At 65.6% G+C, this 115,343-nt stretch carries 99 protein-coding genes, 2 tRNA genes, 1 pseudogene and 1 riboswitch (1 of these 103 only partly in view); of the genes and pseudogenes, 60 read left to right on the forward strand and 42 right to left on the reverse strand.

Features of this window, described 5'->3' with window-relative positions; all coding sequences use genetic code 11:
- From IFT71_RS12860 to IFT71_RS12885, 6 genes are all read right to left on the reverse strand, one after another.
- A protein-coding gene (locus IFT71_RS12860) for a fimbria/pilus outer membrane usher protein (protein ID WP_192141363.1) crosses the window boundary here: on the reverse strand, positions 1-208 show its 5' end (the start). 2,135 nt of this gene lie to the left of the window's left edge; 208 of the gene's 2,343 nt are visible here — the first part of the coding sequence; the start codon lies at positions 206-208; the stop codon falls past the left edge of the window.
- An 18-nt stretch (positions 209-226) separates the two neighbouring features.
- Positions 227-967 carry a fimbrial biogenesis chaperone gene (locus IFT71_RS12865; protein WP_192141364.1) on the reverse strand — a complete coding sequence of 247 codons (741 nt, stop codon included), beginning with the start codon at positions 965-967 and terminating at the stop codon, positions 227-229.
- Positions 967-1,530 (reverse strand): Csu type fimbrial protein, encoded by a 564-nt coding sequence (locus IFT71_RS12870; RefSeq protein ID WP_244654922.1) that lies wholly within the window; start codon positions 1,528-1,530, stop codon positions 967-969. Before IFT71_RS12870 ends, IFT71_RS12865 begins: the two co-directional genes overlap by 1 nt.
- Before the next feature lie 539 nt (positions 1,531-2,069).
- Positions 2,070-3,191 carry a GGDEF domain-containing protein gene (locus IFT71_RS12875; RefSeq protein ID WP_192141365.1) on the reverse strand — a complete coding sequence of 374 codons (1,122 nt, stop codon included), beginning with the start codon at positions 3,189-3,191 and terminating at the stop codon, positions 2,070-2,072.
- Between the two features lie 378 nt (positions 3,192-3,569).
- The gene (locus IFT71_RS12880; RefSeq protein WP_197975340.1) at positions 3,570-3,959 is read right to left on the reverse strand and encodes a hypothetical protein; all 390 of its coding nucleotides are present in this window, start codon (positions 3,957-3,959) and stop codon (positions 3,570-3,572) included.
- On the reverse strand, positions 3,956-6,547 hold the full coding sequence (locus IFT71_RS12885; RefSeq protein WP_206757451.1) for an ATP-binding protein: 2,592 nt from the start codon (positions 6,545-6,547) through the stop codon (positions 3,956-3,958). Before IFT71_RS12885 ends, IFT71_RS12880 begins: the two co-directional genes overlap by 4 nt.
- Positions 6,548-7,232: 685 nt before the next feature.
- Here IFT71_RS12885 and IFT71_RS12890 point away from each other — a divergent pair.
- Both IFT71_RS12890 and IFT71_RS12895 read left to right on the forward strand, forming a co-directional pair.
- Positions 7,233-7,604: a response regulator gene (locus IFT71_RS12890; RefSeq protein WP_192098485.1), complete on the forward strand. Its 372-nt coding sequence runs from the start codon at positions 7,233-7,235 to the stop codon at positions 7,602-7,604.
- Complete coding sequence (locus IFT71_RS12895; protein WP_192141368.1) at positions 7,604-9,901, forward strand: ATP-binding protein; 2,298 nt, start codon at positions 7,604-7,606, stop codon at positions 9,899-9,901. The genes IFT71_RS12890 and IFT71_RS12895 overlap by 1 nt, the downstream gene beginning before the upstream one ends.
- A gap of 222 nt (positions 9,902-10,123) precedes the next feature.
- Here IFT71_RS12895 and IFT71_RS21865 read toward each other — a convergent pair whose 3' ends face one another.
- Positions 10,124-10,774: a VOC family protein gene (locus tag IFT71_RS21865; RefSeq protein ID WP_342212653.1), complete on the reverse strand. Its 651-nt coding sequence runs from the start codon at positions 10,772-10,774 to the stop codon at positions 10,124-10,126.
- 333 nt (positions 10,775-11,107) lie between these two features.
- Between IFT71_RS21865 and IFT71_RS12905 the strand changes: the two genes are divergently transcribed.
- From IFT71_RS12905 to cobA, 8 genes are all read left to right on the forward strand, one after another.
- Entirely contained in the window at positions 11,108-11,686 is a 579-nt protein-coding gene (locus IFT71_RS12905) for an ANTAR domain-containing response regulator (protein WP_031441254.1), read from the forward strand.
- A complete protein-coding gene (locus tag IFT71_RS12910) occupies positions 11,683-12,891 on the forward strand; it encodes an ABC transporter substrate-binding protein (RefSeq protein ID WP_192141370.1) in 1,209 nt (402 codons plus the stop codon). Before IFT71_RS12905 ends, IFT71_RS12910 begins: the two co-directional genes overlap by 4 nt.
- A gap of 192 nt (positions 12,892-13,083) precedes the next feature.
- The gene (locus IFT71_RS12915) at positions 13,084-14,367 is read left to right on the forward strand and encodes a nitrate/nitrite transporter (RefSeq protein WP_192141372.1); all 1,284 of its coding nucleotides are present in this window, start codon (positions 13,084-13,086) and stop codon (positions 14,365-14,367) included.
- Entirely contained in the window at positions 14,367-14,786 is a 420-nt protein-coding gene (locus tag IFT71_RS12920) for a hypothetical protein (RefSeq protein ID WP_192141374.1), read from the forward strand. The genes IFT71_RS12915 and IFT71_RS12920 overlap by 1 nt, the downstream gene beginning before the upstream one ends.
- Positions 14,783-17,251: a nitrite reductase large subunit NirB gene (gene nirB, locus IFT71_RS12925; protein WP_192141376.1), complete on the forward strand. Its 2,469-nt coding sequence runs from the start codon at positions 14,783-14,785 to the stop codon at positions 17,249-17,251. Before IFT71_RS12920 ends, nirB begins: the two co-directional genes overlap by 4 nt.
- On the forward strand, positions 17,248-17,595 hold the full coding sequence (nirD, locus tag IFT71_RS12930; RefSeq protein WP_192141378.1) for a nitrite reductase small subunit NirD: 348 nt from the start codon (positions 17,248-17,250) through the stop codon (positions 17,593-17,595). The genes nirB and nirD overlap by 4 nt, the downstream gene beginning before the upstream one ends.
- The gene (locus IFT71_RS12935) at positions 17,592-20,201 is read left to right on the forward strand and encodes a nitrate reductase (protein ID WP_192141380.1); all 2,610 of its coding nucleotides are present in this window, start codon (positions 17,592-17,594) and stop codon (positions 20,199-20,201) included. Before nirD ends, IFT71_RS12935 begins: the two co-directional genes overlap by 4 nt.
- Positions 20,188-21,018, forward strand: a complete 831-nt coding sequence (cobA, locus tag IFT71_RS12940) for a uroporphyrinogen-III C-methyltransferase (RefSeq protein WP_192141382.1) — start codon at positions 20,188-20,190, stop codon at positions 21,016-21,018. Before IFT71_RS12935 ends, cobA begins: the two co-directional genes overlap by 14 nt.
- A gap of 243 nt (positions 21,019-21,261) precedes the next feature.
- Here cobA and IFT71_RS12945 read toward each other — a convergent pair whose 3' ends face one another.
- Positions 21,262-21,930, reverse strand: coding sequence for a TetR/AcrR family transcriptional regulator (locus tag IFT71_RS12945; RefSeq protein WP_192141384.1), 669 nt, complete (start codon positions 21,928-21,930; stop codon positions 21,262-21,264).
- Positions 21,931-22,074: 144 nt separating this feature from the next.
- On the opposite strand from IFT71_RS12945, the gene IFT71_RS12950 reads away from it, so the two are divergent.
- The 14 genes from IFT71_RS12950 to IFT71_RS13015 all read left to right on the forward strand — a co-directional run bounded on the left by IFT71_RS12950 (position 22,075) and on the right by IFT71_RS13015 (position 40,800).
- Positions 22,075-24,423 (forward strand): TonB-dependent receptor, encoded by a 2,349-nt coding sequence (locus IFT71_RS12950; protein ID WP_192141385.1) that lies wholly within the window; start codon positions 22,075-22,077, stop codon positions 24,421-24,423.
- A 51-nt stretch (positions 24,424-24,474) separates the two neighbouring features.
- On the forward strand, positions 24,475-25,746 hold the full coding sequence (locus IFT71_RS12955) for a spinster family MFS transporter (RefSeq protein WP_192141387.1): 1,272 nt from the start codon (positions 24,475-24,477) through the stop codon (positions 25,744-25,746).
- Between the two features lie 630 nt (positions 25,747-26,376).
- On the forward strand, positions 26,377-27,723 hold the full coding sequence (locus tag IFT71_RS12960) for a putative bifunctional diguanylate cyclase/phosphodiesterase (protein WP_244654923.1): 1,347 nt from the start codon (positions 26,377-26,379) through the stop codon (positions 27,721-27,723).
- Entirely contained in the window at positions 27,720-28,460 is a 741-nt protein-coding gene (locus tag IFT71_RS12965) for a LysM peptidoglycan-binding domain-containing protein (protein WP_192141391.1), read from the forward strand. The genes IFT71_RS12960 and IFT71_RS12965 overlap by 4 nt, the downstream gene beginning before the upstream one ends.
- Positions 28,460-30,136, forward strand: coding sequence for a serine/threonine-protein kinase (locus IFT71_RS12970; protein ID WP_244654924.1), 1,677 nt, complete (start codon positions 28,460-28,462; stop codon positions 30,134-30,136). Before IFT71_RS12965 ends, IFT71_RS12970 begins: the two co-directional genes overlap by 1 nt.
- Before the next feature lie 11 nt (positions 30,137-30,147).
- Positions 30,148-31,158 (forward strand): type VI secretion system-associated FHA domain protein, encoded by a 1,011-nt coding sequence (locus IFT71_RS12975; protein ID WP_159511486.1) that lies wholly within the window; start codon positions 30,148-30,150, stop codon positions 31,156-31,158.
- Entirely contained in the window at positions 31,155-31,922 is a 768-nt protein-coding gene (locus IFT71_RS12980) for a PP2C family protein-serine/threonine phosphatase (protein ID WP_192141393.1), read from the forward strand. The genes IFT71_RS12975 and IFT71_RS12980 overlap by 4 nt, the downstream gene beginning before the upstream one ends.
- Before the next feature lie 911 nt (positions 31,923-32,833).
- A complete protein-coding gene (locus IFT71_RS12985; protein ID WP_031438910.1) occupies positions 32,834-34,168 on the forward strand; it encodes a chloride channel protein in 1,335 nt (444 codons plus the stop codon).
- Between the two features lie 35 nt (positions 34,169-34,203).
- Positions 34,204-35,667, forward strand: coding sequence for a DUF389 domain-containing protein (locus tag IFT71_RS12990; protein ID WP_192141395.1), 1,464 nt, complete (start codon positions 34,204-34,206; stop codon positions 35,665-35,667).
- A 107-nt stretch (positions 35,668-35,774) separates the two neighbouring features.
- On the forward strand, positions 35,775-36,992 hold the full coding sequence (locus IFT71_RS12995) for a trypsin-like peptidase domain-containing protein (RefSeq protein ID WP_192141397.1): 1,218 nt from the start codon (positions 35,775-35,777) through the stop codon (positions 36,990-36,992).
- Between the two features lie 66 nt (positions 36,993-37,058).
- Positions 37,059-37,736 carry a winged helix-turn-helix domain-containing protein gene (locus tag IFT71_RS13000; RefSeq protein ID WP_031438913.1) on the forward strand — a complete coding sequence of 226 codons (678 nt, stop codon included), beginning with the start codon at positions 37,059-37,061 and terminating at the stop codon, positions 37,734-37,736.
- A gap of 2 nt (positions 37,737-37,738) precedes the next feature.
- Entirely contained in the window at positions 37,739-39,100 is a 1,362-nt protein-coding gene (locus tag IFT71_RS13005) for a sensor histidine kinase (RefSeq protein WP_192141399.1), read from the forward strand.
- Positions 39,101-39,163: 63 nt separating this feature from the next.
- Positions 39,164-39,931, forward strand: a complete 768-nt coding sequence (locus IFT71_RS13010; RefSeq protein WP_244654925.1) for a bacteriorhodopsin — start codon at positions 39,164-39,166, stop codon at positions 39,929-39,931.
- Entirely contained in the window at positions 39,928-40,800 is an 873-nt protein-coding gene (locus IFT71_RS13015) for a Brp/Blh family beta-carotene 15,15'-dioxygenase (protein WP_192141401.1), read from the forward strand. The genes IFT71_RS13010 and IFT71_RS13015 overlap by 4 nt, the downstream gene beginning before the upstream one ends.
- A 66-nt stretch (positions 40,801-40,866) precedes the next feature.
- Here IFT71_RS13015 and IFT71_RS13020 read toward each other — a convergent pair whose 3' ends face one another.
- The 3 genes from IFT71_RS13020 to IFT71_RS13030 form a co-directional block, all read right to left on the reverse strand.
- Positions 40,867-42,111: a DUF2254 domain-containing protein gene (locus IFT71_RS13020; protein ID WP_192141403.1), complete on the reverse strand. Its 1,245-nt coding sequence runs from the start codon at positions 42,109-42,111 to the stop codon at positions 40,867-40,869.
- 187 nt (positions 42,112-42,298) lie between these two features.
- A complete protein-coding gene (locus IFT71_RS13025) occupies positions 42,299-43,414 on the reverse strand; it encodes a sialidase family protein (protein ID WP_244654926.1) in 1,116 nt (371 codons plus the stop codon).
- 161 nt (positions 43,415-43,575) lie between these two features.
- Positions 43,576-44,412 carry a hypothetical protein gene (locus tag IFT71_RS13030; RefSeq protein WP_192141405.1) on the reverse strand — a complete coding sequence of 279 codons (837 nt, stop codon included), beginning with the start codon at positions 44,410-44,412 and terminating at the stop codon, positions 43,576-43,578.
- Positions 44,413-44,723: 311 nt separating this feature from the next.
- On the opposite strand from IFT71_RS13030, the gene IFT71_RS13035 reads away from it, so the two are divergent.
- The gene (locus IFT71_RS13035; RefSeq protein ID WP_192141407.1) at positions 44,724-45,395 is read left to right on the forward strand and encodes a hypothetical protein; all 672 of its coding nucleotides are present in this window, start codon (positions 44,724-44,726) and stop codon (positions 45,393-45,395) included.
- A gap of 91 nt (positions 45,396-45,486) precedes the next feature.
- On the opposite strand, the gene IFT71_RS13040 is transcribed toward IFT71_RS13035, so the two are convergent.
- The 3 genes from IFT71_RS13040 to katG all read right to left on the reverse strand — a co-directional run bounded on the left by IFT71_RS13040 (position 45,487) and on the right by katG (position 49,200).
- The gene (locus IFT71_RS13040; RefSeq protein ID WP_031393620.1) at positions 45,487-45,942 is read right to left on the reverse strand and encodes an SRPBCC domain-containing protein; all 456 of its coding nucleotides are present in this window, start codon (positions 45,940-45,942) and stop codon (positions 45,487-45,489) included.
- Positions 45,939-46,592: a TetR/AcrR family transcriptional regulator gene (locus tag IFT71_RS13045; protein WP_446740763.1), complete on the reverse strand. Its 654-nt coding sequence runs from the start codon at positions 46,590-46,592 to the stop codon at positions 45,939-45,941. The genes IFT71_RS13040 and IFT71_RS13045 overlap by 4 nt, the downstream gene beginning before the upstream one ends.
- A gap of 382 nt (positions 46,593-46,974) precedes the next feature.
- The gene (katG, locus tag IFT71_RS13050; protein ID WP_192141409.1) at positions 46,975-49,200 is read right to left on the reverse strand and encodes a catalase/peroxidase HPI; all 2,226 of its coding nucleotides are present in this window, start codon (positions 49,198-49,200) and stop codon (positions 46,975-46,977) included.
- A 550-nt stretch (positions 49,201-49,750) separates the two neighbouring features.
- On the opposite strand from katG, the gene IFT71_RS13055 reads away from it, so the two are divergent.
- Complete coding sequence (locus IFT71_RS13055; protein ID WP_192141411.1) at positions 49,751-50,848, forward strand: alkaline phosphatase; 1,098 nt, start codon at positions 49,751-49,753, stop codon at positions 50,846-50,848.
- Positions 50,849-51,013: 165 nt separating this feature from the next.
- Here the strand turns inward: IFT71_RS13055 and IFT71_RS13060 are convergent, their stop codons facing one another.
- Together IFT71_RS13060 and IFT71_RS13065 are read right to left on the reverse strand one after the other, a co-directional pair.
- Positions 51,014-51,565 carry a hypothetical protein gene (locus IFT71_RS13060; RefSeq protein ID WP_037533177.1) on the reverse strand — a complete coding sequence of 184 codons (552 nt, stop codon included), beginning with the start codon at positions 51,563-51,565 and terminating at the stop codon, positions 51,014-51,016.
- 72 nt (positions 51,566-51,637) lie between these two features.
- Positions 51,638-51,895: a hypothetical protein gene (locus IFT71_RS13065; protein ID WP_192141413.1), complete on the reverse strand. Its 258-nt coding sequence runs from the start codon at positions 51,893-51,895 to the stop codon at positions 51,638-51,640.
- 208 nt (positions 51,896-52,103) lie between these two features.
- Between IFT71_RS13065 and IFT71_RS13070 the strand changes: the two genes are divergently transcribed.
- The 5 genes from IFT71_RS13070 to IFT71_RS21870 all read left to right on the forward strand — a co-directional run bounded on the left by IFT71_RS13070 (position 52,104) and on the right by IFT71_RS21870 (position 57,598).
- Complete coding sequence (locus IFT71_RS13070; protein ID WP_031393614.1) at positions 52,104-52,934, forward strand: 23S rRNA (adenine(2030)-N(6))-methyltransferase RlmJ; 831 nt, start codon at positions 52,104-52,106, stop codon at positions 52,932-52,934.
- Positions 52,935-53,223: 289 nt separating this feature from the next.
- A complete protein-coding gene (locus IFT71_RS13075) occupies positions 53,224-53,958 on the forward strand; it encodes a metallophosphoesterase family protein (RefSeq protein ID WP_192141415.1) in 735 nt (244 codons plus the stop codon).
- Positions 53,959-54,653: 695 nt separating this feature from the next.
- Positions 54,654-54,992, forward strand: a complete 339-nt coding sequence (locus IFT71_RS13080; RefSeq protein ID WP_192141417.1) for a hypothetical protein — start codon at positions 54,654-54,656, stop codon at positions 54,990-54,992.
- The gene (locus tag IFT71_RS13085) at positions 54,989-56,764 is read left to right on the forward strand and encodes a GAF domain-containing protein (protein WP_244654927.1); all 1,776 of its coding nucleotides are present in this window, start codon (positions 54,989-54,991) and stop codon (positions 56,762-56,764) included. The genes IFT71_RS13080 and IFT71_RS13085 overlap by 4 nt, the downstream gene beginning before the upstream one ends.
- Positions 56,765-56,773: 9 nt before the next feature.
- On the forward strand, positions 56,774-57,598 hold the full coding sequence (locus IFT71_RS21870) for a response regulator (protein WP_342212654.1): 825 nt from the start codon (positions 56,774-56,776) through the stop codon (positions 57,596-57,598).
- Between the two features lie 198 nt (positions 57,599-57,796).
- On the opposite strand, the gene IFT71_RS13090 is transcribed toward IFT71_RS21870, so the two are convergent.
- Positions 57,797-60,685 (reverse strand): PAS domain S-box protein, encoded by a 2,889-nt coding sequence (locus IFT71_RS13090; RefSeq protein ID WP_192141419.1) that lies wholly within the window; start codon positions 60,683-60,685, stop codon positions 57,797-57,799.
- 22 nt (positions 60,686-60,707) lie between these two features.
- Entirely contained in the window at positions 60,708-60,866 is a 159-nt protein-coding gene (locus IFT71_RS13095; RefSeq protein WP_192141421.1) for a hypothetical protein, read from the reverse strand.
- A gap of 519 nt (positions 60,867-61,385) precedes the next feature.
- On the opposite strand from IFT71_RS13095, the pseudogene IFT71_RS21730 reads away from it, so the two are divergent.
- Positions 61,386-61,490 (forward strand): annotated as a pseudogene (locus tag IFT71_RS21730) (formate/nitrite transporter family protein); the annotation flags it as partial.
- Between the two features lie 12 nt (positions 61,491-61,502).
- Here IFT71_RS21730 and IFT71_RS13105 read toward each other — a convergent pair.
- A complete protein-coding gene (locus tag IFT71_RS13105; protein ID WP_192141423.1) occupies positions 61,503-62,477 on the reverse strand; it encodes a glutathione S-transferase family protein in 975 nt (324 codons plus the stop codon).
- Positions 62,478-62,754: 277 nt separating this feature from the next.
- Here IFT71_RS13105 and IFT71_RS13110 point away from each other — a divergent pair, with 277 nt between their 5' ends.
- Positions 62,755-63,831 (forward strand): SGNH/GDSL hydrolase family protein, encoded by a 1,077-nt coding sequence (locus IFT71_RS13110; RefSeq protein ID WP_244654928.1) that lies wholly within the window; start codon positions 62,755-62,757, stop codon positions 63,829-63,831.
- A gap of 72 nt (positions 63,832-63,903) precedes the next feature.
- A complete protein-coding gene (locus IFT71_RS13115; protein WP_192141427.1) occupies positions 63,904-64,944 on the forward strand; it encodes a cupin-like domain-containing protein in 1,041 nt (346 codons plus the stop codon).
- Positions 64,945-64,947: 3 nt separating this feature from the next.
- Here the strand turns inward: IFT71_RS13115 and IFT71_RS13120 are convergent, their stop codons facing one another.
- From IFT71_RS13120 to IFT71_RS13140, 5 genes are read right to left on the reverse strand one after another with little or no spacing between them, the layout of a single operon-like run.
- Complete coding sequence (locus IFT71_RS13120) at positions 64,948-66,690, reverse strand: glycoside hydrolase family 9 protein (protein WP_192141429.1); 1,743 nt, start codon at positions 66,688-66,690, stop codon at positions 64,948-64,950.
- Positions 66,690-68,192: a tryptophan halogenase family protein gene (locus tag IFT71_RS13125; protein ID WP_192141431.1), complete on the reverse strand. Its 1,503-nt coding sequence runs from the start codon at positions 68,190-68,192 to the stop codon at positions 66,690-66,692. Before IFT71_RS13125 ends, IFT71_RS13120 begins: the two co-directional genes overlap by 1 nt.
- Positions 68,189-69,706 (reverse strand): tryptophan halogenase family protein, encoded by a 1,518-nt coding sequence (locus IFT71_RS13130; RefSeq protein ID WP_192141433.1) that lies wholly within the window; start codon positions 69,704-69,706, stop codon positions 68,189-68,191. Before IFT71_RS13130 ends, IFT71_RS13125 begins: the two co-directional genes overlap by 4 nt.
- Positions 69,703-71,106, reverse strand: a complete 1,404-nt coding sequence (locus IFT71_RS13135; protein WP_192141435.1) for a tryptophan 7-halogenase — start codon at positions 71,104-71,106, stop codon at positions 69,703-69,705. The genes IFT71_RS13130 and IFT71_RS13135 overlap by 4 nt, the downstream gene beginning before the upstream one ends.
- Positions 71,103-72,623 (reverse strand): tryptophan halogenase family protein, encoded by a 1,521-nt coding sequence (locus IFT71_RS13140; protein ID WP_192141437.1) that lies wholly within the window; start codon positions 72,621-72,623, stop codon positions 71,103-71,105. The genes IFT71_RS13135 and IFT71_RS13140 overlap by 4 nt, the downstream gene beginning before the upstream one ends.
- 163 nt (positions 72,624-72,786) lie before the next feature.
- Between IFT71_RS13140 and IFT71_RS13145 the strand changes: the two genes are divergently transcribed.
- Positions 72,787-76,176 (forward strand): TonB-dependent receptor, encoded by a 3,390-nt coding sequence (locus tag IFT71_RS13145; RefSeq protein WP_192141439.1) that lies wholly within the window; start codon positions 72,787-72,789, stop codon positions 76,174-76,176.
- A 102-nt stretch (positions 76,177-76,278) separates the two neighbouring features.
- Here IFT71_RS13145 and IFT71_RS13150 read toward each other — a convergent pair whose 3' ends face one another.
- The 5 genes from IFT71_RS13150 to IFT71_RS13170 all read right to left on the reverse strand — a co-directional run bounded on the left by IFT71_RS13150 (position 76,279) and on the right by IFT71_RS13170 (position 81,565).
- Positions 76,279-77,421 carry an endo-1,4-beta-xylanase gene (locus IFT71_RS13150; protein ID WP_342212655.1) on the reverse strand — a complete coding sequence of 381 codons (1,143 nt, stop codon included), beginning with the start codon at positions 77,419-77,421 and terminating at the stop codon, positions 76,279-76,281.
- A gap of 137 nt (positions 77,422-77,558) precedes the next feature.
- Entirely contained in the window at positions 77,559-79,040 is a 1,482-nt protein-coding gene (locus IFT71_RS13155; protein ID WP_342212656.1) for a DUF2779 domain-containing protein, read from the reverse strand.
- Positions 79,024-79,395 (reverse strand): hypothetical protein, encoded by a 372-nt coding sequence (locus IFT71_RS13160; RefSeq protein WP_192141441.1) that lies wholly within the window; start codon positions 79,393-79,395, stop codon positions 79,024-79,026. Before IFT71_RS13160 ends, IFT71_RS13155 begins: the two co-directional genes overlap by 17 nt.
- Before the next feature lie 23 nt (positions 79,396-79,418).
- Positions 79,419-80,015, reverse strand: coding sequence for a response regulator transcription factor (locus tag IFT71_RS13165; protein WP_031393582.1), 597 nt, complete (start codon positions 80,013-80,015; stop codon positions 79,419-79,421).
- Positions 80,012-81,565, reverse strand: coding sequence for an ATP-binding protein (locus tag IFT71_RS13170; protein ID WP_107930164.1), 1,554 nt, complete (start codon positions 81,563-81,565; stop codon positions 80,012-80,014). The genes IFT71_RS13165 and IFT71_RS13170 overlap by 4 nt, the downstream gene beginning before the upstream one ends.
- Positions 81,566-81,795: 230 nt before the next feature.
- On the opposite strand from IFT71_RS13170, the gene IFT71_RS13175 reads away from it, so the two are divergent.
- On the forward strand, positions 81,796-82,080 hold the full coding sequence (locus tag IFT71_RS13175; RefSeq protein ID WP_192141443.1) for a hypothetical protein: 285 nt from the start codon (positions 81,796-81,798) through the stop codon (positions 82,078-82,080).
- Between the two features lie 118 nt (positions 82,081-82,198).
- On the opposite strand, the gene IFT71_RS13180 is transcribed toward IFT71_RS13175, so the two are convergent.
- On the reverse strand, positions 82,199-83,332 hold the full coding sequence (locus IFT71_RS13180; RefSeq protein WP_192141445.1) for a hypothetical protein: 1,134 nt from the start codon (positions 83,330-83,332) through the stop codon (positions 82,199-82,201).
- A gap of 127 nt (positions 83,333-83,459) precedes the next feature.
- Complete coding sequence (locus IFT71_RS13185; protein WP_342212657.1) at positions 83,460-85,550, reverse strand: TonB-dependent receptor; 2,091 nt, start codon at positions 85,548-85,550, stop codon at positions 83,460-83,462.
- A gap of 249 nt (positions 85,551-85,799) precedes the next feature.
- Positions 85,800-86,038, reverse strand: a riboswitch (cobalamin riboswitch).
- Positions 86,039-86,260: 222 nt separating this feature from the next.
- Here IFT71_RS13185 and IFT71_RS13190 point away from each other — a divergent pair.
- The 9 genes from IFT71_RS13190 (at position 86,261) to IFT71_RS13225 (ending at position 95,680) form a co-directional block, all read left to right on the forward strand.
- Complete coding sequence (locus tag IFT71_RS13190) at positions 86,261-87,961, forward strand: catalase (protein ID WP_274602336.1); 1,701 nt, start codon at positions 86,261-86,263, stop codon at positions 87,959-87,961.
- A gap of 73 nt (positions 87,962-88,034) precedes the next feature.
- Entirely contained in the window at positions 88,035-88,604 is a 570-nt protein-coding gene (locus IFT71_RS13195; protein WP_244654969.1) for an ankyrin repeat domain-containing protein, read from the forward strand.
- Positions 88,605-88,699: 95 nt separating this feature from the next.
- A complete protein-coding gene (locus IFT71_RS13200) occupies positions 88,700-88,909 on the forward strand; it encodes a hypothetical protein (protein WP_037527415.1) in 210 nt (69 codons plus the stop codon).
- Positions 88,910-89,050: 141 nt separating this feature from the next.
- A complete protein-coding gene (locus IFT71_RS13205; protein ID WP_192097546.1) occupies positions 89,051-91,363 on the forward strand; it encodes a glycoside hydrolase family 127 protein in 2,313 nt (770 codons plus the stop codon).
- A gap of 109 nt (positions 91,364-91,472) precedes the next feature.
- The gene (locus IFT71_RS13210; RefSeq protein WP_192141451.1) at positions 91,473-92,405 is read left to right on the forward strand and encodes an NAD(P)/FAD-dependent oxidoreductase; all 933 of its coding nucleotides are present in this window, start codon (positions 91,473-91,475) and stop codon (positions 92,403-92,405) included.
- Positions 92,406-92,531: 126 nt separating this feature from the next.
- The gene (gene leuC, locus IFT71_RS13215; protein WP_031441613.1) at positions 92,532-93,971 is read left to right on the forward strand and encodes a 3-isopropylmalate dehydratase large subunit; all 1,440 of its coding nucleotides are present in this window, start codon (positions 92,532-92,534) and stop codon (positions 93,969-93,971) included.
- Complete coding sequence (locus tag IFT71_RS21735) at positions 93,968-94,093, forward strand: hypothetical protein (protein ID WP_261362615.1); 126 nt, start codon at positions 93,968-93,970, stop codon at positions 94,091-94,093. Before leuC ends, IFT71_RS21735 begins: the two co-directional genes overlap by 4 nt.
- Complete coding sequence (gene leuD, locus IFT71_RS13220) at positions 94,090-94,719, forward strand: 3-isopropylmalate dehydratase small subunit (protein ID WP_031441614.1); 630 nt, start codon at positions 94,090-94,092, stop codon at positions 94,717-94,719. The genes IFT71_RS21735 and leuD overlap by 4 nt, the downstream gene beginning before the upstream one ends.
- Positions 94,682-95,680 carry an NADPH:quinone oxidoreductase family protein gene (locus tag IFT71_RS13225; protein ID WP_192141453.1) on the forward strand — a complete coding sequence of 333 codons (999 nt, stop codon included), beginning with the start codon at positions 94,682-94,684 and terminating at the stop codon, positions 95,678-95,680. The genes leuD and IFT71_RS13225 overlap by 38 nt, the downstream gene beginning before the upstream one ends.
- Positions 95,681-95,704: 24 nt before the next feature.
- On the opposite strand, the gene IFT71_RS13230 is transcribed toward IFT71_RS13225, so the two are convergent.
- Positions 95,705-95,902, reverse strand: a complete 198-nt coding sequence (locus IFT71_RS13230; protein ID WP_037527422.1) for a hypothetical protein — start codon at positions 95,900-95,902, stop codon at positions 95,705-95,707.
- A gap of 150 nt (positions 95,903-96,052) precedes the next feature.
- Here IFT71_RS13230 and IFT71_RS13235 point away from each other — a divergent pair, with 150 nt between their 5' ends.
- The 11 genes from IFT71_RS13235 (at position 96,053) to IFT71_RS13285 (ending at position 104,099) form a co-directional block, all read left to right on the forward strand.
- On the forward strand, positions 96,053-96,376 hold the full coding sequence (locus tag IFT71_RS13235; RefSeq protein WP_031395262.1) for a DUF1476 domain-containing protein: 324 nt from the start codon (positions 96,053-96,055) through the stop codon (positions 96,374-96,376).
- A 4-nt stretch (positions 96,377-96,380) separates the two neighbouring features.
- Positions 96,381-96,611 (forward strand): BolA family protein, encoded by a 231-nt coding sequence (locus IFT71_RS13240; RefSeq protein WP_031395261.1) that lies wholly within the window; start codon positions 96,381-96,383, stop codon positions 96,609-96,611.
- 10 nt (positions 96,612-96,621) lie between these two features.
- Positions 96,622-96,948, forward strand: a complete 327-nt coding sequence (gene grxD / locus IFT71_RS13245) for a Grx4 family monothiol glutaredoxin (protein ID WP_031395260.1) — start codon at positions 96,622-96,624, stop codon at positions 96,946-96,948.
- Positions 96,949-97,299: 351 nt separating this feature from the next.
- Complete coding sequence (locus tag IFT71_RS13250) at positions 97,300-97,668, forward strand: BlaI/MecI/CopY family transcriptional regulator (RefSeq protein ID WP_031441616.1); 369 nt, start codon at positions 97,300-97,302, stop codon at positions 97,666-97,668.
- A complete protein-coding gene (locus IFT71_RS13255) occupies positions 97,665-99,287 on the forward strand; it encodes a M56 family metallopeptidase (protein WP_192141454.1) in 1,623 nt (540 codons plus the stop codon). Before IFT71_RS13250 ends, IFT71_RS13255 begins: the two co-directional genes overlap by 4 nt.
- A 146-nt stretch (positions 99,288-99,433) precedes the next feature.
- Positions 99,434-100,285 (forward strand): MBL fold metallo-hydrolase, encoded by an 852-nt coding sequence (locus IFT71_RS13260; RefSeq protein ID WP_107931418.1) that lies wholly within the window; start codon positions 99,434-99,436, stop codon positions 100,283-100,285.
- Positions 100,270-101,010 (forward strand): DUF4230 domain-containing protein, encoded by a 741-nt coding sequence (locus IFT71_RS13265; RefSeq protein ID WP_192141455.1) that lies wholly within the window; start codon positions 100,270-100,272, stop codon positions 101,008-101,010. Before IFT71_RS13260 ends, IFT71_RS13265 begins: the two co-directional genes overlap by 16 nt.
- Before the next feature lie 14 nt (positions 101,011-101,024).
- On the forward strand, positions 101,025-102,029 hold the full coding sequence (gene nadA, locus IFT71_RS13270; protein WP_037527429.1) for a quinolinate synthase NadA: 1,005 nt from the start codon (positions 101,025-101,027) through the stop codon (positions 102,027-102,029).
- Positions 102,026-102,871 carry a carboxylating nicotinate-nucleotide diphosphorylase gene (gene nadC, locus IFT71_RS13275; protein WP_192141456.1) on the forward strand — a complete coding sequence of 282 codons (846 nt, stop codon included), beginning with the start codon at positions 102,026-102,028 and terminating at the stop codon, positions 102,869-102,871. Before nadA ends, nadC begins: the two co-directional genes overlap by 4 nt.
- An 80-nt stretch (positions 102,872-102,951) precedes the next feature.
- Positions 102,952-103,374, forward strand: coding sequence for a hypothetical protein (locus IFT71_RS13280; protein ID WP_192141457.1), 423 nt, complete (start codon positions 102,952-102,954; stop codon positions 103,372-103,374).
- A gap of 5 nt (positions 103,375-103,379) precedes the next feature.
- A complete protein-coding gene (locus IFT71_RS13285) occupies positions 103,380-104,099 on the forward strand; it encodes a ribonuclease T2 family protein (protein WP_192142023.1) in 720 nt (239 codons plus the stop codon).
- A 7-nt stretch (positions 104,100-104,106) separates the two neighbouring features.
- Here the strand turns inward: IFT71_RS13285 and IFT71_RS13290 are convergent, their stop codons facing one another.
- The 5 genes from IFT71_RS13290 to rpsA form a co-directional block, all read right to left on the reverse strand.
- Positions 104,107-104,532: a DUF4112 domain-containing protein gene (locus IFT71_RS13290; RefSeq protein ID WP_031395950.1), complete on the reverse strand. Its 426-nt coding sequence runs from the start codon at positions 104,530-104,532 to the stop codon at positions 104,107-104,109.
- Between the two features lie 5 nt (positions 104,533-104,537).
- Positions 104,538-105,896, reverse strand: a complete 1,359-nt coding sequence (locus tag IFT71_RS13295; protein ID WP_342212658.1) for an ABC transporter substrate-binding protein — start codon at positions 105,894-105,896, stop codon at positions 104,538-104,540.
- 95 nt (positions 105,897-105,991) lie between these two features.
- Positions 105,992-106,075: transfer RNA gene (locus IFT71_RS13300), tRNA-Leu, on the reverse strand.
- A gap of 64 nt (positions 106,076-106,139) precedes the next feature.
- Positions 106,140-106,421 (reverse strand): integration host factor subunit beta, encoded by a 282-nt coding sequence (locus IFT71_RS13305; protein ID WP_031393082.1) that lies wholly within the window; start codon positions 106,419-106,421, stop codon positions 106,140-106,142.
- Positions 106,422-106,549: 128 nt separating this feature from the next.
- Positions 106,550-108,268, reverse strand: a complete 1,719-nt coding sequence (gene rpsA, locus IFT71_RS13310) for a 30S ribosomal protein S1 (protein WP_031393081.1) — start codon at positions 108,266-108,268, stop codon at positions 106,550-106,552.
- A gap of 275 nt (positions 108,269-108,543) precedes the next feature.
- Between rpsA and IFT71_RS13315 the strand changes: the two genes are divergently transcribed.
- Positions 108,544-108,801, forward strand: coding sequence for a SemiSWEET family transporter (locus IFT71_RS13315; RefSeq protein WP_031441625.1), 258 nt, complete (start codon positions 108,544-108,546; stop codon positions 108,799-108,801).
- Between the two features lie 241 nt (positions 108,802-109,042).
- Here IFT71_RS13315 and cmk read toward each other — a convergent pair whose 3' ends face one another.
- Both cmk and aroA read right to left on the reverse strand, forming a co-directional pair.
- Complete coding sequence (gene cmk / locus IFT71_RS13320; protein WP_192141458.1) at positions 109,043-109,675, reverse strand: (d)CMP kinase; 633 nt, start codon at positions 109,673-109,675, stop codon at positions 109,043-109,045.
- A 1-nt stretch (position 109,676) separates the two neighbouring features.
- The gene (aroA, locus tag IFT71_RS13325) at positions 109,677-111,011 is read right to left on the reverse strand and encodes a 3-phosphoshikimate 1-carboxyvinyltransferase (protein WP_192141460.1); all 1,335 of its coding nucleotides are present in this window, start codon (positions 111,009-111,011) and stop codon (positions 109,677-109,679) included.
- A gap of 98 nt (positions 111,012-111,109) precedes the next feature.
- Between aroA and IFT71_RS13330 the strand changes: the two genes are divergently transcribed.
- Both IFT71_RS13330 and IFT71_RS13335 read left to right on the forward strand, forming a co-directional pair.
- Positions 111,110-111,436, forward strand: coding sequence for a TIGR02300 family protein (locus IFT71_RS13330; RefSeq protein WP_031395784.1), 327 nt, complete (start codon positions 111,110-111,112; stop codon positions 111,434-111,436).
- A gap of 82 nt (positions 111,437-111,518) precedes the next feature.
- Positions 111,519-111,594, forward strand: a tRNA-Ala gene (locus tag IFT71_RS13335).
- A gap of 88 nt (positions 111,595-111,682) precedes the next feature.
- On the opposite strand, the gene IFT71_RS21740 is transcribed toward IFT71_RS13335, so the two are convergent.
- Both IFT71_RS21740 and IFT71_RS13345 read right to left on the reverse strand, forming a co-directional pair.
- A complete protein-coding gene (locus tag IFT71_RS21740; RefSeq protein WP_192141474.1) occupies positions 111,683-112,897 on the reverse strand; it encodes a methyl-accepting chemotaxis protein in 1,215 nt (404 codons plus the stop codon).
- Between the two features lie 140 nt (positions 112,898-113,037).
- Complete coding sequence (locus tag IFT71_RS13345; RefSeq protein WP_192070700.1) at positions 113,038-113,721, reverse strand: peptidylprolyl isomerase; 684 nt, start codon at positions 113,719-113,721, stop codon at positions 113,038-113,040.
- 96 nt (positions 113,722-113,817) lie between these two features.
- Here IFT71_RS13345 and IFT71_RS13350 point away from each other — a divergent pair, with 96 nt between their 5' ends.
- Positions 113,818-113,985 carry a hypothetical protein gene (locus IFT71_RS13350; protein WP_168427553.1) on the forward strand — a complete coding sequence of 56 codons (168 nt, stop codon included), beginning with the start codon at positions 113,818-113,820 and terminating at the stop codon, positions 113,983-113,985.
- Here the strand turns inward: IFT71_RS13350 and IFT71_RS13355 are convergent.
- The gene (locus IFT71_RS13355) at positions 113,975-115,306 is read right to left on the reverse strand and encodes an MFS transporter (protein ID WP_052148897.1); all 1,332 of its coding nucleotides are present in this window, start codon (positions 115,304-115,306) and stop codon (positions 113,975-113,977) included. The genes IFT71_RS13350 and IFT71_RS13355 overlap by 11 nt on opposite strands.
- Positions 115,307-115,343: the final 37 nt, after the last annotated feature.

The raw sequence follows: 115,343 nt of genomic DNA on the forward strand, positions 1-115,343 counted from the left end.
TGGTGCGCGGGGAAAGGCCGAGTTCCGCGAGTTCCTTGGGGGTTGCCGCCAGTCCGTCGCCGCGCAGAACAAACTCGCCGATTTTCCCGGTCGGGCGCCCATTGATCCAGACCTCCAGCAGCGTCGGTGCGGGAGCGGCCCCGGCATGGTCAGCGAGGCAGATCATCAGGAGAAATCGACAGGTCGATCGGAGGGCTTTGGCGCGCATCGCACGGTCCCGTCCCCGCTACCGCGCGAGGGCAACGGTGATGGGGCCCTTTCCGCCCTCCATCGTCAGTCGATAGCGGCCATCCGCGGCGGCTTGGATGGGCATGTCCTGGACCGGAAGTTCCCGCGTCGCGCCAGCCAGCAGATAGGGTGAGCCACCGTTCTTGATGGCGATCGGCGGGCCGTTCGTGTCGCGCAGGACAACGTTGCGCAGCGTCTCATGGCGCGCTCCCGGATTTTCGAGCACGAGCACCGTGTCACCGTCCCGGCGCGCCAGCCGAAATCGAACGCCGGGGTTCGCCGGAGCGACGGGCTCGACGAAGATCGGCATGGAAATGCGCAGGACCATACGCACGGAACCGGCATCGGACGCGCGCGGGATCTGATCGAGGATCAATCGGTACGTCAGTTCCTTGGACGTCGCCTTATGCCGCACGAGGACACGGAAGACCTGGTTCGAACGGGGTGGGATCGTCACGATGCGGGGACTGACGACCACATCGTCGGCCGGTGTGAGGACATCGTCGGGCTGTTGCGTCCAGGCGAAGGGCCGGATCTGGACCACCGTTTCCTCAGCGCCATCGTTGCGAACCGTCAGGCTCGTCGCCTGTTGCGAGGCGGCAAGATTGAACGTGACCGGGCTCACCGACAGGGATTGTGCCTGAAGCGGGGCGACGCACGTTGCCAGGACGATCCCGTATCCGCCCGCCATCGACCAGCGACGAAGCCTCTCGACGCGAATAACACTTCCCCGGGCCATCAGTAGGTGATCGTTGCGGTCAGAGTATCCGAATAGGCTCCGGGGACGGGCAATTGACCCGCTGCAAGGCGCCCATAAACGGTAATGGCCTGAGCGCCGCCGTTGCCGGTGCCCGAGACCGTGTCCGTGCCGATCGTCGTGCCCCAGCTATTGGTACGCGCACTGTCGCGATAGACGGCATAGGCGAGCACATCGACGCTGGGGCCGTTCATGTACCGGTTCGTTACGGTCGCCCCCGTGCCCAAGCCTGCGCTGACGCCGATGGTGTAGGCGGTGGTATCCGTGCAGGTCGCGGTGATCGTCGAGGTCGCGTCGGTTTGGGCCCCGGTATAGGTTCCGAACGTCAGCGCGGTCGCCGAAATCTGGCAACTCGACACGACATTGGCCGTCACATTGAACGTCGTGTTCGCCGTCGATGCGCTTGCCGAGCCATTCGCCACAACCATGCAGAGGGGAATGCTCAGAACGCGAGCCTGCGTTTTGAAAAAGGCTGTAACGGTGTGAAGCGACGGCCGACCTATGCGCAGTAACGCAATATGCCGGGCCAATTTCTGCGTAATCATAAGACGGCGACCTTTCTCAAGCAATTATAGAATGCCCGCCAAAGGAAGGGCGTCAGCCTCAGGAAAAACGTCACCATTTATATGCGGCGATCCACCACCGGTGTCCCTAACCAACTGCAGATTTTTACGAATTACGAAGTATTTCAGAGTCCACATGGACTGAGGAGTCTGGATGGTAATTCTTAAACTCATCGTGCTGAAGCGCTTGTCCGATTAAAAAGAGTGGCTGAGATTTATTGAGGATTTGTCCGAATACGTGCGCGCCGCAATCAACCCGAAAGGCGCCGATTAACATTCTCGCAGCCGGTTGAACCAACGGCTGCCTTCCACCGACTGCCCTAAATCGGACGCGCCGCTTTCTTCTCGATCACGGCGGCCATGAGGAACTATCAGCCGCCAAAAGCCGTCAGCGCGAACAGGGAAATGCTTGAAGTCGGGGAGCGGGGAAGGTGGCAGAGATGGCCGGATTTGGGTCGAGTGTGTCAGTGTAGTGCAAGCGATGAATCAGACGCGCACCGTCCGCAGGTCTCAAACTTGACTTACGCGACCTTGCCGAACCCGCCACTGAACCGCCACGTGCCTCGCCCCCTCCGCTTCGCGTCGTAAAGCGCAACGTCAGCGGATTTCAGGATTGTTTGTATGCTGTCGCCGTCGCCGGGATAAAGCGCGATGCCGATGCTGAAACTTAGGCTCATCTGTCCTCTGTTAAAGTCGACAGCAGGCTGAACGCCATCGACGATGCGACCGCATGCCGCATCGATATCGGCGGTGCTGCCGACGTCGGGTAAGAGTATGGCAAACTCGTCACCGCCGAGCCGCGCGACATGGCTCAAATCGCCGACGGCAGCACGCAGACGCTCTCCTGCCGCGACGAGGAGCGCATCGCCAGCATCGTGGCCAAACGTGTCGTTGACGACCTTGAAATGGTCGAGATCGATCAGGAGCAAGGCAAACCGGGACTTTTGACGATCGGACCGTTCGATGAGATTGCGCATGTGTCGTGTGAACTGTCGACGATTGGCGAGGGAGGTAAGTCCGTCGAAATAGGCCAGATATTCGAGTTCGTCATGAGCTTTGCGTAGCGCCGCATCGCTCCGCCAGTTTGCCCGTACGCTTGCGAAGATATAACTGATGCAAAGACCCGACGCGATTGTCGACGTCAGAGTGGTAAAATAGCTTGCTGGTTCGACCAGCCAAGGCAGCGCGAGCATCGCGCTGGCGGGAACACCAACCTTGAACGCCACGATCGACGGAGCGCGGAAGGCAAAGGCTTGGGCGTGGATCAGCTGCGAGATCAGCATGACGATAACCGCCGAACCTATATCAGGTACCCTGCTCCACCACAGCAAAACCGGCAAGCTCGTCCACGCGATCGTCGTCATGAGTGCGGAGGCAATATAGTTGAGCCGTAGCGGCAGGCGCCCGCCATCCGGTCGCGCCAGCATGATACTGCATTGCCTGCACCACAGCTCCGCAAATCCGACAAAGCTGATCCAGAGTATCGCAGCGCGAGAACCCAGATGGGTGAGCAACAGCAAACTCGCCAGAGCGGCGATTACCAATCGCGGCAACAGCGTTTTCAGCCCGTCCAGCGCCGCCCCATCGAGCCGATGGTCTCCCAGCCGTTCCAGCCAACCACGCGATATCAGGCCGCGGAGCATGATAACGTGTTCCCTGATGCCAGCACAGCCAGGACTAGGCGAATCCGGTCGCAGGGGCAGTGCGTAGTCCTGTGCCGCCGATCGTGATGGTAGGGAAAAGCGCCGACATGCATGCGCGCATTATAGGACAGCGTGAATCAATCGAGATAACGACACCGAAAAGTTCAGCGATCGGACCTTGCTATCCAGGATGCAGAAATCACCGGTTTTTGCATTGATCCAAGAACGGCATGAAACCTAGGGTTCCTCCGATGCAAAAGGCTGATGCAGCTGTGGCGCCCATGCAGTGGCTGGTTTTCCGGGGTGCAGCCCTAAAAGTGGAAAGTTCGCTTCCCTCTCCATTTCCGACATTCACAAAAAATCTGACACCAAAAGCGGTCAATCGCGGCGCATGAATATCCAGTAGCCGCCCGTACTGGCAGACTGGATGCGCACCGTCAGTTCCCGGTCGCGGTCCTCGAAGTCGCCGACGTGGCTGAACTCCAAATCGAGCACGCCCGATACCCGGGCACGCTCGACGCGACCGCGAAAGTCAGGATTGTCCATACAGGGGGCGATCCTGCTGAAGAAGTCCAGGCCGAGGCGGTCGTGATTGCCGGAGCCCGACAGGCGCCGCTCTGCCGCACTATAATATTCGACCTTGCCATCGTCGCCGATCCGGATTGCGCCATAGGGCAAGGCGTCGACCGTTTCGCTTGGTAGCGCCTCTATCGCCATCGCCAGCTGGGGCTCGTTGAAATCGGGTAGCTCACGGGCGTCAACCATCATCGTTCTTCCACCGCTTCACGTTCGATGACAACCGCACCGACGATATGATCGACGACGATCCCGTCCGACGAGAAGGGCAGCAACAGCCGCTCGAATGTTTCCCAATACCCGTCACCAAGATTGATACGGGCATATTCATGCGATGGCTTGCCGGTCAGCGCGCAGCGGCGATAGGCCGCCTCGCGCGCCGCGAGGCTATCGTTGCCACTGACCGGCATCTCGGTGGCGGCGATGCTGTGCGGTACAGCGTTGCGCAAGGTGTCGCCGACCAGCGTGAAGGTGAAATCGATCGGCACCTTCCCCAAGTCGATCTGCGCAACCACGATCCGGTGCGGCTCGCTGCATGCATTGATCGTGAAGGTCTCGAACAACGGGATGACCGGGCCTGCGCGGACGGCGCGCCAGTGGTCGAGCAATGACCGGGTGCAATCGGACTTCAGGCGCAGCGTCAGCCGATCGAGCCGCTCGGCATCGGACGCACGCTGGTCCCGTGCAATCAGGATGCGGCGTAGCGCATCGTGCAATACGGCGGGGTTGAAGGGCTTCTGCACGACCGTCTCGCCATCGAGAGCGGCTTCGTTGGCGATCCCCGTCATGAACAGGCAGGGAATGTCCGATCCCGACGCGCGCACCTGCGCGACCAGGTCGTTACCGTTCATGTCCGGCATGTGGACGTCGGTCACGAGCGCGTCGATCGCCCGCGTCCGTAACACGAGCAGCGCCGCCTGTGCGTCCGGCGCGACGATGACGTCGAAGCCGTGGTCAGACAATCCTTCGGCGATCATGGCGCACAATTCGGCGTCATCATCGACCAGCAGGACTGTTTCGAAAGCGCGCCCGGTCGCGACGAAACCGGTCTCGTCGCTGCGGGGTACAGGGTCGGAGGCGCCAGGATCAACGGCACGCGGCAGGAAGATCGAGAATGTGGTTCCGTGGCCGGGGCGACTTTCGATACGCAGGGCACCGCCCGACTGCTCCACGAAGCGCTGCACCATCGCGAGGCCCAGCCCGGTTCCCTTGCCGCGCGCCTTGGTGGTGAAGAACGGCTCGGTAATCCGCTGCAACGTATCGCGGTCCATGCCGGGGCCGTTGTCGGCCACGACGATCCTGATCGCGTCCTGGCCGTCCAGTTCCAGCGGATGATCCGGTGAAGTCCGGGCGCAATTGCTGACGGCGATATGCAGGTGGCCGCCGCCATTCATCGCATCGCTGGCATTGTTGGCAAGGTTGAGCAGCGCCGACTGCAATTGTGTCGGGTCTGCCAGCACAGGCCAGAGATCGTCGTCGCAGTCGATCGCGAGCGCGACGTTGCCGCGCATGCCGTGCCGGACGAGGTCGGAAATCTCGCCAATCGCGCCGGCTAGGTCGACACGCTGCGCAACCACATCCTCCTGGCGCGCAAAGGCGAGCAGCTGTCGTACAAGCGCAGCACCCCGCTCGGCCGCGCGCTGACCCATCGTCGCAATCTGCTCGATGCGGGGGTCGTCATTGCGGTTCTGGATAATTGTGAGCCCGCCGATCACCGCGCCGAGAATGTTATTGAAGTCGTGCGCTATGCCCGACACGAGCTGACCAACCGCTTCGAGCTTTTGGCTTTGCAGTTGCGCAGCCTGTACCGCTTCGCGCCGCTCGATCTCGGCCGTGAGGCGTGCATTGGCCTGGTTCAGTGCCGCAGTGCGAGCACGGACACGACGCTCCAGGTCAATATTCAGGTCCCGCAATTCGGCCTCGCGGCGACCCAAGGCCCGCGTCCCGTGCTCCCTGTCGATAAGTTCATGGAAATAGAAGACGATGCCGTAGCATTCGTCCGGCAGTGTCACACGCTCGATCCGCCAGCCATATGCCTCGCGTGCCTCGATATCCGCGCGCTGTTCCGGCGTCGTTGCCGCGTCATACGCCATGCCGGTGTCGAGCGTCTGCCGGAAGCGGGCGATCGCTTCGCTGGCAAAGGGCTCGGGCCAGAGCGCGCGAAGAATGTCAGCGAAATCGCGGCCGAGCAGCGGATGGATATTTTCGAATACCGTCTGGGCGCCACGGCTGACTACGCGCAGCCTGAAATCCGCATCGACCAGGCAGATTTCGAGAGGGTTGTTCGCGATCAGCGCCTCGAATGTCTCGATCTGGCGGCGAAGCCGGCCTTTCTGGACCTTGTCATGCGTGATGTCGCGCATGACCGATACGAAGCCGGTGATTTCGCCCCGCTCATCGCGCGTCGCGAATGTCGAGCGCTGGACGTCGATGATGTCGTCGGTCTTCAGATTGACGAGCTGCATCTCGCCCTCCCACACGCCGTCCCGCCTCGCTGTCGGCACGACGACCTCTTCGACGAGGTGGCGTTGTTCTGGGACAACGTAATCGGTCAGCCGCATCGGGAAAATGTCGGCCGCCTCGACTCCGATCAGGCGTCGGCCGGCCGGATTGAGATAGGCGAGTCGACCGCCGGCGTCACAAAGGCCGATCAGGTCGCCGGTGTATTCCGCCATCTGGATCAGCGCGGCGCGTCCATGTGGAACCGCCTTGAGAAAGTCGGCGCGGCGCCCCTTGGCGAGAGGCTCTACGCTGTGACCGTCCGCGTTTGCGTCTTCCATAAAGGGCTCCCTGCCAGCGGGATCGATCCGGATGCGAAACATTAACCGTATTTCGAGGACGGCACCATATCGGTTGTGGTTCTTGCTAAAATCTGTTGTATTTCGGGAGTCGCACTCGGCCAGCTAAATCCAGCCCGACGGGCCGCGCGCGTCTAAGCGCACAAAGCGTCGCATCAGATTGCCAGCCTGTCGAAATGGCACTGGGCGCTATCGCTGCTGGGATAGGGCGGGCCTCAGCTTACACCTGAATGCACGGCTGAGACTGTCGATCCTGCTCCCAGTCCCGGACGCTCAGCCGCGGTTTCGCGCGCGCCGGTACCGGACATCTGTTTATGTCGGCTTCGTGCCGGCCCCTGAGAGAAGCACGAATCCCGGGTGGCGATCTGAAGTCCAGCAGAAAAACGGCTTTTTGTATTGGTTTAGCTACCGTTTCGTCAGGCCTTCGCACTCGCTGTGGCGGAGAGAGGCCTGCCTCTGTTGACGTAGACCGCGAGAGAGACGCGGCCATTCGTAGTCGGCAGCGCATCTGCTTGCGAGAGAAGTGTTGCGGCAGCGCCGTACGAGCGGGAACGTCGCGATTAAGGCGCAGGCTCATCAACGTCGACGTTTATCCACGTCGCCATTTACACGTTGAAAACTTCGCGTTCTTATCTTGAGCTTGCGTCACCATTGAAAGTGCCCAACAATGATCTTGGTCGTCGAGGACGAGACCGACGTCCGGGAGGAGTTGGTTGAAATGTTGGAATTGCGCTCGTTCGCGGTTAGCGGCGCAGCGTGTGTGGCCCTTGCCCTGGAGAGCTTAAAGCAAGGTTCCAGCCACGTAACCCTGTTGACGGACCTCCGCTTGCGAGACGGCAGTGGCCTCGACCTGGTCCGTGCAATTCGAGCCGACCCGGATCTGCAGGCAAAGGTGAACACCATAATCCTGATGACAGGCCACACCGATCTGACTGAACAGATAGAGCATGAAACCAAGAAGCAGGATCTTCATGTCCTTTTCAAGCCGGTCGACATCGAATTTCTTTTGTCACTGCTTACACAAGACGGGCGGGGTTGATGAATGACATCGTCAACCGCTTACGCCACGGCGGCGAGTCTCAACTAGCCGCAGAGCCGCTACGGCACATGACCGTCCAGGGATGGGCTCTGACGATCGTCCTTTTGGCCGTGGCCATCGGCGCGAGTTCCTTCCGCATTATTCTTGCGCCCGGGTTCGAAATGTATCTCGGCCCCCTTTTCTACCTTTTCGCATACAGGTTGGGCGGGCTGCGGCTAGCCATTCCCATGGTATTGCTAACGATGGCGTCATCCTGGTTCTGGTGGGGCCATATCTTTACCATTGCGCTGGCGCTGGGACATGTAGTCTTCATCAATTGGACTCGCTTCGCTGGCTCTTCGCTCGCCATCGCCACCGCCGTCTTTTTGCTTACCATCGGGACGGCGGCGGGGTTTCTATTCCTGCGCATCAACTACGATGCGTCGCTAACGATTTTCGCGCTGACGATGATCCGCAAGCTTCTCAACGATGTGTTGATGGCAGCGTTGGTCGATCTAGCGCTGTCACTCTTCGTCGTGAACCTTCCAGCCGGTCGAGTCTCGCTGCGCGGAACGGTCAGCCTCGCCCAACTCCTGCCAGCATCCATTACGCTCATCGTGCTCGCGTGCGCGCTCGTCATGTTTGTCAGCAGTGTCCGGCGCTTTCCGGAAGAATTCAAATCCTTCATGGACGAAACCGCGCTTCTGGCTGAGGTGCGGATCGGTCGCGGGCTTGTGACCGGAAATGGGTTCTTGGGCGTCGCAGAAGCGAGCAATAGTGGAAGGCACGCCCAAAGACTACTTATCTCGGACAACGAAGGTAGCCTGCGAACCGCACAAGCGATGCAGCTTTTCGGCTGCACACGGATCGATGATGGATTGAACGTGACGGGGCCGAACGACCGCAATACGTTCGCCTACTGGGTTACCGCGTGTCAGCTCGGCCGTTACACTCTTCCTGACCGCAAATATTTCTATCTCTACTCAACCCGACCAGCCGCCGAGAGTGCCTATCGCGTTGTGCTTCTAGAGATGCTCGGGCTGGGCGTCATTCTCGTCGTGTCGATCTTGCTGCAGCTGCTCATCACGCGCGCCCTGCGTCGTTCGCTGCAGGCCTGGAAGGAAGTCGCGGAAGGGTTCGGCCAGCCTGGCCTTTCGCTGCCTCAAAAGCTCACGTTCAACGAGTTCGACCGCCCGATCGCAGCTATCGTCACCGCGAACAACAGCTTTGCCGAGTTGGTGCAAGAGCGCTTGCGAATTGCCCGGGCATTCATCGAACTCAAAAAGGAAATGGACCTGAGCCTTGCGGCGGATATCCGCTTCGACGCTGCCAAGGGCACCCTCGCTTTTCTGGACATGAACATCGAACGGGTTGCGCAGGAGCGGTCCGAAGCGATCCATACCAATGATTGTCTAGCTTTTGCAGGCATCTGCGATGATGCCGAGGCGTTTGTCGAGTTTCGGCTTGCAGACCAGGAATCGAGTGATTGGTATCTCTTCGTCGGTCGCGACCTCCTGGCTCCCGGCCATTGGCGTTCGGGGTGGTTGGTGCGCCTCCGGCAGTCGAAGCTGGCGCAGAATCGGATGCTTCAGCAGGCGCGTCTCGTCGAGCTCGGGGGCATGGCCTCAGCCCTGAGTCATGAACTCAAACAACCTCTCTTCACCATCTCGCTTTCTGCCGAGAATGGCCGACTGTTGCTCGATCAGGCGAGTCCCGATGGTGCGGCGCGTGCTCGCGACAAGTTTGACCGGATCAGCGAACAGGTAAACCGCGCACGCGATATCATTGCGCGTATTTCGCGCTACGCTCGGATCGAGAATGACAGCCCCGAACCGCTTGATCTGGGCGACGTCGTCAGCACAACATTGTCCTTCATGCGGCCGTTGCTGATCCAGCACGATGTCGGCGTGAAAATGACGTTGCCAGACGGGCCGCCGGTTTTGCTCCTTGCTCCGCGCGTCGGCCTCGAGCAGGTGCTCGTCAACGCCATTCAGAACGCGGTCGACTCCATCGCAACGCGACGCGAAGCCGAGGACGCCAGTCTGACCGGTGCCGTCGAACTGGAGGTAACTGTCTCAGAGAGCGGCGTTCGCATCAGTATTGTGGACAACGGCGCCGGGCTGTCTTTGAGTCATCCGGACCGCGCATTCGATGCCTTCATGACCACCAAGGAGACGGATCGCGGGACAGGTCTTGGCCTCTATATCTCCCGGCAGATCGTCATGGAAATCGGCGGAAAGATCAGCATTAGATCGCGCGAAGCTCCGGAGCGAGGTGCGATCCTGACCATCGATTTTCCCGATTTTGTGGCTATTTAGCCTATCAGGCTTCCATTGGAGACGGTGGATCGAACCTGACCACCGCGCTGCTGACGTTGAGCCTGAACAAATGGCCGTTCTTCTCTCATAGCGTGCGTTCCGCGGCTGTTAGTTGCAATAGAATCGCACGGCTGGACGCGATTTGGCGTTCGCGGAGCCGGGTTGCGCGCCACCGCAATTCTCGGCGAGCGTCCGAAACTTCCCATTTCTGGCGAGAAGGGCTTACTTTGATGCAGTCTCGGCCTTCGGCTCCCACAACTCTATCTTGGTCCCGTCCGGATCAACGATCCACGCAAATTTCCCGATTGCGTCGGTGTCATCCCTTTTAAGTATCGCGACGCCCTTGGCTTTCAGACGATCAACGAACGCGTCCAGGTCATCTACCGCGAAATTCAGCATGAACTCGCGCTTTGAGGGTTCCATGTAGTTGGATCCCTCCTGAAATACATTCAGAGTGAGTACTGGCGGGTGCTCCGGCGCGTCATAGGGCAGCACGACTCCGCCCCACGCCTCAACTTTGAGGCCGAGAACATCGCGATACCATGCCATGAGGGCTTTCGGCGCCTTGCTCTTAAAGAAGATGCCACCTATACCGGTAATTCTGCCGATCGGTTCTGCGGAGATAGTCATAGGCATCAATGCGGACAAGGCGGCAACAACTGATAGTAGCCTGCGAATAGTCGGCACAGCATTGGCTCCCCCCATCGTTGCTGGTACGATGTTATCGGCGAGCGGATCGCCTGGCAACTTTATTTCCGATCGACCGTCCTCTTTGCAGAAAGCGGCAGTCTCGCGATATCGGTTATTGCCACGGGCCTTCCCGTAAGCGGACGGCCAGCAATTCTCCCCATCATGACGTTCATGGTCGAACACCTGACATCGAAAGCGGTCAGCGCGGAGATGAACGAATGACTGAAGCTGGGGAGCGGGGAAGTCCGCGCGAATGATCGAATTTGGGTCTGGCTAATCGGGCGCTCGGCGAGGCCGGTATCGGCCCGAGCCGGTCATTCCAATCAGCTTCGGTAAATGTCCGATAGTGACAGAAGCTGCCGGTCAGGCAGCGCGCCCGCTATCGCCGCTTCCATGATGTATTTGCCGTCCCAGAATCTGTCGTCGTAAGCGCGCTCACGGCTTCAGGAGATAGTCCGCTCAATCAGCTTTGGTCTACAAGGTCATCGGTCTAAAGGCGCCACGGGGGACACGCATTTGCGGATCGCGATTGTCGATGAAAGTGCCGCGCGCGCGGCGGTGATCGAGGAAGGGCTGCGCGATGCGGGCCTGAGCGATGTCACGATCTTCGTCGATCGGCGCGGGATCGCCGCGCGGCTCGAGGCGCTGTCGCCCGATGTCGTGCTGATCAACCTCGCCAATCCGCACCGCGACGAGTTGGAAGAACTGTTCGCCTTGTCCAAGGCGATGGCGCGGCCGGTCGCGATGTTCGTCGACCAGAGCGACGTGGCGGGGATCGAGGCGGCGATCGACGCGGGCGTTTCCGCCTATGTCGTTGACGGGCTGAAGAAGGAGCGGATCCGGCCGATCCTCGAACTCGCGATCCGCCGGTTTCGCGCCTATTCGCGGCTGCGCACCGAACTGGACGAAGCGCGCAGCGCGCTCGCCGAGCGCAAGGCGATCGACGAGGCCAAGGCGCTGCTGATGAAGAAGCGCGGGATCGACGAGCCAGCAGCGTACGCCGCGCTGCGCAAGGCGGCGATGGATAGCGGGCGGCGGATCGGCGATGTCGCCGACGCGATCGTCACCGCCAACCGGCTGATGGGGGATTTATGACGACCACGCCGTTCCGCATCGGTTTTTTGCCGCTGGTCGACGCCGCCTTGCCGATCCTTGCACGCGAACTCGGGTTTGCCGAGGCCGAGGGCATCTCGCTCGAGCTGATCCGCGACATCAGCTGGGCCACGGTCAATGACCGGCTGCTCTATGGCCATAGCGATGCCGCGCATCTGCTCGCGCCGCTCGCGATCGCGACGACGCTGGGGCTGGGGCGGCCGGCGACGCCGCTGTCGGTTCCGTTCGTGCTTGGGCTCAACGGCAACGCGATCACGCTGCGGCCCGATCTTGCCGCGCAGGTCACAGCCGTGGGCGCGCCGGGCGATGTCGCGGCGATCGGGGCGCGGCTTGCGATCGTCGCGCAGGCGGCGCGCGAGCGCGGCACGCCGTTGCGCTTTGGTGTGGTGCATCGCTATTCGAGCCACAATTACATGCTGCGCTACTGGCTGATCGGCTGCGGGATTGATCCCGATGCCGACGTCGCGATCGTCACGGTCGCACCGCCCTTCGCCGCCGACGCGCTTGCCGCGGGCGAGATTGACGGGATCTGCGTCGGCGAGCCGTGGAACAGCGTCGCGGTCGATCGCGGCGTTGGCGTGATTGTCGCGGTGACGTCGCAGATCTGGCTGCGCGGCGTCGAGAAGGTGCTGGCGATGCGGACCGCGCGGATGGAGGCGAATCCCGACCTTACCCACCGCCTGCTACGCGCGCTGTACCGCGCGGGCGTCGCTTTCGTCGATCCGGCCCGGCGCGAGGACATTGCCGCAATCCTTGCGGGTCCGGCCTATCTCGATGGATCGGCGACGCTGATCGGCCACGCGATCTCGGACCGCATCGTGTTTGCGCAAGGAGCGGCGCCGATCGACATGCCCGACTTCATGTTCCAGCACCGCGAGGCGGCCAATTTTCCGTGGGTCAGCCAGGCGGCATGGCTCTATGCACAGATGACGATCGCGGGCCATGTCCCGGCAAATGCCACCAGCTATGACGCCGCGCAGCGTGTCTTCCGCCCCGACGTCTATCGCGCCGCGCTGCGGCCGTTGGGCGTCCCGCTGCCGGGGGCGAGCTCGAAGCTCGAGGGCGGGATCGTCGAAGCGCTGGGCGTGGGCACCACACAGGGGCGGCTGATCCTCGGCGCGGACCGGTTCTTCGACGCGCGCAGCTTCGATCCTGCCGATCTGGCCGGCTATCTGGGGGGATTCTGAGCTTTAATCGCCACGCTGCAGAAAATTGTTGCGTTGCGGCGCGAATCGATGCAGCTTTCGGTCATCGTCGAGACGCTGCAACGGGGTAGCGTCTTCGGCATCACCAACAATCTGGCAAAGTCGCCGTCGCGTCTCGCATGATCGAGCGCCGCGGCGGCTTTTTTGCGTTTGCTCGAGGGGGGAATCGGGACGATGACGCAGCTGCAGACAGGGTTTGACGCGGGGCTGGCGGGGACCGGCACGCGTGCCAGGACGAAGCCGACCGCGCCGGGTGCCACCGGCTTCTGGCAGAGCGGGCATCGCCCGACGCTGATCGCCGCGTTTCTCTATTTCGATCTCGCCTTCATGGTGTGGGTGCTGCTCGGGCCGCTCGCGCCGATCATCGCCAAGGAGCTGGCGCTGTCGCCCGCCGAGAAGGGGCTGATGGTGGCCGTGCCGACGCTCGCCGGCGCGGTGTTGCGGCTCGTCAACGGGCTGCTGGTCGACAAGATCGGGCCGAAAAAGACCGGGGCGATCGGGCAGATCATCGTCATCGCCGGCCTGTCGATCGGCTGGCTGTTCGGGGTGCACAGCTTCGAGGGCACGCTCGCGCTCGGCGTCGTGCTGGGCTTTGCCGGGGCGAGCTTCGCGGTCGCACTACCCCTGGCCTCGCGCTGGTATCCGGCCGAGCATCAGGGCAAGGCGATGGGGATCGCGGGCATGGGCAATTCGGGCACTGTGCTCGCCTCGCTGTTCGCGCCGCTGCTCGCCAAGGCGTTCGGGTGGAACGCGGTGCTGGGGCTGGCGGTGATCCCGCTGGTGATCGTGTTCGTGTTCTACATGGTGATGGCGAAGGACTCGCCGAGCCAGCCCGCGCCCAAGCCGTTCGCTGCCTATCTGTTGGTGCTCAAGGAAGCCGACACTTGGTGGTTCATGCTGTTCTACGGCGTCACCTTTGGCGGCTTCGTCGGGCTCGCCGCCAGCCTGCCGGTCTATTTCACCGACCGTTTCGGACTGACCCCGGTAATGGCAGGCTATTGCACCGCGGCGTGCGTCTTCACCGGATCGCTGGTGCGGCCGATCGGCGGCGCGGTGGCGGACAGGATCGGCGGGATCAGCGCATTGACCGCGGTCTATCTGCTGGCGGCGATCACGCTGGTCGCGATCAGCACCGCACCTGCCTCGTTGCTCGTCTCGCTCGGCCTGTTCCTGCTGGTGATGGCGACGCTCGGCTTTGGCAACGGCGCGGTGTTCCAGCTCGTGCCGCAGCGCTTCCGCAGCGAGATCGGCGTGATGACCGGGCTGGTCGGCTTCGGCGGCGGGATCGGCGGCTTCTACCTCGCGTCCTCGCTCGGCTTCGCCAAGCAGTGGACGGGCAGCACGTCGCCGGGCTTCCTGATCTTCGCCGGGCTCGCGGTCATCGCTCTGCTCGGGATCCTCAAGGTGAAGCGCCACTGGCGCGGCAGCTGGACCGCGGCGAACGGAGCGCGGATCTGATGCGCGCGCTGTCGCTCCTCGCATTGGGAGGGCTGGTGGCGACACCGGCCCTTGCCGACCCGCTCAAACTTACCCCGCTGATCGATGCCCGCCTGCGCTACGAGCATGTCGAGCAAGTGCCGCTTGCCAAGGATGCCGACGCGGTCACAGTCAGGGTCCGCAGCGGGTTTGAGGCGAAGTTCAGCGATTTCAGCTTCCTCGCTGAATCCGAGGCGACGCTCGCGATCAACCCGGCGTACAAGACCAGCCCCGGCACGCTGACGGGATTTGCCTATCATTACGGTGACGAGGTCGATGCGCAGATCAGCGTCCGCAAGGGCAGATACACCGCGCTGCTAAAATATGCCGACTATCGCGCCGACCGCTTCGCGACCGACACCAGAAAACTGTGGCTTTCCTTAGACTGGGCTCTGTCATGACCAAACCGCATCTCATCGTCATCGGCAACGGCATGGCGGGCTGCCGCGCGGTCGAGGAAATCCTCGCGCGTGACGCAAACCGCTATCGCATCACGATCTTCGGCGCGGAGCCGCACGTGAACTACAACCGCATCATGCTGTCGCCGCTGCTCGCCGGGGACAAGGCGTTCGACGACATCGTGATCAACGACCTCGCCTGGTATGCCGACAATGCGATCGAGCTGGTGGCGAGCGATCCCGTCGTCGCGATCGACCGCAAGATCCAGACCGTCACCGCGCGCTCGGGCAGGGTCGAAAGCTACGACAAGCTGATCCTCGCGACGGGCTCGGACCCGTTCATCATCCCGGTGCCGGGGCATGATTTGCAAGGTGTCGTCACCTTCCGCGACATGGACGATGTCGGCGCGATGCTGCGCGCGGCGGACGCGGGCGGAGACGCGGTGGTGATCGGCGGCGGGCTGCTCGGGCTCGAGGCGGCGCACGGCCTGTCGCTGCGCGGCATGAAGGTGACGGTGCTTCACATCATGCCGACGCTGATGGAGCGTCAGCTCGACGAAGCGGCCGGGTGGCTGCTCAAGGCCGCGCTCGAGGCGCGGGGGCAGACGATCCTGACCGGCGCGGATACCGCCGAAATCTACGGCCAGGGCAAGGTCGAGGGCGTCCGTCTCAAGACGGGGCAGGAGATCCCGGCGACTCTGGTGGTGATGGCGGTCGGCATCCGCCCCAACGTCAAGCTCGCGCGCGCCTCGGGGTTGGCGATCGGGCGCGGAATTCATGTCGACGATCATCTCGTGACCTCGGACGCCAACGTGCTCGCGGTCGGCGAATGCGTCGAGCATAACGGCCTCGTCTATGGCCTCGTCGCGCCGCTGTGGGAGATGTGCCGCAGCCTTGCCGACGGCCTCGTCGCGACACCCTCGGGCTATACCGGCTCGGTCACCTCGACCAAGTTGAAGGTCTCGGGGATCGACGTCTTCTCGGCGGGCGATTTCTCGGGTGGCGAGGGCTGCGAGGACATCGTCATGCGCGATGCGGCGCGCGGCATCTACAAGCGCGTCGTGGTCAAGGACAACCGCGTCATCGGTGCGGTGCTCTACGGCGATACGCAGGACGGCAACTGGTATTTCGATCTGCTAAAGAAGCAGCAGGACGTCGCCGAAATCCGCGACGCTTTGATCTTCGGCCAGGCGTTCGCCAGCGAAGGAGCGGCATCGGCAAACCCTAATGCGGCAGTCGCGGCTTTGGCGGAGGATGCCGAGATCTGCGGCTGCAACGGCGTCAGCAAGGGCAGGGTGGTCGGCGCGATCGCGGGCGGCGCGTGCACGCTCGACGCGGTCCGCGCGTGCACCAAGGCCTCGGCCTCGTGCGGGTCGTGCACGCCACTGGTCGAGGGGCTGCTCGCGATCACGCTGGGCGACGCATTTGACGGCGAGCGCAGCGCGCCGACGGTGTGCAAATGCACCAGCTTCACGCATGAGGACGTCCGCCGCCTGATCCTCGAAAAGGATCTGAAGGCGATCCCGCAGGTGATGCAGGCGCTGCACTGGACGACGCCCGACGGCTGTTCGTCGTGCCGCCCCGCGCTCAATTACTATCTGCTCTGCGCCTGGCCGGGCGAGTTCGTCGACGACAACCAGTCGCGCTTCGTCAACGAGCGGATGCACGCGAACATCCAGAAGGACGGCACCTATTCGGTCGTCCCGCGGATGTGGGGCGGCGTCACCAATCCCAAGGAACTCCGCGCGATCGCCGATGTCGCCGAGAAATATGAGGCGCGGATGGTCAAGGTGACCGGCGGCCAGCGACTCGACATCTTCGGCATCAAGAAGGAGGATCTGCCCGCGGTGTGGGCCGATCTCAATGCGGCGGGGATGGTCAGCGGCCATGCCTATGCCAAGGCGCTGCGCACCGTGAAGACGTGCGTCGGTTCGGAATGGTGCCGCTTCGGGACGCAGGATTCGACCGGGCTCGGGATCAAGACCGAGCAGATGACCTGGGGCAGCTTCATGCCGCACAAGTTCAAGATCGCGGTGTCGGGCTGTCCGCGCAACTGCGCCGAGGCGACGATCAAGGATTTTGGCGTGATCTGCGTCGACAGCGGCTACGAGCTCTCGATCGGCGGCAATGGCGGGATCAAGCTGCGCGGCACCGATTTCCTGTGCAAGGTCGCGACCGAGCAGGAGGCGCTCGATCACTGCGCGGCGTTCATCCAGCTCTACCGCGAGGAAGCGCGCTATCTCGATCGCACCGCGCCGTGGGTCGAGCGCGTCGGGCTCGACTATATCAAGGCGCGGATCGTCGAGGACGTGGAGGGCCGCGAGGCGCTGACCGCGCGCTTCCATTATTCGCAGCGCTTCATGCAGGACGATCCCTGGGCGAAGCGCGCCGCGGGGGAGGATTGCAAACTTCACCAGCATCTCGCTGAGATCCGTCCGCTGGCGGCGCCTGCGCTGGTGACGGCATGAGCGCGGTCGGCGAATGGCTGGACATCGGTCCGGTCGATCAGCTCCCCGCGCTCGGCGCACGGACGCTGCCGGTACGCGGCGGGCGCGAGATCGCGATCTTCCATACCGCCAATGGCGAGGTCTATGCGCTCGCCAACCAATGCCCGCACAAACAGGGGCCACTCAGCCAGGGGATCGTCCACGACACCACGGTGACGTGCCCGCTGCATAATTGGCGGATCTCGCTGGTGACGGGCGAGGCGCAGGGCGAGGACACGGGGTGTGTGCCGGTGATCCCGGTGAAGATCGATGGCGGGCGGATCCTGATCGGCCGGGCTGAAGCGCTTGCGGGGGTAGCGGCATGATAAGCCCCTTCCCTTCAGGGGAGGGGCTAAGTGTAAGGACGACATGCGCTTATTGCGGCGTCGGCTGCGGTGTGATCGCCACGCCGAACGGCGACCGAACCGCGACGATCGCCGGCGACCCCGACCACCCCGCCAATTTCGGCAAGCTCTGCTCCAAGGGCACCCATCTCGGCGAGACGATCGGCCTCGAGGGCCGGTTGCTCCACCCAATGATCGGCACCCGCCAGGCCAGCTGGGACGATGCGCTCGATCACGTCGCACAGCGCTTCACCGCGACGATCGCCGAATATGGCCCCGACAGCGTCGCCTTCTACGCCTCGGGCCAGATGCTGACCGAGGATTATTACGTCGCCAACAAGCTGATGAAGGGCTTTATCGGCACCGCCAATATCGACACCAATTCGCGGCTCTGCATGGCGAGTGCGGTGGCGGCGCATGTTCGCGCGTTCGGCGAGGACGTCGTGCCGTGCAGCTATGACGATCTCGATGCCGCCGACCTGATTGTGCTGGTCGGGTCGAACACCGCCTGGTGCCATCCGGTGATCTGGCAGCGGATCGAGGCGGCGCGGGCGGTGCGCGGCACCAAACTCGTGGTGATCGACCCGCGCCGCACCGAGACCGCCGAGCGTGCCGATCTCCATCTCGCGATCGCACCCGACAGCGACGTCGCTTTGTTCACTGGACTGCTCGCGCATATGCGCGATAGCTGGCGGCTCGACGGGAAGGCGCTGGCCGAGCGCGTGCATGTCCCCGACGGCTTCTGGAAAACGCTGCCGAACCCCGACGTCGCGCGCATCTGTGACATCGCAAGCGCTGACCTGCAGGCGTTCTACGATCTGTTCGCGGATCACCCGCACACGATCACGCTGTTCAGCCAGGGCGTGAACCAGTCGACCAGCGGCACCGACAAGGCCAACGCGATCATCAACCTCCACCTCGCCACCGGCCGGATCGGCATGCCAGGCGCGGGGCCGTTCAGCATCACCGGCCAGCCCAATGCGATGGGCGGGCGCGAGGTCGGCGGGCTCGCCTCGACGCTTGCCGTGCACATGGGCTTCTCGGAGGCCGAGCGCGACCGCGCACAGCGCTTCTGGCAGTCGCCGACGATCTGTGCGGGGCCGGGGCTGAAGGCGGTCGACATGTTCGAGGCGATGGCCAAGGGCAGGATCAAGGCGGTGTGGATCATGGCGACCAACCCCGCCGTGTCGATGCCTGACGCCCGCATGGCGCGCGTCGCGCTCGCCAACTGCCCGTTCGTCGTGGTGTCCGACTGCATCGCCAAGACCGACACGCTGCAGTTTGCGCAGGTAAAACTCCCCGCGCTCGGCTGGGGCGAGAAAGACGGCACGGTCACGAATTCCGAGCGCCGCGTATCGCGCCAGCGTGGCTTCTTGCCGCCGCCGGGCGAAGCGCGGGCCGACTGGTGGGCGATTGCGGAGGTCGCACAGCGCATGGGGTTCGCCGGCTTCGACTATTCCAGCGCCGCGAGCGTGTTCCGCGAGTTCGCCGCGCAGACCGGGTTCGAGAATGGCGGCACGCGGCTGCTCGATATTTCCGGCCAGGCGACGATTTCCGACGCCGGCTATGCCGCGATGGCGCCGTTCCAATGGGGCGGCGCGTCGCCGTTCGCCGAGCGCGCTTTCCCGACACCCGATGGCAAAGCGCGGCTCGTGCCCGTCGTCCACGCGCCGCGCGACTATGCCAGCCGCGCTTACCCGTTGCGCCTCAACACCGGGCGCTACCGCGACCAGTGGCACACGATGACGCGCACCGGGCTGTCGCCCAAGCTGTCGCAGCATCGTCGCGAGCCGCTGGTCGAGGTCCATCCCGATACCGCGCAGCGGCTCGGCCTTGCCGACGGCGCGCTCGCACGGGTCGAGACACCGCACGGCGCGAGCCTCTTCCGCGTCGCGATTACCCCCGACCAGCGCCGCCGCGAGCTGTTCGTGCCGATCCACTGGACCGAACAGACCAGCGCCGGCGGCCGCGCGGGACTGCTCCCCGGCAAGGATCGCGACCCCGTCTCGGGCCAGCCCGGCTTCAAGAACACCCCCGCGCGCGCCGGGTCGTACAAGCCCGGCTGGACCGGCTTCCTCGTGTCGCGCGAGCGGCCGAACGGACCCGATTGCGCCTATTGGACGCGGATCCGCACCGCGCATGGCTGGCTGATCGAACTGGCGGGCGAGGGCGAACCCGCCGCGCTCACGGCGCTGTTACCAGCCGGCGAGCGCGCGGAGATGATCGACGCGCGGCGCGGCGTGGTGCGCGCGGCGGTGGTCGCCGACGGTCAGCTGAAGGCAGCCTTGTTCGTCTCGCGCGGCGCTGGCCTGCCGGCGCGCGACTGGCTGCTCGACCAACTCGGCGTTCCAAATGCCGCGTCGTTCGAAGTGCTTGCCGGCCGCCCGGCTACGCCCGCGGCCGATCGCGGGCCGATCGTCTGCGTGTGCTTCGACGTCGGGCTCAACAGCCTGCTCGCCGCGATCACCGGCCAGCGGCTCGTCAGCGTCGAAGCGGTCGGTGCCGCGCTTCATGCCGGGACCAATTGCGGGTCGTGCCGCCCCGCCATCGCCAAATTGCTGCACGTCCAGGAGAGTGTCCATGTCTGAACTCATCGCACCCGGCGACGTGTGGCTGGTCGGCGCGGGGCCCGGTGACCCCGATCTGCTGACGCGCAAGGCCGAGAAGCTGATCGGCGCTGCGAGCATCGTCTTCTACGATGCGCTGGTCGGGCCGGGGGTGCTGGACCTGATTCCGCCCCATGTGCGGCGCGTCTCGGTCGGCAAGCGGTCGGGGCGGCATTCGAAGACGCAGCCCGCGATCGACGCACTGCTTGTCGCGGCGGCGCGCGCAGGAGAGCGGGTGGTGCGGCTGAAGGGCGGCGATCCGTCGATCTTCGGCCGCTCGACCGAGGAGATCGACGCGCTGACCACACACGGCTTCCGTGTCCGCATCTGCCCCGGCATCACCGCCGCCAGTGCCGCCGCCGCCAGCGCGTGCCTGTCGATGACGCTGCGCGGCTCGGCCCGCCAGGTGCGGTTCGTCACCGCGCACGCGCGCGCTGGCGAGACGCTGGATCTCGACTGGGCTACGCTGTCAGATGGCTCGACGACAATTGCCTTTTACATGGGACGAGGGGCTGCAACCGTCATCGCGAGCCGGCTGATCGCGAACGGCCTCGACCCGGCGACTCCGGTGCTGATCGCGAGCGATGTCAGCCTTCCGTCGGAACGTCTCGTCCACACCCGGCTCGATCTGCTGGCGCTCGTGATCGACCGCGCTTCAGGTGCCGGCCCTGCATTGATCTTGGTCGGAGAGGCAATGCGTGCGCAACGCGCGTCGCGACTTGCCCAGTTTACATACGAGGTTAGCGGCAGCGGCGCACTCGGCGTCGGCATGCTCGCGGTGCCTTCAGGCGCAATTTGACCGGTCGCCAGCTCGCTGCCAGATCTTTTCGTTCGAAGCTGGAGGTCGCATGGAGGTTTGATGTCCGGTTTCGCTTGAAGCAGCCGTTCGCGGGGCAAGCAGCGAATGGCTTCAAAGTCCCACTTCTTGCCATGCTGCGATCGCCCTTCGAGAGGTGCGGCGGACATGGACGGATGTGTGAAATCGGGGAACACGCAACCACGGCTGAATGTCGTCTTGTGAATCGTGCACCCAATCGGCCCATCAAGTCCTGACCTGGGACATGGCTCGGTCATCCGGGCTGCGTAAGATGCCATCTTTCAGCATTTTCGCGACGACCTTCGCGATCTCATCTGGTGTCTCGTCTTCGCTCCAGACGCCGTAGCGAAGTCCGAGGAATACGTTCATTCCCATGATCGCCCAACCATGGACCTCGCTGACGTCGCCCTTGACCTCGCCGCGGTCCGCGGCCTTTCGCAGGCGACGCGTGATCCGGTCCGCCGTAGTCGTATAATGGAGGCGAAAGCTCTCTGGATCGACGAATTCGGACTCGTCGATGATCCGGTAGATTTCCTTGTGGTCACGGACGAAGCTGATGAATTCGCGAAGCCCCGCCTGCTCGGCCGCGATCTGATCGGGTGCGGACAGGATCGCCGGGGCGACATGATCGCGAACCTGGTCCGACATGTCGCGGACGAGCGCGCGGAACACCGCGTCCTTTGAGTCGAAATAGGTGTAGAAGCTGCCGAGCGCGACCCCGGCGCGCCGCGTGATGTCGCTGATCGAGGCCTGGTGGAATCCGTTGTCGCCGAACTCGATCGCGGCGGCGTCCAGGATCGCACGCATCGTCCGGCGGCCACGATCGGTACGCGGAACCTTGGCCTCGCCGATGCCCGCGGCCCCTGCCGGCGTCGTCTCCTGCGCCTTCGCCATTCTTGTCTGCCTTCGATACACAAGTTGAATACTGGTTCAGGTTTCAGTATAGACTGGAGCCAAGGCGTACAACCCGGATCATACCGGGCGCATCACGCGGGCGCCGCAGGAGGGGATGACACCGTGGCAAAGCCGAAATCCGTCATGATCTTGTTGAACGCCGGTGTTGCACTCGGCGCGTTGCTGGCGGGATCCGCGTCCGCGCAGACGCAACCCATCGCGCCGGCAGCAGACGCGGCTCAGGCCGTGCCCGTCATCGAGGAGGCCGGGATCGACGGCGATATCGTCGTCACCGCACGCCGCCGCGAGGAACGGCTGCTCGACGTGCCGATCGCGATCACCGCGTTCACCGGCGCGCAGCTCGAGGCGTCGGGGGCGCTCGACGTCACCGACCTCGCCGCTGTCACGCCGAACGTCACGCTCGAAACGTCGCGCGGCACCAATTCGACGCTGACCGCCTTCATCCGCGGCGTCGGCCAGCAGGACCCCGTCGCCGGGTTCGAGGCGGGCGTCGGCATCTATCTCGACGACGTCTATCTCAACCGACCACAGGCTGCGGTCCTCGACATTTACGACGTCGAGCGGATCGAGGTGCTGCGCGGGCCGCAGGGCACGCTCTATGGCCGCAACACGATCGGCGGCGCGGTGAAATACGTGACCCGCCGGATCGGCGCCGACCCGACGCTGAGCATTCGCGCAACCTATGGCAGCTATGACCAGGCGGACGGCGTCATCAGCGCGAGCACGCCGATCGGCGAAACGGGGTTCAGGATCGGCGGCGCGGTCGCGCGGCTGAGCCGGGGCGGGTTCGGCACCAACCTCACCACCGGACAGGACAATTACAACAAGGACTTCTGGGGTGCGCGCGGCACGCTGCAATATGAGGCGGGCGACAGCGCGTTCTTCCGCCTGTCGGGGGATTATACGAAGGATGACAGCAACCCGCGCGGCGGGCATCGGCTGATCCCGGGGCTGGTGTCGCGCACGCCGGTGCTGTCCGACGTGTTCGACAGCCGCGGCGGACTGGTCGCACCGAAACAGTCGGTCGAGGCCTATGGCGGGTCGCTCTTCGCCGAACTCAAGCCCGCCGCATATCTGACCCTGCGCAGCATCACCGGCTATCGCAAGGACGACAGCGCGACGCCGATCGATTTCGACGCGCTGCCCGCCGTCGATGTCGACGTCCCCGCCTTCTACAATAACGAGCAGTTCAGCCAGGAGGTGCAACTGCTGGTCGATGCCGGGCCGTTCAACATGCTGGCGGGGCTCTATTATCTCGATGCCAAGGCGCGCACCGTGTTCGACGTACGGTTGCCGGGGACGGTCACCGCGCTGACCTTCGGGAATGTGCGGACCAATACGGTGGCGGTCTTCGGTGATGCCACGCTCGACGTGACGCCGATGCTCAGCGTGTCGGTCGGCGGACGCTATACCTGGGACGATCGCATGTCGCAGATCCAGCGCAACGTATATCTGGGCGCTTCCCCCTTCTTCGGCGGCACGAGTGCGCCGATCGCGCGACAGACCGACTTCCGCGGGACGGCAAGCTTTGCCAAGTTCACGCCGCGCGCGTCCGTCAGCTTCAAGCCCGATGCGAACAACACGCTCTATGCGAGCTGGTCGAAGGGGTTCAAGGGCGGCGGGTTCGACCCGCGCGGCGTTGGCACTGCGGCGCCCGACCTCAACGGCAACGGCATCACCGGTGCCGGTGGCGACCGGCAGGATATCTACAACTTCCTGTCGTTCGGGCCCGAGAGCGTCGAAAGCTATGAGGCGGGATACAAGGCGTCGCTGTTCGACCGCCGGCTGACGCTGGCGATTGCGGGGTTCCATTCGAAATATACCGATGTCCAGGTGCCCGGATCGGTCGGGGCCACCGTCGGCGGCATCCAGACCTTTATCGGCATCACGACCAATGCGGGCCGCGCCCGGATCAACGGTGTCGAAGGCGAGGCCAATCTGACGGTCGCGGAGGGCATTGCGGGGACCGGCGACCGCGTCAATTTGTCGGGGACGATCGGCTATCTCGATGCCAAATACACGCGCTTCATCGATTCCCGCGGGATCAATGTCGCCGCCAATCGCAAATTCCAGAACACGCCCGACCTGACCGCGAGCGGGACGCTCGCCTATCATGTCCCGGTCGGATCCGCGGGCGCGATCGACGCAAGTACGACGCTGTCCTATCGCAGCGATTCACAGCAGTTCGAACTGCGCACGCCGCTGCTCGACCAACCGGCCTATGCGCTGCTCGACGCGAACCTCGTCTATACGATCGACGCGCGCTTCTCGATCGGGGTGCACGGCAAGAACCTGACGAACAAGCGCTATGTCGTATCGGGCTACAACTTCCTGCTGCAGAACCCCGATACCGGCGACTATCTGCGCACGGCGGCGGGCGCGTTACGGCCATCGCTCGGCAGTGACGGCGTGCTGACGGCCTATTACGGCAACCCGCGGCAGGTCTTCGCGACCCTCACCGCGAAATTCTGATGCAGCGCAACCGGGGGGCGGATAATCGCCCCCCGGTTACTGGAGCACAATATGGCGAGTGATATCCCGGCGACCCCGCGCGAGGGCCGCCGCTACCGCGTGACGGCGCTCGTCATGCTGTTGCTGGTCTACACGTTCAACTTCGTCGACCGGCAGATCCTCGGCATCCTCGCGCCGACGATCAAGACCGACCTGGCACTGACCGATACGCAGCTGGGCCTGCTGGGCGGGCTCGCGTTCGCCTTGCTCTATTCGACGCTGGCGATCCCGCTGGCGTGGCTGGCCGATAGAACGAGCCGCACCTGGGTTATCACGCTCTCGCTCGCTGTGTGGAGCGGTTTCACTGCCCTGTGCGGTGTGGCCAGCAATTTTGCGCAGCTCTTCGCGTTCCGGATCGGCGTGGGGGTCGGCGAGGCGGGGGGCGTCGCGCCGTCCTATGCCGTGATCGCCGACACGTTCGCGCCCGACCGCCGTGCGCGCGCGCTGGCGGTCTATTCGCTCGGCATCCCGCTCGGGTCGGCAGCCGGCGTGATGCTCGGCGGCTATATCGCGACGTCGATCGACTGGCGGACCGCGTTCATCGTGGTCGGTGTCGCGGGGCTGGTGCTCGCGCCGGTGTTTCGGCTGTGCGTGCGCGAGCCGGTTCGTGGGTCCGATCTACGCGACCGCGAGCCCGTCCGCCGCGTGTTCGGCATTCTCGTGCGCAAGCCGAGCTTCTGGCTGCTCGCGTTCGGCGCCTCGGCGAGCTCGATGCTGGGCTATGGCCTGGCCTTCTGGCTGCCGTCGCTGATGCAGCGAAGCTTCGGGCTCGACCTCATCGAGACCGCGCAATTCTATGGCGGCGTGCTGTTGCTGGGGGGCGTTGCCGGCGTTCTGCTCGGCGGCGTGCTCGGCGACCGGCTGGGGGCACGCGATCGGCGGATGTACGCGCGCGTCCCCGCGATCGCGTTCGTCATCGCGGTGCCCCTGTTTGCCGCAGGAATCCTGTCGTCCTCGGTGACGGCGGCGCTCGTCTTCTTCCTCGTGCCCCAGGCGCTCGCCTATGTCTGGCTCGCGCCCGTCATCACGGCGATCCAGCATCTGGTACCCGGGCATATGCGCGCCACCGCATCGGCGACGTTCCTGCTGATCAACAACCTCATCGGTCTTGGCGGCGGCAGTTTTGCGCTTGGCGCATTGTCGGACGGTCTCGCCGCGCATTATGGCGACGAAGCGCTGCGCTATGCGATGCTCATGGGGCTCGTGCTGTATCTGGTGGCCGCGTTGCTGATGTGGCTGGCGTCGACACCGCTCCGTCAGGATTGGGTCGATCAATCGATTTGAGACGCCAACACCGACAGCCGGATGGCGCCAGCCGGGACTGTTTAGGCGTGCGCTCGCGGAAGGCGGATATCGGATTGTGAAGCTTTGATAGCGTCCAACGTGACCCGGCGCTTGGAACAGGCACGAGAACGGCGGTACCGCTCGACGCCTGCCACGAGCTCCGCCGCTTTCACGTCAGATTATGCTCACGCGGCGCCCCGATGATGTGATCCTCGGTGAATCGGCCTTGCCGCATCGCTCTGCTCCGTCCGACGAGCTGATTACCAATGCCGTGGCGTCCGGGGATCAGGTCTGACACACGGGCGGGGGTCATATTAACACATCCGTATGATAATGGCCGCTATTCAGGTCGTTATGGGGTTTTCAACGGCGATTCCGCCTGCGCAGCGTTGGTGCATCGGGCTACTACCAATAGCGGCGGCTATCGTCACGTGGCGGTTCGTCGACCGCAGTGCCGCCGCCATAGCGTCCGTTGCAGTCTGTCTCGTTTTCGCAGCAATGGCGTATTCGATTGCCCAGCATTACCGGGTGTCGCGACTGATCCGGCATTTGCAAAATCTCGCCGGGACGTCTCCGACGGTCTCGCGTGGTGAAAGGCTGGCACAAAGCGTAGCGACCATCGCGGATCGATTGAAGACTGTCGAGCATCGCACCAGTCATCGCCACGCGATTACCGGTTTGCCGACCCGCGAGCCGTTGATCGAGCGAGTGACGGCGGACGGGCGCGGGGTACTCGGTGTCATCGGATTCATGGACTTCGATCGGCTGTGCGCGTTTGACCCGGCGCTGGGCGAACGCCTGCTGCTGACGATCGTCGACCGGCTGACCCGGATGTTGCCCGAAGAACGACTGATAGCGCATGTCGATCGCGCCAGCGTCGCGATCTGGTTCGGCCCGGATGTCGTCGAGGATGCTGCGCAGACCGAACTGGATGTGCTGCGATACGCGCTGGGCGACGTGGTGATCGACGGCGACCGGGAAATTCTGCCCGAAATTCGCGTGCGCCAGGCTAGGATGCCGGCCGACGGTGTGAACGCGCAGGCGATGTTGTCCCGCACGTTGGCGTCACTGACAGTACAGCCCGGTGCCGTGGTCGCGGTCGCCAGCCCTGTCCTCGATCTCGCAGCCCTAGCCAGCGAGCGGTATGCCCTGGAACAGGACCTTCGCCAGGCGATCGCGCGCGGCGAACTGGAGATGCGATACCAGCCGTTGATCGATGCCGGGGAAGGTCGGGTTTCGGGCGCGGAATCGCTGATCCGCTGGTTTCATCCCACCCTCGGGCAGGTCTCGCCGTCGCGGTTCGTGCCGGTGATGGAGGCGATGGGGCTGGCGCATGAAATCGGGATGTGGACCCTCAACGCCGCTGCACGGGAGGCGCGGTCATGGCAGGCACAGGGCCTGGACGCCCTGCGCGTCGCGGTGAATGTGTCGGGGCATCAGCTCGACCGCGACGACATGGCGGCACTGGTCGCACGCACGCTTGCGCGGCATTCGCTGGGGGCGGCTGCGCTGGAGATCGAATTGACCGAGAGTGTCGCGATGAGCGACGGTACGCGCGCCACCCAGCTGTTCGACGCGTTGCGGGCGGCTGGGGTGCGGATCGCGATCGACGATTTCGGCACCGGCTATTCCAGCTTCAGCACGCTGCGCACGCTGGCGTTCGACAAGATCAAGATCGACCGGGAATTCGTGACGAACGTCGATACGCTGCGCGACAGCCAAGCGATCTGCCAGAGCCTCGTCGCGCTGGGGCGCGGGCTCGGCATCCGCGTGCTCGCCGAAGGGGTCGAGCGACGCGCAGAATATGAGTGGCTGTTGCGTCACGGCTGCACGCATTTCCAGGGCTATTATTTCTCGCCACCGCTGAAGGGCGCGGAGTTTGTCGCGTTCGCACGCGATTCCGCCGGCCTCGCGAAGTTGCTGGCCATCGACCCGTACGCGATGCGGGACCGGATCACCGAAAGGCTTACCGCATGAGTTTCTCTCCTCGACAGGTCGCGCGGACCGGCGCGCTGGCGCTCGCGCTTGCGATGACCGCCTGCTCGCATGGGCCCAAGGCGGGACCGCAACTGGCGCCTGCGCCGCAGACGACGCCGGCGAGCGAGATCGACGCAATCCTGCTATTGCTGGATCAGGGCGATAGTGGTGCAGCGAAGAAGCGGATCAACGCCGCGTTGAAGCGCGATCCGATGAATCCTTCGGTCCAGGTGCTGCGCGACTCGATCGACCGCGATCCGAAGGATCTGCTGGGGCCGACGAATTTCACCTATACCACGCGGGACGGCGACACGATGTCGGGACTGGCGCAGCGGTTCCTGGGCAATCGTCTGAAGGCGTATCAGCTCGCACGCTATAACGACATCGCCAAGCCTGCTGATCTGGTGGCTGGCCGGACGCTCCGTATTCCAGGCGAGCCCCCGCGCATCGAGGCGCCCCGGCGATCCGAGCCGCGACCCGTGCCGGCCGCTCCCACCCGCGTGAAGCCAGCCGCGCCCAGGCCGGCGGCGGTGACGAAGCCGACCGCACCCACGGTCAATCGGGTCGCCGCGCGTCAGGCGCGCGCGACGGGGCTGGCGGCGCTCAATTCGGGGAATGTCGTGCGCGCGGTCGGCCTGTTGCGCCGCGCCGCTGCGCTCGATCCCGGCAACCCGGTCATCGCGCGCGACTTGACGCGTGCCGAGCGCATCGCCGCCACCGTGAAGGCGCGCAAGTGATGGCCGAGATGCTGGGACGCTACCGGATCGACGGTCGGCTGGGCGAGGGCGCGATGGCGGACGTATTCCGCGCGTTCGATCCGGGAATCGGGCGCACCGTGGCGATCAAGGTGCTAAAGCCGGAATATGGTCGCGACCCTGAACTGGGCGAACGGTTCCTGCGCGAGGCGCGCGCCGCGGGCGCGCTGAACCATCCCAATATTGCAACGGTCTACGATGTGGGAGAGGCGGACGGTGTCGCCTATATCGCGATGGAGCTGATCGAGGGGCAACCGCTCGACACGCTGCTGCTGGCGCAAGGCCGGCTGCCGTATGAACGCGTCCTGGCGTTGGGTCAGCAACTCGCCTCGGCGCTCGACTATGCACACAGGGCGGGCGTCGTGCACCGCGATGTGAAGCCATCGAACATCCTGCTGTCGGCGGACGGCCGCACCGCCAAGCTGCTCGATTTCGGCGTCGCGCGGATCGGCGATATCGACGTGTCCGGCACCGAAGGACGCCTTGCGCGCACGCAGGTCGGCCAGATGATCGGGACGCCGCGCTATATGAGCCCGGAACAGGCGCTCGGCATCCCCGTCGACCAGCGGTCGGACCTCTTCTCGCTGGGCGTGGTGCTGTACGAGATGGTGACCGGCAAGGTCGCATTTCCCGGCATGGGGCTGGCGACGCTGGCCATCCAGATCGCGCAGGAGCGTGTCGAGCCGATCACGCGCTCCGCCGCGGACTGCCCGCCGGGCCTGCGTTTTGTGATCGACAAGCTGCTGGCGAAGAAGCCCGAGCAGCGGTTCGCCGACGGGCATGCGGTGTACGAGGCGCTGACCCGCGAGATCGCGGCGACCGCCGAGGCAGCACCTGGCCGCCGTGGCCTGCCGCTGAAGATCAAGCTCCCGCTGGCGCTCGTCACAGTAACCGCGATCGCGCTGGTCGCGAGTGTGTCGTCGATCCTGGAGCGGCAGCAACGCACGCTTGAGCATATGGCGATCGTGTCGGGTCGCTCGATCGCGGCGTTCGTCACCGGCAACACCGCGGTTCTGGCCGCCGACAATGCGGGGCTCGCGCCCGAGCAGCAGGACTGGACCGCGCTGCAGGCCTTCGTGGCCTCGGCCTCGCGCGATCAGGAGATTCGCAACATGGTGGTCGCCGATACCGGCGGGATCGTCCGCGCGGCAGACGACTCGAAGCTGATCGGCACGCGCTATCGCCGCACCGTTGGCGAAGCGGCGATCGGCAGCGGCGCCAGCGTGACCGCGGCACCCGACCGGGGCAAGGGCGCAGGACTGCGGTTCGTCCGGCCGATCCGCTATGCCGGGGCCGAGTTCGGCACGGTCGACCTGGTGCTGCGCCGGACCGCGCTGGACGCCGCGATCGACAATGCGCGGATGCTGCTGACGGTGCTGTCGCTGGTCATCATGGGTGTGGTGCTGGTGATCGGCTATCTGAGCGGCGCCATGGTGGCCCGGCCGCTCGCCCGACTGCGCAAGGCGCTGGACGAGGCGGCAAAGTCCGATTTCGCCCTGCGCATCTCGCATCGCCGCCGCGACGAATTCGGCGCCGCGTTCGACGCGTTCAATCGCGCCGCCGCCGCAGTCGAGCCGCATCTGGCGGGGACCGGCGCGCAGGCCGACATCGCGATGCGCGCGACCCGCGTCGTGCCGTCCGCCCGCCTGGCTGCCTGAGGATCCGTTCGATGTACATGCTCCAGCTTTTCGACCGAGACGACATGGTCCAGCCGCTCGATGCGCGGCTGATCCGCGAGGGTCTGCTCCGTATCGGTCGCGATACCGAGGCGGACTGGCCGATCGCCGACCCCGATTGCGCGCTGTCGCGGGCGCATTGTGAACTGCGCGTCGACGGCGATGGGCTGACACTGCGGGCGCTCGGCGCGAATGGCGTATTCGATGCCGATACCGGGCAACGGTTTCCCGATGCGGTCGACGTGGTGCTGCCGGTGCCGAGCGCGCTGAGGCTCGGCCGGTTCAAGATGGTCGCGACGCAGGCCCCGCATGGCGACCTGGAAGTCGATGGCGCGCTGACCATGGTGCTGACGCCGCCGCTGGGATCGTCGGTGGAGGTGCCGAGCGACTGGGCCGATGCCGGTGAGGCGCGACCGCTGGGCGATGGGTCGTTGCTGGAGGCATTCTGCGAGGGCGCCGGGTTGGACTGTTCGCTGCTCTCCGAAGAGGAGCCGACCGAGATCATGCGGCGGGCGGGTGCGGTGTATCGGCAGATGGTGCTGGGGATCGGCGACCTGATGGCCGAGCGCGACCATGCGCGCGGACGCTATCAATTGACGCGCACGACCATCAGCGGCGCGGACAATAATCCGTTTAAATGGGCGCCGACACAGCGGCTGGCGATCGACCTGCTGCTCGCGGGCTCGACCGGGTTCCTGTCGGGCCCGGCGGCGCTGAAGGCGTCGTTTCGCGACGTGAAGCGGCATCTGGTCGCCACGTTCGCAGGCCTGCAGGGGAGCCTGCGCGCGGCGATCGGCACGTTCGAGCCGGCATCTGTCGATGCGGCGATCGCGGACCGCGCGACGCTGCTGAAAAGTCGTGCAAGCCTGCAAATGGCAGAAGTCGCTGACCGTCATGCCGACCTGACGCGGCAGATCGTGGCATCCGCACCCGGCTCGCTCGATCGCGCCTTCGCCCTCGCCTATGACGCCGCGGATACGGCCATGGCCCGCGATCCCGCATGAAGCTCGCCAGCCTGTTGCGACGCAAACCTCGCGGCGGTCCGTCGCCCGCTGAGGAAACTGTCTATGTGTCGCAAAACCGATCCCATGTCGGGCGGGTGCGCAGCGTCAACGAGGATCGGCTTCTCGATCGGGCAGACCGTGGGCTCTGGGCGGTCGTGGACGGCATGGGCGGCCATAGCGGCGGCGCCGCCGCCGCGGAAACGGTGGTCGATGTCTTGCAGGCACTGGCGGATGACCCGGCGCCGATCAACGCGGCAGCGGTGCGCGCCGCGGTGTCGCATGCCAATCGCACGATCTACGACGTGCATGCGACCAGCGGCGCGACGATCGTAATTGCGCTGATCGAGGGCAGTGAGGCGACGATCTTCTGGGCGGGGGACAGTCGGGCCTATTTGATGCGCGGCGGCGGCGGCGGCGGCGGCGGGGCGGAGCGGCTGACCCACGATCACAGCGTCGTGCAGGAGATGATCGACGCGGGTGTCCTGACGGAAGCCGCGGCGGACCGTCATCCGCAAGCCAATGTCGTTACGCGCGCGCTCGGCGTTGCGCCGGCCGTAGCGCTGGATAGCGTCACCACACTGGTCCAGCCGAACGATCGACTTCTGTTGTGCTCGGACGGCGTTTCGCGATCGCTTGATCCGCGCGATTTCGCGACGATGCCCGCAGCGATCGGGGACATGGCGGACCGCATTCTCGAAAACGCACTGCAACGTGATGGCAGTGACAATGCAACGCTCGTCGTGATCGCAGCGCTATCGGAGTGAGACCTGTGCGTTCACCCGTAGCGGAACGCACGGCCGCTGCTCTGTTGCTATGTAGCGTCATGCAGAACCGTGTACCATCTGCTAGCCTGGTATAAGAACACTAACGTTCCATAACGCGCTGCCGTCGAACGGCCGGCACGCATAAATGTTCGCCGATAACTCAAGCTCCGTCGATGACGGGAATTCAACGTGATGCAAGCCATTTGGTTTTTTCGCATCGGGAATGATCGGGCTGGTGGTTAGCGGGGCTGGCGGCGTTCCATGCTAAATCATAGCCGAGCGCTGGTGCCATTTAGGGGGCATCACATCCTCGCAAATGGCAGAGATGCCAAATCGCCGCCGCATTGATCCGGGCCGCTGCAAACACGATTCTTGGCAGGTTAGGCCGCGTTCGTGGTCTGTAGGGCAGGCATGCCCCATCTCCGTCAAATATTCACCCTTAAGCGCGTCAGGTTTAGTCATTGCGGCAGGCAGCCAGACCACGACTGTCGGCGTAACGGCCGGTCTCGCGCAGCTTCGCATCTGTGTCATCTCGCTCCTATCGAGAATGTCCGCTTGAGGGAGGAGGCACCGAATAAGACCGCTATCGGGCGACTGTGGAAAGGCCGCTTCGTGACGTCCGCTCGCCCCTCGAGAATGGCACGACGTTGGAGTTGGCTGCACATACCGCGGTACTGGCGATTTCCCGTTCTCGCCTCCTTCTGCGCCCGCCGCTTCGGCGTTCGTTTATCGAGCTATATTGCCTTAGCCTCCATCCCGACGCCGATCATCGGCTTGATCTGCTGCGGTGTGGCATGACGCGTTCTGAGGGCGCTCAGCTGACAGATGGGGTCGACGCCATACACCTCGTCCTGGTTCAACTGCTTGGTGTCAGGGGTGGCCTAACTGGCGCCGCGACCTAAAAGAGCCCGATGGCTGGCCTGTTCAATCGTCTCTTACCGTCCAAACGCTGGACGCCGTCGCGGTATCGGGCGTTGCTGCGCGCGCGCGGGCCGCGATCGACGCAGTTCCGGACGCGGGGTGCGATTCTTGCGGGGGCGATCCTGATCGGGATCGTCGCGACGCTGTTTGCGGAGGCGGCCGATTGGGCGGGCGAGGTTTTCAGCGACTTTGCAAAGACCTGGCATTGGTTGCCGCTGGTCACGACGCCGCTGACGTTCATGGGGCTGGTCTGGCTGACCCGTCGCTATGCGCCGTTCGCGCGGGGATCCGGGATCCCCCAGGTCATCGCGGCGCAATCCAATCCGAATGATGCGACCGGCACGTTGATCTCGATCCGGACGGTGGCGGCCAAGGCGGTGCTGACGATCGGCGCGGTACTGGGTGGCGCATCGGTCGGCCGGGAAGGACCGACCGTCCAGCTGGCGGCGGCCGTCATGGGATTTACGCACCGTCTCGTCCGCGTGCCGTTGCGGGGCGGGGTTCTCATCGCCGGTGGTGCCGCAGGCGTCGCGGCGGCGTTCAACACGCCGCTCGCCGGGCTGCTGTTCGCGATCGAGGAACTCGCGTCCGCCTATGAGCAGAGGGTGACGCTGCTTGTCCTTGCTGCGATCGTGATCGCCGGGATGGTCGCGCAGTCGGTGCAGGGCGACTATATCTATTTCGGCGCGATCGGTGCGCATATGCCGCTGCTGTCCGCGCTGATCGTCGCGCCGGTCGCAGGGATCGCGGGTGGCATGACCGGCGGGCTGTTCTCGCGCATTCTCCTGGCGATGGCGGTCAGCCGCAATCGCGTGACGGGGTGGACGCGCGCGCATCCCGTCGCGTTCGCCGGGATCTGCGGGGGCATAGTCGCGGTGCTCGGCGTGGTGACCGGGCTGACATGGGGAACCGGCTATGCCCCGGCGCGCGCGATGATCGTCGGCGTGGATGCGCCGCTCTGGTTCGGGCCAGCCAAGCTGGTCGCCACCGCCGCGACCGCGATCGCGGGCCTGCCGGGCGGCATCTTCGCGCCGTCGCTCGCCGTCGGCGCTGGCGTCGGCAATCTGCTGCGCGAGATCTTCCCCGGCGAGCCCGCCAGCGCGATCGTGATCCTCGGCATGGTCGCCTATTTCGCGGGCGTCGTCCGCGCGCCGCTCACCGCGGTCATCATCCTGTCGGAGACGACCGCGAGCCGCGGCCTGATGCTGCCGATGTTCGCGACCGCGTTCATCGCCGATGCGGCCAGCCAGTGGGTATGCCGCGAGAAGCTGTACCATGGTCTATCGAAGACCTTCGCCATGACGGAGACGACCCGATCCACCTGAACCCTGCAAAATTCGCAACGCTCCCCCGGGCGTGGATGGCCAAGGCCACCGAAAGCGTCGACCATGACGGCATCCTGCGACAGATTGCCGAGGAAGCGGGGTGGTCGGGACGCTACGCCTTCCTGATCGTCATTTCGGCCGCGATCTCGTTGCTCGGGCTGTTGATGCCCTCGGTCGCGGTGCTGATCGGCGCCATGCTGCTGTCGCCACTGATGATGCCGATCATCGGCTTGGGCTTCGGCATCGCGACGCTCGACTTCCACGAGATTCGCCGCGCGGCGACCGCGTTGATGCTGGGGGCGGCCATCGCGGTGGCGCTGTCGGTCGTGCTGATCCTGCTCTCCCCGGTCCAGACGATCACGAGCGAGATCGCCGGGCGGACGCAGCCGACGCTGTTCGACCTGCTCGTCGCGCTGCTCTCTGCGATCGCAGGCGGCTATGCCCTGATCCGGGGGCGCGGGGGTACGGTCGTCGGCGTGGCGATCGCCATCGCCCTGATGCCGCCGCTGGTGGTGGTCGGGTTCGGCATCGCGACGTGGAACTGGGTGGTGTTCTCGGGCGCGTTGTTGCTGTTCCTCACCAATGCCATCACCATCGCGCTGACCGCCGCACTCGTCGCGCGCTGTTACGGGTTCGGCAGCCACCTGTCGCCGCACCATACCGGGTGGCAGCTCGTGCTGTTCGCGGTCGCGATCGGGGTGCTGTCGATCCCTCTCGGCGCGGGGCTGCGCCGGATCGCGTTCGAGGCGGTCGCCCAGCGGCAGGTGCGCGATGCACTGGGCGAGGATTTTCCCCCGGGCGCGCGGCTGAGCCAGGTCGAGATCGACCATGGCGCGAACCCGGTCCGCGTTCGCGCGGTCATGCTGACGCCGCGGATCGAACCGGGGGCGGATCGCAAGCTCGCTGCCGACCTTCGACAACGATTGTCGCGGCCGGTCGATGTCCATGTCGACCAGGTCCGCATCTCGCCCGAGACAGGCGCGGTCGAGGCGGCGCAGATCGCGCGGGCAGGCAATGGCGATGCGCTGCGCGTTGCACGCGAGCGCGATCGGGCGATCGCGGACGTTGCGCTGATCGCGGGCATTCCCGTTTCATCGGTGCAGCTGGATCCGGCAGCGCGAACGATCCGCGCGACGGCGGCGCCCCTGACGGGGCTTGGCATTGCGGGCTATCGCGATCTGGAACGTCGTGCGGACGCGGTGGTCGCCGATTGGCATGTCAGTCTCAATCCGCCGAACGATGTCGTCTTGCCGGAGGTCGGTATCAAATCCGGCGTCATCGACGATCAGGCGCTCGGCGACGCAGCCTGGGTATCCGCCCGGTTCGCGCGGGCGGTTGACGTGCTGGGCGGCACTCTGCGTCAGCGCACCGCGATAGCACAGGGTATCGTCGCGCGAGGGGGCAGGGCAGCCCCCGGCCGTGCGGGCGGTCGCCTGCGCCTGATATGGTCGGTCGACACGGACTCATCTCCGGCGGAAACAGGCGAGCGCGGGGCATAGCCGCTCCGGCTGGAAAGATTGCACGGATGTAATGTTCGAAACAGGCTGCGCCCATCATCCGGGTCCAGAAAGGAGCATCTGCTTCTAACTGAACAAGGACATGGATCGTGGTATTCAAGCGTCGCCTGACTGTACGTCCAATGATCGCCGCCGTCGCGCTTGGCACAACCGCACTCGTCGGCGTCGCGGGTGGGGCGATCGCTGCGGACGACGGTCGCGTGAATATCGCCGACCGGTTCATTGCATCCGGTCCTTCTGCAGTCGCGTCGACCGGTGTGCACGCCTCTTTGTCGGATATGGTCGAGGCCGTAGGACCGAGCGTCGTTCAGATCCAGGTCAAGCCCGCAGCTCTTCAGGCGTTGCAATTCGAACCGACACAGTTCGGCTTAGACGATAGCGAACTGGCGGATCGTCTGGGGCAGCTGTTCGGCTTTGGCATGCAGGATCGTCACGGGCAATTCGAAGCGCCGCAGCAGCGGCAAGGGCCGCAGCGCGGATCGCTCGGCTCAGGGTTCATCGTCGATGCCTCCGGGATCGTCATCACGAACAACCATGTCGTCAACGGCGCCGACCGCGTCACCGTCCAGATGTCGGACGGACGGGAGTTTTCCGGTCGCGTCCTGGGCCGCGATCCCAAGATCGATGTCGCCGTGGTGAAGATCGACGGGAAGGGCAGGTTCACCCCGATCAAATGGGGTGACAGCGATCATATCCGGGTAGGCGATAGCGTGTTTGCGGTCGGCAGTCCCTTCGGCCTCGGCAATACCGTGACGTCCGGCATCGTGTCTGCCCGCGGCCGTGAGATCGGGGCCGGGCCGTATGACGATTTCCTCCAGGTCGACGCTGCGATCAACAGCGGCAACTCGGGCGGGCCCTTGTTCGATGGTGCAGGCCGGGTGGTCGGCGTGAACACCGCCATCTTCTCGCCGACGGGCGGTAACGTGGGCATCGGCTTTGCGATACCCGCCGCAATGGCGCGCAAGGTCGCGCTTCAGATTGCGCAAAACGGCCACGTGTCGCGGGGGCGGATCGGCGTTTCCTTGCAGGACATGTCACCGGACATCGCGCGTGCGATGGGCTCGGACGTCACCAAGGGCGCGCTTATCGCCGAAGTCGAAGATGGCGGGGCCGCTGCCCGATCCGGCCTGCAGCGCGGCGACGTCGTTCGACGCTTCGGATCCAGGCCGGTAGATAACGGGCGCGACCTTGCCCGGGCCGTAGCAGAGGCTCGGATCGGTTCGATCGTCCCGACGCAGGTGGTGCGTGACGGCCGTCAGGTCTCCCTGAACCTGCGCATCGCCAGCGAAACGTCGGGCCAGTCCTGAGCGTGTGGAACCGGGGGGCGGTACACGCGTCCGCTTCCTGAACACCTGAAAAGGATTATCGCGCGCTTGAAGCTGCTCCTGATCGAAGACGATGCACAAACCGCTGAGTATGTCCGCCGCGGGCTGGTCGAACTCGGACACGCGTCGGATCATGCCGCCACCGGCATCGACGGTCTCACGGCCGCTATCGTCGGCAAATACGATGCGATCATTCTGGACCGGAACCTGCCCGGGCTCGACGGACTTTCGGTGCTGAAGTCGCTGCGCGCAAAGGGTGACCAGACGCCGGTGCTGCTTCTGTCCGCGCTGGGGCAGGTGGACGACAGGATCGCAGGGCTGCAGGCCGGCAGCGACGATTACCTCGCCAAGCCGTTTTCGTTCGGCGAACTCGTTGCCCGTCTGGAGGCGATCGTGCGGCGGCGCAGCGATACGCACGCCACGCAAGGTACCAGGCAGACGGGCTCGTTGACGCTCGACCTGCTCGGCCGCACGGCCATGCGCAACGGCAGACGTATCGAACTGCTCAACAAGGAGTATCAGCTGCTCGACTATCTGACCCGCCATGCCGGGCAGGTGGTGACGCGTACGATGCTGATCGAGGCGATCTGGGATTATAACTTCGATCCGGGGACGAATGTCGTCGATGTCCATGTCAGTCGTCTGCGTGCCAAGATCGACGGTCCGGAGGATGTCCCGATGATCAGAACGGTGCGCGGCTCCGGCTATCGACTGGATGCTGTCTGACGATGCGCTTGCCCTCAACGGCCGCATTGCGCGGCGCGCTCTGGATCACGCTGATCGCACTCATCGCAACGGGGATCGCCCTGAGCGTTCAATATGTCCAGACGATACGCCTGCTCGACGCGCGTGCCCAGGCGGCAGTCGACGACGAGACGGCAGGCCTGATCGAGCGTTATCAGAGTGAGGGGCCATTTGCCGTCGCGCAGTCGGTGTCGCGTGCGGTCGGGCGCCCGCGCGTCACCGACTTCATCTATTTGATGACGGACGCGTCGGGACAGCCGGTTGCGGGCAATCTTGCCAAATGGCCTGACGAGATCGACCGCACGGGGTATCGTACCTTTGAAACCCAGGTTGCGACGACACGCGGCAGGGTGTTCGAACGACAGGTCGCCGCGCGCACGGTGCTTCTTGGTAACGACTATCGACTACTGGTCGGCAGCCTCTCGGACGATCGCCGCCTGCTGCACGACCGCTATGTGTCGGCACTAGCCTGGTCACTGACCGCCACCGGAGTGATCGGCCTGCTTTTCGGCTTCTGGTACAGCCGGCGCGGGCTTGCCTTTCTCGATGCCGCCAGCACCGCCGGCGATCGTTTCCGGGCGGGACATCTTGACGAGCGCTTGCCCGTGACGGGGCGCGGCGACGAATATGACCGGCTTGCAGCGACGCTGAACCATGGCTTCGCGGAGATCGAACGCCTGGTGGATTCGCTGCGAACCGCGACGGATGCGCTTGCTCATGACCTGAAGACGCCGCTGACGCGGATCCGGTCTCGGCTCGAGCTTGCAGCACTGGGCGGGGGGCATGGTGACGCGACATCGGATATGCGCAGCGATCTCGACGCCCTGCTTCGCACGATCGACGATACGCTAAGACTGGCCCGTGCCGAGACGACGATGGCCAGCGAGTTCGGTCCTGTCGATCTGGCCGCAATCGTCATCGAGGCCGTGGAGCTTTTCGAGCCCGTGGCAGACGATCGTGGACTGGATCTGACGGTCGAAACGACGCCGGTGACCATAAGGGGCGTTCGTTCGCTGTTGGGGCAGATCGTCGCCAATCTGCTCGACAACGCGATCAAATATGCGCCGCCCGGCGGGTCGATCCGCGTGACGCTTGGGCATGAGGTCGATGGGTTCACGCTCGTCGTGGCAGATACGGGACCGGGTATACCGGTTGACCAGCGCGAGCATGTCATGACGCGCTTCGTTCGGCTCGACACGAGCCGGCATTCCGAAGGTTCTGGCCTTGGTCTCAGCATCGCACAGGTCGCGGCCCGCGTTCATGGCGCATCGCTGACATTAACCGACAACGCGCCGGGTCTTCGTGCGGCTGTACACTTCTCGAGGACACAGGAAATCGTTAGTTGAGACGCCGTCAAACATGACAGCTTCATGAACTTATCGCGAGCCAGGACCCAAAACATCTGAGTGATGTTGGTGGCTCAAGGTCGGCGCCGGGTCGTCCTCATGATAGGGGGCTCCCTGGTGGATCAAACCGCTTTCCTGATCGGCTTCAGCGTGATGTCGGTCGCGTCGCTGGCCATATATGCTACGGGTAAGAAGACGCAGCCGTCGGGCCATCATACGCTCCTGCACGCCAGCGTGCCGTTCATCGCGGCGACCGCGTATCTCGCAATGGCCTTTGGCATCGGCACGCTTATCAACAGCGACGGTTCGCTGACATATTTGGCACGCTACGTTGATTGGTCGGTGACGACGCCGATCCTGTTGTCGGGTCTCGTGCTGCTGGCTTTTCACGAGCATGGGAAGACGGGTGAGGTTGGTGGGTATCTGACCTCGGTCATCGTGCTCGATGTCCTGATGGTCGTCACGGGGCTCATATCGTCGCTTGCCGCACCATCGATGGCGAAATGGATCTGGTACGGATGGTCCTGCGTCGCGTTTCTGGGCGTCCTGTATCTTCTATGGGGTCCGCTGCGATCACTGGCGCTCAGCCGTGGTGATGCCTTGGGAATGGCCTATGGCAAGAACCTCACCTTCCTGACCGTCATCTGGTTCCTCTATCCGATCGTCTTCCTGATCGGACCGGAAGGCCTCAAACTGATCACCGATCCTGCGTCGGTCTGGGCTTTCCTCGTAATGGATGTGATCGCCAAGGTCGTCTACGCATTCTACGCGGCAGTCACCCTCGACAAGGCGTTGGCGTACGATCACGGCGAACGCGGCCACCGGGCATGACACGGCGCGCCCCGGCTCTTGGCTGGGGCTTCCTTTTGGCGGGGGCTTTGGTCGCCTCGTTTTGCGTGCTCACCGTACAGCTCGCGTTCGCAGCCCTTGCTGTCGGGGTCGTCGGCATGGCGCACGGTGCCAGTGATCTCGCTATCGTCGAGCATCGGCGGCGCCCGGCATTCCTGATGCTGTACGTATCTGCACTGTTTGTCTGTCTTATGTGGTGGATCGTCGATTCTGCGATCGCACTCCCTGCATTCCTGCTGGCGTCGGCAGTCCATTTTGGTCTTGAGGATGCCCCCGCGAGCAGGCCGTTCGAAAGGATTGCCCGCGGCATAAGCCTGGTCGCAACGCCTGCGACGCTGCACGCGGCAAGCCTCACCCGCATTCTCGATCTTGCCGGAGTTCGAGAGTCCGGTGCGCCGGCCATGGTCAGCATTTTGGCAATTGCGGGTGGCGTAGCAGCCGCCTGCCTGGTGATCATCGGCGCGGCGCGCCATGATCGACGTCTTCTGGTCGGAACGACCGCGCTTCTCATTCTGCCCCCGCTCGTCGGGTTCTCGGTCGGGTTTCTGGTGCTGCACGCCATGCCGCAGACGAAAGAGCGTCGAGATCGGTTGCAGTGCGTGACGACAATTGCGTATCTCCGCGCCACGGGCCCGATCCTCGTCCTGGCTGTGTTGCTGGTCGGAATCATGGGCGGAGTGCTGCTGCGGTGGGACCCCTCGGGCGTGCGGTCACTCTTTGCCGGCGTCGCGGCGCTGGCGATGCCGCATCTGCTGGTGACGCCGTATTTCGACAGGGTTGCGCGACGATCCGGGTTGATGGGGCTGCCATGTGCCCACAGGGACGTGGTGCGTGCTCATGTCCTTGAATGACGTCAGGCTGTCGGCAGAGGCCGCGATGTCGTCGAACCAGATGGCAGCATGCCGCCTGATCGTGGCTCAGGCGGGCCAGTGCCTGCGATAGGCGTCGTTGAATGCCGTCAGGTCGTCGGGATCTTCCATGGACGTCGCCACCCGCTTCGCGTGGCGGTTGGCCCAGTGCTCGATCTCCCGACGCGCAGCCGGCAGGCTTGCGTGCATCGCCGCAAGCGTAGCCGTCAGTCGCAACGACACCTCGACCTCTGCAACGCCTTCGCGCAGGATCGGGCCGAAGGCATCGCCGAGCATATCCTCCATGGTCGGCTGGCCGATGTGAACCCGTGGGGAGTCCGGATCCTTATCGACACGCGCCGCACCGGGGCTCAGCGTCAGGAACACGCGAAGTAGGGCATTGAGAACCTCGATCCCGGTGCCTGGATCATTGGTCGCCGGTGCGAGCGCCCGGCTGGCAATTTCGGACAGCGCGATCAGCCCCAGTCGAGGATCCTGGTCGAACGAGCGATGCCGTTCGATGGTAAACGCCTTGACCAGTTCGCTCCGGATGCCGTCGTCGATCTTTCCCGAGACCTGCAGAAGCGTACGAGCGGGATGCATCATCGCGCCAGGCAGGACATCGACATACACCGTCAGGTCATTGCGGTCAGCGATCGTGCCAAGTGCGGCGATGTCGATATGCGTGACATATCCGGTCTGCACCGCGGTGACTGTGACGGCATCGGTAGGGATGGCGACAGCCGCACGGCCGCCAAGATGAGGGTGCGCCGCAAAATCCTGCATTGCCTGGGTCGCGGCCTCCTCGACGCGGTCGATCACATCGGCCATCCGTCCAAACGCCGTGATATGCCCGATCCAGCGCAGCAGCGTGCCGACCACCAAAAGGATGATTAGCACGGTCGCTGCGAACAGGATGATCCGGCCGTCATGGCCATAGGCGCTGGTGTTCAGGCCAACGATCCCGACCATCGAGAAGACAAAGGCGCCGAGGAAGGTCGACAATGCGTTCTGCGACGTCGGATCGCTGACCATCAGCTGGGTTGCACGCGGCGTCGCGAGTTGCGTTGCGGAGGAGTAGGCGCTGACCATTGCGGTCAACGAAAAGGTCGTGACCGCCAGCATGCTCGAGGCCATGATCTGAAGGATCGTGCCGACAGATTGCTGCCCGATATCGGCATCGAACGTGTACGGCAGATACGGCGTGACGAAAGCGGCGAGGATCGCCAGCGCGACGCTGAGCAGGCTGATGATCGCTGCCCGGAACCAGACCTGCCGGACGATCCGGCTCAAAATCCATGTCCATTGCGTCATTTAGCGCTCCTTGAGCTGGCTGGTAGCCGAATAGCCACGACGACAACAGCCTGGCGATCCAGCGGCTCCGCTCGAACTGTCCGCAGAGCATCTGTGCGAAGCAAAACAAGCCCCGCCTCGGTCACATAAGCGGCTGGCGCCGCGAAGATTTTACTTCGTGACGTGGCGCCGGAGCGTGACCTCCTACTCAGCGCAGCTGTGTCGGATCGATCACGACGTGACGGATTTTGGTACGGTTATGCGTGTAGGTGACGTGGACCAGTCCATCGCGCGTCTGGATCACCGCCGGATAGGCATAGCCGTCGGGTAGCGGCTTGCTTTCGAGTGTCAAAGCGTTGTGCCACCGCACGCCGTCGTCGGACAAACCGATGTTGAGCGGCCAGCGTGCGCCATCGCCCGGCCGCTCGGGCAGATGCGCGCTGTGATTGTAGACGATCAACTGGCGCCCATCGCGCAGTGTCACCGCATCGGTACCCGCATTGGGATTGGGCAGGTCGATCGCCGCGATTGGCGACCAGTGGCGCCCGGCGTCGCGTGACCAGCTCATCGCAAGCGCACCCTGCCGCGTCCGCGCCACCAGCTCCAGTCGGCCGTCGCGGTGAAACAGGATGCTCGGCTGGATCGCCTCGATGTGCATCGGTGAGGCCACCGCGTCGCCGACCTGCCAGCTTCGCCCGCGATCGGTGCTCCGCTCGATCCGGATCGACCAGATATTGGCCTCTGCGCTGCCTTCTTCGCGGCTCGACGGCGACACCCAGCTGCCGTCGGGCGCAACGACGGGCTTGTTCTTGATCGGTCCCAACACGCCATCCGGCAGGCGCTGCGGCTGGCTCCAATGTCGTCCGCCATCGGTCGAGCGGATGACCATGCCCCACCACGCCCGTGGATTCGGCCCGACTTGGTAAAAGAGATGCAGGGCACCGTCCGCAGGCTGAAACAGCACCGGGTTCCAGGTCGGAAATCGCTGACCGTCCGCCGACACACCATCAGCGACTGCAACCGGGGTCTCCCATCGCGTCGCGCCGCGTCGTGCGAACCAGATACGGACGTCAGGCTGGCTTTCGCCGGAACCGCCAAACCAGGCTGCGGCCAGCGTCCGGTCAGGCAGCTCGACGATCGTCGAGGCATGCGCCTGCGGATAGGGCGCATCGGCATATATGAATTCCGACGATATGATCGGCGACCGAAGCGGGGCCGCAGCAGCCGACGGGGCATGGCCGATCCGGGCTTGCGCCGCGGCGCCGACCGCGAGTGCGATTGCCGCGACCTTCACCATGTGCGCCAGAAATGCCCTGAATTTCATCGCTGTACCCCAACAACGTTGCGGGTACGCGTAGACCCGTATTGCGCGAGCCGGATAGCATGGGGTTTCCAACCCAGCCAATGGCGACTGTTGTGCGCGATGGTTCGTGTTCGTGGTCTGCCTGACCATTCGATTTGGGAGCGCAGCGCCCGCGGCATAGTCTAGAAGCGGCGTGGTTCGTGTCCGATCAGGTCGCACGTGCCCCGAAAGCCATAGTCACTCATGCCCGTGACCGTGATGCGGCCGCTGCGCCGATCGATCACGAGCCGTGGCTTGTTCAGGCCGTTCAGGCGGTAACTCGCGCGGACCGTATCTGGGCTGACAGTCACGTCGTACAAATCCCACCATCCCTGATTGCCACGGGAATGGATCGGCGGGATCAGCGACTTGGGTAGCCGGATACGTCCACCACCGGCCCAGGTCTGTACCATGAGCGAGGCATCGAAGACTTCCTTCCTGGTTTCGGTATACGTGCCGGACTCATAGCGGTCACGATCGCGGTTCCAGTTCCAGGTCGTCCCGCTCGCAAAGCCGGTTTTCGATCCGTCCCCCAAACACACGAGCCCGAGTTCCACGTTTCTGCCATCAACAACAGGTCCTCCCGAAGGATAGCGATCCTGACCGCCGCCGGGGCCCGCTGGCGCGCGTCCATAGGCCAGATCGGGGTCGTAGTCGGGACGCGGTCGTGGCGCAGCTTGACCACCATGGCCGGAGTCGGGGCGGAGGTTCGCGGGTTTCCTGCAATCGGGGGAGGTGGTCGGCTGGATGGAATTGTAGCGGCCTTCCATCGTCGCAATGCTCACGCACTGGCGGCGATCGGCGTTCCACCAATAGGTATAGACGCGATCGTCGCCTTGCTCACCCCGGATGTTGACGTAGCCGCGTCGTTGCAACTCCATCTCGGCCTGGCCCGCACGGGCGCCTACCATGTCCTCGAGCCCCGTGGATTGCGCGTGGGCAATCGTGGGAAATGCCGAGCCCATGACAAGGGCGGTCATGGTCGTGGACAGGCCAGACGGACAACGCATCGCGATTCTCCCGTTCGTTCGAAATCACCTCATCATCAATTGAGTGATTGTATAAAAAGGGAGCGACGGCGTCCATCGCTGTCAACGGCGTTCGGCCCCCTACTGCCGATGCGAATTGGGGGGCGAGAATCCTCGCTTGGGCCGAAGAACCGCTCGGTCGGTGCTGGTCTTCATCACATATGGCAGGACCCGCGATAGTGCGTCTTCGGCAAGCACTAGGGGGCGGAGTCTAGCACAAGGCAAGCCGTTGCGATCGACGCCCGGATCGAACATGATGCAGCATGGACTTCATGAAGTGGCTCAATTCGCTCGACGAACTTCTGTACGAAGTGATGAGCTGGGTGGTCTTCTTCCCCCTTACGCTTTGGCAGGCGCTCTTTCGACCGATCCGTACGATGGAGGAGATCGAGCGCGAAGCCGCGCTGCCCGACGATGAACGCTACGCGTCGATACTCAGTCCGCCCCTTTTTCTGGCTCTCACGCTGTTGCTGGGGCACAGCGTCGCTACGGCGTTGGGCCAGACCGACGAAATCATCGCCAATCATCATGGTCTGGCCGACCTGGTCAACGACAATGCCAGCGCCCTGATCCTCCGCGTCGTCGTTTTCGCGGGTTTCCCACTCTTCCTGGCAGCCCGCATGGTGCGCCAACGCAGGATCAGGCTTGATCGCAATTCCCTGCAGCAGCCATTTTACGCGCAATGTTACCCGGCGGCCGTCTTTGCGCTGGGTCTGAGCGTCGGCAGCAGTTTCGGGATGGACCATCATCAAGCGACGCGCATGATTGGACATTGGCTCGTCGGATCGAGCATCGTGAACTTCTGGATCGTCGAAACGCGCTGGTTCGCGCAGGTGTTGGGGATCAGCTTGGTGCGCGCGACCTGGAACGTCTTTGTCGGGCTGCTGGAAGGCGCGACATTTCTAATCGCGGTGGGCTTTTTGTTCACCCGCTAGCGCGGACTTTGCGATCAAGGGAGAACCGCCCGCCCCACGCTTGCCAGGCGGTCCTCTAAGACCTGCGAAAGCATGATCGCAGAAATGGCGGTTACAGCGCACCTCCCTCGGCAAGCGTCTGGAGCTGATCGGCCATCGCGCCCCAGCCGGCTTCGAAGCCCATCGACCGGTGGCGCTCCCACGCTTCATCGGTCCAATGGCGTGCCGCGGCGGTAAAACGGGTGCCGTCCCCGTCTTGCGCGATCTCGAACAGGCCGACCATGAACGGCCCACTGGGCTGCCAACCCGCTGTAAAAGCATCGGTGAATACGAAGCGGCGGTTAGGCTCATAGTCGAGGACTACGCCCTCGTTAAGGATCTCCTCACCATCGGGGCCATGCATGACCACCAGGCTACGGCCTCCGGGGCGCCATTCGATCTCGCGTGCTTCGGCGCGCCACGGTCGCGGACAGAACCACTCCTCGAAGCGGTCGACCATTGTCCGCCAGACATCCTCCACGGGGGCGGCGATGCGGCGCTCGACACTGAGTTCACGAATATTGCTCATCGTTTCTCTCCTCGGCACAATAGGGTTACGTAGCGCTTCAGGTGCCGCACGCTCTCGCGCGCCGCTTGCGGATCACCAATTGCCTTGGCGACGACGAAACCGCCTTGGAGCACCACTTGAAAGTGGAGCGCGAGGCTCGCCGCATCGACATCGGCAACGCCATGATCAGCCAGCGCTTCGGCAACGTCGCCTTCGAGCGTGCGCGCATGGCCGACGATTGCCGCCTCAGCAGCGCGCGCAATCGCGGGGTGTGATTGATGCACCTCCTGCGCGAGCGTGCCAGCCAGACAGGTGAAGGCGTCAGTGCCGCCGTCGATCAGCGCCTCGCGCAGGTCAAGATAGCCCAACACGCGCGCCAGTGCCGCGGGTTCGCGATGATAGTCCGCATCGGCGAATAGCGGCGTGGTGATCGCCAGCCAGTGGCCGGCGGCGGCCACCCCCAGCGCTTCCTTGGAAATGAAATGGTGGAAGAAGGCGCCCTTGGTGACCCCGGCAGCCGCACAAAGCTGGTCGACGCTGGTGGCCGCAAAGCCGTTGCGGCGGATGAGCGTCACGGCTGCGTCCAGCAGCTTGTCGCGAGCGCTATTGGAAGATCCTCGACTCATCATAGTGTCGGCATACCAACCGGTCGGTATGCCGACAAGGATCATTAAGACGGTGTTCGGAAACGATCGTCGCAAAGGTCGGGATTGAAAGTCAGTGCCCCTATCGAATGGTAGGAGCTGAGGGGGCGAACGCGTCGCGAATGTCCGGGCCCGGGTCCATGCACCCAGCCGTCGGGACCAGTACACAGGTCGTACGATTTCGACCGGGATTGCCTCAAACGCTATTCAGCGCAGGTCGCTCTGCCGTTGGGGCCAAGGGCACAAGCAGCCACCCTTATAAGTGTGATAACGGCGGCTGCAGTGCGACTTGGAAGCCCATGGCTAAAGGGCACGGATTGATATCTTATGACTCAGGCCAGTGGCGGATAAGCCGTGTACGTTCGGAAACTTCCCCGATCGACACGGCCTATCCACCCACCGACGTGGCTTACGTCGCCTGGTTCGACGATACCGGCTTGGCAGTGACGTCGAAGCGGTCGGCGTTCATGACCTTCACCCAGGCACGGATGAAGTCGCGCACGAACTTTTCCTCGTGACCGTTCTCGGCATAGACTTCTGCCGTCGCGCGCAACTGCGAGTTCGAGCCGAAGACCAGATCGGTGCGTGTCGCCTGCCACTTCTTTTCACGACCGCCGCGATCATAGCCGATGAACTTCTCGTCGCTCGACGTATCGACCAGATCCCAGAACGTGTCGTTGTCGAGCAGGTTGACGAAGAAGTCGTTCGTCAGTTGCCCCGGACGCTTGGTCAACACGCCGTCGGGCGCATCGCCGAAATTCGCGCCGAGCACGCGCAGGCCACCGACCAGCACGGTCATTTCCGGCGCGGACAGGCCGAGCAGCGAAGCCTTGTCGAGCAGCAGCTCCTCGGTCTTCACCGGGTGACGCGTCTTCAGGTAGTTGCGGAACCCGTCGGCCTGCGGCTCCATCCAGACGAAGCTTTCGACATCCGTCCACTCCTGCGTCGCATCGCCGCGGCCGCCAAGGAACGGTACCGCCACGTCGTGCCCGGCGTCGCGTGCCGCCTTCTCGACCGCTGCCGAACCCGCCAGCACGATCGCGTCGGCCAGCGACATGCTGCCCCGCAAGTCGTTCAGCTTTGCCAGAACCTGGCTGAGCTGCTCGGGCTCGTTGACCGGCCAGTCCTTCTGTGGCGCGAGCGCGATGCGCGCACCGTTCGCCCCACCGCGGTGGTCCGACCGGCGATAGCTCGATGCCGAAGCCCAGGCGGTCTTGACCAGCTGGCCGATCGTCAGCCCGCTCGACAGCACGGCGTCCTTGAATGCCGCGACGTCAGCGTCCGACGGTACGGTGCCTTCGGGGACCGGATCCTGCCAGATCAGCGTCTCTTCGGGAACCTCGGGCCCAAGGTACCGGACCCGTGGCCCCATGTCGCGGTGCGTCAGCTTGAACCACGCCCGTGCGAACGCGTCGTCGAGCGCCGCCTGGTCGTCGCGGAAGCGCAGCGCAATCTCGCGGAACTCGGGGTCCACCTTCAACGCCATGTCCGCGGTGGTCATCATCGTCGGCACATGCTTGTTTGGGTCGCGCGCGTCGGGGGCCATGTCCTCCGGTTCCGGGTTGACTGGCTGCCACTGCTTTGCGCCGGCGGGGCTCTCGGTCAGCTCGTAATCGTACTTGAACAGCAGGCGCAGATAGTCGCCGGTCCACTTGGTCGGGTTGTTCGACCACGCGCCCTCGATGCCCGAGGTCGTGATATGGCCCTGGCCGATCTCCTCGCTGTCGGTCAGCCAGCCAAGGCCCTGCATGTGAACCGATTCCGAAGACGGGGCCTTGAAATGCGGTGCCGGCTTTGCACCGTGCGCCTTGCCGAAGGCATGACCGCCGGCGGTCAGCGCCACGGTTTCCTCGGAATTCATCGCCATCCGCTGGAACGTCGCCTTCATGTCGCGTGCGGACATGAGCGCGTCGGGCTCACCGCCCGGACCCTCGGGATTGACGTAGATCAGCCCCATCTGGATCGCGGCGAGAGGCCCTTCGAGCTCGGGCATGTCCTCGCTGATGCGCGTCTGCGCACCCTCGTTGACCCAGATCTCCTCGGCGCCCCAGAAGGTGTCGCCCTCGGAGGCGAAGACGTCCTTGCGGCCGCCGGCGAAACCGAACACCGGTCCGCCCATGCTCTCGATCGCGACGTTGCCAGCGAGGATGAACAGGTCGGCCCAGCTGATGTTCTTGCCGTATTTCTGCTTGAGCGGCCATAACAGGCGACGTGCCTTGTCGAGGTTGCCGTTGTCCGGCCAGGAGTTCAGCGGTTCGAAGCGCTGCTGACCCGACGACGATCCGCCGCGGCCGTCCGTTACCCGGTAGGTGCCGGCGGCATGCCATGCCATGCGGATCATGAACGGGCCGTAATGACCATAGTCGGCAGGCCACCAGGCCGTGCTGTCAGTCATCAGCGCCGTCAGGTCCGCCTTGAGCGCTGCATAGTCGAGCTGCTTGAACGACTCGGCATAGTCGAACTCGTCGCCCATCGGGTCGGGAGAGACGCCGTGCTGGTGCAGCATGTCGATCGGCAGCGCGTCGGGCCACCAGTCCTTGTTCGTGCGACCGAGGAGCGAGCGGGCCTTAACCTCGCCGCCACCCTGGGGGCCCATTGGGCAACCGCTTGCCTTAGGCTGTTCGTAATCGGCCATCTTGGCGTCCTCTCCTAATGAGTTTTACCACCGTGCTGGTGAAATGCCGGATCTCGGGTACATTTGTCCAATCGATTATACGGGCGACAGCTATCATCGCACTCGATCACAGAGGGCTGTGAGCGTGTCGTTTGACGGCGCGTACATTCGCGATGATCCGGGTCATCATCATCGTCAGGCCGACAGACGTCGCGGCAACTGATATGATCAAGGTGTCGCCAAACTTACATTTACTGCGGTTAGAGGATGGGCGTCTTTAGTCTGGTTCAGAGTTTTTCGTCGTGACCGCGCCCCAAGTCCGCCCGATAGATCGTTGGTTCGTCGGCCTCGAAAAGCGCGGCGTGTTCGCAGACCCGACCAGCCGTGAGGGACGGAACTTCGTCTATCGCCGCAGCGCGGCGGGTGCATCGCAGCAACGTGACCTGCTCGTTCCGGCGTGGACCGAGAGCGCAAGACCGGGCGCTGGCGATCCCCGTCCGCACGACCCGATCAATCCGCAATACGACCCGGCAACGCCCTCGGCACCGGCCCCGATGCAAGGACCTCTGCAATGAAAACCGCGATCTACAAATTCCTGGGCGGCACGGCGTTTGCTGGCGCGATGCTCGCGGTCTGCAGCACGCCCGCTGCAGCGCAGGAGGCGCGCAACGTCATCCTCTTCCTCGGCGACGCGGGTGGCCTGTCGACGCTCGGCGCCGCTGGGATCCTTGCGCACGACCGGCCGCAATCGCTGTTCATCCAGTCGATGCCCAACGTCGCGCTGTCGGATACGTCCGCGCTCGATCGATGGGTGACCGATTCCGCCGCCGGGATGACCGCGATCATGACGGGGAACAAGACGAACAACGCGATGGTGTCGACGACGCCTTCTGGACCGGGCGGCCGCGCGATGCCGGTCAAGACCCTTCTCGAATATGCCGAGCAGCGCGGGCTGTCGACGGGTGTCGTCACCAACATGAACATCTGGGACGCGACCCCGGCCGCGACCTTTGCGCATGTCGCCGCGCGCGCGGACAAGGGCGAGATATTCCGCCAGATGCTCAAGCCCCGCTTCGGAGACGGCGTCGATATCCTGATTGGCAAGGGCCGCGCCGACGCCGTCGCGACATTCGCCGGCCCGGGGACGAGCGCCGAACAGGCGTTCAGGACCGCCGGCTACCGCTTCGGCGAGGATCCCGCGCTGGTCGGTCAGGCACCGCGGACCGCCGTGCTGCGCGATGCCGACTTCGCGCCGCTTCCCGCCGTGGAGGCGACCGTCGCGCAGCTCGCCCGCAACCCGAAGGGCTATTTCCTGATGGTCGAATGGGACATGCATACCGACGACCCCAAGGCGGGCCTGCGGCATGTCGTTGAGATGGACGACATGATCCGCCGGATCAGCGCGGTTGCCGGCAAGGACACGCTGATCCTGTTCACCGCGGACCACAGCTTCGGCCTGCGGATGACCGGCGGCAAGCGCACGACGCCGCTCGCGACGCAATATGATCCCGATGCGAAGTCGGTGATCAGCGTCGAACCCGGCCATACCGGCGAAGAGGTCGTCGTCGCCGCAAGCGGCCCCGGTGCGGACAAGGTCCGGGGTTTCATGCCCAACACGCGGCTCTTCGACATCATGCTGTCGGCATTCGGTTGGAAGAAGGACAAATGATCAGCTTCTGCCTGCTTGACGGCTTTTTTCGTTGCCGGATCGCAACGCGTATGGCGAAGGATTAGAGGCTGAAAGCGGTCAGCCTAACGATGAATGAATGGACGAAGCTGGGGCGTGGGGTGAGGGCGCGCGTGATGTCCGGCAATGCGTCGTCATGCCTTATCCTCACCGCTGCAGCCGGCCCGAGCTGTCCTGCAACAGCCAAAAACGGGTATAGCGTTGCAGGCGCGGGAGAATGATCCACTGCAGGGTCGCGGTGAGCAGCAGGGACGAGGGCAGGAGTTGCAGCGGCAGTGGTGCGTCCTTCAACACCGTACGAACCATCATGCTGATGAGGAGGAGGACCGGGAAAACCGTCAGCCATGTCGTCACGAACCGCTTCCACTTGCTGGCACTCGCATCGCTCGGCAGCTCGAAGGTGACGCCGTCGCCAGTTTCGAGCTGGCGGAGCGCGGTGGAGAAGCGGTCCGCGACGGCGACGTGCGCGCGCATCTTGGGGTCGTCATGCCATGTATCGGCTGCGGCGCGATCGTCGAAGCGAAAGAGCAGGTGCTGAAAACCGGCGGTCTGACCGAGCCGAATCGCAGCCCGATACCCCGGCGCCGCACGGGCGTGCCGGTTCAGTTCCTCCACCCAGCGTTCGAAATCCTGCTCGTGGCCGGCACGGATGGCCCGGCTGGTGATGATCGTGGCGGTCTGGTCAGGATCGATTGGCATAACGGCGAGAACAGACGAGGCGGCCGGTACGTTGCGCGGCCGCTTCGTGCATTTCGCCCGTGTCGATCCGCATCAGGACAGGCCTGTCAGTTTCAGCGCCTGACAGACCGTATAGCGCGTCACCGGACCGCCACGAGCCGCCGTGAGACCAGAAGCACTGCACGCGGCGATCAGCGCGCCAATCGTCGGGCGACCGTCACGATCGCCGCCGTCGCGGCGATAGGCGGTGATCGCATCCTGGATGCACCGGATCACCGGTTCATTCCGTTCATAAGCCCGGGCGCGGCGATCGCCATGCCGGAGCGCCATATCTGCAATGCCATCCATCATCGTCGACGGTCGATAACCGATTATCGCGACGGGATCATCATCGTCCGACACAAGGCCGGGACGTGTGGCCCGTGCCATGATCAAAACGGCGTTGAAGGTTCCCGCGCGACTTTATAATGGCACCGGACCGGTTACTTCGGTCACCTCGCGCCCGGCAATTGTGCCCGGCAGCCCGCATGCAGGCAGAGCGTCAGGGTCTTACGTTACAATGAATTATCGCCATTCCTTCCATGCGGGCAACAGTGCCGATGTCGTCAAGCACAGCCTGCTGATCGCGCTCGTGCGGGCCCTGCAGCAGAAACCGGGCGCGCTGACGCTGATCGACACGCATGCCGGCTGCGGGCTGTACGACCTTGACGGCGAGGACGCGCAACGCACCGGCGAGTCCCTACAGGGCGTGCTGCGGGCCTTTGCCGAGCCGAACCCGTTGCTGGACGACTACCGCGCCGCCGTACAGGCGGTGAATTCCGGGACCGAACCGCAATTCTACCCCGGCTCGCCGCGGATCCTCGCGCAGCTTCTGCGCCCGCAGGATTTGCTGATCCTGAACGAGAAGCACCCCGAGGACGCCTATACCCTGCGCGGGGTGATGCGCGGCACGCCCGCTGCGGTGCACGAGCGCGACGCCTATGAGCTTTGGCTGGCGCTGCTGCCGCCCCGCACCGCGCGCGGCGTGGTGGTGGTCGACCCGCCGTACGAACAGCCCGATGACCGCGACCGTATCACCGCGACCCTCGCCGCCGCGCACCGCAAATGGGCGCATGGCGTGACGGTGATCTGGTATCCGCTGAAGGACCGCGCCACGCATACGCGGTGGACGGGGCAGTTGCGCAGGCTCGGTATCCCCAAAGTGCTGGGGGTGGAGCATTGGCTGTACGATGCCGATCAGTCCGGCATCTACAACGGCGCGGGCCTGTATATCGTCAACCCGCCCTACGCCTTCACGCAGGCGCTGCCGCCTATGCTCGAAGCGCTGCGCGCGGTGCTGGCGCCGGAGGGGCATAGCGGCGAGATCACCGCCGCGTGGCTGGGCGATTAGCGTAAACCCGCATCGCCCCGCTCTGCCCGGCCGCAAGCGGCCGGGCCGCCAACGTCAAAAGACCGGACGTTCTGGCAGGCAATTCGCATCGTCGAGAGCGGCCGTCCGTTGAGTACGATCATTCTCGATTCTCCAGCTCCGGTCGGCGATTTCGGGAAGATCTATTGGGACCAGTAATCCGTGCCGCCGGGGGGCGCCAAGCTGCTGACGGTTCCGAAGCCGGCCTCAGGTTTGTCGTTGCCGAAGCGCGGGGGTTACGATCGCACGGCGAGATCGTTATAGGTCCGTAATGAAGATCGCTGCAATTTCCGACATTCACGGGAATGTCGCTGCCCTCGACGCAGTTCTCGGCGACATCGCCACCCGGCACGTGGACCAGATCGTGAACCTCGGGGATATCTGCTCAGGGGCCCTGTTCCCGCGGGAAACAGCCGATCGACTGATGCCTCTGGGATTGCCGACTATACGCGGCAATCACGAATGTCAGATCTCGGAGCAGCCTCGCGAGCGCATGGGATTGTCCGATCGCCACGCCTTCGACCAGCTGAGCGCTGAACAGCGTGCGTGGCTGACAGCATTGCCCACGACCATGCGCCTGTCCAAAGATGTGCTGCTTGTTCATGGCACGCCGGACAGCGACCTGAGCTATTTTCTAGAGACGGTGACGGAGGCGGGGCTTCGTCAGGCCACTCGGGAGGAAGTTCGACACCGTGCGGGAACTGTCGATGCGGCCGTGATCCTCTGCGGCCATACGCATCTCCAGCGGGTGATGACGCTCGACGACGGGCGCATGATCATAAATCCGGGAAGCGTCGGTCTTCCGGCATATGACGATGACCGACCCCACGCTCACCTGGTGGAAAGCGGATCGCCGCATGCGCGCTATGCGGTCTTGTCCAACGAAGGTGATGGCTGGGCGGTAGAGTTTCTTTCCGTCGATTATGATTGGGAACAAGCGGCCCGTGATGCCGAGGCGAATGCCCGTACCGACTGGTCCAGACCTTTGCGAACCGGTCGGGTCTAGCACGAGGGTATCGTATTTCTCGATGCGAAGTGCGTTTCGGGAAACCGTGTCGCTTCTCGAAATCCGGTCCTTCAGGGAACGGCATCAGCGCCGAGCCTCCCCAAAGCCAATTTTCCGCAGTCGCCGACCAAGCGTCACGTGTGAGCTCGACGCCATGAACGCTACCGGCATCATCGTTAGGCAGCGTATGTGCAGCCGGGTTATCGGTCGCGTCCTGAAGCCTGGCACCGTAGACATATCGCAGGATAAGGTTCGTTGCCGGGGATGCGTGTTGGGTACATCGTTCTTCCTTTTCTGCCTTGCGGGAACTTACGAGCATTCGTTTACGCCATCGACGTATCTGGTCGTCAATGCTTTGACTTGGCTGAGAATTTTGTACGTAAACATGTCAAAAATCATGACATATTCGTTCGACGGCATGAGCACGGCGCTGCGGGAATAATTGCGATGATTGTTGCAGCGGCAAACCGATAAGCAACATTCGCTAGGCAAGATTTCGAAAATATGGTGTGGATACGGCAACGTCGAGGAATGCCACGGCAATCATCGACCGTACGTCTTGATCGAGGAATCCAATGCGCGCGTCAGTGTTACAGGCGTCCGCTGCGGTCGGAACCACCCTGCGCGGCAAGCATCCGAAAGCCCCGATGCCTGCTCGCCAAGGCAGCGTGCCGACACCGAGGGGCCGCTCCGGGTTGCGAACCGCCACGGGCGACATTCACGAACGCCGGCATCATCATCCCGTGCTTTCGCGTCGGGCGGCAAGCTCGGCCGACCGGGACGAATATCGTCTGCTTCTCGGCCACACATACGGTTTCCATACCGTCGTCGACCCCATGCTCGGTGTCGGCGGTGGACTGATCGGCTGCCTTGTCTGGGGCCTGCCCGAACCAGGACCGAGTGCCGGTGACTGGAGCCGGTGTGCCGTCGGGCTGGACACCAACCTACCCGACGCTGCCGTGCAGGACCGACCTGCTGCAACGGCAGCGGCGGTGTCGATGTTTGCGGCGTATGAGGAATGGATGCCGGCATGACGCAGCAAATGGACGGTGCCGTCGATCTGACCAACTGCGATCGCGAGCCGATCCATATTCCCGGCTCGATCCTCCCCCATGGTGCGATGCTCGTGGTCGATCCTGCAACGATGCTGGTTGAGCAGGTCGCAGGCGACACCCTCGGCCTGTTCGGCAGGGATGCGGCGTCGCTGACCGGGCAGGGCCTGGCGGACTTGTTGAATGCCGAGCAGCTTCAGCGGCTTCGCGAGCTGCTGCAAAGCTCCAGCCTCGCGCGCCCGCGTCACCTGCTGGATCCGTTGCTGCGGGTCGTCCCCGACCGCGCGATCGATGCCAGCGTCCATCTGAGCGATGGCGCGCTGGTGATCGAGGTCGAGGATGCCGACCTGAGCGACCGTCATGCCGTCGATCCGCTCGCCTGTGTCCAGGAAATGTTCGACGGACTTGGCGACGCTCCCGATCTCCAAGCCTATTGCCAACTGGCTGCCGAGCGGGTGCGGGCGGTCGCGGGCTACGACCGGGTGATGGTCTATCGCTTCATGCCCGACGATTCAGGCTGGGTATTCGCCGAAGCCCGGCACGACGACATCACGCCATTCCTCGATCTGCACTACCCAGCGTCGGATATCCCGAAACAGGCCCGCACGCTGTATCTGACCAGCTGGCTGCGTCTGATCACCGAAGTCGATTACACGCCCGCGCCGCTGCTGCCGTCGATCAATCCGCGCAGCGGCCTGCCGCTCGACATGAGCCACGCGACCCTGCGTGACGTGTCCCCGATCCACCGGGAATATCTGCGCAACATGGGCGTCGACGCGTCGATGTCGATCTCGATCATCTTCGAAGGCAGGCTTTGGGGGCTGATCGCCTGTCACCATCATACGCCGCGCCGCCTGCCGCGTCATCTCCGCGGCGTCTGCGAGCTGTTCGGATCGATGTTCTCGCTGCAACTCGAAGTGCGGCTGCGCGCAGAGCAGCTCGAGGCCCGGTTGCTGTCCCGCAAGGCGCTGTCCGGGATCATGCACGCGCTGGCGAGCGAGGACGATTACGGTGCCGGGCTGGTCGCGCAGCAGCAGCAGCTGCTCGACTACATAGAAGCGGGTGGACTCGCGCTGCGGGTGGGGCAGACCCGTGGCGGTGTCGCCATCCGGGTCAACAGCGGCATCACCGCGCTGGGCAATACGCCCGATGACGACCAGATTGGCGCCCTGACAGACTGGCTGACCCAGCGCATGGGCACGTTCGAAGGGGTGTATGCCACGGATCGGCTGGGCGAAGACTATCCGCCGGCCAAGGCCTATGCGGAGATCGCCTCCGGGCTGCTTGCCGTGTCCGTCTCGCGCGAACCGCGCGACTTCGTGCTGTGGTTCAGGCCCGAGGTCGTCGAGACCGTGCAATGGGGCGGCGATCCGAACAAGCCCATGGAGGTCGGTCCGAACGGCATCCGGCTGACGCCGCGCAAATCCTTCGAGGCGTGGACCGAAACCGTGCGCGGCCGGTCGACCCCCTGGTCGCCGTCCGACAACGATGCTGCGTTCGACCTGCGGGTGTCGTTGCTGGAGGTCGTCCTGCGGCGGATCGATGCTGCCGCACGCGAACGGTTGCGCGCCTGGCAGCAGGAACAATTGCTGATGGCCGAACTTGACCACCGGGTGAAGAACACATTGGCCAGCATTCAGGCGATGGTGGCGCAGACAAGCCGAAGTGCGTCCTCGCTCGCTGCTTTCACCCATGGGCTCGACCGGCGAATCCGGTCGATGTCGCGCGCGCACAGCCTGCTCACTCAGAGTTGATGGGAAGGCGTGTCGCTCATCGTGCTGATCCAACAGGAGCTAGACGCGTATCGGGCGGAGCATGCGAACGTCACGATCACCGGTCCGGATGTCATGCTTCTCCCCAAAGCGGCACTGGCGCTGTCGTTGGCGATCCACGAGCTTGCCACCAACGCCGGCAAATACGGGGCCTTGTCGGCCGCCGGCGGTCATGTCGACATTCGTTGGCAGTTTGACCCGCAGGCCGGACTGGAGCTGCGATGGCAAGAAAGCGGCGGTCCTCCGGTCAGCAAGCCCACACGGCGCGGTTTCGGATCGACCTTGATCGAGCGGGCCTTGGCGCTGGAAACGAGCGGATCTTCGACCCTGACGTTCGACCCGGGCGGGGTGGCGTGCGCGATCGTCATGCCCGCGTCGGTGGCGCAGTCTGGCGGCACCGCCTCCCACGCCTCTATCGCCCATGAGGCTCCTGCGAAAGTCACAGACATTCCTACCGACAACCCGCCGCGCATCCTGATCGTTGAAGATTCAGCCATGGTGCTGATGCTCATCGAGGATGTGGTCATCGATCTGGGCTGGGACATCGTCGGTCCCGCGATGCGGCTGCCGGAAGCCTTAAAGCTTGCTTGCGAGGCGGCGATCGATGCCGCGCTCGTCGACGTCAATCTCGATGGCGAAATGTCATGGGAAGCTGCGGCCATCCTCCAAGATCGCAAGATCCCATTCGTCTTCACCACCGGCTACGACAGCGCCACCGTCCTGCCGGAGCGGTTCGCCGGCCATCCCGTCCTCAACAAGCCGTTCTCGGCCGAAGACGTTGGACGCACGTTGCAAACCTTGTTGAGCCGGCACTGAGCGTGCCGCAGGGGAATGCCGGGCAGCGTACACTGATCGACCATGCCTGGCCGCGACCGGTTGCGAATGCTCGTTCATGCTTGGCGACGCCGTTGAGAATTGGCGAGCATCCAACGATGATCGACTGCGGTTCCTGAGATTGCTCTCTTTGCAGCAAGCGCAATGCGACAACCGTTCGGTTGTGCCACCGCTTACGCTTCATCGACGGCGTGACACCTTTTTGAGGGCTCGCGACAATGTGTCGATCGAATAGGGCTTATGCACCAGTTCGAACCCGTGCGTACCGCTCTGCGCCAGAACCTCGCTGTAGCCGCTGGTCAACACGACCGGAAGCTTAGGATAAAGGCGGCCGATCTCCTGACCCAGCTCGATACCGGACATACCGGGCATCATCACGTCGGAGAAGACGATGTCGAACCTGTCTGCATCTGCCGCCAGTTCGGCGAGTGCTTTGGAGGCGTCCATCGCCAAGACCGTATGATAGCCCAGCTCTCCCAACGCCTCGGTCGCGAACATGCCAACCTCGGCATTGTCCTCGACGACCAGCACACAGGCGCCTTCGCCGAGCGGCAGGGAGTTGTCGCCTTCTTCGGCCGCTCCGCCGTCCAGCCCGTCGACCCGGGGCAGGAACATGGTGAACGTTGCGCCTTCGCCTTCCTCGCTTGTGACGACGACGCCCCCGCCGGACTGCTTCGTGAAACCGAAGACCTGGCTGAGGCCAAGGCCTGTCCCTTCGCCGACCCCCTTGGTGGTGAAGAACGGTTCGAAGATCCGTTCAATGTTGTCGGCTGGAATGCCAGGACCGCTGTCGGTCAGGGAGACCGTCACGAACTCGCCCGGGGTGGCCGGATGGGACCGTATGGCGGGCATGCCGGAGGCTGCCGCCACCACGATGGCCAGCTCGCCCGCGCCGTTCATGGCATCGCGTGCATTGACCGCCATGTTGACGATCGCGGTGTCGAACTGGCTGCGGTCCGCGTCGATGTAGCAAGGCTCCGTCGGCAGCCGATGCGATACCTTGATGCGTGCACCCATCAGCGTCCGCACCATGTCGCTGACCGTCCGCACGCTTTCCGAGACATCGAAGACTTCGGGTTTGAGCGACTGGCGGCGCGCGAATGCGAGCAGCTGGTTGGTCAGTTTGGTCGCGCGTTCGGCGGTGTCGGAGATCGCGTCGATATAGCGCTGCCGGCGTTCGTCGGAGAGACCGGGGCGGCGCAATAGGTCGATCGAACCCCGGATGACCGTCAGCAGATTGTTGAAGTCGTGCGCCACCCCACCGGTGAGTTGCCCGATCGCCTCCACCTTCTGCGATTGGCGCAACGCATCCTCGGCCTGGCCAAGGTCGGCGGTTCGCTCGGCAACGCGCTGCTCCAGCGTTTCGGCGAGCGCGCGCAGATCAGCGACAGCACGGTCGCGCTCCGCTGCGATGCTCCGCCGTTCCTCGACGTCGATCAGGACGCCGGGAAAGCTCAGCGGCGTTCCGTCGGGTGCATGGTCAACCCGACCGTTCGCTTCGATCCAGTAATATCGACCGTCAGCACGGCGGACCCGGTATTGATGCGCATAGGACCCACTGCGGGCGATTACCGCGTTGATGGCCTCCGTCAGCCCTGCCTGATCGTCGGGATGTACCGTTGCTGTGATCTGGGCGAGCGGGATGCCGGATCGGCCGAGCGCCGGATCAAGGCCGAAGGCACGCGCGAATGCCTCGTCTACGGTGAATTGATCGCTTGGCAGGTCCCAGTGCCAGGTGCCGATGATGGCGCCGGCTTCCAGCGCGAGTTTCACCCGCTCGACGTTCTGACGCGCGACGGCTTCACTGACACGCAGGCGTTCCTCCGCTTCTCGGCGGGCGGTCACGTCGTTGAAAATAATTGCGATCTGTCGATCTGCGGGATCGCCAACCCTTACTGCCCGTACGTCGAACCAGCGCTGGAATGCTTCGGCATAGTTCTCGAAATTGGTTGCTTCACCGGTCTTGGCAACATGCCCGTAGGTCTCGAACCAGAACTGCTCCAGGTCAGGTGCGAATTCCGTGACCCACTTGCCGCGCAAGTTGACGCCGGACTGGCGTTCAAAAGCGGGGTTGGCTTCGACAAACCGGTAGTCGACGGCTTTGTCATCCTCGTCGAACTTGACCTCGACGATGGCGAAAGCCGCATCGACCGTGTCGAAGATTGTCTGGAAGCGCTGCTGCGCTTTCCGGAGCGCTTCGCCGGCAAGATGCTCTTCGGTACGATCACGCAGAACCTTGACGTAACCGGTATGGCGGCCGGCCGAATCCCGGAGCAGAGATAACTCACCGCTGGCCCAGAAAGGCTCGTCCCCCTTGCGCACGTGCCACCGCTCATCAGTGGCCCGCCCTGTCTCACGGGCGCAGGCCATCTCCTGTAAAGGCACCCCGGCGGCACGGTCTTCATCCGTGAAGAACAGGAAGACGCTTTGACCGATCACCTCGTCTTCCGACCAGCCCAGCACCCGTTCCGCGCCATAGCTCCATTCGATGATACGGCCTTCGAGATCGCAGGCTACGATGGCGAAGTCCTGTGCGCTATCAACGATCGCCCGCTGGCGCGCCTCGGCTGCAATCAGCCGTCCCGTTGCAACACGCTGCTCGAACTGCACCATGACCTGTCGCGCCATGACGCGGATCGTCTGCTTCTGAACCTCGGTCAGGTCGCGGGGGCGATAGTCCAGAACGCAGAGCGTGCCGATCGGAAAGCCATCAGGGGACTTCAACAGGGCGCCAGCATAGAAGCGCAGATGCGGCTCACCCGTGACCAGGGGATTGCAGTCGAACCGTGGGTCGTTCGTCGCATCGGGGACGAGCAGGAATTCATCCTCGAGGATCGCACGCCCGCAGAAAGACGTCTCCAACGGCGTCTCACGAACGCCAAGCCCGACTTCCGCCTTGAAGAACTGGCGGCCGTCCCCGATCAGATTCACGATCGCGATTGGCGCGTCGCAGATCGCCGCCACCAGTTCGGCGATCTCGTCGAACGCCGCTTCGCGCGGAGTGTCCAGCAGGTCATATTCTGCGAGTGCAGCCAATCTTTGCTTCTCGCGTGCGGGCAGCTCGGTCATCGGACTCCAAAGGTTTAGCGGGTCACAGAGCTGTAGCATCGTCACCGCCAAGCTCAACGTTGGTCGTTCCTAAACTGTCGAAACCGACCGGTTGTGACACCCGCAGCGACGCATGCTCTTTCCCGTTCCTCGGCGATGGCTCCATGATCTGAAATTCCTGCATCGCGACCGCTGCGATCACTGAAAGATCCGATGACAGGGAACCTCGGCATGCCTCTCACGTATGTTGGTTAACGAATATATTGTGGGATTGGGACGAGGGGTCGATGACTGAGACTGGAAGAGTTGCCTATCATCGCGACCGGGCTGAGCAAGAACGAAGGCGTGCGAGCCAGGCAATCGATGACCGCAGCAAGAATGTTCATATCGAACTGGCCCTGGCCCATGGAAAAGCGGTCGTTCTTGGCGGGCATCGTCTTCGCGCAGCGCACGACCGGTGATGCGAGCCGAAGAGGCTTGACGGTATAACTCTCGGACGCTCGCGCAAAGAGCGCTGATCATGCGGCGACTGAGAGCCCGCCCGAACGGAATGCCGGTGTTCGCCCAGGTTGCCTTTTCCAAGTACAAGCGGTTGTAACACGAGATCAGGCAGCGAATGCTGTCCAGCCCATCGCATCGGAATAGGTGTCGATCCGACGCGGCATGAACGATCGGCGACGCTGCAGCCGCGACAATGGATTCGAAGCTGGACAAGATGGCGATGTTCGCCAGAACGTTGTCGGGCAAGGTCGCCGTGATCATCGGCCCGGTCGCCATCTTCGTCGCCGCGGGCTTCGAGCATTCCATCGCCAACATGTCCCTGCTGCCAATCGGCTGGTCAGGTGAGCGTCTGATCGCCTCCCGCGGTGAGGTGAGCCCAAGGGAGGGCAGGACCGACGGGCACGATTCCGCAAGGGTTGAGGTCGCGGTGGCTGGCGTAGTAATGCGTCTTGATGTGATCGAGATGCACCGTCGCGGCGATGCGCGGATCTGCCAGCATCCGTGCGACGTAAGCGTCCAACGCCGGATAGTCGGAGATGCGGCGCACGTTGCACTTGAAGTGGAAGTGATAGACCGCATCGAAGCGGACCAGCGTGGTGAAGAGGCGGATATCGGCCTCCGTCATCGCCTCGCCCACCAGCCAGTCGCTACCGGACAGCCTCTCTTCCAGCCAGTCGAGCGATTCGAACAGCGGGCGCACTGCCGCCTCGTACGCGTCCTGCGTCGTGGCGAAGCCGGCCTTGTACACGCCGTTGTTCACCGTGTCGTAGACGCGGGCATTGACCTCATCGATCTGCTGGCGCTGGGCCTGAGGATAGAGGTCCGGTCCGGATCCGGCGAACGCCGCGAGCATCCGGATGATGTCCGCCGATTCGTTCGACACGATCGTGTCGGTCTCGCGATCCCACAGGACGGGTACGGTGACCTTGCCGGAATAGTCCGGCCTGGCGCGGGCGTACAACTGCCACAGGAACTCGGCGTCGTGCAGCGGATCGCCACTGCCGCCGCGGCTCGTGCCGAAGGTCCAGCCATTGTCCAGCATGACAGGATCGACCACCGAGACGCCGATCGCATCCTCCAGTCCGTGCAGCGCGCGCACGATCAGCGTCCGGTGTGCCCAGGGGCAGGCATAGCTGACATAGAGGTGATACCGGCCGGGCGTCGCCGGACGGCCGGGCTGTCCGTCGTGGCCGGGGCTCCCCACCGGGGTCAGCCAGTCGCGAAAGCCCGCATCCTGCCGTTCGAACGCGCCGCCCTTGCTGTCTTCCGTCACCTTGCCCGCGTGCCACGCGCCGTCGATCATTCTACCCATGTCATCCCTCCGTCGAAATCGGACCTCAAGCAAGATCCGCCACCGTTTCCCCTCACGAACGACCAAAGGCTCTTTTTGTCCCATGCGATGCCTCTGGCGGCGGGTTCGGGACCGGTCGCCCCGGCTCAGGCAACAGCGGCCGCAGGTCGACGGTCGCGTCCACCACGCCGGTCGCCGGGTCGTCGCGAAAGGGATAGGAGGTGCAGGAGCGGTAGGAGGTTCTTGAATGGCGAAGCATGGTCGGATGGCAGGGATGGCAGGGATGGCGGCTGGGTTGATGATCCTCGCGGCGACGGTCGAGGCTGCCGCACAGCCTCGCGTCGAGCGCCTGACAGAGAGGCCTGTCGCGCTGACGCTGTTGCCGGCCACAATGCACGGCCGTTTCGAGCGGAAAGGCGCCGGCTTTGTTCGCCAATGGCCGGGCAGTTATGCCGAGACGGCGTTTCGCGGCTCGGCGGTATCGTTCGACGTGGGGCCGGGCGAGGTGGCACTCCACGTGCTCGTCGATGGACGCAAGATCACGACGCTCGTCAAGCCGGTTCCGGGCCTGTACCGCGTCGCCGGGATGCCCGCCGGGCGCCACGTGTTGCGCATCGAGGTCGCTTCGGAAAGCCAGTCCGGTCCGACCGGGATCGGGCCGTTCTTTGCCGAGCGGGGGACTGTCGGAGCGAGGTTGGAGCAGCGCACCCGGCAGATCGAATTCGTCGGCGATTCGCACACCGTGGGCTATGGTGTGACGTCGCCCAAACGCGAATGTACCCAGGACGAGGTCTGGGCGACGACGGATACGTCGCGCGGCTTTGGCGCGCTCCTCGCCCGCCGCTACGGCGCGGATTACCAAGTCAATGCGATCTCCGGGCGCGGGGTGGTGCGCAACTATGGCGGGTTCGCAGCCGACACGCTGCCCGAAGCCTACCCCTTCTCCCTCTTCGATCATCGATCCCGTGCCAACGCGACCGGCTGGCATCCGCAGGTGATTATCGTCTCGCTCGGCACCAACGATTTCACCACACCGCTTCACGCCGGCGAAACATGGGTGAGCCGCGACGCGCTCCACAGCGATTACGAACGACGCTATGTGCGCTTCGTGCAAGCGCTCCATGCGCGCGATCCACGCGCACAGATCGTGCTGTGGGCCACGGACATGGCCAATGGCGAGATCCAGGCGGAGGTGGCCAAGGTTGCCGCGACCTTGCGCAAATCCGGCGCGCCGTGGCTCACCTATGTCCCGGTCAACGGCCTTTCCTTCACCGGGTGCCACTCGCACCCCTCGCTCGCTGATCAGACCGTGATTGCCGACCGGATCGCGGAGGTGATCGACGCGCGCGTCGCGGGATGGGCGCGGCGATCCTGATCGACGAACGGCTGGGTCGTCGGGCCGGCAAACGCAATAGGGCGCGGCGCATTATCCTGCTATCGCAGGAGGATGACGATATCGCATCCTGCCCCCACCGATGCCCGTGTCAAAGAACGTGCCGCGGTCGACGCCGCCACCTTTGCCGCCGAGATCGCCCTGCGCGACGCGCCGATCGTGTTGCGCGGCCAGGTCGCGCACTGGGCCAGCGTCCGGGCTGCGGCGGGTGGCGATCGCGCGACGGCGGCGTATCTGACCGGGCTCGGCGATGGCGGCAAACCGATGGAGGTGCTGATCGGCGGCCCGGCGTTCGGCGGCAAGTTCTTCTATCGCGGCGATAATCTGGAAGGGTTCAACTTTCACCGCGAAAAGGCGCCGCTCGGCGTGTTGCTGAGCGAGTTGCTGCGCCTGTCGGACGTCCCCGAAGCCGAACGCCATTTCCTCTATGCGAACGCAGCGACCGCGCCCGAGCATCTGCCGGGATGGGCGGCGGCGAACCCGCTCGACCTGCCGATGGGCGGGGCGACGCCGCGGTTGTGGATCGGCAACGGATCGCAGACCGCGACGCATTATGACGGGTCGACCAATCTCGCCTGCGTGGTCGCGGGCGAGCGGCGGTTCACGCTGTTTCCCCCCGATCAGGTCGGCAATCTCTATCTGGGGCCGCTCGACCGGACGCTGGCGGGGCCGCCTTCGAGCATGGTCGATCCGCTCGCGCCCGATCTGGAGCGGTATCCGCGCTATGCCGAGGCGCTCGGCCACGCGGTGGTGGCCGATTTGGGGCCGGGCGATGCGATCTTCATCCCGGCGATCTGGTGGCATCACGTCCAGGCGTTCGGGACGCTCAACGTGCTGTGCAACTATTGGCGCGCCTATGATTCGAGCGTGTCGGCGTTCCATGCGGTGGTGCACGCGATGATGGCGGTGCGCGACCTGCCCGCGGCGGAGAAGGCGGGCTGGCGCGCGTGGTTCGAGCATTATGTGTTCGCCGACGAGGCAGCGGCGGCGGGCGATCATCTGCCCGCGCCCGCGCGCGGCGTGCTGGGGCCGGCCAGCCAGGACCGGACCGAGCGGATCCGCGGCTATCTGCTGAAATCGCTCCAGCGCCGCTGAGCGTCATTCGCTGTCGAGATAGGCGGCGACCCAGACGAGCGGCGCGTTCCAGTTGATCGCCACCTCGTTCAGCGCATAGGCGTTGATGTCGTCCGCCCAGCAGCGTTGCGGCGCGCACCGGCCCTTCAGTGTCATGGCGACCGGATCGACCATCGCGCTGTTGTTCGGGCCGCCCGATACCACCCCCGGCGGCGGCGGTGGCGAGGATGCCGACAGCTGATGCGCCCAGAAGCGGTGATGCGGGTTGGTCAGCGGCTTCCATCCGGTCCCCGAGACATAGGATTGGCCCAGCGGATTGCGACCGAGGATATAATCGGCGGCATCGACGACGCCGGCGCGGTAGCGCGCTTCGCCGGTGAAGCGCTGTGCGAGGCCGAGCAGCATCGCGCGGTTTAGGATGCTGGAATTCGACCCCCAGTTATAGGTCTGCGACGCGTAGGGGATGCGGTAGCCGGTGCGCGCGGTTTCGGCGAGAAAACCGTCGGCGGCCGCGACGATCGCTGCACGTGCGGCATCGCGGATCGTCGCGGGCACGCCGCTTGCGGTCGCGAGCGTGATCATGCCGAGTGGTGCGACGCTGGCCCAGCCGGGTTCGCCGGTCGCGCCGGTCGGCAGCGCTTCGCGGTAGGCGGCATCGCCGGTCGTCGCGAACAGTTCGGCTGCAGCCCAGGCGCGTTCGTCGTCGAGCGTCTCGTCGCCATAGCCGCCGCTGCCGGTGAAGCCCTGCGCCGCGAAGATCGCGGGGTTGCGCTGCGCGGCGGTCCAGGCGGCGCGCGCGGCGGCAAGGCACCGCGCGGCAAAGGCGGGATCGATCGGCCGCCACAGCCGCGCGGCCTGCGCTGCAACCGCGGCAAGATTGAGCGTTGCCGCGGTCGAGGGCGGGTAGAGGAGCCGCGGTTCCTTGTCGTCGGCGGGTGCGGTCGGCAATGTCGTCCAGCGCGCGTCGGCGACCTTGTGATGCGCCATGCCGCCCGCGTCGACCGGAGTCAGCGCAAGCCTGCCCGAGCGATCATGCGGCCCGATGGGGAGTGCGACGCGGGTGCCTGTGGGGACCTGCATCCGCAGCATCCACTCGATTTCCCACCGCGCTTCGTCGAGCAGGTCGTCGCGGCGGTTGCCGGCTTCCGGCAGCCGCGCCTGACCATCGGCGAACACACGACGCGCAAGCCCGGTCTCGTAGAGATTCTGCAGCGTCCATACCGCGATGCCGCCGTTGACGACATATTTGCCGTGGTCGCCCGCGTCGTACCAGCCGCCGGTGACGTCGAGGGTGTAGGGGCAGCCGGACCAGACATTGCTCTTCTCGTCCGCGCCCGAAAAACAGGCGGCGACCTCGCGCGGGTGTCCGGCCGCGCGCGCCCAGCGCTTGCCCGCCCAGCGCGCCTCGATCGGCGTGCCGGCGCGCTGCTGGTAGAAGAAGTTGAGCGCGTCCAGCGCGAGCGGGGCGTAGACGTCCTGGCCGACGCGGAAGCGGCCGCTTTCGGTCCCGTCGACGCGCAGCCGGTAGTTGCCCGGGCGGGTGAGCGCGGTGAAGCGCGCGACATGGACATGATCGCCCGACGCCGCGTCGTCACCGCCGACGCTGGTGCGTCCCGTCAGCACGGTCTTGCCAGCGTCGTCGACCACGACCCAGTCGAGCGGCCGCGTCGCGTGATCGGCGACGATCGCAGGCTTGGGGTCTTCGGGACGGAAGCCGAGCTGGTTGATGTTGATGACGGCGGCGGCGAGCAAGAGGGCGATGGGCATCAGATTGTCCTGTCCTGGCCCAACCGTGCCAGCGCGTCGGCATGGGGGGGCATGTGCGTCAGCGAGGTGGCGACGACGCGCTCGATCTGGGCGAGCCGCTTTGCCGCGTTGGCGAGCGGCAACGCGTCGCAGATGGGATCGTGGCCCGCCACGGGTGCGTCCTGTCCGGTCAGCAGCGCGAGCCAGCTGACCTCGTTGAACAATTCGTCCGCTTCGCGGAAGATGCGTCCGCCGGCGCGGAACAGCGCGAGCTTTTCGGTGAGGCCATCCGGGATCGGCGCCGCCGCGCGCTCGCGCCAGAAGGGTTCGGTACGGGCATTGAGGTGGTAATGCGCGACGAGGAAGTCGCGGATCCGGACGAACTCGCCGGTCATAGTGCGGTTGTACCGGTCGACGATCGCCGGGGCAGGGGGAACGCCCGTCGGAAGCATCCGCAACAGATGCTGAAGCCCGCTCTGCACCAGATGAATGCTGGTCGATTCCAGTGGCTCCATGAACCCCGCCGCCAGGCCGAGCGCGATGCAGTTTCCGCTCCAGAACCGGGTGCGGTGTCCGGTGGCGAAGCGGATCACGCGCGGGTCGGCCAGTGCCTCACCGTGCAGCCCGTCGAGCAGCGTCGCGGTCGCTTCGTCCTCGCTGGTGTGGCGGCTGGAAAAGACATGCCCGTTGCCGGTGCGATGCTGCAGCGGGATACGCCAGCGCCAGCCGGCGGGTTCCGCGATCGCACGCGTGAGCGCAAGCGGCGCGGCGTTGGCGGCCGAAGGGACCGCGACCGCACAATCGCACGGCAGCCACTGTGACCAGTCGGTCCAGCCGGCCTGCAGCGCGCCCTCGATCAGCAGCGCGCGAAACCCGGTGCAGTCGAGGAACAGGTCGCCCTCGATACGGCTGCCGTCGGCGAGATGGACCGCGGCAATTCCGGCGGGGCCACGCTCGACGCGGTCGACCCGGCCCTCGCGGCGGACGACCCCGTGCGCCTCGGCCTGCGCGCGCAGGAACACGGCGTAGCGGCCTGCGTCGAAATGATAGGCATAGCCGATCCGCGACAGCGGTGAATCACCGTTCGCGATCGGGCGCGAGAAGCGGCCGGCTTCGGCGGCGCGGGCTTCGAGCGAATAGGCGCCGAGCGCATCGGCGGCACCCGCCTCGCGGGCGCGCAGCCACTGCGCGGCGAATGGCACGCCCGCGATGTCGGTCCCGATCTGGCCGAACGGATGGACGTAGGATTCGCCCGGGCGCGTCCACCCCTCGAAGCGGATCCCGAGCTTGTAACTGCCGCCGGTCGCGCGGAGGAAGGCGTCCTCGTCGATCCCGAGCATCGCGTGAAAGGTGCGGATCGGCGGGATCGTTGCCTCGCCGACGCCGATCGTGGCGATGTCGTCCGATTCCACGAGGGTCACGCGCGTCCCGGCCGGGCCCAGCAGGCGGCCGAACGCGACCGCAGCCATCCAGCCCGCGGTACCACCGCCGACGATCACGACCGATACGAGCGTGCCGGTCATGCGCGCACCCGCGTCGGGCAAGTGCGGGCCAGATAGTCCTCGTGCCGGGGCATTCGCGATGCGGCATCGGCGAACATCGCGCGCAGCCGGTCGAACCGTGCGTCGACCTCGCGCGCGTCGACCGCGTCGGCCAGCCGGTCCCAGCCGTCGGGAACGATGCCCTGGCCCAGCAGCACCGCGACCCAGCTCGCCTCCGCGAACAGATCGTCCTCCCAGCGGAACAGCCGTCCGCGGCGACGCCACAAGGCGAGTTTCTCGCTCAGGCTGTCGGGGATCGCCCGCGCACGCGTCTCGCGCCAGAACGGCGAATCCTCGCGGCGCGTCGCATGGTAATGGAGGATGAGGAAGTCGCGGACCTGGTCGAACTGAGTCGCTGCCAGCCGATTATAGGTGTCGATCTCGACCGGCGAGAAGCCCTGGTCGGGAAACAGGGCGAGCAGTTTCGAGATGCCGGTCTGGACCATGTGGATGCTGGTCGATTCGAGCGGTTCGGTAAAACCGGAGGCAAGGCCCAACGCGACGACGTTGCCGATCCACTGCTTGCGCCGCCGTCCCGCGGTAAAGCGCAGCAGGCGTGGTTCGGCGAGCGGGGTGCCGTCGACCCCGGCGCGCAGCGTTGCCGCGGCCTCATCGTCCGAACAATGCGCGCTGCTGTAGACATAGCCGTTGCCGGTGCGGTGCTGCAGCGGGATGCGCCATTGCCAGCCGGCCGCGCGCGCGGTCGAGCGGGTATAGGGGGTGATCGCCGGGCCGGCGTTCGCGGTCGGCATCGCGACGGCCCGATCGCAGGGAAGCCAGTGCGTCCAGTCCTCATAGCCCGCGCCCAGCGTCTGCTCGATCAGCAGGCCGCGGAACCCCGAACAGTCGAGGAACAGGTCCCCTTCGATGACGCGGTCGCCGGCCAGCGTGACGTGGCGGACATGGCCGGTCTCGCCGTCGAGCGCGACGTCGACGACATCGCCTTCGACGCGCACGACACCGTCGCGCTCGGCGCGCCCGCGCAGGAAGCGTGCATAGAGGCCCGCGTCGAAATGATAGGCGTGCGCCATCTGCGACAGCACCGACGCCGGGTCGGGCGAGGGGGGCATGAACCGCCCCGCGCGTGCGGCGACCGCGCAAAGTGAATAGGCCTCGATATCCTCGACGACCCCGGCGGCGCGGCGACGACGCCAATATTGGTGGAAGCGCACACCCTCGATATCGAAACCGAACCCGCCAAAGGGATGCAGATAGCGCTCGCCAAGCGCACCCCAGTCGACGAACTCGATCCCGAGCTTGAAGCTCCCCGCGGTCGCGGCGAGGAATTCGGCTTCGTCGATTCCCAGCATCGCGTTGAAGCCGCGGATCGGCGGGATCGTTGCTTCGCCGACGCCGACGGTGCCGATCGCGTCGGATTCGACCAGGGTGATGCTCGCCCCGGTCGGGATCAGCCGGGCGAGCGCGGCCGCCGCCATCCAGCCGGCCGTACCGCCGCCGACGATGACGATGTGGCGGACGGGCGCGCCGATCGTCATGCGCGCGCCCGCAACGCGGCCATCGCCTGCGCATAAGGGGGAAGCGCGCGGACCTGCGCGATGACCCGCGCACGCTGCTCGGCCAGATGCCGCTCGATCGCCGCCAGCGGCACTATGTCCGCGCGCGCATCGTAACGGCGCGGCATGAGGCCCATCGCGTCGAACATCACCGCCCAATCCTCTTCCTCGAACGGTTCGTCGTCATACATCGGCAACCGCCCGCGCGCCGCAAACAGATCGTATTTGGCGGCCAGTGGTCCCGGTAGCGATGCCGCGCGGCGGTCGTCCCACAGCGCGCCGGCGCGCCCGGCCACGGCATAATGCGCGATCAGGAAGTCGCGCGCGCCCTGTAACGCCCCGGCCGCGGTGCGGTTGAAGGCGGCGGCTTCGACGGGTGACTGCGGTCCGGCGGGCCAGAGCTGGATCAACTGCGCGAGCGACCGCAGCAGCAGCGTCAGTGCGGTCGGGTGCAGTGGTTCGAGCAGGCCCGCGGCGGCGCCCAGTGCGACGCAATTGCCGCGCCATGGCTCGACGCGCCGCGCCGCGCGGAACGGATTGCCGGTGCCCCCGATGCTGCACGTCAGCCGCACATCCGCGCCGTCGAGCGGCCAGGTTGCCGTCCAGCCCGTGTCCTGCGCATCGACCTGCGTATAGGGCGGGGGGGCGCCCTGCGCGGACACCGTCTCGGCATGCGTGCGGTCGCAGGGCAACCAGCCGGACCAGTCCTCGGACGCGGGGCTGGTACGGCTGGCGATGCGCGCGTCGGTTCCCGAACAGTCGAGGACGAGCCAGGGTTCGATCCTGGTACCGTCCGCAAGAGTCAGCCTCTCGACGATGCCGTTCGCTGCGATCTCGGCATCGACGAAGTCCGCGGACGCGCGTTCGGCCCCCGCTCGCAGCGCCGCCCCGCGCAGCAGCGCTTCATAGGGCGCGACGGGCAGATGCATCGCATGCGCGATCGGCGCCCCGGGTGCGAACCGGCCCGCCTGCGCGGCGACCGCGGACAGCGCGTGATCGGCCAGCCGGACCGGATGCCCCACCGCGCGCAGCCGTCCGGCGAGTTGGTGAAACGCGATGCCCTCGAGCGGCGCACCGGTCTCGCCATAGGACAGGAACGCCGCCGCGCCGTCGCCCCGCCAGCCGCCGAACGCGACGCCCAGCGCATGGCCACCGCCCGTCATCCGGACGAGCGTCGCCGCATCGAGACCGAGATCGGCATGAAAGCCCGCGAGCGCCGGCGGCACCGCGATCACCGGCGCGAAATCGCCCAGGCCATCGCCGCCGGTGCCGTCGTCGATCACCAGCACGCGGTAGGACTCGCGTGGCAAGCGCCGCGCCAGCGCTGCCGCGGCGATCCAGCCACATAGGTTCGCGCCCAGCACCGCGACCGTGACTGTCACGCGGCAGCCCCGATCCGTGCAAGATAGTCCGTATGCGACGGCATCCCCTCGGCGACGCGGCGGCAGGCGTCGGCGACCGCCGCGACACGCGCGCGCGAGTCCGTGACGGGCTGTGCGGCGACGAGGGGGTGGATCCGTTCGGGCATGATTCGCTGGCCATAATAGACCGCGAGCCAGCTCGCCGGCAGGAACATGCCCTCGCGATATTGTTCGACGATGCCGCGATCGCGAAAGGCGGCGACCTTCCCGGCCAGCGAGGGGGGCAGGTCCATGGTCCGCATGTGGCGCCAGAACGGCGTGTCGTCACGCTCGGTCGCGCAATAATGAAGAACCAGAAAGTCGCGGACGCGGTCATATTCCAGCGCCATCGCGCGGTTGAATTCCGCGGCATCCGCAGGGTCGAGCACGGCGTCGTTCGGGAACAGCTCGATCAGCTTGCCGATGGCCAGCTGGATCAGGTGGATGCTGGTCGATTCGAGCGGCTCGAGGAACCCGGCGGAAAGGCCGATCGCCACGCAATTGTCGATCCACTGGCGCTGCCGACGCCCGGTGCGGAATCGCAGCATCCGCGGCTCAGCCAGCACCTCGCCCTCGAGAGTGTCGAGCAGCACCGCGCGCGCGCGGTCCGGATCGGTGAAGCGCGTCGAGAAGACATGACCGTTCCCGGTGCGATGCTGCAGCGGGATCCGCCATTGCCAGCCGGCGTCGCGCGCGGTGGCGCGGGTATAGGGGAAGAGGGGGCCGGTGTTCGCCGTCGGGACCGCCCAAGCCGCGTCGCAGGGCAGCCAGTGCGCCCAATCCTCGTGTCCCGCCTGCAGGGCGCCTTCGATCAGCAAGGCGCGGAATCCCGAGCAGTCCACGAACAGATCGCCCTCGATCCGCTGCCCGTCCGCCAGGCGAAGCGCCGCGATACCGCTCGGGCCCCGTTCGACGTGCTCGACGCGGCCTTCGATCCGCGTGACGCCGCGGGCTTCGGCATAGTCGCGCAGATACGCGGCATAGAGCCCGGCATCGAACTGATACGCATAGGAATAGGTCGACCCGACCGATCGCGGATCGTCGAGCGGCGGCGTGAACCGCCCGGCACGCGCGGCGACGATCGGGAGCGAGCAGGCGGCGAGCGCGGGCGTCTCATCCGGCTTGCCCCGGGTCGCGTGGAGCCAATGCTGATGGAATGGCAGTCCGTCGATGTCATGGCCGAAATCGCCGAACGGATGGATGTAGCTGTCACCGATCCGACCCCAATCGCAGAACTCGATGCCCAGCTTGAACGTCGCCTTGGTACGCCGGACGAAGTCGGCTTCGTCGATACCCAGTCTTTGATTGAAGAACCGGATGTGCGGCACCGTGGCCTCGCCGACACCGACGGTGCCGATCTCCTCGGACTCGACCAGCGTGATGTCGGCCAGCCGTGCCGCGGACGGCGTACCGGTCGTTAGGCCGAGCGTCGCCGCGGTCATCCAGCCTGCGGTACCGCCACCAACGATAACGATGCGTAGCCGAGCACGTTCGTCCAATTCCACCCCCCGGCTATGTTGCAATCATGCAACAAGCCTAGCAATTCACTAAAAAACCGTCCGATTCAGTCTAGGCCTAACTCATCCCTCTCGCTACCAAACATTGTAAGAAAAAAGCGCTTACAAATGATAGCGCTAACACAATGAGGGGATGCCGGGAGTCATGGCCAAGTACAAGATCACACGCGCCGCGCGTCGCGGGAACCTCCTCAAAGGTGGTGCCTCCCTGCTTGCGCTGTGCCTGGCCGCCGCGCCAAACGGTGCTTTAGCCCAGCAAGCCGATGCCGCCGCCGGCCAACCTGCGCTGACGCCGAACGCGGCCGGGCGTACCGCATCTTCTGATCGCACTGCGGCGGCGGTGGCCGGGGCGCCCCAGGCGGGCGCGGCACAGCCCTCCGCCAACGGGCAGGTGCCCTCGGGCGGTGCCGAGGTGACGCAGGCCGAGCAGTCGACCGCAACGCCGCAGGACGAAGCCGCCGATCAGGACATCGTCGTCACCGGCATCCGCCAGAGCCTGAAGAGTGCGCAGGCGATCAAGCGCAATTCCGAAGTCGTGGGCGATTCGATCTCGTCCGAAGACATCGGCGCGCTGCCCGATCGTTCGGTCACCGAAGCGCTGCAGCGCGTGCCTGGCGTGTCGATCAGCCGCTTCTCGGCCGGTGCCGATCCCGATCACTTCGCGACCGAAGGGTCGGGCGTCACCGTCCGCGGCCTCAGCTACACGCGCTCCGAGATCAACGGCCGCGATTCGTTCAGCGCGAACAACGGCCGCGGCCTGTCCTTCGCCGACGTGCCCGCCGAACTGCTTGGCGGCGTCGACGTGTTCAAGAGCCCGTCCGCCGACATGATCGAAGGCGGCATCGGCGGCTCGGTCAATCTGCGCACGCGCCTGCCGTTCGATTCTACCGGACTGGTGCTGGGCGGGACGCTCGAGAACAATTACGGCGATTTCGTCAAGAAGTCGGCGCCCACGGTCTCGGTGCTCGGCAGCAACCGCTGGGAAACCGGCATCGGCGACTTCGGCATCCTCGCCAGCTTCGTGCGCTCGCAGGTCCGTAGCCGCGCCGACAGCGTGCAGATCTCGAACTGGGGCGAGCGCGTGATCGGCGCCGACGGATCGCTGTTGCAGCCGGTCGACGCGACCACCGGCGTGGTCAACGCGGGCCGCACCGTCTACGTGCCCCGTGGCGCGGCGATCCGCAGCCAGGAATTCAACCGCACGCGCTACGGCTATTCGGCCGCCGGCCAGTGGCGTAGCCCCGACAAGTCGATGACCGCGACCGCGCAGTTCCTGCGGACTGACTCGCGCGAGGCGTGGACCGAGAATTCGATCGAGGTCGCGACCGACAACGTGCTGGCGGCAGGCGACACGCAGCCCTTCCCCGGCACCAGCTTTGCCTATGACGACGATAACGTCTTCACCAGCGGGATCATCACCGGCCCGAACGGCTATCGCGCCGATCAGGATCCGGCGAACGGCGGCGATCAGCGCACGCCGAGCAACGGCCTGCAGAGCAACAACATCTCGCGCGGCAACCAGTCGCGCTTCCGCACCAACGACGCCAGCTTCAACCTGAAGTGGCAGGCGACGAACCGGCTCGGCATCAACCTCGACTACCAGCATGTCTGGTCACAGGTGAAGGTCACCGACCTGACGGTCTGGGGCACGACCTTCCAGAATGCCGACATCCGGCTGGACGGGACCAACCCGGCCTATGTGAACTTCATCCCCGTGACGAACACGCCGAACAATTACCAGAACGCCGCGCACCCGAGCTATCTCGACGCGTATAACAACTTCTACCGTTCGGCGATGGACCATATCGAGGACAGCGAAGGCAACGAGGATGCTGCGCGCATCGACCTCGATTATTCCTTCCCGGAGGATAGCTGGCTGACCTCGGTCCGCGTCGGCTATCGCTTCGCCGATCGCCAGAATGAAGCGCGTTCAACCGGCTATAACTGGGGCGTGCTCAGCGAGATCTGGGGCGGCGGCAACAACCAGGACAATGCAGCGGCGCCGACCGGCCCGGGTGGCCCGGTCTGGTTCGATCGCCCGATCGACGGCAATCCCGTCACGCGCAATACGGGCAATCTCGGACCGCAGCAGGCCTTCCTCTACGACAACTTCTTCCGCGGCAAGGCGAACGACTCGTCGAACGGCGGGCGCGTGTTCGTGCCGGGGTCGTTCCTCCAGGATTATGGCGCGGCAACGCAGGCGATCAGCCAGATCGCGCAGGAATGGCGCAACTTCACGAGCAACCTGTCGGGTGCCAATGGCTGGGTGCCGCTGGCAAGCCGTGCCGGTGTCGTCGCCGGAACGCCGTTCCTGCCCGGTGAGATCAATCCGGTCAGCGAGCGCAACAACGCAGTCTATGCGATGGCGCGATTTGGCAACGACCTGTCGAACGGTTGGAACCTGAGCGGCAATATCGGTGTGCGGTACACCAAGACGGATCGCGTCTCGTCGGGCTTCTTCGCCTTCCCGCAACAGTCGTTCAGCTGCGTCGCGCCGACCGACGGGCAGCCGGTCTCGCGGTTCTGCGCGCTGCCGCAAGCCGTACGCGACGCCGCGGCGGCGTTCCAGAACGGCAGCACGACACCCAACGACGCCAAGCTGAGCTACGACTATTTCCTGCCGAGCTTCAACGTGAAGCTGGCGATGGGCGGCGGTCTTCAGTTCCGCGCGGCGTTCACCAAGAGCGTCGCCCCGCCGGATTTCGGGCTGACCCGGTCCTATTACAACATCAATCTGAACACGAGCGACCAGACGATCCTGTTCAACGGCGCGCCGGTCGCGACCTTCCAGGTCGGCAACCCGTTTTTGAAGCCGGTCCGTGCGGACAATTACGATGTCACCGCGGAATGGTATTTCTCGAACGTCGGCCAGCTCACGCTGTCGCTGTTCAAGAAGGACCTCTACGGCGTGCAGACCAATAGCCTGCAGCGTCAGAGCTTCACCAACAACGGCGCGACATTCGACGGGATCATCACGACCCCGCTGAACTCGACCGAGACGGGTCGCGTAAAGGGGTTCGAGGTCGGCTATCAGCAGACCTATGATTTCCTGCCGGGGTTCCTGAGCGGGTTCGGTCTCGCGGCCAATTTCACCTACGTGAAATCGTCGGGCGTGTCGCAGCAGAATCTCGACTCCGACGATCCCAACGTCACCGCGGGGATCATCTCCAACGTCGACACCAGCGGGTTGCCGTTGCAGGGGCTGTCGAAATACCAGTTCAACTTCGCGCCCTTCTATCAGCGTAACGGGCTGGAGGTACGCGCTGCGTATAACTGGCGGTCGAAGAACCTGCTGACGATCCGCGACGTGATCGTGCCGAACTCGCCGGTCTACGCGGAGAAATACGGGCAGCTCGACGCCTCGATCTTCTACGCAGTGACACCAGCGATCAAGATGGGGTTCCAGGGCGTCAACCTGACCAATTCGATCACGCGCACGTCATATGTGATCAACGATGATCTGCTGACGCGGCCGCGCAACTGGTTCATCGCGGATCGCCGCTTCACCTTCTCGATCCGCGCATCGTTCAGATAAGCGCGAAAGGGTCGGCCGGTCCGGCCGACCCTTTCGATCCTTTTCCCGTTCTCCCCTCTGGGCGCCGCGCGACAATCGCGGCGCCCTTTTTTTGTCCGGGCGTCAGGTGCGGGGCGGGGCGGCGGCCAGTGCGGCGGCGATCGCCGTGTACATCGGTTTTGGCTTGAACGCGGCGTCATAGGGGCAGGGGCGGCGGCGGGCCTTGTCCTTGCGCGGCTCGAACCCCTCGATCCAGCTATAGCGGTCGGTCATTCCCCACAGCAGCACGTCGCGAAGCTGCGGATAGGCGAGCATCACGTCGAGATAGCCGCGCGTGAAATCGGCCACCGCCTGGTCGCGGACCGTGAAGTCGGCAGGGAGTGCGTTGTCGCGGACGTCGAGCTCGGTGATCACCAGGCCATAGCCCATCGCGGTGACCGCATCGAGGAAGCGGCGCCACTCGCCCTCGAGCCCGGCGATCGTTGCACGCGCGTCGATCCCCTGCGTGACCAGGTGAGACTGCACGCCCAGCGCATCGACCGGCACGCCGCGCGCCTTGAACCCTTCGAGCAGCTTGAGCACGCCGGCGCGGTGCGAGGCGTTGCCGGGTTCCCAGCTCATATAGTCGTTATAGACCAGCTGCGCGTGCGGCGCGACGCGGCGCGCGGTGTGGAAGGCGAGGTCCAGCGTTGCCTCGGGGCTGCCCAGCGCGCGCGACAAAGCGGTCTGGTACAGGCTCGCATCCTTGGGATCGACCGCCTCGTTGACGACGTCGTAGCTGCGGATCCGCGTGCCATAGCGGCGGCATACCGTGGTGATATGATCGACCAGCAGATGTTCGGCGGCGCGCGCGGGGGTCGCGCCGAAATCATGCGCTTCTTCCCAGCGCGGCATCCATTTGGGCTGATGCCACAGCAGATTATGCCCGCGCACCGGCAGCGCGTTGGCATCCGCCCATGCCATCATCGCATCGAACCGGGTGAAGTCGAAGCTGGTCGCGCTCGGTCGCAACGCCTGCCACTTCATCTCGTTTTCGGCGACGAGCAGACCACAGTCGCGCTTGAGCAGGTCAGCATAGGCCGGGTTCGCGAACGAGCCGCGATCGGCACCCGGGGCACCCCATGCGAAACTCGATCCCACCCGCATCCCCTTGGCCGCGGCGATGCCGTGCAGGCCGGTCGGCGCAGGTGCGGCCGTTCCACGGGCGCCGGCCGATACGGCAAGACCCGTCAGCATCGCCAGCCCGGTGCGTCGCGTAATTTCCACAGCACATCCTCTCTTTTATGATAGCGCTAACGCTGACGGCTTCTCCGCACCAGGTCAATCCCGAAGCCTCTGGTTTGATACGCAAACTGGATGGCCGAAGACTCGACGGTTCGGTGGCAAGCGGGTCTTGAACGTGTCTATGCAACGGGGGAAGGCGGGCCCGGTTCAATCAGCCGTTCTGCAACGACCCGCATCGCCTCGACATCCCGGCCGCAATAGAGGCGCAGGGCGGTATCAAGTTCGGCGCGGCGCTCCGGCGCAGATGCGACGTCGACCGCTTCGCGATACGCCGCGACCGCGTCGCCGCCGTCCCGTACGGCCAGCGTGGCATAATCGAGATGCGGTGCGATCGTCGGCAGGACCGCCTTGATCGACCAGCTTCCGCGCTGGTCCCGGTGGTACCAATGGTCGCGGGTGACGGGCAGCAGGTCGACGATGCGCGCGGCGAGATCGTCGAGCACGGCGGCGAGATCGGGATAGGCATGCGCGAGGCGCAGCACGACGTCGCGTTCGAAACGGGCGTGCCAGGCGATGACCGCGCCGGTCCGTGGCAGTGCGGCAAGCGCCTCGGCACAGGCGCGACGCGGATCGTTGCCGCTCAGGTCGAGGAACTCGTGTCGTACGATGCCGTGGTCCGCGGCTTCGACATCCGCGACGAATTGAAACGGCACCTGCTCATAGGGCGAGCAGCCGGGCCAGACCGGCACCGCGTCGCTGACGGTTTCGAAGTCCAGCCAGATGCGCGGATACGACCAGCTGGCCATCGCCTGCGCAGCGCCCGCGGGATCATGCTCGACCTGCCCGGTCATCGTGGCGCGGTGGACGCGGCGGTCGGTGTCGGAGCGCAGATCCTCGACTGGGACGAGCGTCAGGTCGTCGATGCCGCGGCGCAGGAACGCTTTGCCTGCGCCGCGCGGCAGGATCGTCACGGGCCAGTACGGACCTGCGGGCAAGTTTTCATGGCAGTGGTCGACGAAGGCGCAAGCGTACGGCGCGTGGCAGTGATCGCCGACGATCGCCGCAGGTTCGCTTTGTGTAAGCAAGGCCTTGGCCGCACCGATGCGCGCGCCTTGTGTCGCCACGATCGGCGCAACCACCGCGGTCACGTCGGTATCGACGAACAGCCCGCCGCGATCCCCCGAGCGGTCCAGCGTGAAGTCCCGATCGAGGTGGCGGACGTGAACCGATGTGATGCGGAGGCCGTTGGCGGCGGCGACCCAGGCCTGAGTCGCGAGTGCGGCGAGATGGTCCGGCTTTGCCTTGGTCGAACCGCGAACGGCAATGATGCGCCAGCCGTCGCCATCCGGTTCGAGGATATCGACGATCGCCTGCACGCCGTCGTGGAAGAACTGCGCGCCCGCGATGGTCTGGCGGGTCGCAATCGCTGCGCCGGTCGCTGCTGGCGCTGCCGATCGACCGGAGGCGGGGTCGATCATGACCATGTCAGGCATTTGCCGCCGCGCCTCGGCAGCAATCGCATGCGCGGCCGCCCGACGATCGGCGGCATCGTTCGTCGAGCCTGCGCTGTCGGGCCGAAACGTCATCAGCCACAATTGCCGCGGGCACCGCTCGAACGCGGCGAGGCGTGATGGCGAGAGCGTGTCAGGCGACAAAATCACACTTCTCCATCGACCATCCGTCCCAGCGCATCACGAGGTCCCGCGCGTTGCGCGACGTTGCGGGATCGACCGCGACCGCGTCGATCCGTTCGGCCTGGCGTTCGATCAGGCCGAGCCACTTGGCGCGGACCGCCTCGACGTCCGCCGGGAGCATGTAGCGATGCCATAATCGCGCGACGCGTCGTTCGATGAAAAGGCGCTCGAGCACGTCGCGCGTGCGGTCCAACGGCAGTCCCGCATGGCTGCGCCGCAATTCGCCGACGATATGCGACGGATAGATCTCGCGGCGGGTCTTGAGCAGGTCGAGAATGGCCCGTTCGATCATCGTCTCGTCGATCGCCGTGGTGGTCGGCATGAAACCTCCGTCAAAGGGTGTCGTCACCGCGCGAGCGCGATCAATTGGGCAAGACCGTTGGTGCCGGTCTTGGCGACGATGGCGGCGCGGTGATCTTCGACCGTCTTGGGGCTGAGCCCGAGGATGTCGGCAACGGCCTTGTTGCTATGTCCCTGCACGAGCAGGTCGAACACCTGACGTTCGCGCGCCGACAGGGCTGCGGTTCGTGCGCGGATGCTGCGTTGGCGCCGGGACCATGCCACCCCCTCGTCGACCGCGCTGAGGAGGCGTGTCTCGTCGAGCGGCTTTTCCAGATAATCGAGGCCGCCATAGCGCCGCACCGAATCCACGGCATTCGCGGTCGTCGGCCACGCGGTCATGAAGACGATCGCAACCGCGGGGTCGATCATTCGCACGCGGTCGGCAAAGCCGAAGCCGTCGAGGTCGCCCATCATGATGTCGGTGACGATGCACAGCGCCGGTGCTTCGGCATAGACCGACAGCAGCATGACCGGGTCGAGAAAGGGTTCGGCGGCATGACCGTGACGGCAGAGCAGCCGTGCGACAGCCGCGCCCAGGTCATGGTCGTCATCGACGACATAGACGGCGGCACGATCCGGCTGATTGGCGGGGAGTGTCATGTCTCGGCTCCGGGGCGCGGGAGGGATAGCGTCGCGCAGATGGTGCCGTCGGCGTGCGTGACACGCTCCACCGTGCCGCCATGGGCTTCGACGATCGCCCGCGCCACGAGCGCCCCGACGCCCATGCCGGGGCGTGCTTCCCGCCGATCGGGGCAGCGGTTCGCGACCATGACCACGACCCGGTCGTCGTTCTGATGGGCGGAGAGCGCGACACGACCGTCGCACGCCTGCACCGCATTGCGGACCAGATTGACCACCGCCTGCGCGAGCTCAATCTCCTGGCCGAAGACGACCAGGTCGGGATCGATGGGCGACACCTCCACCACGACCCGCGCCGCCCTGGCCTCGGCACGGGTCAATGCCGTGACGGTCTCGACCAGCGCGGACAGGGGCAGGGCGCTGGGTTCGTCGACCGATCGACCGCCGAAACGACGCAGCCGGCGGACCAGCGTGGACAGCGCCGCCGCCTTGCGGTCGATCAGCGCAGCGGTCTGGGCGATGTCCGGATCGGCGGCGACGGTGATCTCGTGCAGGTGCTTGGCCTCGATCGCCAGCGTCGAAAGCGGCTGGCTGATCTCGTGGATCACCGCTACCGACATGGCGCGCAACGTCTTCAGCCGTTCCGCCTGGAACAGCATGCGGTCGCGGCGCGACAGGTCGCTCTGGGCCCGCGCCTGCGCATCGGCGAAGCTGCCGGCGAGGTAGCCGACGACGACGATCGATGCGAGGCTCATGTGCAAGGCGAGCCGTTCGGCGACGGGCAGGTCGGTCGCGGTAAAGGGCAGGACGATCGCCGCCACGATCACGATCGCGCACCAGCCTGCGGTGCGGCCGAAACGCAAACCGATCCAGGCGACCGCGAGCAGCGCCGGGGCGGCGGGGACGCCCAGCCCGATCTCCGCCAGCAGCGTGCTCGCGGCGATCGCTGCGCCGAGGACGACGGCCGCTTCGGCCAGTCCGGCAAGCTGGCGCAGCGTCGGACGGTGCAATGCCCGCGGCCGGTACTGCCAAGCATGGACCACCCAGAGCAAGGGCGGGGCGATCAGCAACACGCCGAGCAGGTCGCCGACGACAAAGCCCGTCAGCGATGCCACCGTCTGACGAAGGCCCGAGACGCCCGTCAATTCGGGACTGAACAAGGTCCAGGGCAGCGCCGCCATGGTCGCCGCGACCGGCGCGGTGACTGCGGCGAGGCCGAGCGGCATCGGCGCGACGCCGAGGCTCGATTGCGACCGCGCCGCGACGTGGCGGACCAGCCAGACGACGATGCCATAGGTCAGCGCGGGCCGGGCGACGCCGTTTGCCGCGGTCAGCCAGCCGGCCTGGCCCGGAACGATGATGCCGGCGATCGTCTGCACGATCAGTTCCGTCGCCATCACCGCCAGCGTCAGCCGCGGGCCACGGCTCCACAGCAGCGCCAGCCTGACGCCCGCGGCGGGATAGAGCAGCGAGTAGAAGCCCTGACCGCCCCAGCCTGCCGCGGCCTGGTGCGCGGCCGCGAACGCCGCTGCATAGCCGATGAGCCAGGGAAGGTCGGCCAGTCGTGGCACTGTTTTGCCGGCTACGGCACCAATCGAGAGGCGGGGCGGAGAGGGAGGCAGCGGCATTGAGGGCTGCCTAGCCGCATCCGGCGCCGATAGGCCATCGGGGAAATTCCCGGGTTTTCGGCGCGGCGGCGATGGCCATGATGATCGCGAGCCAGCCCCGGGAATGTATCGATGCCAGCCCATAGTGTCTCGCGATCGCGGAATCGTCACCGCGTAACGGGCGCAGCCGTACGATGACGGAAGGACCTGATCCGGTTCACGCGGTGCGCGAGCTCTGGTACCAGGAGGATGGCAGCGTCATCGTCTACAGCCATCAGGTCGTGCCGCGGCGGTGGTGGAACCGCCTGACGCGGCCGATCGGCATGATGCTGATCGTGCTCGCCGTCGCGTGGCCCGCATTGCTGCTATCTCATGGATTGACATGGCTGGGTCTGGCGTTTGCCATTGGCGACGTGTGCGTCGTATTCGTCGGCCGCGATCTGATCCTGTGGGGGGACAAACGCTGGAGCGATTCATAGATGACCGCGACTAGACGCGGAACCGGAAGGTCTGGGTAGCGGGGCATCGCGTGCCCTGACGGGCTTGTCGCTCGTCAGGGCACGCGATCACGGGCTTGTCGGCCCCAGGGCCGGCGGGTCAGTCGCCGGGGAGGGCAGCACCGGCGACTGCGAACAGATCCGCCGCGGAGTGGCGGGACAGGTCGATCGGAAACGCCGCGCTCATCGATACGCCCGCCGGCGCGTCGTTCGCATCGAAGCCGAGCGCGCGGCAGGCCGTCACGCTTGCCTTGGTCCTGCAGGCAAGCCCGCCGCCATGTGCAAAGACGTTCAGAAGTACCCGGCGTGCGTGCGAGCGCGGCCGGATGCGCAGATCGGGAACGTCGGTATAATAGATCTCCAGCGCGCCGGGGCAGAGCCGGGCGAGATCGTCGAGCAGCGCCTCGCGCTCGTTCGGTGCGGCGGTCGGTTCGGTGCGCAGCGCCTCCTCGTCACCGTCGGTTTCATCGTCGGCCTCGCTCTCTCCGGCCAGATCTTCGACGGCGGGTGCGGGGCGGTCGGCGAGCAGCCGGGCGAGCCGCTCCTCGAACGCGACCGGATCGACCGCTGGCGCGTCGCCGGGTTCGGTGCCGTCGTTGCAGGGCGGCATGAACGCGGCAATGAGATCCCGCTCGATCGGCGCGAGCCAGTGCTTCTTCACCCATGCGCTCGGCCGCTGCCCGGGCTCGGGGAGAACGGTCGCGGCCAGGTCGCGCGGCAATTGGAGATAGGTGAAGCCGAGGTGATCGAGCATCGTGGCCTCGTTCCCCGGCCCGAACACATCCCAGTGTGCGGCTGCGAGCTGCGCCTTGGCGAAGGTGCAGCTGCCGCCCTTGCGCTGGAGAAGCGGGCTTTCATCGCCGTTCAGCGCCAGCATCGCGACGATCGTCTCGATCGGTCCGTTGGGCTCTGCGGCGGCGAGCGCATGCAGATGCTTGAGATGCCGACGGGCGAAGGTGACATAGGGCGAGCGCAGCGTCTGATAGGTGACGTGCTTCTCCCAGCGCTCGAGGACCGATCCGCCAAAGGGCCGCTCGGCCTTGCCGGCATACAGGCCGACATAGACGAGCCGGTCGTCATGGAACATGCCGTAGATGCCAGGCCCGCGCAGTGCCTCCGGCTCCCCCGCCCAGGGTGCCCGCGGCACGGCGCGCAGGTTCATCCATGCCGGCTTGCCGAGCGTGGGCGGCACGGGACGCAGGGTAAACAGCTCGGAAGCCCGGTAAAACGGCATGCGCAATGTCTCCTTATGGGGTGGCCATGCGGCTTAGGCGGGCGCGCGCGCGACCGGCTATCCGGGGTTTTCCCGGGGGGCGACATCGCCGGCGGCCCGTCCCGCGGGCTGCCGGTCACGGGGCGCGCTAGAAGCCGACGCGAAGCGAGACGTCGACCGCGCGGGGACGGCCGAGGACCCATTGCTGGTTGTTGTATGTGCTGATCGCATAGTCCCGGTCGAACAGGTTGTAGCCGTGGATGTCGACCGCGAGCCGTGGCGTCACTGCATAGGAGAGCGTTGCATCGACCGTGGCGTAGCTGGGGACGCGGAAGCTGTTCGCATTGTCCGAATAGCGGCGTCCGACGTAGCGCAGCCCGGCGCGTGCCTGGAGCGCGTGCGTCGCGTTCCAGCGCAGCCAGAGATTGGCGAGCATCTCGGGCACGTCCGGCGGGGTATTGCCATCGAAGCGCATACCGCCTGAGACGAAGTCGTCGAACGTGGCGTCGAGGATGCTGCCGTTCGCATCGATCCCGACACCGTAAGGCAGATCGAGCGACACCGCGGCCTCGATACCCCTGGCCGATCGCTGGCCGACCTGCTCGACCGGGCTCGTCGGGGTCAGCTGTGCCAGCAGGCGCTTCTTGACGATGCGATAGGCGGCGAGGGTGGCGGTGCCGCGACCGTCGAGGAACACGGCCTTCGCGCCGACCTCGACCTGATCGCCAACCGCGTTGCTGAACTGCACCTGCCCGGTCGAATAGGTCGTCAGCGTCCCCAGCGGGTCCACGCCGGTGGCATATTGCGCATAGAGCGACACCGTCGGGACCGGCTGATAGACGCTCCCGACCCGCCAGGTCACATTGTGCAGCCGCTTGTCGAGCGCGAACGTCTGGGTAGTGGCGCCGCCTGGATAGTCGATCGACCAGCGGCGGATCGTGTCGCGCTCGAAGCGGACGCCACCGACGATCGAGACGTGCGTTCCGAGCTTCAGCCGGTCCTCGGCGAAGACCGCATATTCGGTCGTGCGCGTGCGATAGCGCGGTGCGATGCCTTGCGTGTCGATGATCAGACCGGGATCGAACGCGAAGGGGTCGACCTCCGAAACCTGGGGGTCAGACCCGAAATTGTGCGAATAGGTCAGTTTGATGAGGTTGACGTCGAAGCCCATGACAAGGTCGTTGCCGACGCCATCGGCGATGCCTGTTCGGAGCGTCACGCTGCCCTGATCGCCCCATTGCATCTGGTCGTGGACGATGCCGGTCATGTCGGTGCGCAGGATGCCGCCCGGAGTGCCGGTGTTGCCGCTGCCGTTGGGGCAGACCCCGTCCGCGGCGATCCAGCAATAGGTTTCGAGATTGAGCCAGGAGCGTTTGGAGGTGAGGCGATAGGCCTGGTTGCTGACGGTGACCGCATCGCTCGGTGTCCAGTCGACCTGCAGGCTGGTGCGGTTGTCCAGGTAGCGGATGCCGCCGTCGCGTGTGGTGTAGTTACGCTCCCGGATGCCGTCGTCGAGCCGACCGTCGATCAGCGGCGTGCCGAAATAGCGCATCGGCTTCTGGTCGCCATAATCGTCCCGCACGGTGACGACGAGCGTGTCGGTTGGCGCCCAGCGCAGCGTGCCCGACACGGCATGGCTGCGCGACTGGCCGCAATCGACATAGCCGTCCGATCGGCGATAGCTGCCGTCGATGCGGTAGGAGAGGCGCTCGGTGATCGGCCCCCCTGCGCCCGCCGCGACATGGAAGCTGTCCTGCGAGCCATAGCCGATCTCGCCCTCCACGTGCGTCCGCTGCGTATCGGGTTTGCGCATCACGACATTCACCGCGCCGCCCAGTGCGCCCTGGCCGTAGAGCACCGAGGCCGGGCCGCTCAGGATGTCGATCCGCTCGACCATCCACGGATCGGTCGGAAAGGTGATCGTGCCGGCCGCCGGGAACAGTCTTATGCCGTCGATGAGCTGGAGTACGGATCCCTGGCCGCTGAAGCCCCGCGCCGCGAGTGCGGTGCCGCCATTGCCGGGGTTGCCCGCGTTGCTGATGCCCGGTGCGCGGCTCGTTGCGTCGATCACGGACAGGTCACCGCGCGCGCGGATCGTGGCGCCGTCGATGACTGAGAGCGTCGCGGGGGTCTCGAGCGGCGTGAGGCCCAGGCGGCTGCCGGTCGCATTCGGCGTGGTGAGCGTGTCCTGGGCATGCTGTCCGACGATCAGGATGTCCTTGGTATCGGGATCCGGCACGGACTGGGCGTGGACTTGTGCTGCCAAGACAGGCGACAGAATAGCCCCCGCGAGCGCGAGGCGAGACAATAGGAACGGCATTACGGTAATCCCCCGGGCGTCTAGCGAACCCGGCAGGGACCTCCCGCGAACGGCCGACATCCGCGCCAGCCGGACGCGATTGCGACCGGCACGCATGCCCGTGCGGTCCCCACCGCACACGTCGTCGCTCGACGGAGTACCGTGCCGCGGCCACCCCCTGGGCCAGGCAAGAGCGACCAGACGCCGGCAGGTCTCCTGGCTCACGGGTCCTCGCACGATGCACGGCCTTCCCAGGCCCTCATGACGAAACGTCTGGCCCAGTGGCTGCCCCTTCCTTTGCAGGAAGAAGCGAAATGCATCGCGCTCGCCGCTTACAGTTGCAGGGACAGCCTCGGCTTCAGGTAGCGAACCACCCTCACCGCGTTCCCTATTAAGCCCCTTTCGGGGCACCGACGCGATCATGCCGCCCTGCTCGGATCGAACAGGTCAGCGGCGCCGGTCTATCCCGGTCACGGCGGTTCGGCAATCGCCCGGGGCGAGCGGCGCGATGGCGGCTCGATCGTCCTGCTCGATTGCTGTGATCCAGAAGCTCCGTTTGGCGCGATGCGCGTCCTCGATCAGGAGGCGGCGGTGCCGCACGCTCTGTGCGGGGATGCCACGCTGATGGCATGCAGGATTAAGGGATCGAGATGAAGAACGTGAAGAGCCGTCAGGCCGTGACGGCGATGCTGCTGGCTGCGGCATCGGCGGGTGCCATGATTCAGCCGGTCGCCGCGCAGACGGTGGCGCCGGCCGAGACGCAGGCGGAAACGCGCATGACGACCGCGGCGGCACCGTCCAGCGCCGGCAAGCCCGCGCTGGCGCAGGCCGGGGTTGCCGGCACCGTCGAAGCCAAGGGTGATTCAGCCAGTGCCGCCGCGCCTCAGATGACCCGCGACAATGGTGCGCCGATCGGAGAGAACCGCCACTCGAAGGCGGCGGGCGATCTTGGCCCCGTCCTGCTTGAGGACACGACGCTGATCGAGAAGCTCGCACGCTTCGACCGGGAGCGCGTGCCCGAGCGCGTCGTCCATGCCCGCGGAACCGGTGCCCACGGCGTGTTCACCGCGACCGCGGACATTTCGAGCATCACCGGTGCATCGCTGTTCATGCCCGGCAAGCAGACGCCGGTGTTCGTCCGCTTCTCGACCGTGATCCACCCCTCGGGCAGCCCCGAGGGCATGCGGGATCCGCGCGGCTTTGCGACCAAATTCTATACCGATCAGGGCAATTGGGATCTGGTCGGCAACAACCTGCCGATCTTCTTCATCCGCGACGCGATCCAGTTTCCGGACATGATCCACGCGCTCAAGCCCTCGCCGGTGACGAACAAGCAGGACCCCAATCGCTTCTTCGACTTCTTCTCGGCCACGCCCGAGGCGACCAACATGCTCGCGCATGTCTATTCGAACCTCGGTACGCCGGCATCCTACCGGACGATGGACGGCAACGGCGTCCATGCCTTCAAGCTGGTGAATGCCAAGGGCGAAACGGTGTTCGCCAAGTTCCGCTGGATTAGCCGCCAGGGCGTGCGCAACCTGAACGGGGCACAGGTGGCGACCGCGACCTGGAACTACCTGACCGACGATCTTTATGGCGAGATCGGCAAGGGCAACTTCCCCGTCTGGGACCTGATGGTGCAGACGATGTCGGCGTCGGCGTTCGCCAAGCTCGACTATAATCCCTTCGACGACACCAAGGAATGGCTGGGCGTACCGTTCCGCAAGATCGGCGAGATGACGCTCAACAAGGTGCCGACCAATTTCTTCGACTATACCGAGCAGTCGGCGTTCGCACCGGCCAACCTCGTGCCGGGGATCGAGGCGTCGCCGGACCGGATGCTGCAGGGCCGGCTGTTCTCCTATTCGGACACGCAGCGCTATCGCATCGGCGCCAATGCGATGCAGTTGCCGGTCAATCGTCCGCTCGCGAGTGTCGTCAACAATTACCAGGACGGCCAGCTCGACCACGCCAACCGCGCGTCCGACGTGAATTACTTCCCGGCGGCGACCGCGGCAAAGTCGACCGATGCCCGCTTCCGGGCCGCGCCCTATGGCATCGACGCGACCGTCGATGCGAAGCCGATCGCCAAGACCAACAACTTTGCCCAGGCGGGCGAATTCTACCGGGCGCTCAAGGCGCAGGACAAGGCGGATCTGGTGACCAACCTGGCGGGTGATCTCAATGTCGTGACGTCCGCACGGACGAAGACGATCATGGTCAGCTACTTCTACCAGGCGGACAAGGACTTCGGCACGCGCCTGGCAACCGCGGTGAACGTTCCGATCGCCGACGTGTCGCGCGCGGTGGCGGACTATCGCGCCGCCAACCCGGGCCAGGGCGCCCGCTGATCCCGGGGCAGGGGGTGCGCCACGACGCGCGCCCCCTGCCATGGCAGACTTCAAGGAATCGAGACCGACGATGCTGACTTATCTTGCCGCGCTGCTCGCCGCGGCCGGTCCACAGGCCGCTGTGACCGAGCGACAGACGCCCCCTGTGGCTGCAGCCTTGCCATCACCCGAGCGTCGCCAGCAGCTGCTGTTCGAGGCGGCCCGGCTCGGCCGCACGGACATGATCGATCCGCTGCTCAACGCCGGCGCCGACATCAATGCCTATGATGAGCGCGGTTTCACGCCCCTGATCCTGGCGGCGTATAACGGACAGCTAGCTACGGTCGACGCGCTGATCGGCAAGGGCGCCGACGCCTGTCGCCCCGATCGTGACCAGGGCAACAGCGCGCAGATGGGTGTCGCGTTCAAGGGCGAGGATGCGATCGCGGCGCGGCTGCTGAAGGCGGGGTGCGACGTGAACGCGCGCAATCATGCCGGGCAGACTGCGCTGATGATGGCATCGCTGTTCAATCGCCGGGCACAGGTCGACCTGCTGCTGGCGGCGGGTGCGGACCGGACGATCCAGGATGCGGCGGGACGATCGGCAGGTTCGGTCGCGGCAGGCCAAGGCAACGCCGCGATGGCGGAACGCGTCAAGCGCTGACGCGACCTTGCTCGGGTGTTGCGCGCGCCACAGCGGGCCGTGTCGCTACCGTTCCGCATTGACGCGGCGCGGCATCCGGGGCCATCGCGTTGGCCATGACCAAGAGCAAGGGACGCACCGGCGCACACGCGCGCGCCAATATCCAGCCTGCGCCGACAGCCGCCGAGCTCGACGCAGCCAAGCACGAGGCCGTCCAGATCGAGGGGCGGCTCGCCGGCCTCGCGGCCGGGCATCCGTCGGTGAAGATCTGGAAGGCCCGCCTCCGGGCCGCTCAGGCGGTGATCGCTCGCGCGCCGCGCGACTGAGACGCTCATAGAGGTGCGGCCGGGTCTGGATCACGGCGCACTGATGATCACGATCACACCGTCAGCTCATGTCAGTCCCGGGATTTACTCCGACAAGTGAAGCCGATAGCCTGTGTCTAAAGACGTGGCTGGGAGAGTGACATGGGTTGGACGCGTCGCGGTGCGCTAGGCGCAGGGATTGCGCTGGGGGCGGTGCCGCCATTCGCCCTGGCGGCGGCGGGTGCACCCTCGGCGGCGACCCCCTTTCCGCTGTCGCAGGTGCGGTTGCTGCCGTCGATCTTCCTGACATCGGTGCAGGCGAACCAGCGCTATCTGCTGTCGCTCGATGCGAACCGTCTGCTGCACAATTTCCATGCCGGGGCAGGGTTGCCGACCAAGGGCGAAGTCTATGGCGGATGGGAGTCACGCGGGATCGCCGGGCATTCGCTCGGTCATTATCTCAGCGCACTGTCCCTGATCTATGCGCAGACGGGTGACCAGCAATTCCGTGACCGCGCGGCCTATATCGTCGCCGAACTCAAGGCGATCCAGCTGAAGCAGGGGGATGGCTATGCCGGCGGGACGACCGTCGAGCGCGACGGCAAGACCGTCGATGGCAAGGTGGTATACGAGGAACTGCGCAAGCGGGAGATCCGGTCGACCGGGTTCAGCCTGAACGAAGGATGGGTGCCGCTGTACACCTATCACAAGGTGATGGCGGGCGTGCTCGACGCGCACCGGCATGCCGGGCTTGCCGATGGTCTGGCCGTGGCGATCGGGCTTGGGACCTATCTCGGCACGATCCTGGAAGGACTGAACGACGTCCAGATCCAGGATATCCTGCGGACCGAGCATGGCGGGCTGACCGAATCCTATGCCGAGCTGTACACGCGGACCGGCAATCGCCGCTGGCTGACACTCGCCGAACGGCTGCGGCATCACGCGATCGTCGACCCGCTCAGGGACGCGCGCGACGACCTCGCGGGGCATCATGCCAACACCCAGATCCCGAAGATCGTGGGGGAGGCGCGGCTGCATGAGCTGACCGGCGATACCGATCATGCCAGGGTCGCGCGGTCATTCTGGACGATCGTGACGCGCGACCACAGCTATGTCATCGGCGGCAATTCGGACCATGAGCATTTCGGCGAGCCGCGCAAGCTTGCCCAGCGGCTCGACCAGCAGACGTGCGAGGCGTGCAACAGCTACAACATGCTGCGCCTGACCCGGCATCTCTATGGCTGGACCGGTGATGCGCGCTATTTCGACTTTTACGAACGCGCGCATCTCAACCACATCATGAGCCAGCAGCACCCCGATACGGGGATGTTCACTTATTTCACCGCGCTGGCGCCGGGCATGGGGCGCGTGCATTCGAGCCCGACCGAGGATTTCTGGTGCTGTGTCGGGTCGGGCATGGAAAGCCATTCGAAGCATGGCGAGAGCATCTACTGGAAGCGCGGCGATGCGGTTGCGATCAACCTCTATTATGCCTCCACGCTGGATGCCCCCGAGGCGAAGCTCGACATCGATACGCAATTCCCGCTCGGCGACACGGTGCGGATCGCGGTCAGGACGGCGCCACGGACGCTGGCGCTCCGCGTGCCCGGCTGGTGCACCGCCCCGCTGTTGCAGGTGAACGGCAGAACGGCCGGCGTGCGCGACGGCGCGTATCTGCTGCTGACCGGGCTCAAGGCGGGCGACCGGATTGCCTTGTCGCTGCCCATGCCGGTGCGCGTCGAAGCGATGCCGGACGATCCAAGGCTGGTCGCGTTCCTCAGCGGCCCGCTGGTCCTTGCGGCCGATATGGGCGCGGGGGACCGTCGGTCCGACGGGCCGGACCCCGCGCTCGTCACCGACCGGACGGAACCCGTGCTGGCGGCGGCAGGCGGGTTGCACCGGTATCGACTGGGCGGGCAGGGCAAGCCGGGCGACCTGACGCTGCGACCGTTTTTCGCGCAGCACGACAACCGCACCACGGTCTATTTCCGCCGGTTCGGCACCGCCGAGTGGCCGACCGCGCAGCTCGCCTGGGCGCGTGCGTCGCAGGAGCGGGCGGCGCTGGCCGCGCGGACGGTCGATGTGATCCGGCTGGGTGAGCAGCAACCCGAGGTCGACCACGCGTTCGCCGACAGCGGCAACTCGGCGGCGGTGTCGCATGTCGCCGACCGCAGCCGCAACGTGAACGTCGGGTTCTTCGAATTCGACCTGGCGGTCGCGCTGGGGCCGCTGACGCTGCAGGTCGAATATGGCGGCGGGCAGCGCAACAAGGATTTCCGGATCTCGGTCGACGGTACGCCGTTGGCGCGCGAGCAGCTCACGGGTGACGTCACCGCCGCCCGCAACATCCGGACCTATCCGCTGCCGCCCGAGACCACGCGCGGCAAGTCGAAAATCCGCGTCCGCTTCGACTCCGATACCTGGCAGGGGGTCGAGGTCTATACGGTGCGGACGATGCGATCCGAGACGATCTGACCGGTACGACGGAAATAGGTCTGGACGGTAAAGTCGGGGGATTTCCGGCTGGTCGGTTAGGTCCGGGGGCGGTATCGGGCCATCCCGTGGATCGTCGATCGGAGACGTCATGAAGGTTGCGATCATTGGTGCAGGAATCACCGGCCTGAGCTGTGCGCTGCGCCTGCAGCAGGACGGCTGCGTGGTGACACTGTTCGACAAGGGACGTGGGGCGGGTGGTCGGATGGCGACGCGGCGGATCGAGACGCCCGGCGGCATGATCGCGTTCGACCATGGTGCGCAATATCTGACGATGCGCGACCCGGATTTCGTGGCGGCGATGCAGAGCTGGGCGGCGGCGGGCGTCGTCGCGCGCTGGCCCGCGGCGGGGCACGATGCCTGGGTCGGGGCGCCGGGGATGAACGCGATCGTCGGGCATCTTGCGGCGCAGACGGACGTCCGCTGGAACACCCAGGTCACCGCGCTGTGCAAGACGGCGACGGGGTGGCAGCTCGATCCTGGCGAAGCGGAGCTGTTCGACAGCGTCGTCGTCGCGATCCCTGCGGAACAGGCGGCGGGGCTGCTCGCACCGCATGACGCGGCGATGGGGCGCGTCGCAGCGGACAGCCGGTCGGCGCCGTGCTGGACGGCGATGTTCGCGTTCGAGACGCCGCTCGCTATTTTTGACGACGTGCTGAAGGATCGCGGCATCATCGGCTGGGCCGCGCGCAACAGCGCGAAACCGGGACGCGATGGTCCGGAGGCGTGGGTCGTCCAGGCGACGCCAGACTGGTCTCGCGATCATCTGGAAGACGCGGCGGAGACTGTGGTCGACCAGCTACAGGCGGCGCTCGCTGCGCAGTGTGCCGACGCGCTGCCCGCGCCGATCGTCCGTGTCGGGCATCGCTGGCGCTATGCGCGCGCCGCGGCAGGTGAGTCCGGCTGTCTGTGGAATGCGGGCGAACGGATCGGGGCGGCGGGCGACTGGCTGCTGGCGCCGCGGATCGAGAGCGGCTGGTTATCTGGCCGACGCCTTGCCGAGCAGATGCTGGCAGACGCGTAACGACGGATCCCGGCGCCGCGCCCGGTCGTCACGCGGACCACGCATCGACGCGATAGGGCCATGGTCCGGCGCATGAAAATTGCCGCGAACCTTTGCGTGGCAGGCATTATCGGTTAACGGGGCCGCATGGCCACCCGTCCGCAGACCCTCTACGAAAAGATCTGGGCATCGCACGTCGTCGAACGGCGCGACGATGGCACCTGCTTGATCTATATCGATCGCCACCTCGTTCACGAGGTGACCAGCCCACAGGCATTCGAAGGCCTGCGCGTCGCCGGACGGCGGGTGCGGCGGCCCGATCTGACGCTGGCGGTGCCCGACCATAATCTGCCGACGACCGCACGCGTCGACGCCGCGGGTGTGCCGCTGCCGATCGCCGATCCCGAAAGCGCGCAGCAGCTCGACGCGCTGCGTCGCAACACGACCGAGTTCGGGATCGACTATATCGACGCGACCGCGGTGCAGCAGGGGATCGTGCATGTCGTCGGGCCCGAACTCGGCTTCACGCTGCCCGGATCGACGCTGGTCTGCGGCGACAGCCACACCTCGGCGCATGGTGCACTCGGCGCGCTCGCCTTCGGGATCGGCACCAGCGAGGTCGAGCATGTTCTCGCCACGCAGACTTTGTTGCTGAGCCAGTCGAAGACGATGGAGGTCCGCGTCGACGGCACGCTGGGCTTCGGCGTCAGCCCAAAGGACGTGATTCTGGCGATCGTCGGGCGGCTCGGTGCTGCGGGCGGGACCGGTCACGTGATCGAATATACCGGCGACGTGATACGCGCGATGTCGATCGAGGGGCGGCTGACGGTCGCGAACATGTCGATCGAGGCGGGGGCGCGGGCCGGCCTCGTCGCGCCGGACGAGACGACCTTCGCCTATATCAAGGGCCGGCCGATGGCGCCGAGTGGCGAGGCGTGGGAGCGCGCGCTGGCCTGGTGGCGGACGCTGCCGAGTGATGCGGCGGCGTCCTATGACAAGACGGTCGTGTTGCAGGCGAGCGATATCGCGCCGGGCCTGACCTGGGGCACCAGTCCCGAGGACGTCGTGCCGATCACCGGCCATGTCCCTGACCCGATGAGCTTTGCCGACCCCGCCAAGCAGGCGGCGGCGCGCAAGTCGCTCGAGTATATGGGGCTGACGCCGGGTACCGCGATGCAGGACGTCGCGATCCAGCATGTCTTCATCGGCAGCTGCACGAACAGCCGGATCGAGGATCTGCGCGCGGCTGCGGCGATCGCGAACGGTCGGCGGGTCGCCGATGGTGTCCGCGCGCTGGTGGTCCCCGGATCCGGCCTCGTGAAGCGTCAGGCCGAGGCCGAGGGGCTCGACCGGATCTTCACCGGCGCGGGCTTCGAATGGCGCGAGCCAGGCTGCTCGATGTGCCTGGCGATGAATCCGGACAAGGTGCCGCCGGGCGAGCGTTGCGCCTCGACGAGCAACCGCAATTTCGTCGGACGGCAGGGGCCGGGTGCGCGCACGCATCTCGTCTCGCCCGCGATGGCGGCCGCGGCCGCGGTCACGGGACGGCTGAGCGACGTGCGCGACCTGATGGGACATGAGTTATGAAGCGTGTGATGATGCTGTTGATGGCCGGCGCGGTGATGAGTGGCGTTGCAGCCTATATGGCGGCGGCGCGGACGCTGCCGGGCACCGGACGTGTCGCCCCGGCCGAAACCGGCCCGCGATGAAGCCCGTCTCGACGGTTTCGGGGCGCGCCTATCCCTGGGGGGCGAAGAACGTCGATACCGACGTGATCATCCCCGCGCATTGGCTGAAGACGATCACGCGGACGGGGCTCGGGCGCGGCGCGTTCGAGACGGTCCGTGCGCAGCCGGACAATGTGTTTGACGATCCCCGCTATTCCGGCGCGCCGATCCTGATCGCGGGCGACAATTTCGGCTGTGGGTCGAGCCGCGAGCATGCCGCCTGGGCGCTCGCCGACATGGGCATCGCCGCGGTGATCGCGCCGAGCTTCTCGGACATCTTCTCGGGCAACGCGTTCAAGAACGGCATCATCGCCGTCGTCCTGCCGCAGGATGCGATCGACCGGCTGATCGAGGTTGCACGGACCGACAGCGTGACGATCGACCTCGAATCGATGACCGTCACCACGCCGTTCCAGGACCGCTTCGTCTTCGATCTCGACGCGTTTCGCCGGCAATGCCTGATCGAGGGGCTGGACGAGGTCGGGCTGACACTGGCAAGAGATACCGCGATTTCAAAATTCGAGGAGGCGGTGGCCGAACATCGCCCCTTTCTGGAGAGGGAAAGCGGTTATGCGGGCATTGCTGTCGAAGGCGTCGGGCGGACCTGAAACTCTGATATTGTCGGAACTGCCTGATCCGGTCGCCGCGCCGGGCCAGGTCGTGATCGCCGTCAAGGCCTGCGCGATCAACTTTCCCGACGTGCTGATCATCGAGGACAAATATCAGTTCAAGCCCGAACGCCCCTTTGCACCCGGCGGCGAAATCGCGGGGATCGTCGCTGAGGTCGGTGACGGGGTCGAGGGCTGGGCGGTCGGCGACCGGGCGATCGCGATGCTCGGCCATGGCGGGCTGTCCGAAAAGGTCGTGGCCGACCCGGCCAAGCTCTACCGCCTGCCCGAGGGGCGCGACTTTGCCGAGGGCGCTTCGCTGATCCTCACCTATGGCACGACGATCCATGCCTTGCTCGACCGCGGGCATCTGAAAGCGCGGCAGACGTTGCTCGTGCTGGGCGCGGCGGGCGGCGTCGGGCTTGCGGCGATCGAGCTTGGCAAGGCGTTCGGTGCGCGGGTCGTCGCTGCTGTCTCGTCCGAGGAGAAGGCGGCCGCCGCGCGGGCGGCGGGTGCCGACGAGACGATCGTCTATGCCCGCGCCCCGTTCGACAAGGACCAGTCCAAGGCGCTGGCCGAGCAGTTCAAGGCCGCGGTCGGCAAGGCGGGTGCCGATGTGATCTATGATCCGGTCGGTGGCGACTATGCCGAGCCCGCGCTGCGCTCGATCGCCTGGGAGGGGCGGTATCTGGTCGTCGGCTTCCCCGCCGGTATCCCGCGGCTGCCGCTCAACCTGACTTTGCTCAAGAGCTGCGACGTGTGCGGCGTATTCTGGGGTGCGTTCGCTGCCCGTGACCCGAAGGCCAACCAGGCGCATATCGAAACGCTGTTCGAGCTGTGGCGCGACGGCAAGATCGCGCCGCGGGTGACCGAGCGGTTCGCGCTGGAGGACGGTGGCAAGGCGATCGCGAAGATGGCCGCACGCGCCGCGATCGGGAAGCTGGTCGTCGAACTCGGCTGATGATGTCTCTCGCGCCGTGCCGGTTCAGAGCAGGCGCGAGATCGTCATGACGATCGCCATCCACAGGATCGCGGATGCGGCCGCACCGAGTGCCATGCCATGCGCGATCGAAGGAAATCGACCGCGACCATGACCACCGGCACCGATCGGCGGCGCTGCGGGGTGACGCGATACGGCGGTGTCGGACGGCGGCGAAATGCTCCTTGGATGGTGGCCAGTCATTCTACTCTCCATGCCCGTGCCCTGTGTCACGTGACTGTCTTATAGATGATGGATGTGCCGGCATTGTTCCAGAGCCGCACCAAATTATTGCGGAGCCGCGGACCGCTACCTATCTGCTAAGCTCGACACGCCGGAGGGAACACGTGCGCCATGACGACTTTTGACGATCGCGAGCGATCTTTCGAGGCAAAATTTGCCCGCGACGATGAACTCGCATTCCGTGTCACGGCGCGGCGCAACCGGCTGCTGGGGCAATGGGCCGCGGCCGAGATGCGGCTGACCCGCGAGGAGGGCGACGCCTATGCGACGGCCTTGGTTCACGCCGATCTCGAAGGCGGGGGCGACGACGATGTCGTACGCAAGCTGGTCGGCGACATGACTGCCGCGGGTCTCGACCATGACGAGGCGACGGTGCGCCGTGCGCTGGCGACGCAGATGATCGAGGCGCGTCGCCAATTGATGGAGGCCCAGTAATCCAATGCCGATGACCGCCGACGATATCCGCACGATGATTCGCGACGCCATTCCCGATGCCGAGGTCGAGATCACCGATCTGGCCGGGGACGGCGATCATTATGCTGCGCGCGTGACCAGCGCGAGTTTTGCCGGGCTGAGCCGGGTGAAGCAGCACAAGAGCGTTTACGACGCGCTGGGGGGCCGCATGGGCGGCGTCCTTCATGCGCTGCAACTGACCACCGTGATTGCATAAGGACGACGACATGACTGACGACACGCACGCGCGCATCGACGCGCTGGTGAAGGCCAACCCCGTGGTACTCTTCATGAAGGGCAGCCCGCTGTTCCCGCAATGCGGGTTTTCGAGCCGCGCGATCGCGATCCTCAACCATCTCGAGGTCGAGTTCGAGAGCGTCGACGTGCTGCAGGACCAGGGCATCCGCCAGGGCATCAAGGCCTATTCGGACTGGCCGACGATCCCGCAGCTCTATGTCGACGGCGAATTCCTCGGCGGATCGGACATCATGATGGAGATGTACGAGAGCGGCGAACTGAAGCAGGTCCTGGACGCGCAGAAGGCGGCAGGCTGAGTATTTGACGAGGCTCTGGATCGCGCGGGGGTATCTGGCCGCCGTGCGGTCGGGGCTTGCAGGGTGCCGGGTGAGGGTGGACCGGTGCGAGACCTGAATGACAGCGACCCGTCCACCCTGCATAAGCGCTGAACGCTCGGTAACGCATCAGACGGTGCAGACGATGTGCCAGTTCGCCCGAGTTGCGGACTTTCGCCGGTCTCGGTGGTTAATCGGCCGCAGCGCCGGCCGCTGATCGTAAAGAAGCCCGACACAGACGGTCATCGGCGTCGATCGCGCGACCGTAAGAAACTGACATTGACTACGACCGTAAACGAGCTGATTACAAGCGTAGTCAGTAAGGAGTGAGTCGTGGCCGAACGGATCAGTGATGCCGAGCACAGCGTCATGGAGGTGCTGTGGGACGAATCCCCGCTGAGCGCGCAGGATGTCGCCGAACGTGTCGACCCGGCGCGCGGCTGGAGTGCCAACACGGTCAAGACGTTGCTCGGGCGACTGATCGCGAAATCGGCGATCACGCATGAGGAGGATGGCCGGCGCTATCTCTATCGTCCGACCGTCGCGCGCGGTGATTATGTCGCGGGCGAATCGCGGCGGCTGATGGACCGGCTGTTCGGCGGCAGGCTGACGCCGCTGGTCGCGCATCTCGCCGAACGCGACGAACTGACCGCGCAGGACATTGCCGAGATCGAGGCGTTGCTGAAGGACCTCAAGGCATGAGCGCGGGGCCCATCCTTTCCGGGGGGATCGGAGACGGCCCCGCCGCCGCCCTTCGGTCGATCGATACGGCGGCGCTCGCGGGCTGGGCGAGCGACGCGCTGATCGCATCGACGCTGCTGATGCTCGTCGTGCTGCTGGTCCGCGCGCCGGTGCGCCGCGCCTTCGGGGCGCAGGTCGCCTATGCGCTCTGGGCACTGCCCGTGTTGCGGCTCGTCCTGCCGTCGATGCCCGAGACCTGGCACGCGGCGGCGACGCCCATTACGCGGGCTGGCGAGACGATCAGCGTTTACATGATCGCGCCCGCTGCAACGGCCGCGACGACGGGGGCAACGATGGCTGCGGCGACACCGGATGTGGTGGAACCGTCGTTCGGCGCTGTCCTTGCGGGACTGTTCGGGGGCGGGCTCGGCAGCGCGCTGGGGGCCGCATGGGCGGTCGGGGCGCTTGGGCTGCTCGTCTGGCATCTGCTCCAGCACCGCAGCTTCTGCCGGCGGATGCTCGACAACGCGGACCGGCTCGACGACCGGGACGGGGTGCGCGTGATCGCCACCGCGGCGGCGCCGGGTCCGCTCGCCTTCGGTCTCGTCCGCCGCTACGTCGCGTTTCCGCGTGATTTCGCGGATCGCTATGACGCGGACGAGTGCGAATTGGCGCTGGCACACGAGATTGGCCATCACCAGCGTGGCGACCTGTTCGCCAACTGGGTGGCGCTGGTCGTGCTCGCGCTTCACTGGTTCAACCCGGTCGCCTGGCACGCGTTTCGTCGGTTCCGGGCGGACCAGGAGCTTGCCAACGACGCACGCGTGCTCGCTGGCCGGTCCGCGGTCGACCGCCACATCTATGCCTGCGCGATCGTCAAGGCGGCGCATGGCGGCGCGGTGTCGGCCGCGTGTCACCTCCACACCATCACCGATCTGAAAGGGAGATTGCGCATGTTGACGACTTCTCGGATTTCACGCGGCCGGATCGCGACGGGGGCGGCCTCGGTCGGCCTGCTGGTCGCGACGGGGCTGGCACTGACCGCTTCGGGCACCAAGGCCGCCACGGCGATCCGTGCCGGTGTCGAGGAACGCGTGGCGCCGGTCGCCCCGGCGGCGCCCCTGCCACCTCTGCCACCTCTGCCATCCATGCCAGTCTTGACCCCGGTCGCACCCGTAGCGCCCGCTGCGCCGCTTACCGCACGCCCCGCCGACGCGCGTCAGGTCACGACGATCGTCACGCGCGACGGCAAGACCGTCAGCACGCGGGTCATCCGTGCGAAGCCGGGCAGCACGATCGTCGCGTCGGGGATGGTACCCGAGGTGACCGAACGCACCTGCGTCGATGGCAAGGACGGGCCGGGCAAGCACTATGTGATCGACCGGACCGAAGGCGGCGTGCGCAAGATGGTCATCTGCACCAATCGCATCGAACAGGCCGCCGCCGACGCCGCGACCGCCGCAATCAACAGCCGTGAGATCGAGGCGAGCGCCTACGCCTCCGCACTCGCCAGTCTGAAAATCGCGCGGGCGTCGATCGAGAAGAACGCCGACATGACCGCCGCGCAACGCCGCGAGGCGCTTGCCGGCATCGACGAGGGTCTGGCCGAGGTCCAGGCGGACATGGCCAAGCGCGATTGAGCCGGGTTCCGGGGTAGGGCGGTGCCTGCGGCCCTGGATCCTGACTTTCGTCCGAATGACGGGATCGGAGTGGTATTACAGGGTCGGGCGGCGGGGTCTCGGGTTCGGGTCTTGCCATGCGCGCCGCCAGCCGCCATTTCGGGGGCATGGCTGAGCATCCGACCGGCATCCCGATCCAGCTCGAGCCGCTCGTCGTCCGCGTGCTCGCGCCGAACGCGTCGCCCTATACCTTCACTGGCACGCAGACGTATATCGTCGGGACGACCGCGCTGGCGGTGATCGATCCCGGGCCCGACGATCCCGCGCATCTCGATGCCTTGCTGCGCGTGATCGATGGCCGCCCCGTCGCCGCGATCGTCGTCACGCATCATCACCGCGACCATAGTCCGGCGACGCGCCCGTTGCAGGCCGCGACCGGCGCGCCGATCGTCGGCGCCGCCGCGTTCGCGCCCGGTGTCGCGGCCAATAGTTCGTTCGACGCGCTCTATGCACCCGATCGCGTGCTGGCGGACGGTGAGACGGTCGGCGCGGCGGGCTGGACGCTCGAGGCGATCGCGACGCCGGGGCATACGTCGAACCATCTTGCCTTCGCCCTGCGCGAGAGCGGGGCGCTATTCTCGGGCGATCACGTCATGGGCTGGTCGACCAGCGTCGTCGTGCCGCCCGATGGCGACATGACCGACTATATGGCGAGCCTCGAGCGGCTGCTGGGACGCGACGACCGTGTCTATTATCCAGGGCATGGCGAGGCGATCGAGCGGCCGCAGCGGCTGGTGCGCGGGATGCTCGGCCACCGCAAGCAGCGCGAGGGGCAGATCCTCCGTCTGCTGCGCGAGGCGCCGCGCGGTGTCGCGGCGCTGGTCGAGCGCATGTATGTCGGGCTCGATCCGCGGCTGGTGCCGGGCGCCGAGGGATCGGTGCTGGCGCATCTGTATGATCTGCGCGGTCGCGGGCTGGTCGGCGAGACGGAAGGGGATGGTGCATGGCGGATGGCGTGAACGAGGACAGCCGCGGCACGGACACTGCGCGGCGTGGCGGGGTCGGGTCGTTCCTGGCCAAGGCGGCGGGGGTGCTGGTGCTGCTCGCGCTGGCCGCACTGATCGCGCTGTGGGGCGTGCAGCGGTACGTGCAGAGCCGCCTGGCGCCCGACCCGACGACGATCGCGAGCGCCAGCCTGGAGGGGCTGCGCGAACAGAATCGGCTGTCGACCTTTGCCGCCAGGTTCGTCGCGGTGGTGACGTCGCGCCAGTCGCAACTGGGCTTCACCACCGAGAAGACGCTGATCATGCCGGGGATGGTCCGCTACGAGGTCGACCTCGGCAAGCTGTCGCAGCGCGACGTCGCCTGGGATGCCGCGACGCGGACGCTCGCGGTACGATTGCCGCCGGTCGAGGTGGAGGGGCCGCAGATCGACCTCAATGCGCTACGCGAATATGGTTCGGGGGGTGTGCTGGCGACGCTGACCGATGCGGAGAAGCGGCTCGATACCGCCAACCGGCGCGCGGGCCAGATCGAACTGGTCCGCCAGGCGCGCGAGCCCGCGATGATCCGGCTGGCGCGCGACGCGACGCGGCGTGCGGTCGAGCGTAGCTTCGCGATGCCGCTGCGCGCGGCGGGGGTGGACGCGACCGTCAGCGTGCGCTTCGCCGACGAGGCGCAGGCGTCGACCGAGCGATGGGATACGTCGCGTTCGCTGCAGGACGTGCTAGGGAACCGCAACTAAACCGGGATACGACAATGGAACTCCACCAGAATTTTGCGGGCATCGACATTCGCGGCGAGATCGAGCGGCTCCGTAAGGAGAAGAACGCGATCATCCTCGCGCATTATTACCAGAAGCCCGAATTGCAGGACATTGCCGATTTCGTCGGCGACAGCCTCGACCTGTCGCGCAAGGCGGCGGCGACCGAGGCGGATGTCATCGCGTTCTGCGGCGTGCGCTTCATGGCGGAGACCGCCAAGATCCTGTCGCCCGACAAGATCGTCGTGTTGCCCGACATGGATGCCGGCTGCAGCCTCGAGGACAGTTGTCCCCCCGAACAGTTCGCCGCGTTTCGCGCCAAGCATCCCGATCACATCGCGCTGACGTACATCAACTGCTCGACCGAGGTGAAGGCGCTGTCCGACATCATCGTGACGTCCTCGTCGGCCGAGAAGATCCTGTCGCAGCTGCCCGCCGACCAGAAGATCATCTTCGGGCCGGACCGCAATCTCGGCGGCTATCTGGTGCGCAAGACCGGGCGCGAGATGCTGTTGTGGCCGGGCGTGTGCATCGTCCACGAGGCGTTCAGCGAAAGCGAGCTGCTCAAGCTCAAGGCCGCCAATCCGGGCGCGCCGATCGTCGCGCATCCCGAATGCCCGCCGATCATCCTCGACCATGCCGATTATATCGGGTCGACGCGCGGCATCCTCGACTATGCGATCGCGATGCCGGGCGACACGCTGATCGTCGCGACCGAGCCGCACATCATCCACCAGATGGAAAAGGCGTTGCCGAACAAGCGGTTCATCGGTGCGCCCGGCGCCGACGGTAACTGCAACTGCAACATCTGCCCGTACATGGCGCTCAACACGATGGAGAAGCTGTACGTCGCGCTGCGCGACCTGTCGCCGCGGATCGAGATCGAGGAGGGGCTGCGGCTCCAGGCGAAGAAGAGCCTCGATGCGATGCTGGCGATGGCCTCGGGCACCGTCGGGATGGGCGATCTCGGCCCGGCGCAGACGAGCGGAACGCGTTCGTGAGCGCAGCGCTGGCGGGCTTCGACATCGATAGGTTCGTCGCTGCGACGCTGGCCGAGGATCTGGGGACGATCGGCGACATCACCTCTGCGGCGGTGATCCCCGCCGAGGCGCGCTTTGCCGGGGTGATGGACAGCCGCGACGCGATCACCGTCGCCGGTCTCGCGCTCGCCGACGCGTTCTTCCGCGCGCTCGATCCCGAGGTCCGGATCGAGCATCTCGTTGAGGACGGTCAGACGGTCGCCGCGGGTACCGAGCTGATGCGGATCGAGGGCCGTGCGCGCGCGATGCTGACCGCCGAGCGGTCCGCGCTGAACACCGTCCAGCACTTGTCGGGTGTGGCGACGATGACGCGGGCCTATGTCGATCGGATGCAGGGCACCGGCGCCATCCTGCTCGACACGCGCAAGACGATCCCCGGGCTGCGCGTGCTCGAGAAATACGCGACCCGCATGGGCGGTGCGAAGAACCACCGCATGGGGCTGTGGGATGCGGCGATGATCAAGGACAATCATGTCGCGGTCGCCGGCGACGTCGGCGAGGCGGTGCGCCGGGCGAGGGATGCGGGCATCGCGCAGATCATCGTCGAGGTCGACCATGTCGACCAGATCGAGCCCGCCCTGGCGGCGGGGGCGACGCATCTGCTGCTCGACAACATGCCGCCCGCGATCCTGCGCGGTGCGGTCGCGCTGGTCGATGGCCGCGTGCCCACCGAAGCATCGGGCGGCGTGTCGCTCGACACGATCCGCGCGATCGCCGAGAGCGGGGTCACCTATGTCTCGGTCGGGCGGCTGACCCAGTCCGCGCCCGCCGCCGATATCGGGCTCGATTTCGCGACGCTTTGATTGGCGCGCGGGGACTGGCGCGCGGGTAGAGACGCGGTATCGTGCCGCCACGACATGATCGCGAAGTGAACAGGGTGAAGATGCGTCCCAAATCCGTTGCATTGGCCGAATGGCTGTATCTCGCCTCGATCGGTCTGCTGATCGTGGTCAGCGTGCTGACCTGGGATGCCGCGGTCGCGCAGGGCGGTTTCGCACTGGCGGCAGGGGTGACGGCGTTTGGCGTCGGACTGTCGCTGCTGCTGCTGATCCTCACGACGCGCAGGGGTAGCCGGGTTGCCCTGTGGCTGCTCGTCGCGCTGACGGTGCTCGGCGCCGCTGGGGTGATGCTGCAGGTCGCGACGGGGGTGCTCGCGACGGGGCTGATCGGGATGCTGACGATCGCGCAGCTGGTGCTGACGATCCTGCCGATCGTCCTGCTGTTCCGGCCGCGCGCGCGCGCCTGGTTCGACGAGGTTGCGGACCGCGGCATCGACGACGATGCCGAGGAGGAGATTGAGGCATGACACGGATGAACCGACTCGCGGGCATGATGATCGTCGCGGGGCTGTCGGCACCGGGTATCGCCGCGGCGCAGGCCTATAGCTGTTCGGCGCCCATGGGCGGCACCGACCGCGTCCGCCCCGACCTGCCGTCCGCGCGCGAACCCGCGCGGATCCTGCCGATCGCGAGCTATACGCTCGCCATCACCTGGGCCCCGCAATATTGCCGCGAGAAAGGCGACCAGCCGAGCGCGCGATTCCAGTGCGGGGCGGGCAACCGGTTCGGCTTCACGCTCCACGGCCTGTGGCCCGACGGCGCAGGCAAGACCTGGCCACAATATTGCCGCGCGACCGCGATCGTCCCGCAGGCAGTGATCAAGCGCCAGCTCTGCACGACGCCGTCGGCGCAGCTGATCCAGCATGAATGGGCCAAGCACGGGACCTGCATGCCGGGCTATCAGCCCGCACGCTATTTCCGCCAGTCGAGCAGCCTCTACGCCAAGCTGCGCTATCCCGACATGGACACCCTGTCGCGAAGCCCGCTGACCGCCGGGCAGTTCGCCACGGCGATGGCGAAGGCCAATCCCGGCCTTAACGCGGCGATGATGCGCGTCACGACGACCAAGCAGGGCTGGCTCGACGAGCTCTGGATCTGTCTCGACACCGCCTTCCGCTACAAGCGCTGCCCCGCGCACGCAGGCGGGGTCACGCAGGGCACGCCCATCAGGATCTGGCGCGGCGAGGGCTGACCGGCACTCAGCCGGCCAGCGTGACGGTCGAGGGGTGGTGCTTGTCGAGGTGACGCTTGATGATCCGCAGGTTGCGCGTGTTCGATCGGAACATGAAATCCGCGGCGTCGCCTACGAACGGCACCAGCCCGAGCGCTGCGTCGAACCCGACATTGCCCATCATCCGGGCGAGCTGAAACTTCGACATGCCGAGGTTGCGCGCCTCCCAGACGAGCCAGCTTCCCATCAGCGCACCGATCAGGTCGCCGACGACGGGAATGAGCCCGACGATCGCGTCGAGCCCGATCGGGCGGTTGATCCCGGGGACCATGAACGCGCGTTCCAGAATGCGCTCCAGCGCCTCGACCCGGGCGCGGACCGAGGCCGGGTCCTGACCGATCGCGAAGCTGCTGGCCAGCGTGGCGGGATCGATGCGAGTGGCATTGTTGGTCATGCGACTCACTTGGTGTCGGGACGAAGCCTGTTCAACGGGTGCCACGCGCGGCTGTTCGGCTGCCACTGCTGCAGCCGCGTCGCGACCAGCGACCAGCGGAGCGGCCGTGCGAGCGGAATGAAGGGCACGTCCTCGTTCAGCGCGGCATCGGCCGCCGCAATCCGCTGGCTGCGTTCGGCGAGCGTCGGCGCGGCACGCGCGGCGTCGAGCGCCGCCTGCGCGGGGGCGCTGCAGACGATGCACGCGTTCGCCAGATACCAGCGCGCGCTGTCATAGGGCGCCACCAGATCGATCAGCCGCAGATCGGCGGGGGCGTCGATCGCGACGCGCTCGGGCAGGATGCCGATCCGGAGCAGCGCGGCGGCGACATGCGCGTAGAGGATGGTCGCGCCCGATCCCGTGGGCAGCGCGATCCGCATCGCGATCGGCCCGCTCTGCGCCTGCTCGCGCCACGTCGCGACCCGTAACCGGGCACCCGCGCGGCGCTCGTCCTGGTTCAGCAGCGTCCATGACGGCACCTGTGGGAGCCCGGCAGAGTCGAGCGGTTCGGCGAGGATGCGATCCGCAGCCTCCCAATTCGGGGCGATCGCGGCGGTCAGCGCGGTGCGATCGATCGCCTGCGAGATCGCCGCACGGTTCGCCGCCTCGGCAAGGAAGCCCGTCCGCGAGACGATCGCGAGCCCGAACAACCCGACCGCGGGGTCGACCCGGATCGCGGCGGGGGCGATATCAGCCGTCGCGAGAAGTGGCCAGTCGGCGAAGCTGCCGCCGCTGACCAGGTCCGAGTCGCGATGCGCAAACCGCGCGATCGCCCGCGCGGCGCGCTCGCCGATCAGGCGGACGTCACGTTCGGGCTGCATCTCGAGCTGGTCTTCGGGGTCGGCGCGGTTGAGATCATAGACCGGGCGCAGCAACGGCGCGGCGCCGGGCTGGGCGATGCGGAATGGGCCGCTGCCGCCGGGCGGGCGCAGACGCAGCAGCGCGAGTTCGGGCTGTGCGAACAGCTTGAGCAGGTCGGGACGCGGCCGCGACAGCCGGACCTCGATCACCTGCGGCGTCATCACGACGATCTCGTCGACCGCGCTGAGAAAGGGGGCGAGCGGATTGCGCGATGCCGGCACGATCTGGCGTTTGAGCATCGCGACGATCTGGTCCGCGGTGATGCGGCTACCGTCGCTCCACGTGGCTTCGCGCAGGCGGAAAATATAGCTCATGCCATCATCGATGACGATCCAGCGTTCGGCGAGGCCAGGCTCGATCTGGCCGGCAGCATCGAACCGGACCAACCCCTGCGCCGTCGAATCGATCAACAGGCGCGAGGGGAGGTCGATCGGGCCTCGGCGGGCATCCGCGGCATCGGGCACCCCACCGATCGCGCTGACGACGACCGCGCCCGAGTCGCGGCGCCGGTTGCAGGCCGCCGGTGCGAAGAGCAGCGCGGCGGCACAGGCAAGCGTGATGGTGCGGACGGCGGGACTCGAACCCGCACTCCAGGGGAGGGAGATTTTAAGTCTCCTGCGTCTACCGGTTTCGCCACGTCCGCACACGGGAGTCAGAAAGACGAGGTCGAGCGCAGGGTCAACCCATGTTGGACCCGCAGGCGCCGCTCAATCGACGTTAAGACGCGAGCGCATTTCCTTGCCGGGCTTGAAATAGGGGACGCGCTTGGCGTCGACGGCGACGACTTCGCCCGTCCGGGGATTGCGCCCGGTCCGCGCATCGCGCGCGCGCGTGGAAAATGCGCCGAAACCGCGCAGTTCGACCCGGCCGTCGGCGGCCAGCCGCTTCGAGATCTCGTCGAAGAAACACGAGACGATCAATTCGACCTCGCGCGGCTCCAGGTCCGGATGCGCATCGGTCAGTTTTTGAACAAGCTCAGATCTGATCATGGTAACGAGCCCCCGCCCATATGTGATAATACTGATTTAGGTCAGTAATTGGGGCGATAGCACCAAATGAGTTTCAAGCCAAAAGCAAAAGGGACCGAAATGCATCGAGCATCCCGGTCCCAATTCGCTTACTTCTTTTCGGCTTCCGTGCGGGCCTTGAGAGCCTCGCCCAGGATGTTGCCGAGGGTCGCGCCGGAGTCCGACGAACCATACTGAGCGACAGCCTGCTTCTCTTCGGAGATCTGCATCGCCTTGATCGAGAAGGTCGGCTTCTTCGAACGATCGAAGCCCGTCACCATCGCGTCGAACTTCTGGCCCACCTGGAAACGCTCCGGACGCTGCTCGTCGCGATCGCGACCCAGATCCGTGCGCTTGATGAAGCCGGTCGCCCCATCGTCGCCCTGCTGAACTTCGAGGCCCGCGTCGCGGACTTCGAGAACGGTGACCGTGACGATCGCGTTCTTGTTCAGCTTGTCGCCTGCTGCTGCGATGCCGCCGGCCGAAGGCCCGCCACGCTCGAGCTGCTTCATGCCGAGCGAGATACGCTCCTTCTCGGCGTCGATGTCGAGCACGACGGCCTCGACGGTCTCACCCTTGCGATGCAGGTTGAGCGCGTCCTCGCCCGAAACGCCCCAGGCGATGTCGGACATGTGGACCATGCCGTCGACGTCGTTGTCGAGGCCGATGAACAGACCGAATTCGGTCGCGTTCTTGACTTCGCCCTCAACGGTCGAGCCGATCGGATGCGCGGCAGCGAACGCCTCCCAAGGATTGGCCTGAGCCTGCTTGAGGCCGAGCGAGATGCGACGCTTCTCGGAATCGACTTCGAGGACCATGACGTCGACTTCCTGCGAGGTCGACACGATCTTGCCCGGATGGACGTTCTTCTTGGTCCAGGACATTTCCGACACGTGGACAAGGCCTTCGATGCCCGCTTCCAGCTCGACGAACGCACCATATTCGGTGATGTTCGTGACGCGGCCGGTGAGCTTTGCGCCGACCGGATACTTGACCATCGCGCCATCCCAGGGATCGCTCTCCAGCTGCTTCATGCCGAGGCTGATGCGCTGGGTGTCCTTGTTGATGCGGATGATCTGCACCTTGACGGTGTCGCCGATGTTCAGGACTTCGCTCGGGTGACCGACGCGCTTGTAGCTGAGATCGGTGACGTGCAGCAGGCCATCGATGCCGCCGAGGTCAACGAACGCACCGTAATCGGTGATGTTCTTGACGACGCCGTCGATGATCTGGCCCTCGGCGAGGCTGAGGATCAGGCCCGAACGCTGCTCTGCGCGCGTCTCTTCGAGAACGGCGCGACGCGACACGACGATGTTGCCGCGCTTGCGGTCCATCTTCAGGATCTGGAAGGGCTGGGGGATGTCCATCAGCGGGGTGACGTCGCGCACGGGGCGGATGTCGACCTGCGAGCCCGGGAGGAACGCGACGGCGCCGTTCAGGTCGACGGTGAAGCCACCCTTCACGCGGCCGAAGATCACGCCCTCGACGCGGGTCGTCTTCGAGAATTCGGTTTCCAGCTTGTCCCATGCGGCTTCGCGGCGCGCACGGTCGCGGCTGAGCATCGCTTCGCCATGGACGTTCTCGACGCGGTCGACATAGACTTCGACTTCGTCGCCGACTTTCAGGTCAGCCTTCTGGCCCGGCGCTGCGAATTCGCGAAGCGGCACGCGGCCTTCCGACTTCAGACCGACGTCGATGACGGCCATGTCGTTCTCGATGCCGGTCACGGTGCCATGCACCACGCGGCCCTCGAAGCTGTCGGCGTCGCCGAGCGTCTCGTTCAGCATCGCGGCGAAATCGTCGCGCGACGGCATTACCTGGGTTGCCATAGAATTCAGTAATCCTAGTCTGTTTCCGGCCAAGCGGTTGGATCCGCTGGTCTTGGCCTTCGTTGCCGCGACGACCGAACGCCGGCACGGCATCCGGACGGCACGAGGCGCAGAGGATGTAGACGCTGAATGCGAAAACGGCGCGTGAGACTCACAGGTCTCCGCGCCTTCCTCCACGAGCATCGCTCGCCGGACGCTCCTGTGTAGCGGAAACCCCGTCTCGGAGCAAGTTCGCCGCTGCAGCGTTAGGGGCGGCTCACAACAGGAGCGAAGATTTGAGCGAACGCGGCATTCTCGTGCTGGGCTGGATCGCCACGGCGACGGCGATCGTGATGTACCTGTCCTATATCGACCAGATCATGCTGAACCTGGCCGGGCAGAAGGGATCGGTGGTCCAGCCGTTCGCGACGATGGTCAATTGCGGGCTGTGGGTCGCGTATGGCGTGCTGAAGCCGAAGCGCGACTGGCCGATCGCGGTGGCGAACTTCCCGGGGGTGGTGCTGGGGGCGATCACGCTGGCGACGGCGTTGTAAGGGGCGTCGTCTCCGCGCCTCCTTGTTCTCCCGCGAAGGCGGGAGCTCAGTCTGGGTCCCCGCCTTCGCGGGGAAACAGTGTTGGTGGACGATGTCTCACCCCAACCGCCGCCACCCCGGCGAAGGCCGGGGCCCAGTTGGGGGCCGTCACTAACTGAGTGCAGCGCCTTGTTACTGCGACCTTTCCAACTGGGCCCCGGCCTCCGCCGGGGTGGCGGTCTCTGCTGGGAGGGGGAAAGGCCTAACCCGCCTTCTTCGCCCGCTGCGCCTCGACCAGCGCCACCGCGCGCTGCACCGACGCTTCGATCGACAGGAAGCTCGTATCGAGCAACGCTGCATCCGGCGCCATCACCAGCGGTGCGATCGAGCGGCCGCTGTCCCGCGCATCGCGCGCGCGAATGTCCGCCAGTACGCGGTCCTTGCTTGCCGTCCCGCCACGTGCCTGCAATTCAGCATGGCGCCGCTGCGCGCGGATATTGGGCGTCGCCTTCACGAACAGCTTGGCATCCGCATCCGGCGCGATGACCGTGCCGATATCGCGCCCGTCGAGGATCGCGCCACCCGCCTGCGCGGCAAACCGCTTCTGCCGCTGCATCAGCGCCGCGCGGACCAGCGGATGTGCGGACACGATCGAGGCCATTGCCCCGACATCGTCGTCGCGCAGCGCCGGGTCCGTCATCACCGCATCGTCGAAATCGCACGCGGCGACCGCATCGGCCTCCTGCTCGGGATCCAGCCCCATCCGCGCCACGTTCAGTGCGACCGCGCGGTAAAGCAGGCCGGTATCGAGATAGGGGAGGCCGTAATGCTTCGCCAGGGCGCGCGCGATCGTGCCCTTGCCCGATGCCGCCGGACCGTCGACTGCGATGATCATCTTATTCCCCCTTGCCGGTCAGCGCGTCGAGCGACCGGAAAAACACGGGATAGCTCGTCGCCACCGGCGATATGTCGTCGATCGTGATCGGCTCGGCGCTGCCAAGTCCAGCCACGACCATGCTCATTGCGATGCGATGATCGAGTTTCGAGGCGACCCGAGCGCCACCGCGAATCGCCGCCCCGCCCGAACCCGTGATCGCCATGCCGTCTTCGAATTCCTCGCACACCACGCCGCACGCATCGAGCGCGATCCGCATCGTCGTGATGCGGTCCGATTCCTTCACCCGCAGCTCGTGCGCGCCCCTGGCGACGGTCGTGCCGGACGCAAACGCCGCGGCGACGAACAGCACCGGATATTCGTCGATCATGCTCGGCGCGAGATCGGCCGGCACCTCGATCGCGGTCAGCGCGGCATGGCGGACGCGCAGATCGGCGACGGGCTCGCCGCCGACGGTCCGCGGATCGAGCTCGGTGATGTCCGCGCCCATCATGCGCAGCGCCGTGACGATGCCGGTCCGTGTCGGGTTCAGCCCGACATTGCGCACGACGATGTCCGACCCCGGCACGATCGACGCCGCGACCAGCCAGAAGGCCGAGGACGACGGATCGCCCGGCACGACGATATCCTGCGGGGTCAGCTCCGCCTCGCCGGTGATCGAGATCACGCGGCCCTGGTCCGTTTCCTCGACGGTCAGCTGCGCGCCGAACCCGGTCAGCATCCGTTCGCTGTGATCGCGCGTCGCGACCGGCTCGATCACCGTGGTGATGCCGGGCGTGTTGAGCCCCGCCAGCAGGATCGCCGACTTCACCTGCGCCGACGCGACCGGCAGCGTGTAGGTGATCGGCACCGCGGGGCAGATTCCGCGCACCATCAGCGGCAGCTTGCCGCCGGGCGACGCGGTGATGTCCGCGCCCATCTGCGACAGCGGCTCGATCACGCGGCCCATCGGCCGTCCCGACAGCGAGGCGTCGCCGGTGAAGGTGCAGGTGATCGGGTGGCTCGACACCAGCCCCATCAGCAATCGCGTCGAGGTGCCCGAATTGCCCATCTCGAGTGCGGTCGCGGGCTGGAGCAGCCCGCCGACGCCGACGCCGTCGACGACCCAGATGCCGTCGTCCTGCCGCTCGATCGTCGCGCCCATCGCGCGCATCGCCGCCGCGGTGGCGAGCACGTCCTCGCCCTCGAGCAGGCCGGTGATCCGGCTGGTTCCGACCGCGAGGCTCGCGAACATCAGCGCACGGTGGCTGATCGACTTGTCGCCGGGAACCGCGATCGAACCGGTCAGCGGACCGCGCGCGACGACGTCCAGCGGTTGGGGGAGGGGGTGTGTCATGGGGCCGGGCTTTTGACAGTGGCCTTGCGCTATGGCAAGGCGCGCCCACTTTGCGGGGGCATCCCCCACAATCTATCCATTCGAAAGGTTCTATCGGCATGATCAAGCCGGAATGGGGCACGAAGCGTTCGTGTCCGAAATGCGCGACGCGTTTCTACGACCTCGAAAAGGCCGACCCCGTCACCTGCATCGAATGCGGGTATGCGTGGGAGCCCGAGCCGATCCTGAAGTCGAAGCAGCCGCTGCCGTTCGAGGTCGCCAAGCCCGACACTAAGAAGCCCGATGCGGATCTCGAGGGTGACGAGGAAGAGGATATCGCCTCGATCACCGGCGAGGACGAAGAGCCGTCCGCGGACGACGAAGTCGATCTGGGCGGTGACGACGACCTTGGCGTCGAGACGCCGCAGGACGAGCACGAGCGTTGAGATAAAGAAATTTGGCAGGCGGCGTTTACGCCGCTTGCCAACCCGGGCGGCTCCGGTTAGTGAGCCGCCTCCCAACGGGAATGGGGCCGTAGCTCAGCTGGGAGAGCGTTCGCATGGCATGCGAAAGGTCAGGGGTTCGATCCCCCTCGGCTCCACCATTCTCGTTGATACGCGACGCGGTCGCGGTCCCATATTTTTGATGGATACCCCGCAGCGGGTCGTACCGCTGCCAACCCGTCACGAGCCTCAATAGGTCGCTTGGAATGTCTCGGTGGCGACGCTGAGACCATGAGTCAGGGCGTGGACGGACTCGAGCTGCTGGCCGATCCGCCTGGCCAGGCTGATGAAGCGCTGGTTTCGGACTTCGAGATGTTCGACGCTGTCGGTCATCGCGCGCGCGGTGAGCGCGGTTTCGTCGATCGCGGCGGTGATCGCGAGGATGCGCTCGTTCTGACTATGTGCGGTGTCGGTCACGATGACCGCGCGGGCCTGGATATCGGCGATGTCGTGCGCGATCGCGCGATTCGCGGCGACGACGTCGCGCGTCGCGATCTGCATCGCCGAGATCTGCGGCTCGATCCGCGCGACCGCATCGGACGTCTGCGTGGCAAGCGTCTTCACCTCGGCTGCGACCACCGCGAAGCCGCGCCCGGCCTCTCCGCTGCGCGCCGCCTCGATCGCGGCGTTGAGCGCGACGAGGCTAGTCTGCCGGGCGACCGCGCGGATGATGTCGAGGATCGAGCCGATCGATCCGGCATGGTCCGACAACCCCTGAGACAGCGCGACCGTCTCGTGCGCATGCGCCATCGCGCCGCTGGCGGCGCTGCTGGTGTGGCGGACCTGGTCGACGACCGTGTCGATCATGCCGGCCATCATCGCCGAGGTCTGTGCGGCATCCTGCATCGCGGCGGTGGATTGCTGCGCGGCGACGACGACGTCGCCCAAATCGCGGCCGATCAGTTCGAGTTCGGCTTCGCCCGCGCGGCCCATCGCCTGGCCTTCCGCCGCCGCGGCATCGGTTTCGGTGACGACGGTCGCGATCTCCTTGCGGAAGCGTTCCGCCTGCGCGGCTTGCGCCGCGACGACGTCGGTCAGCCGTCGCTCGACCGTGACGTCGCGGTAGGTGATCACCGCGCAGTGCCCGGGCAGCGGGGCGAAGTTGATATGCAGGATCGTCCCGTCGTCGAAATGATGATCGATATCGACGCTTTCCTGCCGGGCCTGCCAGCGACGATGATTGTCGACCACCGTCGCGATCCGTGCCGCGGACCAGCCGACGGCGGTGCCGACGACTCCGAGAAAGTCCGCCATGTCCATGCCGGTCATGACGCGGTCCGGGTCGAAGCGGAACAGCGCCCCCACGCGTGGATTGACCAGCGCGATCCGCTCCGCCGGGTCGAAGACCACGACGCCGTCCGCGACCGCGGTCATCGCGATCGCCAGCAAGACGTCGGGGGGCATCGTCCCCGTGCCTGGCGCGGTTTCCACCGCTGGCGAGGGGCGGGGGATTACGGCATGTCGCGTCTGCATCACCGCGGACTAGCCCAAAATGGTTCTAGATCCGTTACTTAACCCCGATCAGTTGCCCTTTGCGACTGGCTTCACCGTGTCGCGGGCGGGGTCCGCCGGGCGGTCAGGATGCGGATCGGCGCGGCGATCATCTGGCCCTTCATCACGCCTTCGCCCTTGGTCGGCGAGGTAGGCGCGGCAAGGATGCCGCGGACGATGTCCATGCCCTGGACGACGTGCCCGAACGCGGCAAAGCCCGTATTGTCGCCCGGCTTCTCGGGATGCGCGTCGAGGAAGGGGATCGCGCCGACGGTGATGAACACGTCGGCGCGCCCGGTCCCCGGCGCCAGCCGTGCGAGCGAAATCGTGCCGTCGGTGTGGAGCACGCCGGTCTTGCTGGTCGGCTCGTGCGCGATCGGCGGGAAGGCGCGCTTGGGATCGCCCTGGATCCCGCCCTGGATCAGCCCCGTATCCGGCCCCAGCCGCAGCGCGCGATAGAAGGTCGTGCCGTCAAGCTTGCGCGCGTCGACATAGCGCAGGAAATTCGCGGTGGTGATCGGGGCGCGCTCTTTCTCGAGTTCGAGCACGATGGGGCCGAGGCTGGTGGTCAGCGTCACGCCGATGGTCGCGGGGCGCGGCGTCGCAGCGGGCACCGGTGGCGACGCATCTGCGGGCGCGGTGGCAGGCGCGGTGGCAGGGGCTGGCACGGGTGGCACGCCCTGTGCGGCGAGCGGGGCGCTTGCCATCAGGGTGGCGAGGACGGCGTATCGCAGCATGTCGAAACTCCTTAATTCTGTCCCATTCGCGGACGGGTTAAAACGGGACGATTTTGTCGCTGGTCGAAAAGGTAAACACCGCGTTAACCGGTCGGCATGACCCGACGCCTAGTCCTGACCAACGAAGCCGCGCGCCACCCGTTTCGACGGACGCTGCCCCCGCCCGTGATCGCAGCGCCGGGCGGGCGCGACGATCAGGACGTCAAGCTGTTCGTGCTGAGCTTCGCGGCCTTCTTCACCTGCTTCTACAGCTTCATTTTCTGATCACGGGCAGGCAGGTTTCGGCATCGTCGTCACAGGCGCGGTGCAGCTTCTGCGCGATCCAGGCAGATACCAGGCACATGCCGGCGACCAGGAACAGCAGGTCTTCGGGCGTCACGCCCGCCATCGTGATGCCGATGACCGCGATCGACCCGATCGTCATCGCGCCCGAGTTGACGACGTTGTTCGCGGCCACCGTCCGCGCGGTCTGATCCTTTTCGACCGTCGTCGTTAGAAAAGCGTAGAGCGGGACGACGAACATGCCGCCGGTGATCGCGATCATCATCAGCGTGCCGAGCACCGGCCAGGCGCGCGGCTGCGCGAGGAACCCGGCCCAGTCATAGAAATGGCCGGGCGCCGCCGGCGTCCAGGTCCGTACCAGGACCGAAAAGATAAGGACGAATACGCCCATCGCGATCACCGAGGCGGGTGCGTAGCGTGCCGAGATCCGGCCCTTGAGCATCGTGTTGATCACCACCGAACCGATCGCGACGCCGATCGAGAACACCGCGATCACGAAGCTCGCGACCCGCTCGTCCGCGGTCAGCACGTTCTTGACCAAGGGCGGGAAGATCACGATCAGCACCGCGCCGATCGTCCAGAAGAAGCTGATCGCGCAGATCGCCAGGAACAGCCGCGGGATATGCATCGTCGCGCTGATCAGCCGCCACGACGCGGTGAACGGGTTGTAGTTCAGCACCAGCGGCGGGCCCTCGCGCGGTGCCGGCGGCACCTGGCGACCCGCGAACCAGCCGATCACTGCGATCGCCAGCACCGCGATCGCCGCGCGCTCGATATGATCGGTCATGAACCCGGCGGTGATCGTCCCCATGAGAATCGCCAGATAGGTACCGGCCTCGACCAGCCCGGTGCCGCCGAGCACGTCGCATGGCGGCAGATGCTGCGGCAGGATCGCGTATTTGATCGGCCCGAAGAACGTCGAATGCACCCCCAGGCAGAGTACCGCCCCGAGCATCAGCCCAAGGCCGATCGTCGAATGGCCGCTGCGCGCCACCATCAGCCCCGCCGCGCCGAGCGCCATGATGCCGATCTCCGCGCTCTTCACGAGCCGGATGATCCGCGCCTTGTCGTGGCTGTCCGCGAGCTGCCCAGCGAGTGCCGAGAGCAGGAAGAAGGGGATGATTGCAATTCCGGTGGCGAGTGCGTTGAAATTCGCCTCCATCCGCGGATCGTTGAAGATCGCATAGGTCGCGAACAACACCATCGACGTCTTGAACAGATTGTCGTTGAAGGCGCCCAGAAACTGTGTCGTGAACAGGGGCAGGAAGCGTCGTTGCTTCAGCAACCCGAGTGCGTTGCGCATGCGAGAAAAGGCCCTGATCGTGGCAATAAGACTGCCG

It is taken from the genome of Sphingomonas sp. CFBP 13733 (assembly GCF_014841795.1).
In the GTDB taxonomy this organism is placed as follows: domain Bacteria; phylum Pseudomonadota; class Alphaproteobacteria; order Sphingomonadales; family Sphingomonadaceae; genus Sphingomonas; species Sphingomonas aerolata.

Bases quoted from the DNA above. Each gene is read 5' to 3' on its own strand.
- IFT71_RS12865 (WP_192141364.1), bottom strand. From the start codon at position 967: ATGGCCCGGGGAAGTGTTATTCGCGTCGAGAGGCTTCGTCGCTGGTCG.
- IFT71_RS12870 (WP_244654922.1), bottom strand. From the start codon at position 1,530: ATGATTACGCAGAAATTGGCCCGGCATATTGCGTTACTGCGCATAGGT.
- IFT71_RS12875 (WP_192141365.1), bottom strand. From the start codon at position 3,191: ATGCTCCGCGGCCTGATATCGCGTGGTTGGCTGGAACGGCTGGGAGAC.
- IFT71_RS12880 (WP_197975340.1), bottom strand. From the start codon at position 3,959: ATGATGGTTGACGCCCGTGAGCTACCCGATTTCAACGAGCCCCAGCTG.
- IFT71_RS12885 (WP_206757451.1), bottom strand. From the start codon at position 6,547: ATGGAAGACGCAAACGCGGACGGTCACAGCGTAGAGCCTCTCGCCAAG.
- IFT71_RS12890 (WP_192098485.1), top strand. From the start codon at position 7,233: ATGATCTTGGTCGTCGAGGACGAGACCGACGTCCGGGAGGAGTTGGTT.
- IFT71_RS12895 (WP_192141368.1), top strand. From the start codon at position 7,604: ATGAATGACATCGTCAACCGCTTACGCCACGGCGGCGAGTCTCAACTA.
- IFT71_RS12910 (WP_192141370.1), top strand. From the start codon at position 11,683: ATGACGACCACGCCGTTCCGCATCGGTTTTTTGCCGCTGGTCGACGCC.
- IFT71_RS12915 (WP_192141372.1), top strand. From the start codon at position 13,084: ATGACGCAGCTGCAGACAGGGTTTGACGCGGGGCTGGCGGGGACCGGC.
- IFT71_RS12920 (WP_192141374.1), top strand. From the start codon at position 14,367: ATGCGCGCGCTGTCGCTCCTCGCATTGGGAGGGCTGGTGGCGACACCG.
- nirB (WP_192141376.1), top strand. From the start codon at position 14,783: ATGACCAAACCGCATCTCATCGTCATCGGCAACGGCATGGCGGGCTGC.
- nirD (WP_192141378.1), top strand. From the start codon at position 17,248: ATGAGCGCGGTCGGCGAATGGCTGGACATCGGTCCGGTCGATCAGCTC.
- IFT71_RS12935 (WP_192141380.1), top strand. From the start codon at position 17,592: ATGATAAGCCCCTTCCCTTCAGGGGAGGGGCTAAGTGTAAGGACGACA.
- IFT71_RS12945 (WP_192141384.1), bottom strand. From the start codon at position 21,930: ATGGCGAAGGCGCAGGAGACGACGCCGGCAGGGGCCGCGGGCATCGGC.
- IFT71_RS12950 (WP_192141385.1), top strand. From the start codon at position 22,075: ATGATCTTGTTGAACGCCGGTGTTGCACTCGGCGCGTTGCTGGCGGGA.
- IFT71_RS12955 (WP_192141387.1), top strand. From the start codon at position 24,475: ATGGCGAGTGATATCCCGGCGACCCCGCGCGAGGGCCGCCGCTACCGC.
- IFT71_RS12965 (WP_192141391.1), top strand. From the start codon at position 27,720: ATGAGTTTCTCTCCTCGACAGGTCGCGCGGACCGGCGCGCTGGCGCTC.
- IFT71_RS12970 (WP_244654924.1), top strand. From the start codon at position 28,460: ATGGCCGAGATGCTGGGACGCTACCGGATCGACGGTCGGCTGGGCGAG.
- IFT71_RS12975 (WP_159511486.1), top strand. From the start codon at position 30,148: ATGTACATGCTCCAGCTTTTCGACCGAGACGACATGGTCCAGCCGCTC.
- IFT71_RS12980 (WP_192141393.1), top strand. From the start codon at position 31,155: ATGAAGCTCGCCAGCCTGTTGCGACGCAAACCTCGCGGCGGTCCGTCG.
- IFT71_RS12985 (WP_031438910.1), top strand. From the start codon at position 32,834: ATGGCTGGCCTGTTCAATCGTCTCTTACCGTCCAAACGCTGGACGCCG.
- IFT71_RS12990 (WP_192141395.1), top strand. From the start codon at position 34,204: ATGGCCAAGGCCACCGAAAGCGTCGACCATGACGGCATCCTGCGACAG.
- IFT71_RS13005 (WP_192141399.1), top strand. From the start codon at position 37,739: ATGCGCTTGCCCTCAACGGCCGCATTGCGCGGCGCGCTCTGGATCACG.
- IFT71_RS13010 (WP_244654925.1), top strand. From the start codon at position 39,164: ATGTTGGTGGCTCAAGGTCGGCGCCGGGTCGTCCTCATGATAGGGGGC.
- IFT71_RS13015 (WP_192141401.1), top strand. From the start codon at position 39,928: ATGACACGGCGCGCCCCGGCTCTTGGCTGGGGCTTCCTTTTGGCGGGG.
- IFT71_RS13020 (WP_192141403.1), bottom strand. From the start codon at position 42,111: ATGACGCAATGGACATGGATTTTGAGCCGGATCGTCCGGCAGGTCTGG.
- IFT71_RS13025 (WP_244654926.1), bottom strand. From the start codon at position 43,414: ATGAAATTCAGGGCATTTCTGGCGCACATGGTGAAGGTCGCGGCAATC.
- IFT71_RS13030 (WP_192141405.1), bottom strand. From the start codon at position 44,412: ATGACCGCCCTTGTCATGGGCTCGGCATTTCCCACGATTGCCCACGCG.
- IFT71_RS13035 (WP_192141407.1), top strand. From the start codon at position 44,724: ATGGACTTCATGAAGTGGCTCAATTCGCTCGACGAACTTCTGTACGAA.
- IFT71_RS13040 (WP_031393620.1), bottom strand. From the start codon at position 45,942: ATGAGCAATATTCGTGAACTCAGTGTCGAGCGCCGCATCGCCGCCCCC.
- IFT71_RS13045 (WP_446740763.1), bottom strand. From the start codon at position 46,592: ATGATCCTTGTCGGCATACCGACCGGTTGGTATGCCGACACTATGATG.
- katG (WP_192141409.1), bottom strand. From the start codon at position 49,200: ATGGCCGATTACGAACAGCCTAAGGCAAGCGGTTGCCCAATGGGCCCC.
- IFT71_RS13055 (WP_192141411.1), top strand. From the start codon at position 49,751: ATGAAAACCGCGATCTACAAATTCCTGGGCGGCACGGCGTTTGCTGGC.
- IFT71_RS13060 (WP_037533177.1), bottom strand. From the start codon at position 51,565: ATGCCAATCGATCCTGACCAGACCGCCACGATCATCACCAGCCGGGCC.
- IFT71_RS13065 (WP_192141413.1), bottom strand. From the start codon at position 51,895: ATGATGGATGGCATTGCAGATATGGCGCTCCGGCATGGCGATCGCCGC.
- IFT71_RS13070 (WP_031393614.1), top strand. From the start codon at position 52,104: ATGAATTATCGCCATTCCTTCCATGCGGGCAACAGTGCCGATGTCGTC.
- IFT71_RS13075 (WP_192141415.1), top strand. From the start codon at position 53,224: ATGAAGATCGCTGCAATTTCCGACATTCACGGGAATGTCGCTGCCCTC.
- IFT71_RS13085 (WP_244654927.1), top strand. From the start codon at position 54,989: ATGACGCAGCAAATGGACGGTGCCGTCGATCTGACCAACTGCGATCGC.
- IFT71_RS13090 (WP_192141419.1), bottom strand. From the start codon at position 60,685: ATGACCGAGCTGCCCGCACGCGAGAAGCAAAGATTGGCTGCACTCGCA.
- IFT71_RS13105 (WP_192141423.1), bottom strand. From the start codon at position 62,477: ATGGGTAGAATGATCGACGGCGCGTGGCACGCGGGCAAGGTGACGGAA.
- IFT71_RS13110 (WP_244654928.1), top strand. From the start codon at position 62,755: ATGATCCTCGCGGCGACGGTCGAGGCTGCCGCACAGCCTCGCGTCGAG.
- IFT71_RS13115 (WP_192141427.1), top strand. From the start codon at position 63,904: ATGACGATATCGCATCCTGCCCCCACCGATGCCCGTGTCAAAGAACGT.
- IFT71_RS13120 (WP_192141429.1), bottom strand. From the start codon at position 66,690: ATGCCCATCGCCCTCTTGCTCGCCGCCGCCGTCATCAACATCAACCAG.
- IFT71_RS13125 (WP_192141431.1), bottom strand. From the start codon at position 68,192: ATGACCGGCACGCTCGTATCGGTCGTGATCGTCGGCGGTGGTACCGCG.
- IFT71_RS13130 (WP_192141433.1), bottom strand. From the start codon at position 69,706: ATGACGATCGGCGCGCCCGTCCGCCACATCGTCATCGTCGGCGGCGGT.
- IFT71_RS13145 (WP_192141439.1), top strand. From the start codon at position 72,787: ATGGCCAAGTACAAGATCACACGCGCCGCGCGTCGCGGGAACCTCCTC.
- IFT71_RS13160 (WP_192141441.1), bottom strand. From the start codon at position 79,395: ATGCCGACCACCACGGCGATCGACGAGACGATGATCGAACGGGCCATT.
- IFT71_RS13165 (WP_031393582.1), bottom strand. From the start codon at position 80,015: ATGACACTCCCCGCCAATCAGCCGGATCGTGCCGCCGTCTATGTCGTC.
- IFT71_RS13175 (WP_192141443.1), top strand. From the start codon at position 81,796: ATGACGGAAGGACCTGATCCGGTTCACGCGGTGCGCGAGCTCTGGTAC.
- IFT71_RS13180 (WP_192141445.1), bottom strand. From the start codon at position 83,332: ATGCCGTTTTACCGGGCTTCCGAGCTGTTTACCCTGCGTCCCGTGCCG.
- IFT71_RS13190 (WP_274602336.1), top strand. From the start codon at position 86,261: ATGAAGAACGTGAAGAGCCGTCAGGCCGTGACGGCGATGCTGCTGGCT.
- IFT71_RS13200 (WP_037527415.1), top strand. From the start codon at position 88,700: ATGACCAAGAGCAAGGGACGCACCGGCGCACACGCGCGCGCCAATATC.
- IFT71_RS13205 (WP_192097546.1), top strand. From the start codon at position 89,051: ATGGGTTGGACGCGTCGCGGTGCGCTAGGCGCAGGGATTGCGCTGGGG.
- IFT71_RS13210 (WP_192141451.1), top strand. From the start codon at position 91,473: ATGAAGGTTGCGATCATTGGTGCAGGAATCACCGGCCTGAGCTGTGCG.
- leuC (WP_031441613.1), top strand. From the start codon at position 92,532: ATGGCCACCCGTCCGCAGACCCTCTACGAAAAGATCTGGGCATCGCAC.
- IFT71_RS21735 (WP_261362615.1), top strand. From the start codon at position 93,968: ATGAAGCGTGTGATGATGCTGTTGATGGCCGGCGCGGTGATGAGTGGC.
- leuD (WP_031441614.1), top strand. From the start codon at position 94,090: ATGAAGCCCGTCTCGACGGTTTCGGGGCGCGCCTATCCCTGGGGGGCG.
- IFT71_RS13225 (WP_192141453.1), top strand. From the start codon at position 94,682: ATGCGGGCATTGCTGTCGAAGGCGTCGGGCGGACCTGAAACTCTGATA.
- IFT71_RS13230 (WP_037527422.1), bottom strand. From the start codon at position 95,902: ATGACTGGCCACCATCCAAGGAGCATTTCGCCGCCGTCCGACACCGCC.
- IFT71_RS13235 (WP_031395262.1), top strand. From the start codon at position 96,053: ATGACGACTTTTGACGATCGCGAGCGATCTTTCGAGGCAAAATTTGCC.
- IFT71_RS13240 (WP_031395261.1), top strand. From the start codon at position 96,381: ATGCCGATGACCGCCGACGATATCCGCACGATGATTCGCGACGCCATT.
- grxD (WP_031395260.1), top strand. From the start codon at position 96,622: ATGACTGACGACACGCACGCGCGCATCGACGCGCTGGTGAAGGCCAAC.
- IFT71_RS13255 (WP_192141454.1), top strand. From the start codon at position 97,665: ATGAGCGCGGGGCCCATCCTTTCCGGGGGGATCGGAGACGGCCCCGCC.
- IFT71_RS13260 (WP_107931418.1), top strand. From the start codon at position 99,434: ATGGCTGAGCATCCGACCGGCATCCCGATCCAGCTCGAGCCGCTCGTC.
- IFT71_RS13265 (WP_192141455.1), top strand. From the start codon at position 100,270: ATGGCGGATGGCGTGAACGAGGACAGCCGCGGCACGGACACTGCGCGG.
- nadA (WP_037527429.1), top strand. From the start codon at position 101,025: ATGGAACTCCACCAGAATTTTGCGGGCATCGACATTCGCGGCGAGATC.
- IFT71_RS13280 (WP_192141457.1), top strand. From the start codon at position 102,952: ATGCGTCCCAAATCCGTTGCATTGGCCGAATGGCTGTATCTCGCCTCG.
- IFT71_RS13285 (WP_192142023.1), top strand. From the start codon at position 103,380: ATGAACCGACTCGCGGGCATGATGATCGTCGCGGGGCTGTCGGCACCG.
- IFT71_RS13290 (WP_031395950.1), bottom strand. From the start codon at position 104,532: ATGACCAACAATGCCACTCGCATCGATCCCGCCACGCTGGCCAGCAGC.
- IFT71_RS13305 (WP_031393082.1), bottom strand. From the start codon at position 106,421: ATGATCAGATCTGAGCTTGTTCAAAAACTGACCGATGCGCATCCGGAC.
- rpsA (WP_031393081.1), bottom strand. From the start codon at position 108,268: ATGGCAACCCAGGTAATGCCGTCGCGCGACGATTTCGCCGCGATGCTG.
- cmk (WP_192141458.1), bottom strand. From the start codon at position 109,675: ATGATCATCGCAGTCGACGGTCCGGCGGCATCGGGCAAGGGCACGATC.
- aroA (WP_192141460.1), bottom strand. From the start codon at position 111,011: ATGACACACCCCCTCCCCCAACCGCTGGACGTCGTCGCGCGCGGTCCG.
- IFT71_RS13330 (WP_031395784.1), top strand. From the start codon at position 111,110: ATGATCAAGCCGGAATGGGGCACGAAGCGTTCGTGTCCGAAATGCGCG.
- IFT71_RS21740 (WP_192141474.1), bottom strand. From the start codon at position 112,897: ATGCCCCCCGACGTCTTGCTGGCGATCGCGATGACCGCGGTCGCGGAC.
- IFT71_RS13345 (WP_192070700.1), bottom strand. From the start codon at position 113,721: ATGCTGCGATACGCCGTCCTCGCCACCCTGATGGCAAGCGCCCCGCTC.
- IFT71_RS13350 (WP_168427553.1), top strand. From the start codon at position 113,818: ATGACCCGACGCCTAGTCCTGACCAACGAAGCCGCGCGCCACCCGTTT.
- IFT71_RS13355 (WP_052148897.1), bottom strand. From the start codon at position 115,306: ATGCGCAACGCACTCGGGTTGCTGAAGCAACGACGCTTCCTGCCCCTG.